This window comes from Yinghuangia aomiensis, assembly GCF_039542225.1.
In the GTDB taxonomy this organism is placed as follows: domain Bacteria; phylum Actinomycetota; class Actinomycetes; order Streptomycetales; family Streptomycetaceae; genus Yinghuangia; species Yinghuangia aomiensis.
The window spans coordinates 1-113,885 of sequence record NZ_BAABHS010000019.1 but is presented as its reverse complement, the minus strand read 5'-3'; the positions used below and the strand labels follow the sequence as shown (position 1 = coordinate 113,885).

Below are 113,885 nucleotides of genomic sequence, written 5' to 3'. Positions count from 1 at the left end.
CGGGACGCTGTCGCCGGCGTGTGCCGAGCTGTTGCGTGCGGTCGTGTCGTCGCGGGTGGGCTTCCTGGTCTCCGGCGGCGCGGGCACCGGGAAGACCACGTTGCTCGGCGCGCTGCTCGGCACCGTGCATCCGGCCGAACGCGTCGTGGTGGTCGAGGACTCCACGGAACTCGACCCGCGCCACCCGCACGTCGTGCGCCTGGAGGCTCGGCCGCCGAACGTCGAGGGCGCAGGTGCGGTGACCCTCCGCGACTTGGTCCGCCAGACGCTCCGCATGCGCCCCGACCGGGTCGTGGTCGGGGAGGTACGCGGCGCCGAAGTCACCGACTTGCTCGCCGCGTTGAACACCGGCCACGGCGGCTGCGGCACCGTCCACGCGAACTCGCCGCACGACGTCCCGGCCCGGCTCGAAGCACTCGGTGCGTTGGCCGGACTCAGCCGCGACGCCCTGCACAGCCAACTCGCAGCGGCACTGGACGTCGTCGTGCACCTGACCCGGGCGCGCGACGGCCTGCGGATGGTCGCGGAGATCCACATCCTGGAACGGGACGCGCAGGGCTGGGTGCGGTCTGTCCCGGCCGTCGTCTACGACCGCAGAAGCGAGCACCGCGGAGCCGGATTCCCGCAGCTGCGGGCGCTGGTGGACGGGTGGTGGCGGGAGTGAACGCGATCTCGGAGCCGATGCTGTTCGCGGTGGTCCCGCCGGCGGTGGCCGGGGCGGTGATGCTCGGCGGCGTGCGCGTGGGGCGGACGCGTATCGAGGCTGTGCACATTTTGCAGGTGCCGGTGTCGCGGTCGTCGATTCCTGCGGGTCGCCGAGCGCGGCTGGTGGCCATACGCGGACACCCGGACCTGCGGATCCTGGCCGGGATTCCGGCGCTCGGGGTGGCCGCCTCGATGGCTCTGGGCGGCATTGTGCCGACGCTGGTGTCGGTCCCGATCGCCGGGTTCGTGGCACGGTTGCGGCGTCATGCCCGGGACGCGCGGCGGGAGATCGAAACACGCTGTGCCGTCGCGGAGTTCGCCACCACGATGGTGGGTGAGCTGCGCGCCGGGCACCCGCCTGGCGAGGCGTTGTGCACCGCGGCGGAAGCGGCCGACGGTGCGGCGGCCAGGCTGTTCGGCGAGGTCGCGGCGGTGGTTCGGGCGGGTGGGGACGTCCCCGGCGCCCTGGCCGCCGCGGCGCGGGAACCCGGCGCCGACGCGCTCGCCCGGATCGCGGCGTGCTGGCGCATCGCCGCGGAACGCGGGGCCGGCTTCGCCGCGGCCCTCGACCGCATCGCCGCGGGGCTGCGCAACGACGACGAGGGCCACCGCGAGCTGGAAGCCGAACTCGCCGGCGTCCGGGCCACCGCCCGGCTCCTCGCCGGACTCCCGCTGCTCGGCGTACTGCTGGGCACCGGCATGGGCGCGGCACCGCTCGACGTGCTGGGGCGTACTCCGCTGGGGGCCGCGGTGCTGTGTGCCGGGCTGGCGTTGCTCGCCGGGGGACTGGTGTGGACGGAGCGGATCGCCGAAGACGCCCGGAGGTCGCCGTGTCCGGGGTGATGGTGGGCGGCGCGGCCACGGGGTTGGCGGCGGCAGCCGTGCTGCTGGCGATACCGGGTGCGGGTGCGGCCGCGGCGCGCGGTGGAGGGGAACGGGCGCCGACCGGGCCGACAACCCGTGCGGGTCCGCCGTCTCGGCCCGATGATGCGCGCGTGCGCCGGTATGCGACCTGCGTCGTGCTCGGTCTGGTGGTCGGGCTGTTCGTCGGCAGGATACGGGGCTGTGCGGCGGCCCCGGTGGTCGCCTGCGCCGCCAACGCCTACCTGGCGAAGGCCGAGGCTCGGGCGGCAGCCCGGCGGCGCCGTGCCCGGCTGGTGGCCGATCTGCCCACCGCCGCGGACCTGCTGGCGGCGTGCCTGCTGGCAGGCGCCGCGCCGGTCGGCGCCGTGGCGGCGGTCGCGACCGCCGTCGGCGGACCGCTCGGCGCGGAGCTGCGCTCCGCATCCGCGGCGATCCGGCTCGGGGGCGATCCGGCCCGATGCTGGATGGCGCTCGCCGAGCACCGGGAACTCGCGGTACTCGCTCGAGCCCTGGCTCGCTCCGGCATCGGCGGTGCGCCGCCGGCCGAGCGGATCGCCCGTATCGCGGACGACTACCGCTCCCGGCGCCGCCGCGACTTCGCCGCGGCCGCCCGGCGGGCGTCGGTACGCGCCACGCTGCCGCTCGGCGTGTGCTTCCTGCCCGCGTTCCTGCTGATCGGCGTCGTCCCTGTCGCCATCGGCCTCGCGGGACCCCTGCTGTCCGGGACGTGACGCGCGCCTGCGGCGTCCCGGATCGCTCGATGCCTTTCGATCTCAAGGAGAAATCCATGTCTGTGAACCCTGCCAACCCGGTGAAGGCCACGACCGGCACGGCGAGCCTGCCCGACACGTCGAGCGCGAGAGGGAAGGCAATCGCCGGGGCCCGCCCCATGATCCGCGCCACCCGCCGGTGGCTCGGCGGTCATGCGGTGGCGCTGCGGCGACGGCTCGGGGTGACGTTCGTGGGATGGCGGCGTCTGCGCGGCCCAGGTGCGTTGCGCCGCCTCCGGGGCGACGACGGCATGTCCACAGCCGAGTACGCCGTCGGCACACTCGCCGCGGTCGCCTTCGGCAGCGTGCTGTTCAAGGTCGTCACCGGCGACTCGGTCGCGGCCGCGCTGGCCGCGGTGATCACCAAGGCCCTCAATGGAACTTTCTGACGGGCTTCGGGCGCGCCGCCGTGTGCCGTTGCGGCGTCGGCCGAGGTCCGAGTCCGGCTACGTGACCGCGGAGACCGCCATGGCGCTCCCCGCTCTGGTGGTCCTGGTCTTCGGCCTCGCCACGGGCCTCGTCGCCGCCGCGGCCCAAGTCCGCTGCATCGACGCCGCCCAGTCCGGTGCTCGGGCGGCGGCGCGAGGCGAGTCACCCGACGCCGCACGGGCCGCCGCGGCGGCGGTGGCACCGAAGTCCGCCCGCATTGTCGCGACGAACGAAGGAGGAAAGATCAGCTTCCGCGTGGAGACGGTCATTCCCCTGCCGGGGCCACTGTCCCGGCTGCGGATCCCCGTCTCCCACACGGCGGTTGCCGCCGAGGAGGCGACGACGCCGTGACCCGCCTGCCGCGGGACCGCGGCTCCGCGACCGTATGGATGGCGGTGTGGTCGCTGCTGCCGGTGCTCGTGGCCACGGGCGCGCTGGGCATGGCCGCGGCCGTCGCGACCCGTCATCGCGCGGCGGCGGCGTCCGACGCGGCCGCGCTGGCCGCCGCAGCGCGCCTCGACGAGGGCGCGTCACGGGCGTGCGCCGTGGCTGCGGACATCGCCGCGCGCCAGGGAGCGACGCTGACCGCCTGTGTGATCAACGGCGAATTCGTCGACGTCGTCGCCGAGTTCCCGCCGCCCCCGATGCTCGAGCCGTTCGGCGCACCCCGCGTCGCGGCACGCGCCGGCCCTGCCTAGGGCCGCCTGACCCGTCCGGAGGTGAACTGGTGATCGACACACGAAGCGCACGGCGGTCTCGTGCGCCCCCGCAAGCTCCGGCGCACACATCCCGGCGCGCGCCGGGGGTGAGGGTTGCTTTTCGGAATCGGCGACAACTCGCGTGTCCTTCGGACGCGTTGCGTCGTTGCCATGGCGTTGCCCCGCACAGACCGGCGAGTTGGCGCCGAGTCCGCGGACGACGACCACGCGCTCATGGCCGCACGGGGGAGGGCCTAAAAGCGCAGCCGAGCCGGGAACACGGCATATCGGGGATGCCCCCCGGCACGCGTGGCCTCACCTCTGGGTGGGGCCACGCACCCCGCCCTCACAGAACCTGTCGCCGCACCGGCGCCAGACGCATCGGCACGCGCCGCCGATGGCACGCGACAAACGGCGGAGGGGGTGGGGGTGGGGCTCTCCCGACCGAAGCTCAACCTGGTCGGGGGTTGGGGGTGGGCCCGAAGTCCGTCCCGACAGCAGCCGGGTCGCAAAGCCTGTCGCACCTACCCCACCCCCTCCAACAACCCCCCCAACAACCGCACAGCCCCGCCCTTGTCCAGCGGATGGTTCCCGTTCCCGCACTTCGGCGACTGCACGCAACTGGGGCACCCCGACTCGCACTCGCAAGCCGCGATCGCCTCGCGCGTCGCCCGCAGCCACCGCGGTGCCGTCGCGTACGCCCGTTCGGCGAATCCCGCGCCTCCCGGGTGTCCGTCGTACACGAACACCGTCGGCAGCCCCGTGTCCGGGTGCAGCGCGGTCGACACGCCGCCGATGTCCCACCGGTCGCACGTCGCGAACAGCGGCAGCAGACCGATCGACGCGTGCTCGGCCGCATGCGCCGCCCCCGGCAGGTCGGCCTCGTCGATCGACGCCTCGGCGACCTGCTCCGGCGTCACCGTCCACCACACCGCCCGGGTCCGCAGCGACTGCGTCGGCAGGTCGAGCCGGTGCTCGCCGAGAATCTGCCCGGTGAGGATCCGGCGCCGCTGGTACGACACGACCCGCGACGTCACCTCGACCGACCCGAAGCACAGCCGGGCCCGCCCCCACGCTTCCGACCGCACCTCGTCCAGCACCCGGATGTCGGTCTTTTCCCGCGCCGACGTCGTCCAGTCCGGGTTGGCCCGCCGCACGAGCGCCACCGCGTCGTCGAGGACGAGTTCGCGTACGAGGTACGTCTCGCCCTGGTGCAGGTACACCGCCCCGGTGTGCACCGCGCTGTACGCCGCGGACCCGTCCACCGTCCCCAGCACCCGCCCGGTGCCGTCCTCCACCACCCGCACCGCGGCGCCCGCCGCTCCGCGGATGTCCGTCAGGTCGGTGGCCCGCTCCGGGCTCGTCCAGTACCAGCCCGTGGTCCGCCGCCGCAGCAGCCCGCGCTTGACGAGCCCCGGCAACAGCGGCGCCGCCACCGGTCCGAACAGCGGCAGGTCGTCCTCCTCCAACGGCAGTTCGGCCGCGGCCGCGCACAGGTGGGGGGCGAGCACGTACGGGTTGTCCGGGTCCAGCACGGTCGCCTCGACCGGGCGGTCGAACAGCGCCTCCGGGTGGTGCACCAGGAACGTGTCCAGCGGATCGTCGCGCGCGATCAGCACCGCGAGTGCTTCCTGTCCGGCCCGTCCCGCGCGCCCGGCCTGCTGCCACAGCGACGCCCGCGTCCCCGGGTACCCGGCGATCAGCACCGCGTCGAGCCCGGAGATGTCCACACCCAGCTCCAGCGCCGTCGTCGCCGCGACCCCGCGCAACCGGCCGTCGTGCAGTGCCTGTTCCAGGTCCCGCCGTTCCTCCGGCAGATATCCCGCACGATACGTGGCGACCTGGTCGGCGAGCCCGGGGTCGACGCGTTCGAGCTGGTCCCGCGCCATCACCCGCACGACCTCGGCGCCGCGCCGCGACCGCACGAAGGCGACCGTGCGCACGCCGTCCAGCACCAGATCACCGAGCAAGTCGGCGGCTTCCGCGGTGGCGGTACGCCGGACGGGTGCCCCGCGTTCGCCTTTGAAGTCGGTCAGCGGCGGCTCCCACAGCGCGAACGTGAGCCCGCCCCGGGGGGACGCGTCGTCGGTGACCTCCTCGACGTCCGCCGGCTCGCTGCCGATCAGCCGCGCCGCAGCCGCGGCCGGGTCGGACACCGTCGCCGAGGCCAGGACGAACACCGGGTCGGCGCCGTAGCGCCGGCAGATCCGCCGTAGCCGGCGCAGGACTTGCGCGACGTGCGAGCCGAATACTCCGCGGTAGGTGTGGCACTCGTCGATCACGATGTACTTGAGTGCCTTGAGGTACGCCGACCACGCCCGGTGCGCCGGCAAGAGCGACCGGTGCAGCATGTCCGGGTTGGTGAGCACATAGGCGGCATGGGCACGGACCCACCGGCGGACTTCCGCGGGCGTGTCGCCGTCGTACGTCGCGGTGCGGACCGCGTCAAGGCCGGTTTCCGCGGCGCGCAAGGCGTCCACGGCGCGAAGTTGGTCGGCCGCAAGGGCCTTCGTGGGTGACAGATACAGCGCGGTGGCGCCCCGGCCGTTCGGAGCCCGGGTACCCTCCAAGAGGGCGGTGAGTACCGGCAGAAGGTAGGCCATGGACTTGCCCGAGGCGGTGCCGGTCGCCAACACCACGGACCGGCCCGACGCGGCTGCCGATGCGGCACGTGCCTGGTGTTCCCACGGGTGGTCGATACCGGCCGCCCGGAAAGCGTCCACGACTTCGCGGCGCGCCCATTCGGGCCACTCGGTCGGACGTCCCCGCCGTGCGGGGATGCGCCGGACGTGTGTCACTCGATCGGGTCGCCCGTGGGCCGCGAGCAAGCGGTCCAGCAGGTTGTCCTGGGGGCGTGGAGTGGGCGGCATCGGGCATCAGTCTTGCATCCAATGTCGTGGGATTCATCGTCCTGTAGCGCCCATAAGTGGTTGAATGCCTAGGCGGCTGCCGATCCTTGGGGGGCGACCGCTCGATAGCAAGGTGCTGGAGGATCCGTGGACCTGTCCCTGTCGACCCGAACCGAGGGCGGCCGTACGGTCGTCGAGGTGGGCGGCGAGATCGATGTGTACACCGCCCCCAAACTGCGCGAGCAATTGGTGGAGCTTGTCAACGACGGCAGCTACCACCTGATCGTGGACATGGAGGGCGTGGATTTCCTGGACTCTACGGGTCTGGGTGTCCTCGTTGGCGGTCTCAAGCGCGTGCGTGCGCATGAGGGTTCGCTGCGTCTGGTGTGCACTCAGGAGCGCATCCTGAAGATCTTCCGCATCACCGGTCTCACCAAGGTGTTCCCCATCCACGCGTCGGTGGCCGAAGCGGTCGCCGCGACGGACTGAGGGCGGTGGCGCCGTCCGCCCGTCGGCGGGCGGCGCTTCTTCCTTCCGCCACCGCTCATCCAGGTAGCGCTTCGAACCGGACAGCCCACCGGTCGGATCGTCGGCACGTACGGCTGGGGGATCTATGGCCATCGTCGAGCTGCGCTTCACCGCGTTGCCCGAGCACGTCCGAACGGCGCGGCTTGTCGCCGCGGCCGTGGCCCGCCGGGCGGGTGTCGCCGAGTCCGTGCTGGACGAGGTGCGTCTCGCGGTCGGCGAGGCGTGCCTGCGCGCGGTGGGCCTCACCCAGCAGACCGGCAGCGACGAGCCGGTCACGGTGATGCTCGACGACGGCGACGGGCGTTTTTCCATCGAGGTGCGCGATGCCGTCCCGCAGCAGGCCGAAGGCGCGACCGGCGACCTGCTCGGCTCCGGGAACGGCGCGGCGGCGGATATCGGGGAAAGCGATCTGGGCTTGGCCGTGATTCTCGGCCTGGTGGACGAACTGGATGTGCGGGCGGGTGCCGACGGCGGCCGGATCCGTATGTCGTGGCCGTCCGAGAAGGGGAAGCCGGGAGACCAAACGGCGGCACCCTGACGAGTGAATTTCCCGCTGCGGCGGATCGCCCGAATGAGGGCGGTCCGCCGTTCGCGTTTGTTCGGAAGTCCCGTGTGCGACCCGCGTGGGGGCGGGCTTCGGCGCGACCAAACCTCGGTGTTCGGCGTAATGCCCGATACGCCGGAAAGCGCGGCTATTTTATAGGCAATTTGATATGATCATGAAGATTCCAATGGTGTGTTCTTGATCATTTGCTTACACTCCATTCGTCACAAAGATCGTTACAAAGATCGTCTAGCGCCTGTCTGAGCAGCCTGTCCGAAACGTCCCTCGCGATGCGCCCGCTGCCGGGTCCGAGTTCTCCGGGTCGGATCACCGAAGGCCTGCCCCCTCCGGTACGGACGTGTCCGTCGTCTAGGAGGACGCATGTCCGGGCTCCAACAACTGTCCGCCACCGTCACCGCCGCGAACTCGCCGGAAGTCGCCGGGAGTGATCTGACGTACGTCGTGGTGGTCGCGGTCATTGCGCTGGGCGCCCTCGCGGTCGCGGCCGGCCTGGTCCGCCAGGTCCTCGCCGCCGACGAGGGCACCGACACCATGAAGCGCATCGCCGGCGCCGTCCAAGAGGGCGCCTCGGCGTATCTGACCCGGCAGTTCCGCACCCTGAGCGGCTTCGCCGTCGGGGTGTTCTTCCTGCTGATGCTGCTGCCGGCCGACACCATGAACGAACGCATCGGCCGGTCGCTGTTCTTCCTCGTCGGCGCGGTCTTCTCCGCGGTGACCGGCTACACCGGCATGTGGCTCGCGGTCCGCAGCAACGTGCGGGTGGCCGCGGCGGCCCGGGCCGGCCACGGGCCGGAAGGCTCGCACAACGCGATGCGCATCGCGTTCCGCACCGGCGGCGTGGCGGGCATGTTCACCGTCGGGCTCGGCCTGTTCGGCGCCGCGCTCGTGGTGATCATCTACCGCGAGGACGCGCCGAAGGTGCTGGAGGGCTTCGGCTTCGGCGCCGCGCTGCTGGCGATGTTCATGCGTGTCGGCGGCGGCATCTTCACGAAGGCCGCGGACGTCGGCGCCGACCTGGTCGGCAAGGTCGAGCAGGGCATCCCCGAGGACGACCCGCGCAACGCCGCGACGATCGCGGACAACGTGGGCGACAACGTCGGCGACTGCGCGGGCATGGCCGCGGACCTGTTCGAGTCCTACGCGGTGACGCTGGTCGCCGCGCTCATCCTCGGCAAGGCCGCGTTCGGCGACGCGGGCCTCGTGTTCCCGCTGCTCGTCCCGGCGATCGGCGTGATCACGGCGGTGCTCGGCATCTACACGGTCGTGCCGCGCAGCGGCGACCGCAGCGGGATGACCGCGATCAACCGCGGCTTCTTCATTTCCGCGGTGGTGTCGCTCGCGCTCGTCGCGATCGCCGCGTTCGCCTATCTGCCGGACTCGTTCGCGAAGCTGGACGGCGTCAACGAGACCACCGCCACGGGCCGGGCGATCCTCGACCACTCCGGCGACCCGCGGGTGTTCGCGCTGGTGTCGGTGCTCATCGGCATCGTGCTGGCGGCGGTCATCCAGCAGCTCACCGGCTACTTCACCGAGACGTCGCGGCGCCCGGTGAAGGACGTCGTCAAGACGTCGCTGACCGGCCCGGCGACGGTCATCCTGTCCGGCATCTCGCTCGGCCTGGAGTCCGCGGTGTACGCGGCGGTGCTCATCGCGATCGCCGTGTACGGCGCGTACCTGCTCGGCGGCGGCATCATCATGCTCGCGCTGTTCGCCGTCGCGCTGGCCGGCACCGGCCTGCTGACCACGGTCGGCGTGATCGTCGCGATGGACACGTTCGGCCCGGTGTCCGACAACGCGCAGGGCATCGCGGAGATGTCCGGCGACGTCGAGGGCGACGGCGCGCAGGTCCTGACCGACCTGGACGCGGTCGGCAACACCACGAAGGCGATCACCAAGGGCATCGCGATCGCGACCGCCGTGCTTGCCGCGACGGCGCTGTACGGGTCGTACCGGGACGCGGTGGAGACGGCGCGGGCCCAAGTCGGGGTCCAGGCCAACGAGAGCATGTCGCTGCTGACCGGGCTGTCGTTCAACCTCGACATCTCCCAGCCGAACAACCTCGTCGGGCTGATCCTCGGCGCGGCCGTGGTGTTCCTGTTCAGCGGTCTCGCGATCAACGCGGTGTCGCGGGCGGCGGGCGCGGTGGTGTTCGAGGTGCGCGAGCAGTTCCGCACCCGGCCGGGGATCATGGACGGCTCGGAGACGCCCGAGTACGGCCGGGTCGTCGACATCTGCACGCGCGACTCGCTGCGGGAACTCGCGACGCCCGGTCTGCTCGCCGTGATGGCCCCGATCGCGGTGGGCTTCGCGCTCGGCATCGCGCCCCTGGGCGCGTACCTCGCCGGTGCGATCGGTGCGGGCACGCTGATGGCGGTGTTCCTGTCGAACTCCGGCGGCGCCTGGGACAACGCGAAGAAGACCATCGAGGACGGCACGTTCGGCGGCAAGGGCTCCGACGCGCACGAGGCGACGGTCATCGGCGACACGGTCGGCGACCCGTTCAAGGACACCGCGGGCCCGGCGATCAACCCGCTGCTGAAGGTGATGAACCTGGTGTCGCTGCTGATCGCCCCCGCGGTGGTGAAGCTGACGCTGGGCGAGCACGCGAGCGGCCCGCTGCGGGCGCTGATCGCGATCGTGGCGATCCTGGTCATCGTCGGCGCGGTGTGGTGGAGCAAGCGCAAGTCGATCGCGGTCGGCAGCTCCGACCACGAGACGAAGGAAGCCGAACCGGTCGCGAGCTGACCAGTCCGGTGGCGCTCCACGGGAGCGAAATCCGGTAGCGGGAAACGGTGTCGGGCCGCGGTGGCGGCCTGCCGCCGGGGTGGCGGAGAAGGGCGGCGCGGGACACCGCGTCGCCCTTCGTCGTCGCCGTGTGCCACCCTCGTCGTGCCCGGGCGGCAGGAGCACCGGGCGGGTTCCGCGGCCCTGCGCGGCGTGCGGGGCCCGGCGGAGCGACACACGGAGATACGCGTGGCGAGGACGACCCCGGCGAAACTGGCCGCCTGTGCGGTGCTGGCCGCGGTGCTGACGGCGGCCGCCGGATGCAGCAGCGGCGGCGACGGGGACAAGAACGAGAAGGAACTCGCCGCCTGGGCGAACAAGGTGTGCACGGCCGAGGTCACCGGCAAGATCGATGCGTCGCAGGGCGCGCTCGCGGATATGGCGAGCGTCGTCAAGGGCGAGACGCCGGACGCGCTCAAGGCGCGGCTCGCGGCGGACGTCACCAAGCTCGCCGAGGCGGACACCGCGCTCGCCAACACGCTCGACCAGGCGGGCGACCCGAAGGTGAAGAACGGCGGCGCGCAGCGGGCCGCGGTCAGCGCCGAGCTGCGGGCCGCGGCGACCGGCTGGATGAGCCTGCGGTCGGCGTTCGAGAGCCTGCCGACCACCGACCAGAAGACCTTCGCGGAGGCGCTGAAGGCGCTGGACCCCGAGATCACGAAGTACGGCACGAGCACGCGGACCGCGCTGGAGAACCTGCACCGCGGCGATCTGGGCAAGGCGCTGGGCAAGGTCCCGGGCTGCGCGGCGACCGTGCCCTCGCCCGCCCCGGCGCCGTCCGACGGCGCGTCGTCCCCGGCGCCCGGGCAGGCCGCTCCGGCGGGCGGGGCGTCGGGCAGCCCGGCGGCGTCGGGTTCGGCGTCGCCGTCCGGTTCGGGTTCGCCGGCGCCGAGCGGCTCGGCGTCGCCGTCGGGCTCCGGGTCGGCCTCGCCGACCGGATCGGCGAGCCCCACGTCCTGAGCCCGGCCCGAACCGGCGGCCCGTGCCGTACCCCTGAGGCACCGTCATGCGCGGCCGTGCGCCGTCCTGCTGCGTCGCCGTCCGGAAACCGGCGGCGCAGGAGGCAGGATGATCCTGTGACGATGCACGACTCCTCTCAGGTGGCCCGGCTCCGCGACGCCTTGGCCGATGCCGAATACACCGTCGACGGATGCCTGGACGCGCTCGGGCCGCAGGCGTACGGGGCGCTCTCGCGCAGCGAGACCGTTCCGGCGCTGCGGTCGCTGCGCGGCGACGGCGGCCCGCTGGCGACGCTCATCCGGCTGTTCCTGCTCCAGGCCCCGGTGCCGTATGCGCAGGCGCGGGCGGCGCTGCCGTTCGACGAGGCGGTGGCCGGAGGTCTGCTGGAGCGCACCGGCGACGAGGTCCGCGCGGCGGTCGACATCCGGCCCTACGGCGAGGCCGACACCGACTGGTGGGTGGTGTCGGACCTGGGCAGCGGGATCGGCGGCGTGTCCGGGCCGGTGCGCCCGGACCACGTGCTGGGCATCGGCGGGGCGTCGACGACGCTCGCCGGGATCACCGTGCGCGAGCCGGTCGGCCGGGCGCTGGACCTGGGCACCGGCTGCGGGGTGCAAGCGCTGCACGCGTCGCGGCACGCCGGTGCGGTGACGGCGACGGACGTGAACCGGCGGGCGCTGGACCTGACCCGGCTGACGATGGCCTTGTCCGGGGTGTCCAACGTCGGGTTGGCGGAGGGCAGCCTGTTCGATCCGGTGGAGGGCGAGAAGTTCGACCTGATCGTGTCGAACCCGCCGTTCGTGATCTCGCCGAAGGGCCGGTTCACGTACCGGGACGCCGGAATGCCCGGGGACGAGATCTGCCGCCGCCTGGTGGCGCGCGCCCCGGAGTACCTGAACGACGGCGGCTACTGCCAGCTGCTCGCGAACTGGCAGCACGTGAAGGGCGAGGACTGGGAGGACCGGCTGCGCGAGTGGCTGGCGCCGACCGGCTGCGACGCGTGGGTGGTGCAGCGCGAGGTGCAGGATCCCGCGCAGTACGCCGAGTTGTGGCTCCGCGACGCGGGCGACCACCACGACGCGGGCTACGCGGCCCGCTACGACGCGTGGCTGGATGCGTTCGAACAGGACGGTGTCGAGGGCGTCGGCTTCGGCTGGATCACGCTGCGCAAGTCGGGTGCGGACCGGCCGGTCGTGCACATCGAGGACTGGCCGCACGCCGTCGAGCAGCCGCTGGGTGCGGAGATCGAGGCGTGGTTCGGGCGGCAGGAGCGGCTGCGCGGCCTGGACGACGCCGCGCTGCTGGACACCGCGTTCACGCTCGCCTCCGCGGTGCTGCAGGAGCAGACCGGGCAGCCGGGCGCGGAGGACCCGGAGTACGTGGTGCTGCGGCAGCAGCGCGGCATGTGCCGGGCGGACCGGGTGGATACCGTCGGCGCGGCGCTGGCCGGGGCGAGCGACGGGCGGCTGACCGCGGGCGCGATCGTCGACGCGATCGCGGAACTGCTCGGCGAGGAACGGGTGGCGCTGCGCGACGCGGTGCCGGGCACGCTGCGGTCGCTGGTCGCGGACGGGTTCCTGCTGTTCCCGGGGCAGGACTGAGCCGTCACGACTGACCCGTCACGACCGACTCTGCCCGACCGACTTTGCACGACCGACTCTGCACGGCTGAAGGGGCGCGGTCAGGGCGCGGCGCGTACTTCCTTGTCCGGACCCGCGCCCGGGCCGGCCCCCGGACCGGCCTCGGTCCCGGCGCCGGTGCCGTCCGCCTGCCGCGGCTTCACCGGGAGCCGGGTGTCGCGCATGACCGCGGTGGCGGCCAGGCCGAGCAGGACGCACGGCACGACGACGAGGTAGATGGCGCTCATGCCGTGCGCGTAGGCGTCCTCGAAGGCGTGCCGCAGCGGTGCGGCGTAGTGGCGCAGGCTTTCCGGGTCGGAGAGCGCGGAATCGGCGCCGCCGGGGGGGACCTGGTCGGCGGGTACCCGGTGGTCGGCGAGGGTGCCGGGCAGGGTGTCGGTGAAGCGGCGGGTGATGATCGCGCCGAACGCGGCGGTGGAGATGGTGCCGCCGAGGGTGCGGAAGAACGAGATCGACGATGTGGCGATGCCCAGGTCGCGCTTCTCGACGGTGGCCTGTGCGGCCAGGATCAGCACCTGCGAGGTGAAGCCGATGCCGATGCCCGCGACGACCATGGCCGGCCACAGGGCGTAGGCGGGCTGGTCGAGCACCTGCCAGGCCATGACCGCCGCGGAGACCGCGGACAGGGTCATGCCGATCATGGGGAAGAGCTTGACGCGTCCGGTGCGGGCGATGAGGCGTCCGGACACCGTCGACCCGGCGAAGTTGGCGGCGATGAACGGCAGCATGAGCAGGCCGGCCTGGGTGGCGGTGAAGCCGCGGCCGAGCTGGAAGAACTGCGGCAGGTAGACCATCGAGACGTACATGCCTGTGCCCATGAGGAACGCGGCGGCGCACTGCGCGGCGAACGACCGGCTGTGGAACAGCCGCGGCGGCCACAGCGGTTCCGCGGCGCGCCGTTCCCACAGCGCGGTCGCGGCGAGGAGCACGAGTGCGGTGGCGGCGAGGCCGCCGGAGGTCGCCGACGTCCACGCGAAGCGCCGCCCGCCGAAGGACATGAGCAGGAGCAGCGCGCTGACGCCGGACACGAGCAGCAGCGCGCCGAGGTAGTCGACGGACACCCGGGAGCGTCTGACGGGGATGGTGAGGCTGCGCTGGATGACCGCGAACGCGCCGACGGCGAAAGGCAGCATGGAGAAGAAGCACCAGCGCCAGCCGACGGTGTCCACGAGGACGCCGCCGAACAGCGGGCCGAGCGCGGTCGACGACGCGAACGCCGCACCGATCCAGCCTTGGTACCGGCCGCGTTCGGCGGGGGAGATGATGTCGCCGATCACCGCTTGGCACAGCGTGATCATGCCGCCGACGCCCGCGCCTTGGAGCGCCCGGAAGCCGATGAGCTGCCAGATGCCGGTGGCAATTCCGGCCAGTGCGGTGCCGGCGGTGAACACGCCGATGGCGACGAGCAGGAGCGGCTTGCGGCCGTACAGGTCGGAGAGCTTGCCCCACAGCGGGGTGGTCGCGCAGTTGGTGAGCAGGTGCCCGGCGACGATCCAGGAGACCTTGTCGAGACCGCCCAGGTCACCGGCGATGTCGGGCAGCCCGGTGGTGATGACGGTGCTGGCGAGCGCGGCGACGAACATTGCGGTGAGCAGTCCGGCGAACACGGTGCGCCGCTGTGCGTCGGTGATCGGCGGGGTGGTGTCGGCGTCGGCCGCGGCGTCCGCGCCGGCCCGTTCGCGGTCGTCCCGATGCTCCATGTCCTGCGGACCCGCCTTCCGGCTCCTCCGGTCGGCGACCGGATCTGACGCTCCATCAGAGACTATGGGCGGTGGTCGAGGATTCAAGATGTAGAGGACACCCATCCCGCGCCGGGCCCTCGGACACGGGCTTGACGGGCTTCCGGCGCGTTGCTGCCGCCGTTCGGGAGCGGCCAGGGTTAGCGGCCCGGGAAGCGGGAACGGTTGGGTGCGCGTTACCGTTCGAGTGGCACCCGGCCGTTCCGTGTCGTATACCGGGCAGGGCCGGTTTGACATCGGGGGCTGGGATACGGTCACACTCCGCCACACGGCAGCTACCGTCCCGGCCCGGCAGCCGTACCGCACGGATGCCGACAGCCACCCGGCAGAAACACAGCAGCAGCAACCTGGAGAGAAGAGCGAAGGTGTCCCCGAGCAGCGAGACCGCGCGCGAAGGCAGTCGACTCGTCATCGTCGAGTCGCCCGCCAAGGCGAAGACGATCAAGGGCTACCTTGGGCCCGGTTACGTGGTCGAGGCGAGCGTCGGACACATCCGCGACCTGCCGAACGGGGCCGCGGAGGTCCCGGCCGCCTACGAAGGCCAGCCCTGGGCCCGCCTCGGGGTCAACGTCGACGCCGACTTCCAGCCCATCTATGTCGTCAACGCCGACAAGAAGGCCCAGGTCGCCAAGCTCAAGAAGCTCCTCAAGGAAGCCGACGAGCTGTTCCTCGCGACGGACGAGGACCGCGAGGGCGAGGCCATCGCCTGGCACCTCCAGGAAGTCCTCCAGCCCAAGGTGCCGGTGCGGCGCATGGTGTTCCACGAGATCACCAAGGACGCCATCCGCTCCGCCGTCGCCAACCCGCGCGAACTCAACCAGCGCCTGGTCGACGCCCAGGAGACCCGCCGGATCCTCGACCGCCTCTACGGCTACGAGGTCTCGCCGGTCCTGTGGAAGAAGGTCGGCCCCAAGCTGTCCGCGGGCCGCGTGCAGTCCGTCGCGACCCGCCTGGTCGTCGAGCGCGAGCGGGAGCGCCGCGCCTTCCGCTCCGCGTCCTACTGGGACGTGCTCGGCACCTTCGACACCGGCCGCCCCGGCGATGCCAGCGACCCGCGCACCGTCAACGCCCGCCTCGTCGTCCTGGACGGCAAGCGCGTTGCGACCGGCCGCGACTTCGGCCCGGACGGCAAGCTCAAGGGCCGCGACGTGCTGCACGTCGACGAGGCCGGCGCCCGCGCGCTCGCCGCCGCCCTGGAGTCCGCCGCGTTCGCGGTGCGCGCCGTCGAACGCAAGCCGTACCGCCGCTCGCCGTACGCGCCGTTCCGCACCACCACGCTCCAGCAGGAGGCCTCGCGCAAGCTCGGCTTCGGTGCCAAGGCGACCATGCAGGTGGCCCAGAAGCTGTACGAAAACGGCTTCATCACCTACATGCGTACCGACTCCACCACGCTGTCCGACACCGCGATCACCGCCGCCCGCGCCCAGGTCCGCGAGCTGTACGGCGCCGAATACCTCCCGGACGCGCCCCGGTCCTACGCCGGCAAGGTCAAGAACGCGCAGGAAGCGCACGAAGCGATCCGCCCCTCCGGCGACCGCTTCCGCACGCCCGCCGAGACCGGCCTGACCGGCGACATGTTCCGCCTGTACGAACTCATCTGGATGCGCACCGTCGCCTCCCAGATGAAGGACGCCGTCGGCCAGTCCGTCACCGTCCGCATCGGCGGCACCGCGGCCGAGGCCGAGGGCCTGCCGGGCCGCGACGCCGAGTTCACCGCGTCCGGCAAGATCATCACCTTCCACGGCTTCCTCAAGGCCTACGTCGAAGGCTCCGACGACCCCGACGCCGAGCTGGACGACCGCGAGCGCCGCCTGCCGATGGTCGACGAAGGCGACGCGCTCACCGCCGTCGAGCTGACCCCGGAAGGCCACGCCACCAAGCCGCCCGCCCGCTACACCGAGGCGTCGCTGGTCAAGGAGCTGGAAGAGCGCGAGATCGGCCGCCCGTCGACGTACGCGTCGATCATCGGCACCATCCTCGACCGCGGCTACGTCTTCAAGAAGGGCACCGCGCTCGTCCCCTCCTTCATCGCGTTCGCCGTCGTCGGCCTCCTGGAGAACCACTTCGGGCGCCTGGTCGACTACGACTTCACCGCGAAGATGGAAGACGACCTCGACCAGATCGCCCGCGGCGAGACCGCGGCGGTGCCGTGGCTGCGCCGCTTCTACTTCGGCGAGGACACGCCCGGCGGTGGCGACCACCTCGAAGGCCTCAAGGACCTGGTCACCGACCTCGGCGCGATCGACGCCCGCGAGGTCAACTCGTTCCCGGTCGGCGAAGGCATCGTGCTGCGCGTCGGCCGCTACGGGCCGTACGTGGAACGCGGCGACCAGCGCGCCGACGTCCCCGCCGACCTGCCGCCGGACGAGCTGACCGTGGAGAAGGCCGAAGAGCTGCTCGACCAGCCCAGCGGCGACTACGTCCTCGGCACCGACCCGGCCACCGGGCACCTGATCGTCGCCAAGAGCGGCCGCTACGGCCCGTACGTGACCGAGGTCCTCCCCGAGCCGGAGGCTGCGGCCCCCGCCGCCGAGGCACCCGCGGACACCGAGGCAGCCAAGAAGACCGCGAAGAAGACGACGGCCAAGAAGACCGCGAAGAAGGCCGCCGCCAAGGGGCCGAAGCCGCGCACCGCGTCGCTGTTCGCGTCGATGTCCCTGGACACCGTGACGCTGGAGGAGGCCCTCAAGCTCTTCTCGCTCCCGCGCGTCGTCGGCGTCGACCCGGGCAGCGGCGAGGAGATCACCGCGCAGAACGGCCGGTTCGGGCCCTACCTCAAGAAGGGCACCGACTCGCGCTCGCTCGCCACCGAGGACCAGCTCTTCTCGGTGACGCTCGAAGAGGCGCTCGCGCTCTACGCCCAGCCCAAGGCACGCGGCCGCGCCGCCGCGAAGCCGCCGCTCAAGGAACTCGGCACCGACCCGGTCAGCGGCAAGCCCGTCGTCGTCAAGGAAGGCCGCTTCGGCGCCTACGTGACCGACGGCGAGACCAACGCGACCCTGCGCGTGGCCGACAGCGTCGAGGACATCACCCCCGAGCGCGGCTACGAGCTGCTCGCCGAGAAGCGCGCCAAGGGACCCGCGCCCAAGAAGCGCGCGGCTGCCAAGAAAGCCCCGGCCAAGAAGGCGCCCGCGAAGAAGACGGCGGCCAAGAAGACCACCACGAAGAAGACGACCTGAGCCTTCGGCCAGGCAGCACTGCGGCCGCCCCCTCCGGCACGGAGCGGGCGGCCGCGCCGCGTTCGTCCGGAGCGCGGCCTTCGGTGCCGGGCCGCGAAGGGGCGAACTGACATAGACGCCGCATCCCGTGTCGGAACCGGACCCGGCAGCCGGGTACGAGGCGGGGAAACGCCGGTGGAACGGCGCTTGCCTTGCACCCGACCCGGCTAGGGTTGACGGCATGTCGCACGCCGAGCAGCAGAAGTCCGAGGCGGCCATACCGCCCCGGACCACGGAATCCGCGCACGGTATCGGAGGCGTTCTCAAGATCGCCCCGTACCGGCGGTTCTGGACCGCCATCGCCGCATCCGCACTCGCGGACTGGCTCGGTCTGCTCGCCCTCACCTCCGCCGCCCTGTGGACGGTCGACGGCGACTACATGGACCACGCGGCAGCCGTCGCCGCGGTCTTCGTGCTGCGCCTGCTGCCCTCCGCGCTCGTCGCGCCGCTGGCCGGCCAGATCGTCGACCGCCTCGACCGGCGCTGGACGATGGTCGCCTGCGACGTGCTCCGGCTCGGCCTGCTGGTCTCCGTGCCGCTCGTCGACGAACTGTGGTGGATCCTCGCGGCCACCGCGCTCGGCGGCATCGCCGGCGCCTTCTGGGGCCCGGCCCGCGACGCCACGGTGCCCAACCTGGTGCCGCGTCAGCGGATGGCCACCGCCACCCAGTTCAACCTGGTGACCGGCTACGCCGCGGCCCCGGTCGCCGCCGTGGTCTTCATCGTCCTCGCGCTCGTCACCCGGCTCCTCGCGCCGTCCGTCGACACGCTCGACAGCCACCCGGCCGACCTCGCGCTCTACGCGACGGCCGCCGTGCACCTGCTGTCCGCGCTGTACGTGTACCTGCTGCACATGCCCACCCGCGGCCGCTCGGTCAGCGCCCGGCGCCCGAACCCGCTCGTCGTCCTCGCCGACGGCCGCCGCGTCTTCGGGCACAGCCCGACCTCGCGCGGCCTGGTCACCGGCATGCTCGCGCTGTTCCTCGCGGGCGGCGTCCTGGTCGGCCTCACGCCGCTCTACACGGCGGAACTCGGCGCGGGCAACGCCGCCTACGGCACCGTCTTCCTCGCCCTCCTCGCCGGCGTCGCGCTCGGCCTGCTGTGGGGCCCGAAGGTCGTCCCGGCGTTCAGCCGCCGCCGGCTGTTCGGCCTCGCGGTCATCACCGCCGGGCTCGTGCTGCTCGTCGTCGGCCTGGTCCCCAACGTGGTCGTCACCGTCGTGCTCACCGCGCTGCTCGGCCTGGTGTCCGGCGTCGCCTGGGTCACCGGCTACACGATGTTCGGCGTCGGCGTCGGCGAAGAGCTGCGCGGCCGCGCCTTCGCGTTCGTGCAGGCGGCCGTGCGGCTCACGCTCCTGGTGGGCGTCGTCGCCGGATCGCTCGTCGCGGGCGCGATCGGTCTGCACACCTGGACCGCCGCGGACCGCTACGTCTTCACCTACAACGGCTCCGCGCTCACCCTGGCCGGCGCCGGCCTGCTCGTTGCCCTCGTCGGCTTCGTCGTGCTCCGCTCGATCGACGACCGCCGCGGCATCCCGCTGACCCGCGACCTCGTCGACTCGGCCCGCAACGTCGACCACGTCGCCGGCCGCCCGGCCGACGCCACCGGCTACTTCATCTCCCTCGAGGGCGGCGAAGGCGTCGGCAAGTCCACCCAGGTCGAGGCGCTCGCCGCGTGGATCCGCGGCAAGGGCCACGAGGTCGTCGTCACTCGCGAGCCCGGCGCCACCGAGATCGGCAAGCGGCTCCGCGCCATGCTCCTGGACGTCGAGAACACCGGCATCGACCCGCGCGCCGAGGCCCTGCTGTACGCGGCCGACCGCGCCGAGCACGTCGCCACCGTGATCCGCCCGGCGCTGGAGCGCGGCGCGATCGTCATCACCGACCGGTACGTCGACTCGTCCGTCGCCTACCAGGGCGCCGGCCGTGAACTCGGCGCGCGCGAGATCGCCCGCGTCTCCCGCTGGGCGACCGACGGCCTCCAGCCCGACCTCACCGTGCTGCTCGACCTCGACCCGGAGATCGGGCACGCCCGCTTCACCGAGGCCCCCGACCGGCTCGAGTCCGAACCGCAGAGCTTCCACCACCTGGTGCGCGGCGCGTTCCTCGACCTGGCCGCCGCCGACCCGGACCGCTACCTGGTCGTCGACGCCGCGCAGGAGCCGGACGCCGTCACCACCGCGATCCGCCACCGCCTCGACCGCGAACTGCCGGTGTCCGAGCAGGAGAAGCGCCAGGCCGAAGAACTGGCCCGCCGCGAGGCCGAGGAAGAGGCCCGCCGCCAGGCCGAACGCGCGCAGGCGGAAGCCGAGAAGCAGGCCCTCATCGCCCGGCTGCGCGCCGAGAGCGAGGAGCGCCAGCGGTTCGCCGAGCAGCAGCGCCTCGCCGAGGAGGCCGCCCGCCAGGCCGAGGTCGAGCGGATCCGCGCGGAGGAAGAGGTGCGCCGCCGCGCCGAGGAGCAGGAGCGGCTGGCCGCCGAAGCGCAGCGCCTCGCCGACGAGGCCAAGGCCCGGGCGGAAGCCGAACGCGTGCGGCTCGAGGAGGAAGCGGCGCGGCGCGCCGCCGAGCAGAAGCGTCTTTCCGAGGAAGCCGAGCGGCGTGCCGAAGAGGCGCGCGTCAAGGCCGAGGAAGAAGAGCGCGTCCGCGACGAGCAGCGCAAGCGCATCGAAGAGGAGACCGCGCTGCGCGCCGAGCGCGACCGCGAGGAGGCGGAGGCCGAGCGCAAGGCCGAGGCCGAGCGCCGCAAGCGCGCCGAGGAGGAGCGCAAGCGCCGCCGCGAGGAGGCCGACGCGGAGACCGCGCGGCGCCGCGAGGAGGCCGCCGCCCGCGAGGCGGAGGCCAAGCGCAAGGCGGAGGAGCGGGAGAAGGCCGAGGAAGCCCTGAAGCTGGCCGAGGCCGAGCGCCGTGCCGCCGAGGCGGAAGCGTCCCGTGCGGTGGTCGCCGCGGCCGCGGCGAAGGCCCGCGCGGCCAAGGAAGCCGCGGCGCTGGCGAAGGACGACGACGAGCAGTCGCCGTCGGGGCCCCTTCCGACACACGGCGACGGGCCGGACGACCGCAACGGCCACGGCCGCGGCCACGACGGCAAGGGGCGCAACGGCAGCGGCGGCGGCGCGACCGGTGCGGTGTCGGCGTTCGCGGACACCGCCGAACTGGCGATCGTCCGGGCCCGCGCGGTGACCGGGCCGGTGCCCGGCAGCGAGGACGACACGCAGCAGATCCCCAAGATCACCCTCGAGACGCCGCGTCCGGCGGGCGCCGGCACGGACGCCGCCGAGACGCGGGCCCTGCCGACGGTGGACCCGGCCGCGCACGACGAGACGCGGGCCCTGCCGGTCGCCGACCCCGGCGCGGCACACCCGGACGGCGCGGCCGACACGGCCGACGCGCAGAGCCTGGCCGACGACTTGCTCGGCCCCTGGATGGGCGGCGGCCGTGCGGACGGTGCCGGCGACGGTGACGCCGACGGCGACGGCGACGGCGGCGAGCAGGCGACCCCGGAGCCCAAGCGCAGCCGCTGGCGGCGGAGCAAGTCGTAGCGGCCGGGTACCGTCGTAGCGGTGGGGCGTGCCCGGTCGGCCGGAAGGCCGGGGACCGGGCCGCACCGCAGGGAACGACGGCCGTGAGGAAAGCGAGGCACCGCGGGTGACCGTGTGGGACGACCTGGTGGGCCAGGACCGCGTGGTCGACCGGCTGCGGGTCGCCGCCAAAGCCGCGCGGGACGTCCTCGACGGGCGCGACGCGACCGGCATGACGCACGCATGGCTGTTCACCGGCCCGCCCGGGTCCGGCCGCGCCACGGCGGCGCGGGCGTTCGCCGCGGCGCTGCAGTGCGTCAGCCCCGACCTGGCACTCGGCGGCGAGCCGGGCTGCGGGCACTGCGACGGCTGCCACACCGCGCTCACCGGCACGCATGCCGACGTCGACGTGGTCAGCACCGAGCTGCTGTCCATCGGCGTGAAGGAGACCCGCGACCTGGTGCGCCGCGCGGCGATGTCCCCGGCGGGCGGCCGCTGGCAGGTCATCGTCCTGGAGGACGCCGACCGGCTCACCGAGGGCGCGGGCAACGTGCTGCTCAAGGCCATCGAGGAGCCCGCGCCGCGGACGGTGTGGATGCTGTGCGCGCCGTCGGTCGAGGACGCGCTGCCGACGATCCGGTCCCGCTGCCGCCACGTCTCGCTGCGGACCCCGCCGGTCGACGCGGTCGCCGACATGCTGATGCGGCGCGACGGCATCGAACCGGCGATGGCCGCGTACGCCGCACGCGCGACCGGCGGGCACATCGACCGCGCGCTGCGTCTGGCCACCGACGAGCAGGCCCGCACGCGCCGCGCGGAGGTCCTGCGGATGCCGCTCCAGGTCGCCGACATCGGCGGCTGCATGACGGCCGCGCAGCGGCTCGTCGACGCGGCCGCCGCGGACGCCAAGGAGATCACCGCGGAGATGGACGCCCGCGAGACCGAGGAACTGCGCAGCGCGCTGGGCGCGTCCGGGCCCGGCGGCCGCCTGCCGTCCGGGACCGCGGGTGTGGTCAAGGAGCTGGAGAACCGGCAGAAGAAGCGGGCCACGCGCATGCAGCGCGACTGCCTGGACCTCGCGCTGGTCGACCTGACCGCGTTCTACCGCGACGTGCTGGCCGTGCAGCTCGGCGCGGGCGTGCACTTGGACAACGAGGACATCCGCCCGTCCGTGGAGGACATCGCCCGGTCGGGGCCGCCGGAGGCGACGCTGCGCCGCATCGAGGCGATCCTGGCGTGCCGGCAGGCGATCGACGCGAACGTGGCTCCGCTGCTGGCCGTCGAGGCGATGGCGCTGACGCTGCGCGCCGGGTGACCCCGGGTACTGCCGTGCGTGCCTGCGGGTGTCTCGAACGCGCGTGCGTCGAACGTGTTTTCCTCGAACAGGCTTGCCTGGCGATATGCCCTGAACCCCATCGAATGCCGCGGCGGTGTCGTCGATCGGGTTAACCGCGGGAACCCGGAACGCCCGCTTGCGCGTCGACGTGGGAGAGTTCCCAAGGCGCCACGTCCGCGCCTGTGGTCACTTCACGCCCTGTGGGCACTGCAAGAACAGCAAGTCTTCTCTGCCGAGGATGGTGCACGTCGGTGCGACCGATGACGCGAAAAGCCGTCAAGCTCCTGCTGATCGCAGCCACTCTCGGCGTGGCGGTCGCCGTGTTCGTCCGCTCGCGTCCGCGTCCCGGCGCTCCCGGCGCTCCCGGCGCTCCCGGCGCTCCCGGCGCTCCCGTGGCGGACGCGGCCGAGCCGGAACCGGTGCGGCCGGTACGGCACTTCCCGCCACGCCAAGCCGAGCCCGCGCCCCGCGCGGCGCTGTCCGCAGGCCCGTCGGCGCCGGACGGAACCCGCGAACTCCCGGTGGTGGAGGCCGAGGCGGCACCGGAGTCGCCGTTCGCGCCGGTCCCGCCGGACGCCGTCGCCGTCCCGTCGGGGGCGGCGTCCGGTGTGGTCGAGATCGACCCCGACCGGCTGCCGCCGCTGCCGTCCGCGCCCGAGCCGTCGGGTGCTCCGGCCAAGCGGCGCCGTTCGCAGCGGGTGCTCGGCGGAGTGGTGGCCGCGTTTGTGGTGGCCGCCGGGGCGGTGTCGGTGCTTGCGTACCGCGCCGTCGACGGCGGGGACGACAGGGCGCCGGCCGGGGCCGCGGTGTCGGCCTCGCCGTCCGCCGCGCAGCCGTCCGGTCCGCCGAGCTTCGGGCCGCTGGCCCCGCAGAACTTCACCGCGGTGGGCGACCGTTCCGGCGGTTCGCTGAGCCGGATCACGCTCGACGGGCGGCGGTCCGGGGTGCGCGCCGACGTGTGGGTGTGGCTGCCGCCGCAGTACAAGCGTTCGGACTTCCAGACGAAGAAGTTCCCGGTGCTGATGCTGCATTCGGCCTATCCGGGGGCGGGGGAGAACTCGCTGCTGTCCGGCCAGGCGAGCGCGCTCTCGAAGATCGCCGACGGCATCGCGCGGGGCACGCTGCCGCCGTTCGTCGTCGTCGCGCCGGAGCTGACGCCGTACGCGCAGGCCGAACTGGACGCCGCCGCCGACCCGTCCGTGCTCGACACCGAGTGCAGCGACATCCCCGGCAAGGCGAAGATGGCGACCTTCCACAACGAGGACGTGCGCGAGGCCGTGGCCGCGACGTTCCGGGTCACGAACGACCGCAACGGCTGGGCGCTCCTCGGCGAGGGCGCGGGCGGCCTGTGCGCGGCGAAGTACGCGCTGCAGTACCCGCAGTACTACGTCGCGGGAGCCAGCCTGTCCGGCCCCACCACGCTGAAGTCGCCGCTGTGGGGTGCCGCGCAGGCCGCCCGCGACGGCCAGTCGCTCAAGACGCTGCTGGCCGCGCACCCGGACGTCAGCCTCTTCCTGTCCGACAACACGTCCGACACCGTGGGACGCCAGGCCTCCAACGCGCTCAAGGCGGCCGCGGCCAAGCCCACCGACGTCGAGACGGCGAACGCGGGCGGCGGCACGGTCAAGCAACTGCCTTCGGCGCTGTCCTTCTTGGCGGACACGGTGACGGACAGCTCGGGTGCGCGTCCGCCGACGGGCACGAACGGCAAATCCGGCAACCGCTGACCGCTGTGTCACCGAACGGCTGCGGATAGCCCACAGAACGGCCCGTACGGCGGGACGGCACCACGCCGCCGCACGTCAGAGGGGTGGCGCATGGTAGGCATGACCGGGTGAACACCCTCCTCCGCCGCTCGGCGCTCGTCCGCCGCGCGCTGCCCGCCGCCTTGGTCGCGACCGCGCTGATATCCGGCTGCTCGACAGGCGCGGCCGGGAAGGTGAAGGACTCGGAGTCGTCCACGTCGTCCGCGCCGTCCGCGGCGGCGAACGGCTCGGACGCCGGTCCGCTCAAGCCGGTGTCCGGCGGCAAGGGCCAGGACGACCCGGCGCTGCAGTCGTTCTACAAGCAGAAGCTCGGCTGGGCGGCGTGCCCGGACGACCCGAAGACGGACGGCGACGAGACCGGGCTGGAGTGCGCCAAGATGCGCGTGCCGCTCGACTACGCGAACCCGGGCGCGCGGAGCATCGACATCGCGGTCATGCGGTACAAGGCCGGCGACGGCGGCAGCCGTATCGGCTCGCTGCTGACCAACCCGGGCGGCCCGGGGGCGTCCGGACTCGATTACCTGGAGAACACGGTCCAGGACCTCTCGCCGGACGTGCACCGCAGCTTCGACGTCGTCGGGTTCGACCCGCGCGGCGTCGGAAAGAGCACGGCGGTGCGGTGCCTCACCGACGCCGAGCGCGACCAGCGGAACTCCGAGGACGGCCCGGACCCCAAGGACCAGGCGGCCTCCAAGGCGTTCAGCGACAAGCGTGCCAAGGACTTCGCGGCCGGCTGCCAGGCCAAGTCGGGCGACCTGCTGAAGTTCGTGGGCACCCGCAACGTGGCACGCGACATGGACGTGCTGCGGTACCTGGTGGGCGACAAGAAGCTCAACTACCTCGGCTTCTCCTACGGCACCTACCTCGGCGCGCTGTACGCCGAGGAGTTCCCCGGCCGTACCGGCCGCCTGGTGCTCGACGGCGCGGTCGACCCGGCCGCCGACCAGCTCGACGAATCGGTGGGCCAGCAGGTCGGCTTCGAGCAGTCGTTCACGCGCTTCGCGAAGGACTGCGCGACGCGCGCCGGCTGCCCGCTGGGCAGCGACCCGGCGAAGGCCGCCACCAACGGCGTCGACTTCCTCGACAGCCTGCGCACCAACCCGCTGCCGACCGACGACGCGCGCCGCAAGCTCACGTCGTCGCTCGCCTGGACCGGCATGATCCGGCTGCTGTACGCGGACGAGTCGCAGGGCTGGAAGGCGCTGCGCGAGACGTTCGCCGCCGCGATGCAGCGCGGCGACGGCTCGCTGTTCCTGCGGTTCGCCGACGACTACAACGGGCGCGACGAACGCGGACGCTACGACAATTCGATGGACGTGCTGACCGTGGTCGGCTGCGCCGACAGCATGGCCGACGCGCCGTCGCCGGCGCGCGTCCAGGAGACGCTGGCGAAGCTGCGCGCGCAGGCGCCGCTGTTCTCGCGCGACGCGAGCGCGGACGACTTCGACGGGCCGGGCTGCGAGTTCTGGCCGTTCCGCACGCCGGAGAAGCCGCACACGGTCAAGGCTGCCGGGAGCGCCCCGATTCTGGTGGTCGGCACGACCGGCGACCCGGCGACCCCGTACGCGGCCTCGCAGAAGCTCGCGCAGGGCTTCGAGAAGGCGACGCTGCTGACCTTGGAAGGCGAAGGGCACACGGCCTACTCGCGCGGCAACCAGTGCATCGACGACGCGGTGGACGCGTACCTGCTGGAGGGCACGATGCCCGCGCAGGGGACGCGCTGCAAGTGAGCGGCGCGGGGACCGAGCCGACCGGTGCACGGCGCGTGCCGGGCGCCTCGGCGGGCCGACCCGCCGGGCTGTGCCGCCGTACCGCCAACCGGCTGCCCGCCGGTTAACCTCGTGTCACGGGCGGCGCGGGCGCCCCGCGGAAGTGAGGGTTTGTGGTGCGGGTGAAGCGACTGCGGGGGATCGGCGCGGTGCTGGCGGGCGCGTTGCTGCTGGCGGGCTGCTCCGACGCGGGCAGCGCCAAGGGCAGCAAGGACGCGGCCGGTCCGTCGAAGAGCGGATCCGGTCCGGCGGACCTGGTGCCGATGCCCGCGGCCGGGTCGATCTCGTGGTCGCGGTGCGACGATTCGTCGTTCGAATGCGGCACGCTGTCGGTGCCGATCGACTACGGCTCCACCTCCGGCCCCAAGATCAAGATCGCGCTGATCCGCCAGAAGGCGACCGGCCCGGACCGGATCGGGGCGCTCGTGGTGAACCCCGGCGGGCCCGGCGGCTCGGGCATCGACTTCGCCCGGTACGCCGCCAGTGCGTTCCCCAAGTCGGTGCTCCAGCGCTACGACATCGTCGGCTTCGACCCGCGCGGTGTCGGCGAAAGCGCCCCGGTGCGCTGCCTGACGGACAGCCAGATGGACACGTACACCCAGCTCGACCCGACCCCGGACGACCCCGCCGAGGAACAGGCCCTGGTAACCGGGTTCACCGACTTCGGGAAGGGCTGCGAAGCGATGTCGTCGCAGCTGCTCGGCCACGTCAGCACCGCCGAGGCGGCCCGCGACATGGACCAGATCCGGTCCGCGCTGGGCGAGCCGAAGCTCAACTACGTCGGGGCGTCGTACGGCACCTTCCTCGGCGCCACCTACGCCGAGCTGTTCCCCGGCAAGGTCGGCCGCTTCGTGCTGGACGGCGCGGTGGACCCCAGCCAGCCCGCGGTCACCGCGAACCGGCTCCAGGGCGGCGGCTTCGAGACGGCGCTGGACGCCTACGTCGACGACTGCGTGGCGGGCGGCTCGTGCTTCCTCGGCGCCACCCGCGACGAGGCCCTCACCCGGATCCGCACCCTGCTCGCCGACCTCGACGCACACCCGCTGCCCGGCGACGGCAAGCGCAGCGTCAACGAGGCCATCGCCACCACCGGCGTCCTGTCGCCGCTGTACTCGCGCGACCAGTGGCCCGACCTGACGGTGGCGCTGAAGGCGGCGTTCCGCGGCGACGGGCTGCCGCTGCTGGAACTCAACGACGTCTACTACGAGCGCGGCTCCGACGGCCACTACGCGAACCTGATGTATGCCAACGCCGCCGTGAACTGCCTCGACGGCCCCGCCGCGGCGAGCAGCCCGGACCAGGTCAAGACGCAGGTCGACGAGTTCCAGCAGACCTCCCCGACGTTCGGCCGTGCCCTCGCCTGGGCGGGCCTGTCGTGCGGCGAGTGGCCCATCACACCGAGCGGCAAGCCGCACGAGATCCACGCCCCGGGCGCCGCCCCGATCCTCGTCGTCGGCACCACCCGTGACCCGGCCACCCCCTATGCCTGGGCCCAAGCCCTCGCCCAGCAGCTCGACTCCGGGCACCTCCTCACCTACGACGGCGACGGCCACACCGCCTACCTCCGCGGCAGCGCCTGCATCGACACCGCCGTCGACACCTACCTCCTGACGGGCCAGACCCCGCCCGACGGCAAAACCTGTAATTGATCACCCCGTCGGCTGTGTATGCTTATCGCCGTCGCCACCACGCGGTGGGGGCATGCCGCCTTAGCTCAGTCGGCCAGAGCGACGCACTCGTAATGCGTAGGTCAAGGGTTCGATTCCCTTAGGCGGCTCCGCACGAAGGCCAGGTCAGACAATGTCTGACCTGGCCTTCTGGTTTGTACCGGCAGCGTCGGCCGGGTCGGGGCCGGTTCGGCCTCAGGCCGTCAGCAGCACCCCCGCGTAGGCCGTGGCCCCCACGACCAGCCACGACCCCAGGCCGAGCAGACCGAGCTTCAGGCCGCCCGAGCGGGCCAGGGTCGGCAGGTGGACGGCGGTGCCGAGGCCGAAGAGGGCGGCGCCGAGCAGGAGTTCCTGGGCGGTGTCGGCGGCGTCGAGGACGCCGGTGCCGAGCCATCCGGTGGTGCGCAGGACGACCATGGCCAGGAAGCCGGCGACGAACAGGGGGAGGATCGCGGGCCGACGGCCGTCGGCGGCCGCGGGCTGTCCGGAGGTCTTGCGGCGGCGGCTCAGGGCGACGCCGGCGACCAGCGGGGCGAGCATCGCGACGCGGATCAGTTTGACGAGCACGCCTTCGGTGAGCGCGTCGGGGCCGGCGGTCTGGGCGGTGGCGACGACCTGGCCGACGTCGTGCACGCTCGCGCCGACCCAGCGGCCGAATTCCCCGGTGTCCAGGCCGAGCGGGTGCTGGAGCAGGGGCAGTACGGCGATCGCGAGGGTGCCGCAGAGTGTGACCAGGGCGACCGACGAGGCGACCTCGGTCTCGTGCCGCTCGTCGGCCTTGTCCTTGCCGAGGACACCGCTGACCGCGCCGATCGCGGAGGCGCCGCAGATCGCGTAGCCGGTGGCGACCAGCAGCGACAGGTCGCCGGAGAGGCCGATCCTGCGGCCCAGCCACCGGGTCCCGAAGAACGTGACCAGGACGACCCCGACCACCATGACCAGGGGCTCCCAGCCGAGCGCGGCCACGTCACCGAGGCTCAGCTTCAGGCCGAGGAGCACGATGCCGAGCCGCATCAGCCGCTTTCCGGCGAGGGACAGGCCGGGCCGGGCGGGGCCGCGCACCAGCCCGGCGGCGCCCGGCAGGTGGGCCGCGACGACGCCGAGCACGACGGCCGCGGTGAGCATCGGCACCGCGGGCAGCAACCGGTGCACGCCGTAGGACGCGGCCACGCCGACGGCGGCGAGCACGAGCCCCGGCACGATGCCCGCTCGGTGCGGGGTGGTCGGAGGAGTCGCCGGAGAAGCTGCCGGGGGACCCGCCGAAGGTGCCGCAGACGGAGCTGCGGGCGGAGCCGCGGGAGCAGCGGCGGGCGGCGGGGTGCGGCGCGCGGAAATGCGGCGTTCGGGACCGGCGAGAACCATGGATCCAGCCTCCGCCGGGCGGCCCGGGCCCGGTAGACGCGATCTTGGTACCAGGGCATAGAGTCGCTCTATGGCCTCTGACCCCGACAATCGTGACCTGCGGCCGCTTCCCGACCTGCATGCGCTGCAACTGCTGGTCTGCGTCGCCGAGACCGGGAGCCTGGGGCGGGCCGCCGCGCGGCTGCGCATCAGCCAGCCCTCCGCGAGCGCCCGGATGCGCACCCTGGAGCGGCGCCTGGGCCTGCGGCTGCTCGACCGGTCGACGTCGGGCTCCCGGCTCACCCCGGCCGGGGCCGTGGTCGGCGACTGGGCGCGGTCGCTCCTCGAACAGGCCGAGGCGCTGGTCGAGGGCGCCGCCGCGCTGCGGTCCCGGCAGGACAACCGGCTCGTCGTGACGGCGAGCCTGACCATCGCCGAGGAACTCATGCCGGGCTGGCTGGTCGCCCTGCGCGAGCAGGAGCCCGACACGCACGTCGGGCTCACCGTCACCAACAGCGCCGGCGTCATCGAGGCGCTCCGCCGCGGGGCCTGCGACCTGGGCTTCGTCGAAGGCCCGTGGGTGCCGGACGACCTGCACCGCACGGTCGTCGGCAGGGACCGCCTCGCCGTGGTGGTGGCCCCCGGCCACCCGTGGGCCCGGCGCCGCCGCCCGCTGAGCGGCCGCGAACTCGCCGACACGCCGCTGCTGCTGCGCGAACCCGGCTCCGGTACGCGCGAAACCCTGCAGAAGGCGCTGCGTCCGTACGACGGGCCGGCCGTGCCGGTCCTGGAACTCGGCTCCACCGCGCCGTTGCGCAGCGCGGTCGCGCGGGGGCTCGCCCCCGCGGTGCTCTCCGCGCTGGCCGTCCACGAGGACGTGGACCACGGGCGCCTGGTCGAGGTCGAGGTCGACCCGGCGGTCCCGCTGCGCAGACTGCTGCACGCGGTGTGGCTCAAGGGCCGCGAACTCCCCGAAGCCGCCGTGCGCTTGCTTCAGGTGGCACGGGCCTCCTGAGCCGCGGCCCGCGGACGGACGCGGTGTCGGCGGACCGGGAAGGACTCGCAGGTGCGCGAGAGGGCCACGGCCCTTCCCGGAACGCCGAAGCCATGATCCGCCCGGGGGTGGGGGCCCGGACAGGGCCGAACGGCCCGGTTGTCCGGGGCCTTCGCCCCGACCTCGCCGCCCGTCGGGCGCGGGACCGGCCGGCCCACCCCCTGAATTCGAGTCCCCGATGCCGATTTGCTAGCGTCCGGGACATGCGGCTGACGAAGTTCACCGACCTGGCGCTGCGTGCCGTGATGCGCCTGGCGGTCTCCTCGAACGACCCCGCGATCACCACGCGCGAGGTCGCCGAAGCCGTGGAAGTGCCGTACACGCATATGGCGAAGGCGGTGGCCCGGCTGCGCGAGCTGGGTGTCGTCGACGCGCGCCGCGGCCGCGGCGGCGGTCTGGAACTGACCGCTTTCGGCCGGGGCGCCTCGGTGGGCTGGCTGGTCCGCGAGCTGGAGGGAGACGGCGAAGTGGTCGCCTGCGCGGGCGATCCGCCGTGTCCGCTGCGGGCCGCATGCCGGCTGCGCGGGGCGCTGCGTACGGCACAGGAGGCGTTCTATGCGTCTCTGGACCGGCTGACCGTCGGCGATCTCGCCGCCGGGCCCGCCGGGCCGGTGCTGGTCGGGCTTTCCGGCCGGCCGTCCGACTGATCCGCTTGCCCTCGGAGGGCGGGGCAAGACCGGGTCAAAACTTGAAGATCGTTTACCGATTAAGAGGAGTCCTCGTGCTGTCCGAGCAGTCCATACCGGTCGTCCGCGCCACCCTTCCGGCGGTCGGCGCCGCCCTCGGCGAGATCACCCCGCGGTTCTACGCGCGGATGTTCGCCGCCCACCCCGAGCTGCTGCGCGACCTGTTCAACCGCGGCAACCAGGCCAACGGCGAGCAGCAGCAGGCGCTGGCCGGGTCGATCGCGGCGTTCGCCACCCTGCTGGTCGAGCGCCCGGAGGCCCGCCCCGACGCGATGCTGGCGCGCATCGCGCACAAACACGCCGCGCTGGGCGTGACCGCCGCGCAGTACAAGATCGTCCACGAGCACCTGTTCGCGGCGATCGTCGAGGTGCTCGGCGACGCGGTCACCCCGGAGGTGGCCGCCGCGTGGGACGAGGTGTACTGGCTGATGGCGAACGCGCTCATCGCGCTCGAAGCCGGCCTGTACCGCGACGCCGGACGGCCCGACGGCGACGTCTGGCAGCGCATGGAGATCACCGGCCGCACCGAGGAGACCGCCGACACGGTGTCGTTCCGGCTGCGTCCCGCCGGCGGCGGCCCGGCAGGCACCTTCCGGCCCGGCCAGTACGTCAGCGTCCAGGTGGAACTCCCGGACGGTGCCCGGCAGATCCGCCAGTACAGCCTGTCCGCCGCGCCCGGCGCCGACGACTGGCGCATCACCGTCAAGCGCGTGCACGGCGCCGGGCCCGACGGCGAGGTCTCCACGTGGCTGCACCGCAATGCGCGGGTCGGCGACGTCCTGACCGTCTCCGCCCCGTTCGGCGACCTCGTGCTGCCCGAAGGCGACGGCCCGCTGCTGCTCGCGTCCGCGGGCATCGGCATCACCCCGATGCTGGCGATCCTCGACGGCCTCGCGGCCGACGACGCGAAGCGCCCGGTGGCCGTCGTGCACGCCGACCGCAGCCCGGCCGACCACGCGCACGCCGCCGAACAGCGCGACCGCGTCGCCGCCTGCGCCGCCGCCGACCTGAGCGTCTGGTACGAGGAGAACGCCGCGGACACCGGCGCCAACAGCGGCACGATCGACGTCGGCACCCTCGACGTCAGGCCCGGCACCACCGTGTTCCTGTGCGGCCCGCTGCCGTTCATGCGCGCCGTCCGCGGCGGCCTCCTGCGCCGCGGCGTGCCCGCCGAAGCGATCCACTACGAGGTCTTCGGCCCCGACCTGTGGCTCGGCCAGGAGTAAGCACTCCCGGAAACCCTGGGAAACTCCCGGACATGCCCGCCGCCCGCCGCGGACTCCGCGGCGGGCGGCGGGCGGCGGGCATGCCCCGGACGACCCGGTCGGCCGAGTCGGCAGGTCGGCAGGGGCGGCCGATTCAGCCGCGCGCCGGCTCCCGCTCGTGCTGCTCGCGCTGTTCGCCCCGCACCTCGGGCAGCACCAGCTTCTGCCCCTCCATGTCCACATGCGGGACCACGTGGCCCAGCCGCTTCGGGAACCACCATGCGGACTTACTTGTACCGGTCGGTCGGCGAGCAGTTGACCGCGGAGTTCATCGCCCACGTGCGGAACTCGGCGCCCGAGTCGGGCACCTTCGACGCCCGCCGCGGACATCGCGGCTTACTTCGTCGCCGGGTTCGACGGGCTCACCAGCCGCAACCTGATCCTCGCCGACGAGGCCCACGCCGAGATGGGCCTGGAACTCCTGGTCACGACCACGTTGGAGCTGTGCCGCCGCACCGGCGGCTGACCCGCGGGCGGGTCGACGGCCGAGAGCGGGCGATCAGGCGGCGCGCAGGCCGCGGCGGTGCTTCGCGGGGCGGCGCAGGCGGTGCCGGTGCGGCGCGGTGCGGACGGGCGGCGGGACCGGTTTCAGGGGGATCGGCGGCGTGCGGTCCGCGTCGGGGCGCTCGGCCGCGGCGGCGATCGGGGTGACGGTGGCGGCTGCCGGCCCCGTGGGCAGGGTGGGCGCGGCAGGAGCTTCGGCGGAGGCTTCGGCGGCGGGGGCGGTATCGGCGGGCGTGCCCGTCGTCTTCGCTTCGGGTTCGGCACCCGGGAGGCTCCGCGGGAGCCCCGGCCCCAGCATGCGTTCCTCGAACCAAGCGAGGCCGGGCAGGAGGCCGAACAGCGCTATGGGGGCCAGGAGGGCGAAGACGAGGTACATGTGCGCCGCCTGAGGGTCGAGAATGAAGGCCGCAGGACGAAATCCGGCACGTGTCACGTGCCGACGGTGACGTCCGGTGACGCAGCCTCGGAGCCAAGCCGTACTTCTCAGCCGTTACTTCTCACGACTAACCGCGCGGGACTACGCCAAACGTGTCGATTGGGCAACGATCCTTCGCGGATAGCGCTCATGTGCGATCTGTTTCGATCGTAAGTGGGCGGGCGGAAAGCCGCCTGCCGAGCGGCTCCCGAGGTCCCGAACATGGGTTGACGCACCGTCAGTTCCGGGGTGACGGTGGTCCGGTGAAGATTCGGGTGGGTATTGGTGCCGGTCCTCGCGGGGACGGCGACGGTCTGACGTTCGGCGGGCTCGTCGACCGTGCGGAGAAGCTCGGCGTGGACTCGCTGTGGCTGCCCGACGCGGTGACGGCGGACCTGCCCGATCCGCACGTCGGGATGGCGTTCGCGGCGGGCCGCACCACGCGGCTCAAGCTCGGCACGGGCGTCTCGGTGCTGCCCGGGCGCAACCCGGTGGCGGTGGCGAAGGAGCTGGCGACGCTGGCCGACCTCGCGCCCGGGCGGATCCTGCCGGCCTTCGGCGTCCAGCACGCGCGGGCATTCGAGCGGCAGCTGTTCCCGGTGCCCGGCCGCCGCGGCGCCGTCTTCGACGAGGCGCTGGCGCTCCTCCGGCTCCTGCTGGACCGGGAAAACGTCACCTACGCGGGCGAGTTCTACCAATGCGAGGGCATCACGATCCGCCCGCGCCCGGCCCGGAAGCTGGACCTGTGGCTGGGCGGCAGCGGCCCTGCCGCGCTGCGCCGGATCGGGCGCCTCGCGGACGGCTGGCTGGCCGCCGCCGTGACCCCCGGCGAAGCGGCCCGCGGCCGGCGGACGATCGAGGCGGCCGCGGCGGAAGCCGGGCGGGTGGTCGAGGACGACCACTTCGGGCTCAGCCTGCCGGTGGCGTTCGGCGACTATCCGGCCGAGCTGCTGCGGGCCCTGCGGGAACGGCAGCCGGATGCCGACCCGGCCGATCTGGTGCCGGTCGGGTGGGAGGCCGCGCGCCGCATCGTCCGCGCGTGCATCGACGGCGGTATCAGCAAGTTCGTGATCCGGCCCGCCACCGCCCCGGCGTCGTGGGCGGACTTCGTGGACGAGTTCGCGCAGGAGATGATGCCGCTCGAAACGTGAGGGTCGGCGGCAGCCGTACGCGCTGCGCCGGAAACGGCCGCTCCCGCCCGGACACGGCGATGACATTTCGGTGACACACCTGAGACCTGCCGGAGTGCAACCCCAATCGGGTCCGATCGCGTCAATCGGGCAGAACGTACTCGGGGTCGGTCGTGCTGGGCACAGAAGGGCTGGCAGGAATTGAAGAAGTCGCGCATACGCATATCCGTCACCGCGGCGGCGGTGGCCGTCGTGTTGGCCGCGTCGGCCTGCTCGTCCGGTTCGGACGGGAAGCCCGCCGCCGCGTCCGCCAAGCCCGTCGCGGCCACCACCGCGGCGCCGTCCGACCCGTCGTCGGCCCCCGCCACCACGGCCGCGCCGACCCCGACGGACCTGCCGACCACGGCCGCTCCCAGTGCGACGCCCAGCCAGTCGTCGGCCGCGAAGTCGGCCTCGGCCAAGCCGTCGACGTCCAAGCCGACCAGCGCGAAGCCGTCGACCAGCAAGCCCGCGACCAAGCCGCCCGCCAAGCCGGCCGGCAACCTCGACCCGCGCTGCATGACCGGCCGGGCGATGTGCGTGGACAAGACCACGCGCAAGCTGACCTGGGTCGTCGACGGCGTCCCGCAGTACTCGTTCGAGGTGCGCTTCGGCTCGGCCGAACTGCCGACCCGTGAGGGCGCGTTCTCGGTCTTCCAGAAGTCCCGCGACCACGTGTCGACTCTTTACCACACGTCCATGCCGTTCGCGATGTTCTTCAGCGGCGGCCAGGCCGTGCACTACTCGCCGGACTTCGCCAAGAACGGCTACAACGGCGCGTCGCACGGCTGCGTCAACGTCCGCAACAAGGCGCTCATCACGCAGCTGTTCGACACGGTGCGCATCGGCGACAAGGTGATCGTGTACCGGTCGTAGCGGCGGCCGCACACGACGAAGGGCGGCACCCCGGCCGGGGTGCCGCCCTTTCGCGCGCTGGGTGAGGTTGCGTCAGCTGCCGACGACCGTGTCGAAGGCGCGGCGGGCCGCGGCGAAGAACGCCGGGGCGTCCTTCGCGTTCGAGCAGAACGCCTGGATCGGCAGCTGCACCGTGGTGGCGCCGGCTTCGATCACCGCGGGGGCGTTCTCCATCGTGCGGGCGAGGTCGAACGCGCCGTCGTCGCCCTTCGTCATCGGGATCGGGCCCTGGACGCGCAGCGCCGCCGGGTCGCGGCCCGCGTCGGCGAGCGCCTGGCGGATCGTCGTGACGTCGCGTGCCATGTCGGGGGTCGACAGGCCCATGATCGGGATCCAGCCGTCGCCGGACTCCACGATGCGCTGGAGGTTGCGCTTGTTGAGCGAGCCGCCGATCCACAGCGGGACGCCGCCCTGCTGCACGGGACGCGGCATCAGGTAGGTGTCGGTGAAGTTGACCGTCTCGGACGTGAACGCGGCCGGGGTCTGCGTCCACAGGGCCTTGCACGCCGCGAGCGTGTCGGTCAGCAGCTGGCCGCGCTGGTTCCAGTCGAGGCCGGCCGCGTCGTACTCCTCGCGCTGCCAGCCGCAGGCGACGCCGAGTTCGAGGCGCCCGTTGCTGATCTGGTCGAGGGTGGCGGCCTGCTTGGCGAGCAGGGTGGCGCCGCGCAGCGGGGCGATGAGGATGCCGGTGGCGAGCTTGACGCGCTCGGTGACCGCGGCCATCGCGGCGAGCAGCGTGAGCGGCTCGGCCCACGGCGCCTCCGGCGGGGTGGGGAAACGGCCCCAGACGTACTTGTCGGTGTGCGGGCCCATGACGACGTGGTCGACGAGGACGACGCGGTCGATGCCCGCGTCTTCCGCGGCGCGCGCCACGTCGACGAAGCCGCGCCAGTCGTCGCCGGGCCAGGGGCCGAAGTTGGGCAGGCCGATCGAGAGCTGGACGTCCTGGGTCATGGTGTTCTCCGTCGTGGGGAGTCGGGGCGGGTCCGGCGGTGTAGCCGGGCCGCGGGTCGGGCGGTGCGGGCGCGGGTGGGGTCCACGCCCGCGGGGGTTACTCCGGGATGCGTCCGGCCAGGGCGGCGTCCACCACCGCGTCGCCGACCGTGCGGCGGGCGAGCTTTTCGAACGAGGGCGCGGCGCGCAGTTCGTTGCCGCCGTCGACCGCGATGCTCTGGCCGGTGGTCCACGACGCCTCGGGTCCGGCGAGGTAGCGCACCGCGCCCGCGATGTCGTCGGGGACGCCGGTGCGGCCGAGCGGCTTGTTGGCGAGGTAGGCCGCGATGAGTTCGTCGTCCTTGAAGATCCGCGCATCCTCCTGGGACTTGACCAGGCCGGGGCGGACGGCGTTGACGCGCACGCCGAGCGGCGCCAGTTCGTCGGCGGCGCAGCGGACCAAGGCTTCGAGGCCGGCCTTGCCGGAGGCGTAGCCGGACAGATACGGCCAGGAGAGCTTGGCCGCGTTCGTGGAGATCATGACGATCGAGCCGCCGCCGTTGGCCGCCATCGGCGGGGTGGCGTACTTGATCGCCAGGAAGCCGCTGATCACGTTGCGGCGCAGGTCTTCCGCGAACTGCTCCTCGTCCAGGGCGAGGAGCGGCGAGACCTTCCCGCCGCCGACGGTGGCGACGCAGATGTCGAGGCGGCCGCCCGGGTGCACGGCGGCGTCGACGGCGGCTTGGACGCCTTCCGCGGTGCAGCCGTCGGCCGCGACGTAGCGGACCTCGGCGCCTTCCGGGGCGAGCGGGCGCAGGCGTTCGGCGGTCGCGGCGAGTTCGGATTCCCGGCGGGCGCTGAGCGTGACCGAGCAGCCGTCGCGCAGCAGGCGCGCGGCGCTCGCCGAACCGATGCCGCCGCTGCCGCCGATGACCAGCGCCATGCGGCCGGCCAGGGGGAGTGCGGACGGGGTGGGGGTGTCGGGCATCGCGGGGTGCCTTTCTTGCGCGACCGAAGACTTCTGACGGATAGTCAGATCGACGGATCCGTTATACCGCAAAATATTCGAGCAATAATCATTCGTGCTCGAACGATAGGGTGAGACCATGGACACGCGGGACCGCGGCCGCCGGACGGCCGTATCGGGGGGCTCGGCGGAAGGTGCGCTGCCCGGGTTGACGCCGCTGCTGTACGAGGCGACCGCGCGGCTCGACGCGCATTTCGCGGCCTGCGCGACCGCCGTCGGCCTGACCGCCGCGCAGGCCAACGCGGTGTACGAGCTGGCCGACCCGGTCGGCATGCGCGAACTGGGCCGCCGCATGTGCTGCGAGCCGCCCAACGTCACGTTCGTCGTGGACCGGCTCGAAGAACGCGGCCTCGTCGTGCGCGGCCCCCTGCCCGGCGACCGCCGCGCCAAGCAGGTCGCGCTCACCGCCGACGGCCTGGGCCTGCGTGCCGAGCTGCTCGCCAAGCTCGCCGAGGACCCGCCGCTGCGCGGCCTCGGCGACGCCGACCGGCGCACGCTCCGCACTCTGCTGGCCCGTGCCCTGGCCGAATCCGATCCCGCACCGACGGACGCCTAGGACACGGCCTGGCGGGCCGAAAGATGGATTGTGTCCTGGACCTGGTTCTCTACGCCGCGCGACACTAACCTGACGCTCCATCAGGCACGGGGCGCACCGCGGGCAGCGGGCGTCGGATCCAGGAGATACCGCATGGCTGTGTTCGCGCTTCGCTTCGACTTCCGCAACCCGTCCTTCGCGGGCACCACGATGGGCGAGCGGTACGCGGCCGCGCTGGACATGGTCACCTGGGCCGAAGAGCGCGGCTTCATGATGGCCGTGCTGTCCGAGCACCACGGCTCCGAGGACGGTTACCTGCCGCGCCCGCTGCCGATGGCCGCGGCGATCGCGTCCCGCACCAAGAACATGATGATCAACATCGCGGCGATACCCGCCCCGCTGCACGACCCGCTGCACATGGCCGAGGAACTCGCGGTCGTCGACCTGATCAGCCAGGGCCGGGTCAGCGTGGTGCTCGCCAACGGGTACAACGAGCCCGAGTTCGACATGTTCGACCGCTCGCTGCGCGACCGCGCGAAGCTGACCACCGAGATGGTGCACACGCTGCGCGCGGCGTGGACCGGCGAGCCGTTCGAGTTCCGCGGCCGCACCGTGCGGGTCACCCCGGCGCCGTTCCAGGCGGGCGGCCCGGCGATCGTGCTCGGCGGCAGCGTGGAGGCCGCCGCCCGGCGCGCGGCGCGGATCGCCGACGGCTTCATGCCGTCCAACCCGGGCCTGTGGGAGTTCTACCGGGACGAGAAGATCAAGCTCGGCCAGGAGGACCCGGGCCCGTACTTCGGCGGTGACACCGGCTTCCTGCACCTGTCGAAGGACCCCGAGGCGGACTGGGAGCGGATCGCCCCGCACGCGATGCACGAGGTCAACGAGTACGGCGCGATGATGGCGGCGGCCGGCACCTCCGGTATCGGCGGCTACGAGACCGTCGACAGCGTCGAGAAGCTCAAGGCCACCGGCCAGTACCGGGTCATCACGCCGGAGCAGTACGTCGACGAGCTGAAGGCCATGGGCGACGCCGCGTTCGGCATGTTCCACCCGATGATGGGCGGCATCCCGCCGCAGCTCGCCTGGGAGAGCCTGCGCCTCCTGGAGACGGACGTCCTCCCGCACCTCTGACCGGTTCGCCGGTCGACCGGCATCCCGCCCCCGGCTGCGCCCGCGCCGGGGGCGGCGCCGTCTCACCGGCTCGGCGCGCCGCCGAGCAGGTCCTTGAACCGGTCCCAGTGCGTCCGCCGGCCCGGCGGGAAACGCCGCAGCGACCGCTGCCGCTTGCGCGAGCCCTCCGGGTAGCGCCAGCGCGCCCACGGCGAGTCCGGCTTGGCGATCCGCACCGCGGCGATCCACGCCACCGTCGGGACGAAGATCCCGATCAGGCCGGTCGCCACCTTCCCCTTGAAGATCGCCGCGAACGAGAACGCCAGGTCGACCACCACCACCGCGAAGATCGCCGGCTTGCTGTCCCCGCTGCCGATGTCGAACGGGTTGGCACCGAACAGCAGCAGGATGCCGATCGCCGCCGCGATGAGGACCGCGTCCACCGACTTGCGGCCGTTCGCCGACCAGTACACGTCGTCGAGGTGGAACCACAGCGCGAACTCGTCCAGCGTGAGCGCGGCACCGGCGCCGAAGACCGCCGCCAGGATGTCGCGCGCCAGCGTGTCCGGCTCGTACGCGAACTGCGCGGCACCGGAGACCAGCATGAGGAAGATGCCGTAGACCTGGTGGTGCACGTGCAGGCCGCCCGGCAGCTTCATGTCCCGGAAGGGGCCCTTGCCCGCGCGGATCATGCGCGTGACGAAACGCGTGGCCAGGAAGGTCAGGACGAAGGACGCGAGCATCCAGCCGACGCCCCGCTTCACTTCGTCGGGATCGCCCTGCGCCGCCATCCCGGCGGCCAACTCGTACACGTGCATGCTCGCCTTGTCCGAACTTTCCGATTCCCTGTGCTTCAGTACATGATCGAGCCTCCGGCCGCCGACCCGGTCGGGCGCACCGGTCGCACACAGCACGAAGGAGTGCCGGCATGCCCCTCCCCACCACCTCGACGATCGTCGGCTACCCGGCGGGCGACGTGGCCGGAAAATCCCCGGTGCTCGCCGTCCGGGTGCTGCCGGACGGCCGCTGGGCCGTGGTGGTCGCGGAGACCCCGTTCCACCCGCTCGACCACACCTGGCCCGACCAGCCCGCGGACACCGGCACGCTCACCGTCGCCGGGCACGAACTGCCCGTCGTCGACTGCCAGACCGGCGGCGTCGGCCCGGACGGCGCGTTCGCCGTCGCGGCCGGCATCCCGGTCCGCCGCGGCGACGAGGCGTGGGCGTGGCTCGTGCTGCACATCGTCGACGCGGTCGACGGGCTCGCGCCCGAGGCACTCGTCGGCGAGGAGGCCGTGCTCGCCGTCGACGCGGACCGCCGCGCCGGACTGAGCGCCGCGCACACCGCCTGCCACCTGATGGCGTTCGCCCTCAACGAGGCCCTCGCGGCGCGCTGGCGCAAACCGGGTGTGCGTACCGACGCCCTCGGCCGCCCCGACTTCGACAACCTCGCGATGGACGCGTCGCGCATCCTCGACCGGGCCAGCCGCGACGACTACCGGATCGGCAAGTCGCTGCGCAAAAAGGGCTTCACCCCCGACGACTTGGCCGCCGACCTCCCGGCGATCCGGGACCGGGTCAACGCCACCCTCGCCGGCTGGCTCGCGACCGGCGCGCCGGTGCGGATCGAGGTGCCGGACCCCGCACTCACCGCGCGGCGTGTCTGGCACTGTGCACTTCCCGAAGGGGACGCGCACATTGCGTGCGGCGGCAGCCACGTCCGCAGCCTGGCCGAACTCGCTTCGGTATCCGTGGAGTTGGACCTGTCCGAGGACGGCACCGAGTTCGCCGTGCGGACCGCGGTCGTACCGGCGGGCTGAAGCCCGGGCCCGGCGGCGGTACCGTCTGCGCATGCGTCCTCACCTCGTCGCGCAGACCTCGCTGCCGCCCCTGTGGAGTCTCGACCGGGTCCCCGGCGCGTCCGTATGGCTGGCGCACACCGAGGAAGGCGAACTGCTCGTCCTCGACGACAAGCTGACGGTCCTCCGCACCGTGGCGCTCCCGCAGGAGTGGAAGGGCGGCCACGCGGTCGCCCCGGACCTGTCGTTCGTCGCCGCGTCCGGACCCGACCGGGTCAGCGTGCTCGACATGACGGGCCGCCAGGTGTGGTCGCACCCGCACGCCGACTGGGTGTTCGAGGAGTCCGGCTCCTGCGTCGTGACGACCGACGCGCGCGGCGTTTGGGCGGTCGCCCGGACCGAGGACGGCGACGCGTGCATGCTGTTCGACGCGCAGGACGGGTCGGTGCGGCGCACCGCGCTGCTGCCGTCCGAGACCGTCGGCTCCGAGCTGCTGCCGCACCCCGACGGCATCCACGTCGGCGTTGCCGCCGGGCACGGCGACGACGCCTACCGGATCTTCCTGGTCGCGTCCGACGGGACCGGCCCGGCGGCGGAGGTGCCGCCGGGGGACACCCGGATCCTCATCGACATCCAGCCTGGCTCGGGGCTCATGCTGACCACGCCGTACGGCGAAGGCCCGATAGCGCTGCTGCGCTCGCCCGACGGCGGGATAGTGGCCGCCCGCCAGCCGGCGCAGCTGTTTTCCGGCCAGGACGAGCAGTTCGACTTCTACGCGGGCTTCCTCGGCCCCGACCGGGTGCTCGCCGCGTCGTCGGCCCAGCGGCACGTGGTGTTCTCGGTGCCGGACCTGCGGCCGACAGCCGAGATCGAGTACCCGGACGACGACGAGCGCGCGTGGCTGATCGTGCGGCACGACGGCACGTGGGTGACGGCGGACCCGGACACCGGCCGCGTGCAGCTGTGGCGGCTCGGCGGGGGACTGCTCGGCGGGTAGCGCGTTCGGGTGCCTACGGACGGGCGTAAAAGTCCGGGGTGCCCATGGAGAAGAGACTGCTGATCTTGACCACGTCGCCGGTGCGCGGCGCGTGGATCATCTTGCCGTCGCCGAGGTACATCGCGACGTGGTGGATGTCGCGGGCCTTGGGGGTCTCCGTCCAGAACACCAGGTCGCCGGGGCGCAGGTCGCGGTAGGCCACCGGGTGGCTTTCGGCGTACTGGGTGGCGGCGAAGTGGGTGAGTTTGACGCCCGCGCGGCGCCAGGCCTGCATGACGAGGCCCGAGCAGTCGAAACCGTCGGGGCCTTCGCCGCCCCACACGTACGGCTTGCCGAGTTGGGCCTTGGCGTAGGCGATCGCCGCCGCGGCACCCTTGGCGGGCGCGGCCCGCTTTTGCGGCGAACCGGCGTCGGGGCGGTCGGCCGGGGCGAGGCGCGACAGGGTTTCGGCGGCTTCGGCGGCTTGGGCGGCGGCTTCGGCTTGGCGCCGGGCCTCGTCCTCCGCGCGCCGCTGGGCCTCGGCGGCCAAGCCGTCCTGGCGTTGGCGTTCCAGCGCGACCGAGCTGTCGCGGGCGGCGGCGAGTTCGACCACGAGCGCCTCGTGGCGGGCGGCGACATCGCGGACCCGGGCCTCCTGTGCGGCGACCGCGGTTGCGGCCGCCCGGCGGCGTTCGGCGGCGTTCTCCTCCGCGTCGCGCGCGGTGCGGGCGGCGGCGTCCGCGGTACGGCGGGCGTCGGCGGCGTTCTTCGCCGCCGCGGCGCCGCGGCGCACGGTGTCCTCGCGCTCGCGCACCACCCGGCGCACGGCTTCGGTGCGCAGCAGGGCGTCCGCGGGAGTCGGCGCGTCGAGGATGGCGCGCAGTTCGCCCAGCCCGGCGGAGCCGCCCTGCCGGTAGGCGTCGGCGGCCACCCGGCCGAGGTCCTCGCGGGCGCGGTCGACGGCGGCCCCGGCGGCGTCCGCGCGGTCCCGGGCCGCGTCGGCCGCGAGCGCGGCACCGCGGGCGCCGACCCGGGCGCCGTTGTACGCCTCGACGGCCAGGCCCGCGTCGGCGGACAGCCGGTCGAGATCCGTGCGGGACCGGTCGAGTTCGGCCTGGATGCGGTCGACCGCGGTGCCCTTCGCCTGCGCGTCGAGCTGCGCGCGGGCGACGTCGGCGGCATCGGGGTACCCGGCGGGATCGTCGCCGCGCGCCGCGGACGTACCGGCGGCAAGCAGCGCGAGAGCCAGAAGGACGGAAGGCGCGAGGGTCCGAGTTCGGGTCACATCCGTCACATTAGGTGCATATTGCAGCAGGATTATCACCTGGCGTGATTTTCCACCGCATGGCCCAGGCGAGGCCGCGTGCTTGCCGGCCCGCCTGCCGGCGCGGCCGGGAGCCGGCCGCGGGCGACCCCGGAAGCGGGCATGCGAAAGGGGCGGCTGCGTGTCGGCAGCCGCCCCTCCGCGGGCGAATCTCCGTCAATTCCGTCCGGAATCCGCAGGTCAGTGGTGACCCGATTCCTTGAGGCGCTTGAACGAGGCCTCGACCTCGGCCTCGGCCTCGGTGCGGCCGACCCAGTCCGCGCCCTCGACCGACTTGCCGGGCTCCAGGTCCTTGTAGACCTCGAAGAAGTGCTGGATCTCCAGGCGGTCGAACTCCGGCACGTGGTGGATGTCGCGGAGGTGCTCCATGCGCGGGTCGGTCGCCGCGACGCACAGGACCTTGTCGTCGCCGCCGGCCTCGTCCGTCATCCGGAACATGCCGATCGCGCGGCAGCGGATCAGCACACCCGGGAACGTCGGCTCCTCGAGCAGCACCAGGGCGTCGAGCGGGTCGCCGTCCTCACCCAGGGTGTCCTCGATGAAGCCGTAGTCGGCCGGGTAGCGCGTCGAGGTGAAAAGCATGCGGTCGAGCCGGATGCGACCGGTCTCGTGGTCCACCTCGTACTTGTTCCGCGAACCCCGAGGGATCTCGATGGTGACGTCGAACTCCAAGGCTCCTCCATCCATTGTTCGGCCGGGATTGTTAGGGTCTGTCCGTGAAGTCCGCGGTGCATCCGGGCGAAATCCCCGGTCTGTCCCGTGGACTTTGCGGCATGCGGACACCCGGCCGCGCAACGCAGCACGGCGCACGGTTCTTCGGTGGGAGCGTCCCGGCACCCCCATGAGGGTGACAGGAGTCCTGCCGGAGTCCCGAACAGAACCTAGTCTGCTGACAGTGTCTCGCATGCCCGTCGGGCGTGCCGAAGTGGATCTGCTGGAAACACCTTCGAGAGGGGTTGGTCACGCGTGCCCAGGGTGAGGACGGTGGCCCTGGCGGCGACCCTTGCGGGGATCCTCGTGGCCCTTCTGGCCGTCTACGCCGCAGGTCCGTGGCGCGACGGCTACCGCGTGGCCGAGCACCACGGCGAACACCGCGGCACCGCCGAGGCGTCCGCGGGAGGTTCCGCGGGCGGCGACTCCGCACCGCAGGGCGGCATCCCGGGTGAGACCCGGATCACACCCGCGCTGCTCGCCCCCGTGGAGGGCAATCCGGCCGGACCGGCGCCCACCGACGCGGGCGTCCAGGCCGCGCTGACGCCCCTGCTGGCCGACCCGATCTTCGGCGGCGCCGGCAAGGTCGCGGTGTCCGTCGTGGACGTCGCATCCGGACGCGTGCTCTACAGCGTCGACGCGGGCCGCGCGGCCACCCCCGCGTCCACCACCAAGATCACCACCGCGGTCGCGGCGCTGGCCTCGCTCGGTGCGGACCACCGGATCACCACCCGCGTGGTGGCCGGTGCCGACCCCGGCACCATCGTCCTGGTCGGCGGCGGCGACCCGACGCTCACCGCGCTGGACGGCAGCCAGTACGCCGGCCAGTACGCGCCCGCCCGGCTCGACCAACTCGCCGCCGCCACCGCCGCGTCGCTGCGCCGCAACGGCGTCACCGGGGTGAAGCTGACCTACGACGTGTCGCTCTACAGCGGCCCGGTGAGCCACCCCATCGGCGCGAACGAGAACATCGCCCCGGTCGTCCCGCTGATGGCGGACGAGGGCCGGGTGACCGCCAAGACCGTCGAGGCCCCGAGCCAGCGGCTCACCGACCCGGCGGGCAGCGCCGCCCAGCAGTTCGCGCAGGCGCTCGCCCAGCAGGGCATCGCGGTCAACGGCAAGCCCGCGGCGGGCCAGGCGCCCGCCGGGGCGGCGGAACTCGGCGCGGTCCAGTCGCCGCCGCTCACGTCGGTCGTCGAGCAGATGCTGACCGCCAGCGACAACGACATCGCCGAGGCGCTGATCCGGCAGATCGCCCTCGCGAAGGGACAGCCGGCGTCGTTCGACGGCGGAACCGCCGCGGTGCGCGAGGTGCTGACCGGCCTCGGTGTCGACCTGGGTGCGATGGACCTCAAGGACGGCAGCGGGCTCAACCGCAACGACCGGCTGCCGCCCGCGGTGCTGACCCGCGTGCTCGCGCTCGCCGCGTCGGCCGACCACCCGACGCTGCGGCCCGCCCTGACCGGCATGCCGATCGCCGGCTTCACCGGCACCCTCCAGGAGCGCTTCGACGAGACCGCGTCCCGCGACGCGGCCGGCCTGGTCCGCGCCAAGACCGGCTCGCTGACCGGCGTGAGCACCCTGGCCGGCATCGTCCGCGACAAGGACGGCCGGCTCCTCGCCTTCGCCTTCCTCGCCGACCGCATCCCGGCCTCCGACAACGCCGAGAACGCCCGCGAACCCCTCGACGCCATGGCGGCCACCTTGGCCGGCTGCGGCTGCGGCACCCCGGGAACCTGAGCCGGGACGCCGGAACCGGGGCGGGGCGCGTCGGTGCCCCGTGGCCCGGTCCGGCCTCCGGTGCCCTCCGCCGCCGCGCCGCGACCCCCTCAATCACCCGCGTCCCCTCCGCCCCACCACGCCCCCCACCTCGCTTTCCGGTGCCCTCTGCCTCGCTCCGCGGGGGAGTTCCGGCAGCGCGGGGCCCGGGATTGCACGTACCGTGGCCGTATGACGAGCGGTGCGGACATGATCGACTGGGAGTTGGCCGTCACGACGGCCACCAAGCTGGTACGCCCGGGGCCGGAGGTGACGCGCGAGGAGGCCCGTGCCGCGGTGGCCGAACTGCGCGCGTACGCCGCCGAATCCGAAGGCCACGTGCGGACCTTCACCGGACTCGACACCCGCGGCAACGACACGCCGGTCCTGATCGTCGACCGGACCGGGTGGGTGCGTGCCAACGTGCAGGGCTTCCGCCACGTGCTGCGGCCGCTGCTCGACAAGGTGAACGACCGCCGCGAGACCATGCCGGGCGGCAACGCGCTGTCCGGCGTCGGCAGCAAGGTCACCGGGATCGAACTCGGAACCCTGCTCTCCTTCCTCTCCGCCCGCGTGCTCGGGCAGTACGAGACCTTCGCGCCGCTCGGCGACGCCGCCCCGCCGGACACCGCCGACGCCGCGCAGCCCGCCGGGCGCCTCCTCCTGGTGGCCCCGAACATCGTCCAGGTCGAACGCGAACTCGACGTGGACCCCCGAGACTTCCGCCTGTGGGTGTGCCTGCACGAGGAGACCCACCGCACCCAGTTCACCGCCGTCCCCTGGCTGCGCGACCACTTGGAGCAGGAAGTCCACGCCTTCCTGACCGAGACCGAGGTCGACCCGGCCGCGATGCTGCGGCGCGTCCGGGAAGCCGCGCAGACGCTGCTGCCCGGCCGCAAGGACGACGAACCTGCGGCGGAGAACTCCTCCCTCGTCGAACTCGTGCAGACGCCCGCGCAGCGGGAGATCCTCCAGCGGATCACCGCCGTCATGTCGCTGCTCGAAGGCCACGCCGACTACGTGATGGACGGCGTCGGCCCGCAGGTCATCCCGACCGTCGGGGAGATCCGCGAGAAGTTCCAGCAGCGCCGGGCACGCGGCACCGGGCGCATGGACCTCGCGCTGCGCAAGCTCCTCGGCATGGACGCCAAGCTCCGCCAGTACCGGGACGGCGAGCGGTTCGTCCGCACCGTCGTCGAGCAGGTCGGCATGGCCGGGTTCAACCGTGTGTGGACGTCGCCGAACACGCTGCCCACGCGCGGCGAGATCGCCGCGCCGCAGACCTGGGTCGACCGCGTGCACGGCACGCGCTCCGGCACGAACTGAGCGCGGGCGCCGGCCGGGGCGCGAAACGGAACGAACAACCGCATACGACGCGATCGCGAACCACTGAGGGTATCCGTCCGACTACTTTCCGGCGCGACACTCCGTGAACCTTCACGCGGGTGGGCCAGTGTGTGCCGTAACTTGGAGGGCAGGCCAGGGTCGGGCCCCGTCTGCCTGCCCCGGGGACGACCTGTGCCGGGCGGGATCCGCGCCGCGCTGCCGCGGGCGGTGCCCGGATGTGCCCGCGGCCCCCTGTGCCGCCCCCACTTCCCGCATGCACCAGGAGGTACAGCGTGGGCCCGCATCCCGCCGTCGCCGCAACCAGGGTCGCCGTCCGCGAGGTGCTCCGCACCCTGCACCCCGGCGACCTCGTCCTGGTCGCCTGCAGCGGAGGCGCCGACTCGATGGCGCTCGCCGCCGCCACCGCTTTCGAAGCGTCGCGCGCCGGCATGCGCGCCGGGGCGATCACCGTCGACCACGGCCTGCAGCCCGGGTCCACCGGGCGCGCCGTCGACCTGGTCGGGCGGCTGCGCGAGTTCGGACTGGACCCGGTGGAGGCGCTCGGCGTGCGGGTCGGCCGCCGCGGCGGTCCCGAGGCGGCCGCGCGCAACGCCCGCTACGAAGCACTCGACCTGGCCTTCGCACGCCACCGCGCCGCCGCGGTGTTCCTCGGCCACACGCTCGACGACCAGGCGGAAACGGTGCTGCTCGGGCTGGCCCGCGGCTCCGGAGCCAGATCGTTGGCCGGCATGCCGGCCGTAATAGGCCACTACCGCCGCCCGTTGCTCAACGTGGCGCGCGACACGACCCGCGCGGCCTGCGTCGCGCAGAACATCGCCACGTGGGACGACCCGCACAACGCGGACCCCGCGTTCACCCGGGCCCGGGTGCGCCACGACGCCCTCCCCGCGTTGGAGAAAGCGCTCGGCCCCGGCATCAGCGAATCCCTCGCCCGCACCGCCCGCCTGTTCCGCGACGACGCCGACGCGCTCGACGCCTGGGCCGACCGGGCCGCCGCCGAGGTCACCAAAGACGGCGGCCTCGAAGTCGCCGCCCTCGCCGAACTCCCCGCCGCCGTCCGCCGCCGCATCCTGCGCCGCACCGCGGTCACCGCCGGTTCGCCTCCCGGCGACCTCTACGCCCGGCACATCGACACCGTCGAACGCCTCGTCACCGCGTGGCACGGCCAGGGCCCCATCAACCTCCCGGGCGGCGTCGAGATACGAAGGCGATGTGGAAAGCTTCTCTTCCACCGGCCCTCGCAGCTTTGAGCCGTTCCCGCGAGACCCCCCGGGAACGGCCTCCGGGGACTGCACAGGACATCTCTGAGATCTGAGAGAAGAGCACTGGTGGACGAGAAAGACATGGGCACCGACCTCGCGCGCGTGCTGGTCACCGAAGACGAGATCAACGCCAAGCTGCGCGAGCTGGCCGAGCAGATCGACCGCGACTACGAAGGCCGCGACGTGCTGCTCGTCGGGGTGCTCAAGGGTGCCGTCATGGTCATGGCGGACCTCGCCCGCGCACTGCACTCCCCGATCACGATGGACTGGATGGCCGTCTCCTCCTACGGCTCGGGCACCAAGTCGTCGGGCGTCGTGCGCATTCTCAAGGACCTCGACACCGACATCGCCGACCGCCACATCCTGGTGGTCGAGGACATCATCGATTCCGGGCTCACTCTTTCGTGGATGCTCGCGAACCTCGCGTCGCGCGGTCCCGCGTCGCTCGAGGTGTGCGCGTTCTTCCGCAAGCCCGAAGCGGCGAAGGTCGACATCCCGGTGAAGTACCTGGGCTTCGACATCCCGAACGAATTCGTCGTCGGTTACGGACTGGACTACGCGGAGCGCTACCGCAACCTGCCGTTCGTCGGCACCCTGGCGGAGCACGTGTACTCCGGCGGCAAGCCGGCCTGACCCCCGTCCGCGCGGTTTCACACCCCCGTCCGCGCGATTTTCCCCGCTTCCGGGTGCGCCTGCCGGGAACAAGGGAATGGTTTCCCCTCGTTGCAAGGAGCGACAAAGGGTTCGTCCGCGCACCGCGGCGCCGTCGGGCGGCTCGCGGCGCGGTGCCGCGGCGACCTCCGGTGTACCTTCGTACGCAGTGAAGCGTCGTTTTTGCGGCCCGGTGGCGGCAGAGCGAGCGGGCGACACCGGACAGGGCAGTGGACAGGCAGTGAGCCTGGAGGCCAGCAGGTCTCCGGGTAAGGAGCTGGCAGGAGGGACGGGGCGGCTTTAGCCCCGCATGAATGGACGTCAAGCGCATTTTCCGCGGGCCGATCATGTGGGTCGTGCTGGCCGTACTTGCTGTCTTCGTCCTGATGCAGCTCGTCGGCGGATCGAGCGGCTACAAGGGTGTCGACACGAGCCAGGTCATCTCGGCCATCGACAAGCAGCAGGTCCAGAGCGCCAAGATCATCGGCGGGAACGACCAGGCCGTCGAGCTGTCCCTGAAGAAGGGGCCCGACGGCAAGCAGATCAAGATCGATGGCAGCAGCAAGATCAAGTCGTCGTACCTGAACGACCAGCAGGGCGCGGCGATCGCCGAAAAGCTGACGAATGCCGCCGCGCAGAACCAGATCCCGGACGGCTACACCGTCAAGATCGGCAAGCAGAGCGCGCTCGTCAGCATCCTCTTCTCGCTTCTCCCGTTCGCCCTGATCGTCATCGTCTTCCTGTTCCTGATGAACCAGATGCAGGGCGGCGGCTCCCGGGTCATGAACTTCGGGAAGTCCAAGGCCAAGCTCATCTCCAAGGACACCCCGAAGACGACCTTCGCCGACGTGGCCGGTGCGGACGAGGCGGTCGAGGAACTCCACGAGATCAAGGAGTTCCTGCAGGAGCCCGCCAAGTTCCAGGCCGTCGGCGCCAAGATCCCCAAGGGCGTGCTGCTGTACGGCCCGCCCGGCACCGGCAAGACGCTGCTCGCCCGCGCCGTCGCGGGTGAGGCCGGCGTGCCGTTCTACTCGATCTCCGGTTCCGACTTCGTCGAGATGTTCGTCGGTGTCGGCGCCTCCCGGGTCCGCGACCTGTTCGAGCAGGCCAAGGCCAACGCCCCCGCCATCGTGTTCGTCGACGAGATCGACGCCGTCGGCCGGCACCGCGGTGCGGGCCTCGGCGGCGGCCACGACGAGCGCGAGCAGACCCTCAACCAGCTCCTCGTCGAGATGGACGGCTTCGACGTCAAGGGCGGCGTGATCCTCATCGCCGCGACGAACCGCCCGGACATCCTCGACCCCGCGCTGCTGCGCCCGGGCCGCTTCGACCGGCAGATCGCCGTCGAGCGCCCCGACCTGGAGGGCCGCCACTCGATCCTCAAGGTGCACGCCAAGGGCAAGCCGGTCACCGAGGACGTCGACCTCAAGGCCGTCGCCAAGCGCACCCCCGGCTTCACCGGCGCGGACCTGTCCAACGTGCTCAACGAGGCCGCGCTGCTCACCGCGCGGTCGAACCAGAAGCTGATCGACAACAAGTCGCTCGACGAGGCCATCGACCGCGTCGTGGCCGGCCCGCAGAAGCGGACCCGGCTGATGAGCGACAAGGAGAAGAAGATCACCGCGTACCACGAGGGCGGCCACGCCCTGGTGGCGCACGCACTGCCGAACACCGACCCGGTGCACAAGATCACCATCCTGTCCCGGGGCCGGGCGCTCGGCTACACGATGGTGCTGCCGGAAGAGGACAAGTACTCCACCACCCGCAACGAGATGCTCGACCAGCTGGCGTACATGCTGGGCGGGCGCGCGGCCGAGGAGCTGGTCTTCCACGACCCGACGACCGGCGCGTCGAACGACATCGAGAAGGCCACTGGTCTGGCCCGCGCGATGGTCACCCAGTACGGCATGACCGAGCGCCTCGGCGCCATCAAGTTCGGCCAGGACGGCTCCGAGCCGTTCCTCGGCCGTGAGATGGCCCACCAGCGGGACTACTCGGAAGAAGTCGCCGCTATCGTCGACGAAGAGGTCAAGAGGTTCATCGAGTCGGCGCACAACGAGGCGTGGGAAATCCTCGTCGAGAACCGCGACGTCCTCGACAACCTGGTCCTCGCCCTGCTGGAGAAGGAGACCCTCGACCGCCACGAGGTCGCGGAGATCTTCGCCCCGGTCGCCAAGCGGCCGGCCCGTCCCGCGTGGACGGGGTCCAGCCGCCGTCAGCCGTCCAGCCGTCCCCCGGTCATGACCCCGAAGGAACTGACCGTCAACGGCAGCAACGGCGCCGGCGCGCTGAACGGCGGCGGGGCCGCGCCGACCGGAACCACCGGCGGCAGCGCGGGTACCACCGTGCCCGACAGCCCGACGGACGCTGCGGAGAACTGAACGTGACGATCGACCCGGTCACCCTGGACGGCACGGGCGCCGTGGGTGAGTTCGACCAGGACCGCGCCGAGCGGGCGATCCGCGAGCTGCTGATCGCGGTCGGGGAGAACCCCGACCGCGACGGCCTCAAGGACACCCCGGCCCGCGTCGCCCGGTCGTACCGCGAGATATTCGCGGGGCTGCACCAGAACCCCACGGATGTCCTCACCACGACGTTCGACCTGGGCCACGACGAGATGGTCCTGGTCAAGGACATCGAGGTGTACAGCTCGTGCGAGCACCACCTGGTGCCGTTCCACGGTGTCGCGCACATCGGCTACATCCCGTCCGAGGACGGCCGGATCACCGGGCTGTCCAAGCTGGCCCGCCTGGTGGACGTGTACGCCAAGCGTCCCCAGGTGCAGGAGCGGCTCACCACCCAGGTGGCCGACGCGCTGGTGAAGATCCTGCAGCCGCGCGGCGTGATCGTGGTGTTCGAGTGCGAGCACATGTGCATGACGATGCGCGGCATCCGCAAGCCGGGCGCGAAGACGGTCACCTCGGCCGTGCGCGGCCAGCTGCTCCAGGCCGCTACCCGGGCCGAGGCGATGAGTCTGATCCTGGGCCGCTGATCCCGCGGCGCGGCCGGATGCGGCCGGATTCTCTTGCCCCATACATGCGTTCGGCCGGTCGTCCCCGGAAGGGGTCGGCCGGCCGTGGCGTTTGTGGGCGTGGCGCGCGGGGCGGCTGGCCGGTGCGGTGCGGCTTTGCCCCTACGCTTGGGGCCATGACAGCGACGACCAGGTCCGAAGGGGGCACCGCCGGCGGGGGGCTCGATCTCGGAGTGAAGCCGCCCAGCGTGCGGGGCCTGCCGGATTTCGGACGGTGCGCGGTCATGGGGGTGGTCAACGTCACCCCTGATTCCTTCTCCGACGGCGGCCTGTGGTTCGACCCGGGCGATGCCATCGCGCGCGGGCTGGCGCTGCTCGACGAGGGCGCCGACCTGGTCGACGTCGGCGGCGAGTCGACGCGGCCCGGCGCGGAGCGCGTGCCGCTCGACGAAGAGCTGCGGCGCGTGGTGCCCGTGGTGCGCGAACTGACGCGTGCGGGTGCGCTGGTGAGCGTCGACACGATGCGCGTCGAGGTGGCGCGCGCCGCGGTCGACGCGGGTGCCGCGGTGGTGAACGACGTGAGCGGCGGCTTGGCCGATCCGGCGATGGCGGCGTTCGCCGCGGCCGCCGGGGTGCCGGTGGTGGTGATGCACTGGCGCGGGCACAGCCGGCGGATGCAGGACAAGGACCTGACCGCGTACGACGACGTGGTCGCCGAGGTCCGTGCCGAACTGGTCGAGCGGATGGACCGGGTGGTCGCGGCGGGTGTCGACCCGGATGCGGTGATCCTGGATCCGGGGCTGGGCTTCTCGAAGACGGCCGAGCACAATTGGTCGCTGCTCGCGCACTTGGACGCGTTGGTGTCGCTGCACAGGCCGCTTCTGGTCGCCGCGTCCCGCAAGGCTTTTCTCGGTCGGCTGCTCGCCGACGACCAGGGGCTGCGTGCACCGCGCGGCCGTGACGACGCGACTGCCGCGGTGACCGCCCTTGCCGCGGCCGCGGGGGCATGGGGGGTCAGAGTGCACGAGGTTCCGGCCTCGCGGGACGCGGTCCGGGTGGCGGCGGCTTGGCAGGCCGCCCGATGACGGGCCCGGAGGACGAATTGCTGTCTCCGGACGCGGTCGAGGTCCGGGACCTCAACCTCGCGCTGTGGACGGCCGTCGAGGAAGGCGACCTCGACCGGCTCGGCGCCATATGGGCGGACGGGCCGGAGGGCGCGGAGATCACCTGCGTGCACCCGGGCTGGCCGGTGCTGCGCGGGCGCGCCGAGGTGCTGCGGTCCTACGCGCTGATCATGGCGAACACCAGCTACGTGCAGTTCTTCCTGACGGACGTGCAGGTCACGCTGGACGGCGACGTGGCGATCCTGTCGTGCACGGCGAGCCTCCTCACCGGCATGGGCGAGGAGGACGGCGGCGACGAGGCGGGCTTCGCGGGCGGCCAGGCAGTGGTCACCAACATCTTCCGGCGCATCCGCGGCGACTGGAAGCTGTGGCTGCACCACGCGTCGCCGGTGCTCGCCGAGGCGGACTCCGAGGACGATCTTTAGTCGCCCGGCGCTTCCCGGAGTTCGGCGTCCGGTCACCGGGAAGACATCGGGCCGTAGGAAGGTTGGTGACGGCAGAACGGCGTTCCTGCCGCGTCGCGGGGAGTGCCTTTAGCACTTGTGCCGGGCGCGCCGACGGGCACCCCACCCGGGGAGTCGTGTCTGCGCGCCTGGGTACATTCGTAGGGCACTTAGGCGATCGAGGAGGGCTTTCTGATGCTGGACCGCGTCGCGTTGCGGGGTCTGAAGGCCCGGGGGCACCACGGGGTGTTCGACCACGAGCGCGAGGAAGGCCAGACGTTCATCGTGGACGTGGTCCTCGGCATCGACACGCGCCCGGCCGCGGCGGGCGACGACCTGGAGCAGACGGCGCATTACGGCGTCATCGCCGAGGAGGTCGTCGCGGTCGTGCAGGGGGACCCGGTGAACCTGATCGAGACGCTGGCCCAGCGGATTGCCGACGCGTGCCTGGCACACAAGCAGGTCGAGGAGGTCGAGGTCGTCGTCCACAAGCCCGACGCCCCGATCACCGTGCCGTTCGACGATGTGACCGTGACGATTGTTCGGAGTCGTGTGTGACGGATCTGGGGACCGATACTTTGATGCGGATGCAGGCCCTGAGCGGCCCGCACCGCGCGGTACTTGCGCTGGGCAGCAACCTGGGGAACCGCAGAGACAACCTGCAGGGCGCGATCGACGCGCTTGCCGACACCCCCGGGATCCGGGTGAACGTCGTCTCGCCGCTGTACGTGACCGCGGCGGTGGGCGGCCCCGAGGACCAGCCGGACTACTTCAACGCGGTCATCCTGGTCGACACCTTCCTGCCTCCCGAGATGCTCCTCGACCGTGCGAACGCGGTCGAGGAGGCGTTCCAGCGGGTGCGCACCGAGCACTGGGGGCCGCGCACGCTGGACGTGGACATCATCACGTACGGCGACACGCAGTCGGACGACCCGCAGCTGACGCTGCCGCACCCGCGCGCGTTCGAGCGGGCGTTCGTGCTGGCACCGTGGCATGACGCGGATCCCGCGGCGGAGCTGCCGGGCCGCGGTCGGGTCGCCGACCTGCTGGCGAAACTGGACCTGTCCGGCGTCGAGCGCCGGGACGACCTGGAGCTGAGGCTGCCGGAGTGAAGCCGACGCGTCCCGCTGTGCTCCTCGGCATCGCCGTGGCGACCGGGGCATTGTCGTACGGCGGCATCGATCTGTGGCTGACCCGGGGCACGCCGCCCGGGGTGCCGGTGCTGGCGCCGTTCGTGCTGCTGACGCTGGCCGTGGCGGCGTTGGCCACCGGGTTGGCGCTGCGGGCCCGGTTCAAGGCGCAGCGCGAGCACCGGGTGGATGCGAAGCCGGTGGATCCGCTGACGGCGGCGCGGGCGGTGGTGTTCGCGAAGGCGTCGTCGCTGGTGGCCGCGCTGATCGCGGGCCTGTACGGCGGGTACGGACTGTATCTGTGGCTGCACCTGGACAACGAGGTGCGGCGGACGCAGGCGGCGCGCTGCGGGTTCTCGGTGGGTGCGGCGGTGCTGCTGGTGCTGGCCGCGCTCTTCCTGGAGCGGGTGTGCCGGGTGCCGGAGGATCCGGACAAGCCGGACCGACGCGAGGGGTCGGCGGCGCGCTGAGCCCGCTGTGCCCGCGTCTGTTGTGCCTGCTGTCCGGGGTGCCGGGTATTGCGGTCCCCGGTCGTGGTGCGGCGGGTCACCGGCCCGGAGCGTTGTCGACGGTTTCCAGCACGACGTCCTCCGGGGCGATGCCGGTTTCCTCGGCGCCGACCGACCGGCGCAGGGCTTCGTGGAGCCGGGCCGGGGTGAGGACGCCGAGGAAGCGGTCGCCGTCGAGGACGGCGACCCAGCCGGCGTCGTACTGGAGCATCTGGCCGAAGGCGGCTTTGAGGGAACTGCCGACCGGGACCCAGGCGTCCATGCGGCGGGCCCGGTCGCGGACCCGGCCGTCCAAGCGGATGCCGCCCGTGCCGTTTCGGTCGTCGTACCAGCCGTGCAGGGCGCCCGCTTCGTCGAGGACGACGGCCCAGCGGGCGTCCGCGGCGCGGAGCCGGGCGCGGGCGTCGGCGAGGCGGTCGTCGAGACGGACGACGGGCGGTTGTTCGACGTCGTCGGGAGTGACCGGGGTGACGGCGAGGCGTTTGAGGCCGCGGTCGGCGCCGACGAAGTCGGCGACGTAGTCGTTGGCGGGGGTGCCGAGGACGGCGAGCGGGGTGTCGTACTGCTCGATGTGGCCGCCCTGGGCGAAGACCGCGATGCGGTCGCCCATCCGGACCGCTTCGTCGATGTCGTGGGTGACCAGCAGCACCGTCTTGCGCAGCTCGGCCTGCAGGCGCAGGAATTCGGTCTGGAGCCGGTCGCGGACCACGGGGTCGACGGCGCCGAACGGTTCGTCCATGAGCAGCACGGGCGGGTCGGCGGCGAGTGCGCGGGCGACGCCGACGCGCTGGCGCTGGCCGCCGGAGAGCTGGTGCGGGTAGCGCTTGCCGTAGGTGTCCGGGTCGAGGCCGACCAGGTCGAGCAGGTCGCGGGCCCGGGCGCGGGCTTTGCCGCGGTCCCAGCGCAGCAGCGTCGGCACGGTGGTGGTGTTGTCGAGGACGGTGCGGTGCGGGAGCAGGCCGCCGGACTGGATGACGTAGCCGATGGTGCGGCGGAGCTTGACCGGGTCGGTGCGGGTGATGTCGCGGCCGTTGATGTGGATGCGGCCCGAGGTGGGTTCGATGAGCCGGTTGACCATCTTCATCGTGGTGGTTTTGCCGCAGCCGGACGGGCCGACGAGGGTGACCAGCTCGCCCGCGGCGACGTCGAGCGACAGATCGTCGACGGCGTGCGTGCCGTCCGGGTAGCGCTTGCCGACGTGTTCGAGGCGGATCATGGCCGGGGTCTCCCGGCCGGGATGCGCGCCGGGAGCCGCGTCGGGGTTCGTCATGCGGGCCCGGATACCCCGGGGATTGCCCGCGCACACTGCCGGGTACCCGCGCCGCGTGCTGACGGCATCGGGTGACTGCCTGGAAGAGAATGCGTGGATTTGCGGCGAATACGTCCGGGAGTACTGGCCGGACATCGCCACCGCGCTGCGCCAGCACGTCTTCCTGACGGTGGTGTCCGTCGGGTTCGGGATGCTGATCGCCTTCCCGCTGGCGCTGCTGGTGCGCCGTTTTCCGAAGACCGGGCTGCCGGTGATCGGTACGACGACGGTGCTCTACACGATCCCGTCGCTGGCGATGTTCGCGATCCTGCAGCCGTTCACCGGCTTGGACCGGTCGACGGTGGTCATCGGTCTGACGCTGTATTCGCTGACGATCCTGGTCGGCAACACGCTGGCCGGGCTGCGCGCGGTGCCCGCCGACGCGGTCGAGGCGGCGGGCGGCATGGGGTACGGGCCGCTGCGGCTGCTGGTCGCGGTGGAACTGCCGCTCGCGCTGCCGGCGATCATGGCCGGGCTCCGGGTGGCGACGGTGTCGACGGTTGCGCTGGCGACGGTCGGCGCGGTGGTCGGGTCGGGCGGGCTGGGCAACCTGATCCAGTCCGGTATCGACACGCTGTTCAAGGCGCAGGTGCTGACCGCGTCGGTGCTGTGCGTGCTGCTGGCGGTCGTGTTCGACCTGGTGCTGCTGCTGGTGCAGCGGCTGCTGACGCCGTGGACGCGGACGCCGGGACGGCGCCGCCGGCGCCGGCTACCCATGCCGGGTCCCGCGGCGGACACGGCGGCGGACGACCTCGGGGCGCGGCCGAAGGCGGCGGTGTGAGGACCGGCGCCCCGCGAGCGGGGGCTGCCGGATGAGCGTGTTCGACCAGGCATGGGACTGGCTCACCGACGGCGCGAACTGGTCGGGGGAAGGTGGGGTCTGGCAGCGCCTCGGCGAGCACGTGGCGCTGACCGCGGGAGCGGTGGCGATCGCCGCCGTAATCGCGCTGCCGGTGGCGCTGTGGCTCGGGCACATCGGCAAGGGCGGCGCGCTGGCGGTGAACATTTCCAACATCGGGCGTGCCGTGCCGACGTTCGCGGTGCTGGCGCTGCTCGGGCTCAGCCGGCTGGGGATGGGGACGGTGTCGACGGTGGTCGCACTCGTGCTGTTCGCCATTCCGCCGATGCTGACCAACGCGTATGTGGGGATGCGCGGGGTGGACCGCGATCTGGTGGAGGCGTCCGCGGGCATGGGCATGACCGGGTTCCAGACGCTGCGGCGCGTCGAACTGCCGCTGGCGCTGCCGCTGGTGGTGACCGGCATGCGGACCTCGGCGGTGCAGGTGGTGGCGACGGCGACGCTGGCCGCGCTGGTCGCGGGCGGCGGGCTCGGTCGGATCGTCACCGCCGGATTCCAACTGCAGGACCAGGGACAGGTGGTGGCCGGGGCGTTCCTGGTCGCGGTGCTGGCGCTGCTGGTCGAGGGCGCGTTCACGCTGGTGCAATGGGCTGTGGCGCGTACGCCGCGGCGGAACTGAGGGGCGGGCATGCGGCGGTGGGCGATGGTGCTGGCTGCCGTTCTCGTGCTCGGCTCCGGACTGTCGGGCTGCGGCGGCGAGGGCGGCGGGCTGACCATCGGGTCGCAGGGGTTCACGGAGAGCCGGATCCTCGCCGAGATGTACCGCCAGATGCTGGTCGCCAACGGCGTCGACGCACACGTCAAGACGGTGATGAACCGGGAACTGCTGGAACCGGCGCTGTCCGACGGCGACGTCGCGCTGGCCCCGGACTATGCGGCCACGCTCGCCGAGTTCCTCAACCTCCAGGAGAACGGCCCGGACGCGCCGCCTGTCGCCTCGCCCGACCTGGACACCACGATGGCGGCGCTCACCCGCCTGGCCGCGGAGCAGAACCTGCGGCCGGGGACGCCGACGCCGGCCGTCGACCAGAACGCGTTCGCGGTGACGCGGGAGTTCGCGGCGGAGCACAACCTGCGCACGCTGTCCGACCTCGGCGCGTCCGGCGTCGAGGTGCGGATCGCGGCGGGGGAGGAGTGCAAGGTGCGGCCGTTCTGCGCGCCGGGGTTGGAGCAGACGTACGGCATCAAGGTGTCCGGCGTCGATCCGTTGGGCGTGGGGACGGCCGTGGCGAAGCAGGCCGTCCAGCAAGGGCGCGACCAGATGGTGCTGGTGACGACGACCGACGCGACGCTGGACCGGTACGGGCTGGTCATCCTGGCCGACGACAAGAAGCTGCAGAACGCGGACAACATCGTGCCGGTCGCCTACCAAGGCGACGCCGACCGCGTGCTGCCGATCGTCGACCGGCTCGGACCGGTGCTCACCACCGCGGACTTGGCGGCGCTGAACAGGAAGGTCGACCAGCAGCGGCGGCGCCCGGCCACGGTTGTCCACGACTATTTGAAGGCACATGGGCTGATTTGAGGCCCGGACGTCGTTTGCCTGGCGTGCGGCTGGATCTGGTGCTTGGTCGGCACGTCGAGGGATCTTTGCTGTCTTGATGTCGATAGATCATCAGGAATCGGTGTGCCGCCGCACGTTGGAACATTCGTGCACGCTAACGTCATTCCCATGCCTCGTGGACGTCACCGCCAGTCCTCCGCCCTGCTGCGCATATCCGTGCTCACCGGGGCACTTTCGCCCGCGCTGATCGCCTTGCTGCTGATGGCAATAGGCGGGAGCACGACGGTGCTTCGCGTCGGCGTGCTGTGCGCCGTGGTGTCGACGGCGGGCGTCGTCGTCCTGCTGCGGCAGAGCCGCCGCGGGTACGGCAAGGACTTGGCGGTCCGCAGCGGCGAACGCGAACACCTCGCGCAGAGCGCCGACGAGGCGCGCGCGGGCCGCGAGGAGACCCTGCTGAAGCTGGCCGCCCGGGAGCGGGAACTCGCCACCGCGCGCGAGCGCGAGCGGGGGATGCTCAACCGCATCGCGAACCTGGAGAAGTCCCTCCCGCCGCGGCCGGTCCGGCTCAGCGCCCCCCTGTTCGCGCAGGGCGCGGCGGCGCTGGCGAACCTGGAGCGGGCGGCGGCGGAGCGGAACCGGGGGAATCTGTACGAGGCCGAGGCGCCGGGTATCGGCGTCGGGGCGGCCACGGCGGACGGTTCGCCTGCGGCGGGCGGCGGGGTTGCCCGCAAGGGCCCCGGGGCTCCGTCGGCTGCGGGTGTGCGGGGCACGGGGGTTGTGCCGCGGGTGGGTACGGGTCTGATGCCGCAGGCGGGTGCGCGGGCGTCCGAGGGAGCGCAGAGCCTGCCGGGTGCGGATGCGGGTGCCGCCGCGGCGACGGCCGCTCGGGTGGGTGGTGCGGGGACCGACGTGGCTCGGCCCGCGGCTCCGTCCGGTCGGTCCGGGAACACCGCCGGGCCTGCGGGGCCCCTTGCGACGCCGGAGAGCGTTGCCCGAACCGGCACTTCGGCAGTCGACCGGACTCCGGTCCGGCGGCCGTCGGCTACCCCGTGGGCGATTGCCTCCGGGGTACCGGCTGTGGGTGCTCCGGGTGTGGTGCCTACGGCCGGCTCTGCCGGTGGTGCGACTGCGGGGCCGGGCAACGAAAGCCAGGCAGCGCCCGGTGCCGCTTCGACGGGCTCCCCGACGCGGGGGGCCGTTGCCGGCCGCTCGAACACCGCCGTGGACCGCACGGCGGACGACACTGCCGCGCCGAGTGCCTCGCCCGGCGTTCCGGTGTCGGACGCGGCGACCGCCCGTGTGGCGCAGGTGCCTTCGTCGGCCGGCGGGCGGGTGGCGGCCGCGAGTGCCGCGACCGCCGCGCAGGCCGCCCTCGCGAACAATGCCGCGGCAAGCCCCTATTCGTTGGCCGACGGACAGCTGCCCCGGCTCGATGCCCCGCAGCCCGTGAGCGGTGACGCGACCGCGGCGACCCCGCCGCCCGCCGACCGCGCGGAGCCGAACACGCAGCCCGGCGATGCCGCAGCCGTGGAATCGGCAGCGTCGCAGGTCCCCGGCGTGCGACGCCCGCCGATCGCGGTGTCCGGGCTGGTTCCGGCGTACGCGGCTTCGGTATTCGGACCGGTGCAGGGCACGGCTCCGGCCCAGGCCGTTGCTGCTCCGGCTGCTCCGGCGGCCGCCGTGGCGCTGCCCGCGCCCGCGCGTCGGCATGCGGCACCGGAGGCGTCGTCGTCTGCCCCGCCGCCCTCGGCCCCTACCGCCGTCGATCGCCGCACTCCTCGGCACGCCGCGCCCGCGGAGGTTGCGCCTCTCGGTACGGCGCGTGTGCCGGAGCCGCGTCCGGAGGCCGATGCTGCGTCGGATGGTGCGGTCGACACGGCGGTTCCCGCTGCCGCCGAGCCGATCGCGGGCCCGTCGGCTGCCACCGCGACTTCCCCCGCCCTCGACCCCGCCGCCGAACTCGTGCTGCGGCCCGCCGCCGCGGTCGAAGCCTTCGTGCCGGCGGCCGAGCCCGCCGAAGGCGGACCCGTGCTCGACCTCGGGGTCGAGTCGCTCGAACCGGCCGTGGCCGCGCTGCCCGCCGACGAAGCCGTCGCCCGCGTGGTCCGCGACGTCGCGGACACCGTGCGGGAGACGAACCGGCGGATGGCGGAGGCCGAGGCGGCCGCGGGCCGGTTCGACTTCTTCGGGCGTCCGGTGGCGGAGGACCCGGCGGTGGAAGACGCGGTGCCCGAAGCCGAAGCCGAAGCCGAAGCCGCGCCGCAGGCGCCCGTCCCGCCGCGTGCCACCCGCACGCCGCGCGAGCTGATCGCCGGGCGGGCCGCCGCGATCCGTCCGCTGCTCACCCACGAGCCGCGGACCGGGCGTGCGCTGCCGGTCGACCTCACCGCGCACGACGACACCGAGCAGCTGCCGAAGATCGTCGACGACCGCAAGCAGGCCTGACCCTCGGCTGTACCGCACCGCACCGCACCGAACCGCCTCCGCGGGCTCCCGTCGCCGGGAATCCGCGGAGGCGGCGGCGTTTCCGGTCGCGCGCGGCGCCCCGCCGCCTACTTGTCGATGTCGCCGACCACGAAGAACATCGACCCGAGGACCGCCACCATGTCGGCGACCAGGCAGCCCGGCAGCACTTCGGCCAGCACCTGGATGTTGTTGTACGACGCCGACCGCAGCTTCAGCCGCCACGGCGTCTTCTCACCGCGCGACACCAGGTAGTAGCCGTTGATGCCGAGCGGGTTCTCCGTCCATGCGTAGGTGTGCCCCTCGGGGGCTTTCAGCACCTTCGGCAGCCGCAGGTTGATCGGTCCCGGCGGCAGGGCTTCGAGCCGGTCGAGGCACGCGTCGGCGAGGTCCAGTGACACGTCGACCTGGTCGAGGAGGCACGTGAAGCGGGCCAGGCAGTCGCCTTCGGTGCGCGTCACCACCCGCAGGACGTCGGCGAGGTCGCCGTACGCGAGGTACGGCTCGTCGCGCCGCAGGTCGAAGTCCACACCGGAGGCGCGCGCGATCGGCCCGCTCACCCCATAGGCGTGCACCTGTTCGGGGGTCAGTACGCCGACACCGCGCGTCCGGGCCCGGAAGATCTCGTTGCCGTGCACGAGGTCGTGCAGCACCGGCATGCGCGATCGGACGTCGGCGACCGCGGTGCGGGTCCGGCCGAGCCAGCCCGCGGGCAGGTCCTCCTTCAGCCCGCCGACCCGGTTGAACATGAAGTGCATGCGGCCGCCGGAGATCTCCTCCATCACCGTCTGGATCTCCTCGCGCTCCCGGAACGCGTGGAAGATCGGGGTGATCGCGCCGAGTTCGAGCGGGTACGAGCCGAGGAACATCAGATGGTTGAGCACCCGGTTCAGCTCGGCCAGCAGCGTGCGCGCCCACACCGCGCGCTCGGGCACCTCCATGCCGAGCATGCGTTCGACGGCCAGGACGACGCCGAGTTCGTTGGAGAACGCGGACAGCCAGTCGTGCCGGTTCGCCAGCACCAGGATCTGCCGGTAGTCCCGCACCTCGAACAGTTTTTCGGCGCCGCGGTGCATGTAGCCGACGATCGGCTCCGCGCTGACGATCCGTTCGCCGTCCAGCACGAGTCTCAGCCGCAGGACCCCGTGTGTGGAGGGGTGCTGCGGACCGATGTTGAGCACCATGTCGGTGGTGTCGAGCTGGTCCGCGCCGATCCCGACGCCCACGGTGGTCTCCGTCATACCGCCGATTTTGCCAGCCGCCGGGCGGCGCCCGGTTCGTCCGCGGCCCCGGCGCGCGCCCGGCTTCTACGCTGGGCCCATGGATCACGCCCTCGCCCCGCCCGACCAGCAGTGGCACCCGGTGTCCGGGCAGCTCTACCGGGTGCGCCGGTTCCTGGCCGTGGCGGTCGTGCTCCCGGCGGCGGCCGCGGGCGGCGTGCTCGCCGGGATCTTCGTCGCGCCGTGGCTCGGCGCGGTCATCGCCGGGACGCTCGCGGTCGCGCTGGCCTGGACGCTCGTCGCGCTGCGCCGGAACCAGCGGTCGTGGCGGTATGCGGAGCGCGACGACGATCTGCTGATCGCACACGGCGTCCTGTTCCGGCGGCTCGTGGTGGTGCCGTACGGCCGCATGCAGTTCGTCGACGTGACCGCCGGCCCCGTGGAGCGGCACTTCGGCATCGCCACCATCACCCTGCACACCGCGTCCGCGACCACCGACGCGGTGGTCCGCGGACTGCCGCCGGAGGAAGCCGCCCGGCTCCGGGACCGCCTCGCCGAAAAGGGCGAGGCCCGGTCGGCAGGGCTGTGACGGCGTGGCAACCGAGGAGGGACCGGCCGACGGCGGCAGCCGCCTCGCCCGCCGCCTGCACCCGCTGACCCCGGTCGCGCGCGGGTGGAAGGCGATGGCGGTGGTTTTGGCGATCTGGGGCCAGCACGCGGCGCGCTCGCCGGAGACCCGGATCGGCCTGGCGATCGCCGGTGCGGTGTTCGTGGCGGCGCTGCTGTGGGGCTGGCTGAGCTGGGTGTTCACCGTCTACCGCATCGAGGCGGACGATCTGCGGATCGACTCGGGGGTGCTGTTCCGGCGGACCCGGCACGTGCATCTCGGGCGGCTTCAGGCGGTCGACGTGGTGCGGCCCTTCATCGCCCGGCTGCTCGGGTTGGCCGAACTGAAGCTGCAGGTCGCCGGCGGGGAGTCGGCGGAGGGCTCGCTGGCGTACCTGCGCGAGACGGATGCGCAGGCGCTGCGCGCCGAATTGCTGGCCCGGGCCGCCGGGGTGCGGCCGGACGCGGGGGAGGCGCCCGAGCAGCCGCTGGTCGTGGTGCCGATGCCGGTGCTGATCGGGTCGGTGCTGCTGTCGGTCGGCACGTGGGTGTTCCTGCTGCCGTCGGCGCTGCTGGTGGGGATGGCCGTGGGGACCGGGAACGAGCCGCTGCTGCTCGGTTTCGTGCCGCTGTTCATCGCCGCGTGGCAGTTCTCCGTCGGGCGGGTGCTGCGGTATTTCGACTTCACGCTGTCCGAGTCGCCGGACGGGCTGCGGCTCGCGCACGGCCTGATCGAGCACCGGCACCAGACGGTGCCGCCGGGGCGCGTGCAGGCCGTGCGGATCGTGCAGCCGCTGCTGTGGCGGGCGAAGGGGTGGGTGCGGGTCGAGGTCAACATCGCGGGCTACGGCAAGCACGACGACCACGAGAACCACGAGTCGACGCTGCTGCCGGTGGCGCCGCTGCCGGTCGCGCTGGGGGTGCTGAGCCGGATCCTGCCGGGGGTGGACGTGCAGGCGGTGCCGCTCTCCCCGGTGCCGCGCCGGGCTCGCCTGCACAGCCCGGTGCGGTGGCGGGCGATGGCCTGCGGGGCGGACGACCGGGTGTTCGTGGCGCGGCGGGGGATCCTGCACCGGGAGACGGATGTGATCCCGCACGCAAAGGTGCAGAGCGTCCGCCGGACCCAGGGGCCGTTCGAACGCCTGCTCGGATTGGCGACCGTGCACCTGGACACGACGCCGGGTCCGGTGCACGTCACCGCGCCCCTGCGGGACGCCGCCGAGGCGTCGCAGCTGGTCCACGACCAGGCCGAAAGGTCACGAATCGGACGCCGGGGAGAGGGGCCTCACAGGTGGTCGGCGCGTTTGGGGGGTTCCCCTGCGGACGTCGATCGCTAGTATCTGACGCACCGTCACATTCTCCTGGAGGTCGCCATGAGTCAGGTGCCAGCGCCGCTGGCCGGAGTCCGGATCATCGAATGCTCGATGCTCGGACCCGCCGCGATCACCTCGGCCCTGGTCGACCTCGGGGCCGAGGTGATCAAGATCGAGCCGCCGAACGGCGACTACATCCGCGACATGACGTGGCCGATCATCGAGGGCGTCTCCCTCATGCATCTCCACATCAACCGCGGCAAGAAGTCGCTGGTGCTCGACCTTCGCAAGCCCGAGGCGCTCGAGACGTTCAAGGAACTCGTCAAGGACGCCGACGCGGTCATCGAGGCCATGCGTCCGGGCGGTCTCGCCAAGCGCGGGATCGGCTACGAGGACCTGAAGGCGGTCAACCCCAAGCTCGTCTTCTGCACGATTTCCGGGTACGGGGCGACCGGGCCGTACCGCGACATGCCGTCGCACGGTGTGGCGTACGACACGTGGGCGGGCGTCGTGAAGCCGGCGTTCACCGAAGAGGGCCACCCGTACACGCCGGAGCACGCGTCGATCGGCATCCACGCCGGCCCGCTGTTCGGTGCGCTCGGCGTGCTCGCCGCGATCATCCGCGCCCGCGCGACGGGTGTCGGCGGCCAGATCGACATCGCGCAGTCGGATGCGGCGGCGGCGATGGACTGGCTGCGCAGCGAGACGTACAAGGCGTACGAGCGTCCCGAGTCCGAGGTGACCGGCAACAAGACGGACAACTACGTCCGCCGCGCGCCGGGTACCGCGGGCATGACCGAGGGCGTCCGCTACCAGATGTACAAGTCTTCGGACGGGTACGTGCTGTTCATGGCGTCCGAGCAGTCGCTGTGGAAGAACTTCTGCGAAGCGGTCGGCCGCCCCGAGCTGTTCGAGAAGTGGCCCGGTTCCACCTACGCGGACCACGCGGTGGGCAACATCGAGCTCCGCGAGGAACTCCGCCAGATCTTCCTCACCCGCACCTCCGCCGAGTGGCTCGCCTTCGGCAACGAGGCCAACACCCCGATCGCCCCGGTCAACGACCCGAAGACGATCGCGGACGACCCGCAGTTCCAGCACCGCTTCCAGTGGTTCCCGAAGGAAGAGCTGGGCAGCGACCAGCTCTCCTCCCCGATCCACTTCGTCGGCGAGGAACTCCCGCGCCCGTTCAAGGCTCCGACCATCGGCCAGCACAGCGCCGAGGTCCTCCAGGACCTCCTGGGCTACGACGATGCCAAGATCGCCGAACTCCGCGAGGCGGGCGTCCTGGGCAAGGGCTGACCCACCCACCGGGCTTGAAGGCCCCGCCTTCCTGCCCGCGGTTTCACCTCCACCGAGCGCCGCGTGGCCCCCAGCCACGCGGCGCTCGGCGTTGCTTTCGGAACTCGGGCTCGAAGACTCCGTCATCCTCGCCCGCCGACCAATCGCCGCCTGACCGGCCGCCGAAACCCGCCCGCAGGTTCCCGTCGCTCGCCTCACCGCTCCTGGCCAGCGTGAACTCCCGGCCATCGTGACCGGGGCCGGCAGACCCTGTTCATGTTGCGCGCGCCGCCCCCGCGGCGCACGAACCGGACTCGGGCTCGCCCGCGCGGATACGTGGCCAGGGCTGACCGATCGACCTGCCTTCGGTATGGCGGGTGGGCTGCCAAGATCCTCTCTCTGGCGCGGTCGAAGCCCCATCGAGTCGTCGATGGCCAATTGCCTTTGTGGAAAGCTATTTTGTGCGGCGCGCGGCCATGGGCGGCGCGGCGGCCGCGGCCGCGGCCGTGACGAGTGAGCCTGCAAAGGCAACAGCCCAGTGGGGATCTTCAATTCGATTCCAGACTCTCCAAAGCTCTTTCCGCTTCGTCGAGTTGACCCTCGTGGAAAACCCGGACGCCCGCTCGGCGCAGGGCTGCCGCGGCGACGCCTTCGCCGGGGAGCAGCGTGCCGGTGAAGGTGCCGTCGTAGGCGTGGTCGTTGCCGCAGGACGGGCTCTTGGTTTTCAACACGGCGATGTGGATGCCGTGCCGGGCTACCAGATCGAGGCAGCGTTCGGCGCCGGAGAGGAACGCCGCGGTGACGTCGCCGCCGTCGATCGTGACCACCGGCAGGCGCCCGTCCAGCACCGCGGCGCCCTGGCCGCCGGGGATCTCCGCCCGCGGACGGGGTGTCGGGAGGCCGCCTTCGACTTCGGGGCAGACCGGGACGACGCGTCCCTCGGCGGCCCAGGCGGCGAGCAACGGGTAGGCCGCGGTGGCCTGTCCGTCGTACCGCACCCGCTCGCCGAGCAGGCAGCGGCTGACGAGGACGCGGTGCACGGGGTCACCTCCAGGGGAGCGCTCGACGGCCGACGATTCCCCACGATAGGGCCGCGGTCAGGCGGGCATGCGGCGGCGAACCGCGGGGTCTCTCTCCAGGACCAGCGTCCGGGCGGCGATCAGGGTCGCCGTGACCGCGGCGCAGATGGCCGGGAGGAACGGGACGAGGATCAGCACGCCGACAAGCGGTATGCACATCCCCATGGCCAGGGTCGCACTGCCGAGGATCGTTCCCGAGACCAGCTCCGCGACGACGAGTTCACGGTTCGTCCGGGCGAGGAGGGGCCACGCCAGCAGGCCGAACGCGACTCCGAACAGGAGGGCTGCCGTGGCAGGACCTGCCAGGTACACGAGGACGCCCCCGATGACCAGAACGGGGATCGTCGCGAGGCCGAAGGCGATGCCCGCCCACACGGCGGCGTGGCGGCTGGGGCGGCTGTCGGGAACGGGCATGGAGCGCTCCTCGGGCTTGCCGGGCAACGGTTTTGAGCATTCGCTCAAATTGAACCACGGAGGCATGCCGGCCGTCATCGGCGGGTCTCGTCGATCCCCGAAGCGCCCAACTCGTCGGCGGTCAGCCGGCCGTCGTGTCCATCCGCAGGAACTCCGTGATCCGCAGCAGTCGCGGAGGCCGCCGGACCTCCGGCGGGAGAGCCCGGAAGGCCTCGGCCCGGTCCACGAGGCGCGGGGCCGTGAGCGCCACCTCCGACCCGTCGACGCGGAGGCGGGCCGTGCCCGCGGCCAGGACGTTGCGGGCCCAGTCCGAGCGCGAGCCGTAGACCAGGACGAACAGGTAGCCGCCGTCGACCGGATGCGCGTCGAGGGGAGTGCGGTACGTCGTGCCGGAACCGCGGCCCACGTGGGTCAGTACCGGCCACTTCCCGCCCGCGATCGCGCGGGGGTTGAACAGCCGCTTGTTGATGTGGCCCCACCACAGAGGCATCGGCATGGGTGTCTCCTTACGCTCGTAAGGTGCCTTACGTATGTAAGGTTGACTCGTAGGCCCGAGCCTGTCAACCGATCAGGAGCCGCGATGCCGGCAGCACCCCGCGCGGCCGCGCGGCAGCCCCTCACGAAAGCCCGCGTCCTGGAGGCCGCCGTCCGGGTCGCCGACCGCGGCGGCGTCGAGGCGATCACCATGCGCAAAGTCGCGCAGGAGCTGGGCGTCGAGGCCATGTCGCTGTACCACCACGTGCCGAACAAGGGCGCGATCCTCGACGGGGTTGTCGACGTCGTGTTCGCGGCTGTCGAACTGCCCGACGCGGGCCGCGGCGACTGGCGGGAAGCCCTCCGCACCCGGGCGTTCTCCGCGCGCGCCGTCCTGTCCCGGCACAGTTGGGCGCTCGGGCTCATGGACTCCCGGCGCAACCCGGGCCCGGCCACGCTCCGCCACCACGACGCGGTCCTCGGCGTGCTCCGCCGGGCCGGCTTCACGCTGCCGATGGCCGCGCACGCCGTCTCGCTCATCGACAGCTACATCGGCGGCTACGTCCTCCAGGAGAAGAGCCTGCCGGTGGCCGATCCGGGCGACGTGGAGGCCGTGGCCGGGGACATCCTCGACGCGCTGCCCGCCGACGAATTCCCGTACCTCGCCGAGATGATCACCGACCACGCGCTCCGCCCCGGCTACGACCACACCGCCGAGTTCGGCTACGGCCTGGACCTGATCCTGGACGCGCTCGAAGCCCGGCGCGGGTAGGAGTCACGCCGGGCGCCGACCGCCCCACTATGCCGTAACCGGCCAGGGACGTCGGGTCAGATCATGTCGGGCACAAGCATGTAGGTACCCCGCGCGCGCTCCTGCGACTTGGGCGCCTGAGCCATGGCAGCGCGCTGTTCCTGGCGCGCCTCGGCCTTGGCGACCCTGTTCTCCAGGAATCCGGTCGCTGCGATCTTGGCGGCCTTCAAGACCACGTCGCTGGCGCCGGGTACCGCCATGCCGAGGCTGACCGCGCCGCCTTCGGCGATGTACTGGGCCGCCTTGACCGCGGGCTTGAAAAAGTCCGCTCCGACCTTGATGGCGTGTGCGGCCTTGTACAGGCCGTGCTGTTGGACGCGTTCCGCGGTGGTGTTGATGCCGACCTTGTTGGCCAGGACCGCGATCGCGCGTGCCGGGAGTGTGGCTTTGGGCTCAATGTCGGTCGGGTCCTGCTGATACTTCGTCAGTGTCGCCAAAGGGATCACTCCGCGGCAGGTGGCGGTCCGGCTCTCAACGGACGAGACGCTAGCCGAGCGCATGCGTTCCACACCGCCTCCTGTCCAAATGACGCAAGCGGAGGACATCCGAGACGCCCCGAAAGGCCTTTGTGTGCGGATGCGTTCGCCAAATGGCTTCGCTGCGTTCCGAGCGTGCCACCTAGGCTGACCCGATGACGCACGCCCCACCCACGGTTGTCCTCATGTGCGGTCTCCCCGCTTCCGGCAAGACCACCTACGCGCTGGAGCTGGAACGCCGCGGCTACGTCCGGCTGTCGATCGACGAGGTCGTGTGGCGGCGCATCGGCGGCCGCGACCCGGGGGTGGTGCTGGCGCCGGAGGAGTTCGACGCGCTCAAGGACGAGGTGCGGGCCGAACAGCGTGTCGAGCTGGTTGAGTTGCTGCGGGCCGGTCGCGATGTCGTGGTGGATTACAGCTTCTGGAGCCGGGCCGCGCGGGACGACTACAAGGCTCTGGTGGAGAGTCGCGGCGCGCGGTGGGAACTGGTGTACCTGCCGGTGGATCACGCAACGCTGAGGCGTCGCCTGGCCGTTCGCAACCGGGAGAACGGCGCCAACGCGGTGACCGTCGACGACTCCTTGTTCGACCGTTACGCGACAGGCTTCGAAGTGCCGGACGGAGAAGGGGAGTCGGTGATCGCCTAGCCGCGCCGCCCACGGCGTCGGGTGCGAGGCTCAGCCCAGATGCCGCGGGTCTCCGAAGACCCAGTTCCCGGGCGCGTCCGGGTCGTTGCCCGCCAAGTAGGCGACGAGTGCCGAGCGCAGTTCGTCGAGGGGGAGGCGCCCGTCGCCGTCGGTGTCCAGGCGGCCGAAGGCCTCGGCGAGGGACGCGTCGGACAGGGTCGGGCAGTGGCCGCGGGTGAAGTCGGCGAACTCCGCGGCGTCGATGGAGCCGTCGGCGTCCCGGTCGGCGATGGAGAAGTACGTCTCGGCCAGACCGCCCAGCGCCGCACCCGCCAGCTCCGCGTCCGCGGACAGGGCCAGCGTCGAAGCGAGGAACTGCGCCCTCTCGATACGCCCGTCGCCGTCCTCGTCCTGGGGCAGGTGCACGTCCCGCCAGATCCCCAAGTACGCGTCGACGATGGCGCGTTCCTCGCTTCCCCCGTCCGGATGGCCGAGGGCGGCGGCGATCCGCCGCCCCATCGCGACATGGTCGGCTTCGGTCAGCGCCCCGTCGCCGTCGGCGTCCAGCAGGTCGAAGCCGTACAGGATCTTCGCGCGCAGGAAATCCGTCATGGGCGGCCAATCTACTCGCAGCGGACACCTTTTTCCGGGGAAGCCGGGGAAGCCGCGACGGCGAGACCGGTCCGTCAGCCCTTCAGCACCCCCACGTTGAACACCCGTGCGCCGGCGGCGCCCATGAGCCGCAGCCACAGGCTCAGGAACAACTCGGTGCCGCGGGCGCTGGAGAGGTCGCCGAGGTCCATGACCTGGTCGTCGCCCCAGCCGAACGACCGCAGGATTCCGGCGACCTGGGCCTTGGCGTCGGCGTCGTCGCCGCTCAGGAAGACGTTGTGGGGGCCCGGCACCTGACCGGGGTCCACCATCACCTCGTTGGCCATGGTGTTGAGGGTCTTGACGACCTTCGCCTCCGGGAACGCCGCCTGGATCTGCTCGGCCACGCTGATCCCGTCCGGCTGCACGACCTTCGGCGGGAAGCCCTCCGAGAAGTCGAGCGGGTTGGACACGTCGATCAGCACCTTGCCGCGCAGGTTCTCCGCGCCCGCGGCCCGCAGCGCGGCGAGCGAGACGAGGCCGCCGGTGGCGTTGAGGACGATCTCGGCACCCGCCGCGGCCTGCGCGAACGTGCCGTGGGCCGCGTCGGTGGCGGTCGCCCATTCGATGGCGGCCGGGTTGTCGGCGGTGCGGGAGCCGAGGGTGACCTCGTGCCCGACGGCCACGAGCTTGCCGGCGAGTCGGCGGCCGACCTCGCCGGTGCCGAGGACAGCGATCTTCACAGGGTCTCCCTCCACAGTGGCGGAGTGCGACTACCCCGCCGTGCCCCAGTCCATGAACAACTGCTCCCCGGTGTCTTCTTCCGGTACGGCAACCGGGTGCAGTGCGGCGTCGATCACCGCCTCCGCGGGGGCGGAGCCGAGCGCCCAGCCCTCCAGCAGCCGCCCGTCGAGGAGCACCAGGCCGTGCGGTGTCGCAAGGTACACGTCGGATCCGATCACGTGCTTGATCGTTCCGGCGACGACCGCGCCCGGGGTGAGCGGGGCGACCTCGGCGGACGGGTGAATGCCGCCGTCCGGCAGGCCGTAGGCGGGTGCGTGGTCGACGATCGGGAATTCGCCCGCGGAGGACAGGGATTCCGGCCACCCCGCGGAGGCGAGTGCGGCCCGGCGTACCTCGGACAACCGCTCGGCCCGCCGGTCCGCCGGTGCGGGCGCCCGGCGTGCGGTCCGTTTGGCGGGCGACATCACCCGTTCGGGCAGGCCCAGCCCGGTACGCAGCACGCTTTCCGCGCGGCGTGCCGCCATCAGCGGGCCTTCGGCGAGGAACACCGAACCGAGCGCGCCTTGTTCGAGGAGCCGGTCGATGCCGCGCCGGGCGGCGGTGATGCCGACCTTGATCGTCTCGGCGCCGTGGTACGCGAGGTAGACGCGGTACGGCTGCGGATCGTCCGGCACGGTGTCCGCGGCCACCGACGACGACCGGTCCAGCGCCTGGCATGCCGGGCACTGCCCGCCGTGCGCCGACGGCGGCAGCTCCGCCGCGTCCGGGCACGGGATACGGCGCCGCCCGCGCCGGACGCCGAGGCAGCGCCGGTCGGCGCCGACCCGGAACGACGGCGTGCCGCCGAGCCGCAGCGGGCTGACCCGCGGCGGGGCGCCGCCGGGCGCGGCCCACGTGAGCGCGGGGCCGTCGTGCGACCAGCGCACCCCGGCGGGGCGCCAGACGTGCGGAGCGGGACCGGTCATAGCGCTTTCTGTCTCGCGCGTCAGGCGAGGTCCGGGTCGGCCGGAGACACGTCGTCGGGGCCGGACGCGGAGCCGGAGACGGAGCCGGAGTCGGAGTCGGAGTCGGCCGGGGATACGGCCGAGTCCGCCGCGGTCCGCCACACCACGTCGCGGTCGTCGTCCGTGCCGCCGTCGAAGGCGACCGCCGCGGGCGAGAGCACGTACCGCACGGTCGCCTGGACCCGTTCGAAGACCTCGGCGATCGTGCAGCGGTCGGTGACCCACGTGGTCAGCGCGTGCATCAGCACCGCCTCGATGGCGTTGCGGGCGATGCCGCGCGGGCCCGCCGGTACGTCGGCGAGCAGGCGCTCCATGACCGCGCTGTTGTTGCGGGAGATGTCCCGCATCGCCTCGCTGGCGAACGGGTCCGTCGACGTGTAGATCCGCACCATCAGCTCGGCGAAGTGCGCGTGCCGCTGGAATCCGCGGATCTCCCGCGCCGTGTAGTTGAGCATGCGCTCCACGACCGGCAGCGGCTCGGCGGCCCGGGAGCCCGGCTTGTCGAACTCGGCGAGCATCCGGTCGGTGAGCCGCCGCTGCCATTCCGACATGGCGACCGCGAGCAGGTGGTCCTTCGACGCGAAGTAGCGGTACGCCGTGCCGAGCGCGACGCCGGACCGTTCCGCGACGTCCTTCATCTGGAAGTGGTCCGGCCCGCTCTCGGCGACCAGGTCGACCACGGCCCGGGTCAGGCGCTCCCGGCGCGCAAGCTGGCCGCGGGTCATCACCTCGACCGGCAGCGGCGCGGGGGTGTTGGGGAGCATGAGCGGAAGCCTATCGACGGAGAAACGGGCCGGGCACCGGACGGGCGGGCGAGCGCGATGCGGGCCCGCCCGCCGCCTCACCCCGGACGCCGCACGCTCAGCCCCGCGCCGTTGTCCCGCATCACCAGCCGGCAGTCGTCGTCGCCGAAGCCCGCTCCGCGGAGGTCGTCGACGAACGCGGCGGGCACGGCGAGGCCCTCGGCGTGCGGGAAGTCGGAGCCCATGAGGATGCGCTCGGGGCCGATCATGGTGCGCAGGCCGGCCAGGGCGTCCTCGTAGAAGGGGGCCACCCAGACGTGCCGGCGGAACGTCTCACGGGGGTCCTCGGCCCACATCTGCGGGGTCTGGCCGTAGGACTTCTTGAGCTTCTCGAACAGGTGGAACACCCAGTCCGAGCCGGTCTCGATGGCCGCGACCCGCAGGTTCGGGAACCGGCCGAACAGGCCGTGCGCGAGCAGGCTCGCGAACGTGTCCTGCACCGGGTTCGCCGACACCAGGCGGCGGAACGGGTGCACACGGAACGCCTCGACCTCGGCCGGCTCGCCCCAGTCCCGCAGGTACTTCGTGTAGTGGGACTCGCCGCCGTGGTAGACCACGGTCAGCCCGGCCTCGTTCACCCGCGACCAGAACCCGTCGAACATCGGGTCGGCGGGCGCGCGCATGCCGGACGCGGTCGCGACCGGGCCGGCGACCATGACGACCGTGCGCGCGTCGCGGCCGATCGCCCAGTCGATCTCCCGCACGGCCGCTTCCGGGTCGCACAGGGTGATGTACGGCGCCGCGAAGATCCGCTCCCGGTAGGCGAACCCCCAGTCCTCGTCCAGCCACCGGTTGAACGCCCGGAACGCGGCCACCGCCGCCGGGATGTCGTGCACCAGCGCCTGCTCCATGCCCACCCCGAGCGTGGGCAGGAACACGGCGCCGTCGATGCCCTGCTCGTCCATCACCGCCAGCCGCGCCTCGCGGTCCCGGTACGCCGCCGCGATCGGCTCCAGTTCGCCGAACAGCTCCGACGTGTCCAGGCCCTGCGGGTTGCGGCCGCGGAAGTACTCGTCGAGCGCCCCGGGCTTGGACACCGGGTCGAACGTCGGGTTCGGGATGTACCGGTTGAGCTTGCCGCCCACGAGCAGCCGCCGCCGCCCGTTGATCTCGACCCACTGCATGGTGCGCCGGGCCATCCGGCGGTCGAGGTGGCGGGTGAAGGCGTCTTCCGCTTCGTAGTAGTGGTTGTCGAAGTCGAAGCAGCGGAAGCCGAGCGCGCGTGCGGCCACGGGGACTCCATGGGTCGGTCGGGATGTGCCGCACACAGTAGAAGGTGATTCTAAATTTAGCCAGAGCTGGAGCAGTGCAGTGGAAACACGGTTGACGTGACCGCCGATCCGGTTCCTCTTGTTTGATTTGAAATTCTGTTCTAGCTTCGCCCGGCATCGGCGCCCGTCGCCGACGACCCTGCCCGCCGTGCCAAGGAGGGGGTACGCCGTGCCGTTCGCGACCGCGGTCGAAGAGGTGCTCGGGGTGCCGACGGAGGTCTTCGTCCACCGCCATCCCCACCTGCCCGCCATGCTCGCCGCCGCGGCGGCCCGGGAGCCCGACCGCCCGTTCCTGGTCTTCCCGGACCGCACGGTCGCCTACCGCGAGGCGGCCGGGCTGATCGCCGCCCGTTCGGCTCTGCTCGCCGACCGCTACGGGGTCCGCAAGGGGGACCGTGTCGCACTCGCCGGCGCGAACAGCCTCGAACACGTCCTCGGCTATTGGGCGGTGCTCGGGCTCGGCGCCGTCGCCACCGGCCTCAACGGCTGGTGGAGCGGGCCCGAATTCGCCTACGGCATCGGCCTGACCGACCCGGTCCTCGTCCTCGCCGACGCGAAGCGTGCCGAGTTGCTCCGAGCCCATGGTCAAGTCGCGGTCGATTTCGACGAGTTCGGTGCCGCGGCGGACGCACACGGGGGAGGCGGCGCCGAAATCCTGCGCCCCGGCACGGTGATCGACGAGGACGACCCCGCCGTCGTCCTGTTCACCAGCGGCACCACCGGCCGCCCCAAAGGCGCCACGCTGTCGCACCGCAACGTCGTCTACTTCGCCCAGGCATGGGCCCGCCACGCGGCCCTCGCCCTCGCGCGGAGCGGCGCGGCCCCCAGTGCGACGCCCCCCGTCGCGCTCGTCACCTCGCCGTTCTTCCACGTCTCGGGCGCCGCCAACATCCTGGCCACCGGACCGTTCAACGCCGGCACCGCGATCTTCCCGCCGCCCGGCCGCTGGGACGAGACCGCGCACCTGGAGCTGATGGCCCGGTACCGCATCACCCGGTGGAGCGGCGTCCCCACCCAGTACTGGCGCATCCTCGACCACCCCGGCTTCGGGTCCTACGACCTGACGGCCGTCACCGCCCTCGGCTGCGGCGGCGCGAACCTCGCCCCGGAACTGCTGCGCCGCATCCGCGCGGCCTTCCCCGGCGCGCAGGTCAGCAACGGCTACGGCATGACCGAGACGTTCGGCGCCGGCACCGTCCTCAAGGGCGTCGACGCCGCACACGACCCGGCCTCGGTCGGCACGCCCATCCCGCTCACCCGGGTGCGGGTCCGCAGGCCCGACGGCACCGACGCCGCCGACGGCGAGGTCGGCGAGATCCATCTGCACGGCCCCGGCGTCTTCCTCGGCTACTGGCGCGACCCGGTCGCCACGGCGGCCGCTCTCGACGCGGAACGCTGGTACCGCACCGGCGATTTCGGGCGGATCAGCGACGGCGTCCTGCACCTGGAAAGCCGGATGCGGGACCTCATCATCCGCGGCGGCGAGAACATCTACCCCGTCGAGGTCGAGAACCGCCTCGTCGAGCACCCCCACATCGCGGACGCGGCCGTCGTCGGCGTCGACCACACCGTCCTCGGCCAAGAAGTGAAAGCGGTCGTGGTGCCCGCACCGGGCGCCGACCTGACCGCGGACGCGGTCCGCACGTGGGTCGCGGGAGCGCTGGCCGCGTTCAAGGTGCCCGCGCATGTCGAGTTCCGGCGCGAACTCCCGTACTCGGACACCGGAAAAGTCCTGAAGCGGCTCCTCGAAGCGCACAGCTGACCCCACCCCACCACGTACGGAGCACCCATGGGCTTCCCGGCAGGCCACCCCGTCGTCGACACGATGATCGGCTTCCCGCAACCCGGCGACGCGCAATACGACTTCATCCGCCGCCAGACCAAAGACCGGGAATCCCGCGAGGAGATGCGCTTCCCGGCCGAGTACATGTTCAAGCAGGTGCCGCACGACCTGCCCACCGACGACCCGATCGCCGTCACCCTCGCGCAGATGGACCACTTCGGCATCGCACAAGGTCTCGTCGGCCTCGGCACCGAGACCGCCCGGCGCGCGGTGACCCTGCACCCGGACCGGTTCGTCGGGTGCAGCAGCCTCGACCCGAACCAGGGCATGGCCGCGATCCGGCAACTCGTCGCGGAATACCAGGGATTCGGCTCACGCGCCGTCTCGCTGTTCCCGGCCGGGGCGTTCCCGCAGGTGCCGATCAACGACAAGAAGATGTACCCGATCTACGCCAAGTGCGTGGAACTCGGCATCCCCGCCTTCGTCTGCGCCGGTGTCCCCGGGCCGCGCCTGCCCATGGCCGCCCAGCACGTCGAGCTGATCGACGAAGTCATGTACGACTTCCCGGAACTCGTCCTGGTCACCCGGCACGGCTGCGAACCGTGGACCGACCTGGCCGTCAAACTCATGCTCAAATGGCCCGGACTGCACTACTCCACCAGTGCGTTCGCTCCGCGGCACTACCCCAAGGCGATCGTCGACTACGCCAACACCCGCGGCGCCGACAAGATCATCTACGCCGGGTACTTCCCGATGGGCCTCTCCCTCGACCGTATCTTCGGCGACCTCCCGCAGGTCCCGTTCAAGGACGAGGTGTGGCCGAAATTCCTGTCCGGCAACGCCCGCCGGGTGCTCGGCCTGGCCGATTGAGGTCCGCTGCTTCCGCTCCGCCGTTCCACGCCCCGTACCGTCCGCCCCCCGAGGAGGTTCCGCCATGCCGTGGAGACCCGACCCGCGCCGCACCCCGCCGCGCCGCACCGCCCCGCGCCGCCGTGCCGCGGCCGCGCTGTCCGCCGTCCTGGCCCTCGCCGCGACCGCGTGCGGCGGCGGCTCCGACGACAAGGACGCCCCGGCCGCGTCCGGCGCCGCGGCCAAGACCGGCGGCAGCCTCACCATGCTCGCGCTCGCCGACTCGCGGGCGCTCGACCCGTTCACCGCCTCCGGCGTCGCAGTAGCCGACGAACCCCGGCTGTCCGCGCTGTACGACCCGCTCGTCTACCTCGACGACGCCGACGGCAAGGTCAAGCCCCACCTCGCCGAAGGCCTCACCACCGCCGACAACGGCGCCACGTGGACGCTCAAGCTGCGCCCCGGCGTGAAGTTCTCCGACGGCACCGACTTCAACGCCGACGCGGTCAAGCTCACCTGGGAGATGCACACCAAGCCGGAGAACCGCTCCACGCAGGCGTCCTACGCCTCCGGCCTCACCCTTCAGGTCGTCGACCCGCTCACCCTCAGCATCACCCCGAAGGCGCCCAACCCCAACTTCGACCGGCTCGTCGCCACGCGCCTGACCTACATCGAGGCGCCGTCCGCCCTCGCGAAGGGGCTGACCGAGGCCGGCGCCAAGCCGGTCGGCGCGGGGCCGTTCATCCTGCAGAGCTGGACGCGCGGGAGTGAGCAGGTGTTCGTCCGGAACCCCGACTACTGGCAGAAGGACAAGGGGCTCCCCAAGCTCGACAAGCTCACCATCAAGGCCGTGCAGGACCGCGAGCAGCAGTACACGACGGTCAAGGCGGGCGGCGCCGACCTCGTCGCCAGCTCGTACCCGGAGTACCTCGACCGGGCGAAGAAGGAACTCCAGGTCTCCCAGCTCAGCCTGATCGGCGGCCAGCACATCGCGTTCAACCTGCGCCAGGCGCCGTTCGACGACATCCGGGCCCGCCGCGCCATCGCGCTGGCGCTCGACCCGGCCGAAGTGCCCAAGGTGCTCGGCAACGGGTTCGTGCCCGCCAAGAACTTCTTCGACCAGACCTCGCCGTTCTTCGACCCGGCCGCCGCGCAGCCCGCGCAGAACAAGGAAGAGGCGCAGAAGCTGTTCGACGAGCTTGCCGCGGAAGGCAAGAAGGTCGACTTCACGTACACGATCTCGCAGACCGGTGTGAAGGTCGCCGAGCTGATGAAGAGCCGGCTCGAACAGTTCCGCAACGTGTCGATGCGCATCGAGGCGCTGGACGTCGCGGCGTTCGTCGCGAAGTTCAACGTGCAGCGCAACTACCAGGCCGGGCAGTACCAGTCCTGGCTGCCCGATCCCGAGCCGGAGATGTGGAGCCTCTTCCACTCGGCCAGTCCGCTGAACCAGAACGGCTGGAAGAACCCGGCGGCAGACAAGGCCCTCGACGACGCCCGCGCGAGCACCGACCCGGCCGTACGCAAGCAGGCCTACGCGGCGCTCCAGCAGGCGATGGTGGCCGACCTGCCCGTGTGGGTCTATGCGGAATCCACCGTCGGGATCATCTACGGGAAGAACGTCAGCGGGGTGCAGGTCTACAACGCGGGGAGTCTGTTCATGGACCGGGTGGGGGTGGGCGGGTGATCAGGCTTCCCTGAGGAGCGCGGGGACGTCCATTCCGACGCCCTGCACCACCCAGCGGAAGTCGCCCAGGCCGCCGCGGGCGGTGAGTTCGCCGGCCTCGCCCGCGTCGCGGAGGGCGTCCAGATAGGCGCGCGGGTTGGAACGGGCCAGGTCGTAGGGCGGCCGGGTGCCTTCGACGCCGAGTGCGCGCAGGGCTTCGCGTTGCGTGCGCAGGACGGTGCCGTGGGCGCCCGCCGCTTCCCCGGCCGCGGCGACCGCGTCCACGGCGACATGCCAGGTCACGTCGCAGGTGCCGTCGGGGACGGGGTCGACCGCGCGGCCTTGCCGGTACCCGGCGAGGGTGCCGGCCGGGGGACGGCTGTCGCGGTCGTGCCCGTAGTCGATGGCGACGGCCAGCCCGCGGCCGAGCCGGTGCACGGCGGCCGCCCAGGCCTCGTCGCGGGGGGCGCCGATCTCGGCCCGGGTGCCGGGCGCGGCGCCTTTCAGCGGCCACCAGCGGTTCAGCCAGGCGGCGTCGGCGTCGGCCGCTTCGGGCCCGAGGCGTTCGCGGCCGGTGCCGGACTCGACCTCGACGATGCGGGGGGTGCCTTTGCCGTCGACCTCGACGATGTCGACCGGCACGTTGTCGAGCCATTCGTTGGCGACGAGGAGCGCGGGGGCGCCGTCGGGGACCGTGTCGGACCAGCCGATGCACGGGGGCAGCGCGTCCGGGCAGGCGGCCACGTCGACCCCGTGGAGGCGCAGGTCGGGGTCGATGCGGGTCATGGCGACGAGGAGTTCGCCCCGGCCGGCGCCGACGTCGACGACCCGGGTCAGGTTGGCGGCCCGGGCGAGGCGGGCGAGGGCCCCGGCGAAGAGCGGCGAGGCGTGCACGGAGGTGCGGAAGTGGCCTGCTGGGCCTTCGGGGCGCAGGTAGAAACCACCGGGGCCGTAGAGGGCGCGGTGGGCGGCTTTGCGCCAGGATGACCAGCTGTTCATTGGGGGTGACGGTACCGGGCGGGGGAGAGGGCGCTGCGGTGACGTCCCTGCGGGAGGCGAGTGTTGTTGCTGAGCTGAGACAGGGCCCTCCGTCCTCCCACCAATGTCCGGCCGGAGTCCGCGCAGGCAGCCCCTCCCGCGCCCCCTCCGCCATCAAGCCGATACCGAGACCCGCCCGACACTCCCACCCTCGACCACCCCCACGACCCCTGTCATCTGCCAAAACCCCGGCCTGTGGACAACCGCGAACCGCCCCTGCCCACCCACCCTCTTACTGTGGATATGTGCAACGCCTCTACGCCTGGCTCCGCGCACGCCCCCTCCTGGTGGACACCGCCTGGGCGGTGCTGCTCTTCGCGCTGAGCCTGCTCGAAATCGTCGCGGACGACCTCCCCGGCAACCGCGGCGCCGTCGTGTTCTCCCTTGTGGTCCTCTGCGGCTGCGTTGCCCTCCGCCGCGCCATCCCCGTCTTCGCCCTCTTCGCCACCATCCTCGTCGGCATCGTCCAATTGATCGCCGACGTGCCCCCCGCCACGATGGACCTCGCGATGCCCGTCATCGCCTACGGGGCCGCCGCGTACGGCCCCCGCTGGGCGTCCCGGCTCGCCCTCGCGGGCTGCTTCGCCGCGCCGATCGCCGCCGCGGTCCGCTGGTGGGACCTGCCGAACACCACCGCGACCCACACGATCGTCCTGTTCCTCCTCCTCACCGGGCCCTTCGTGATCGCCTGGGTCCTCGGCGACTCGATGCGCACCCGGCGCGCCTACTACGCGGAACTCGAGGACCGCGCCGCCCGCCTGGAACGCGAGCGCGACGCGCAGGCGCAGGTGGCCGCGGCCGCGGAGCGCGCCCGGATCGCCCGGGAGCTGCACGACGTCGTCGCGCACAACGTCTCCGTGATGGTCGTCCAAGCCGACGGCGCCGCCTACGCCATCGACGCCGATCCGGACCGGGCCCGCCACGCCCTCGGCGCCATCGCCTCCACCGGCCGCGAGGCGCTGGCCGAGATGCGCCGCCTGCTCGGCGTCCTCCGGTCCGCGAACGAAGACAAGCCGATGCTGCCGCAGCCCGGCGTCGAGCAGCTGGCGGACCTGCTCGCCCAGGTCCGCGGCGCCGGCCTCCCCGTCGAGCTGCGGGTCGAAGGCGTGCCCGTCGAACTCCCGCAGGGCGTGGCCCTCGCGGTCTACCGGATCGTCCAGGAAGCCCTCACCAACACCCGCAAGCACGGCGGCCCCGGTACCACCGCGACCGTGCGCCTGCACTACCGCGACGACGACATCCGCCTCGAAGTCACCGACGACGGCCGCGGCGCCGACGCCCCCGGCGACGGCATGGGCCACGGCCTCGTCGGCATGCGCGAACGCGTCGCGATGTTCGGCGGCGACCTCACCGCGGGGCCGTGCCCGGGCGGTGGTTTCCTGGTCGCCGCGACGCTGCCGGTCTCGGTCGCGGCGGGCCCGGTCGCGGTCTGAAGTCGGGCCCGAACGGGGGACGTCCGACCTACGTCGTAGCCGCGTTTCCGCTCCCAGGCGGACGCCCGCACACCGGCGGCGTCCCTAATGTCGATTCCATGCAACGTCTCTATGAGTGGCTGCGCAGGCACCCGTTCGTCGTGGATGCCGCGGGGAGCTTCCTGCTGCTCATGTTCGCCTTGCTGATCTCGCAGAACTCCGACGTCGGCATCGACCGCGCGGTGGCGCCGCCCCTCGCGGTCCTGCTGTGCGCGGCGATGGCCGTACGCCGCGTCCATTTGCCGCTCGCCGCGGTCGGCGCGGTCGGCGGCGGGCTGCTCCAGGTCGCGTGGGGCCTGGACATCCAGATCGCCGACTTCGCGATCGTCGTGGTCCTGCACTCCGGCGCCAAGACCGGCGGCAAAGCACTGTCCCGCTTCGGCCTGGCCATGGCGGTGGTCGGCCCCGCGCTGCTGGTGCTGCGCGAGCCGCCCCACACGCCGGGGATGGACTACCGGCAGGCGTTCTTCAAGTGGGTGCTGCTCAGTGTCCTGCTGATCATCGCGTGGGTGCTCGGCGACTCGATGCGGGTCAAGCGCGCCTACTACGCGGAACTCGAAGGCCGCGCCGCCCGCCTGGAACGCGAGCGCGACGCCCACGCCCAAGTCGCCGCCGCCGCGGAGCGGGCCCGGATCGCCCGCGAGCTGCACGACGTCGTCGCGCACAACGTCTCGGTCATGGTCGTCCAGGCCGACGGGGCCGCCTACGCGATCGACGGGGCCCCCGACCGGGCCCGCGACGCCCTCGGCACCATCGCCTCGACCGGCCGCGAGGCGCTCGCCGAAATGCGCCGTCTGCTCGGCGTGCTGCGGTCCGAGAGCGAGAACCGGCCCTACACGCCGCAGCCGGGCGTCGACCAGCTCGGCGACCTCGTCGACCGGGTGCGCGACGCGGGGCTGTCGGTGGAACTCAAGATCACCGGGGTGCCGGTGCCGCTCGCGCAGGGCGTGGCGCTGGCCGCGTACCGGATCGTGCAGGAAGCCCTCACCAACACCCGCAAACACGCCGGACCGACGGCGAACGCCGCGGTGCACCTCGCCTACCGCGAAGATGGTCTGGCCATGACGATCACCGACGACGGCCGCGGGGCCGACGCCCCCGGCGACGGCATGGGCCACGGCCTGGTCGGCATGCGGGAACGCGTCGCGATGCTCGGCGGCCGGATCGACACCGGGCCCGCGCCGGACGGCGGCTGGCGGGTCCACGCCCAGCTCCCGTACGCCCCCGACTCGGCCGCCCCGGCGCCCGCGGGCCAGGCGCCCCGCCCGGCCCGCGGCCCCGCCGAACCGGTCCCCGCCGCCGAAGGCCGGGGCCTCCGCACCAAGCTCGCCGCCCTGACCGGGGCGGACCGCCCCCTCAACACCACCGCACAAGGAGCCTGAACCGTGACGATCCGGGTGATGCTGGTCGACGACCAGGAACTGCTGCGCACCGGATTCACGATGGTGCTCCAAGCCCAGGCCGACATGGAGGTCGTCGCCGAGGCGGGCAACGGTGCCGAGGCGATCGAGCGGCTCCAGTCGACGGCGGTCGACGTGGTCCTCATGGACGTGCGGATGCCGCGGATGGACGGTGTCGAGGCGTGCCGCCGCATCGCGGGCGACGGCCCCGACGCGATCAAGCTGCCCGCGGGCCGCGAGCGGCCGAAGGTGCTCATGCTGACCACCTTCGACCTCGACGAGTACGCGTTCGCGGCGATCAAGGCCGGCGCGAGCGGCTTCCTGCTCAAGGACGTGCCGCCGCCGGAGCTGCTGTCCGGCATCCGCGCGGTGGCGTCCGGCGACGCGGTGGTGGCGCCGAGCACGACCCGCCGCCTCCTCGACCGGTTCGCGCCGATCCTGCCGAGCGAGTCGGACGCCCGGCCCGAAGCGGTCGAGTCGCTGACCGAGCGCGAGCACGAGGTGCTGCTGCTGGTCGCGCAGGGCCTGTCGAACGCGGAGATCGCCGAGCGGCTGTTCCTGTCCGAGGCGACCGTGAAGACGCACGTCGGGCGCATCCTCATGAAGCTCGGGCTGCGCGACCGCGTACAGGCGGTGGTGCTGGCCTACGAGACCGGCCTGGTCCGCGCCCGCGGCGCCTGACCGGTGCCAGGCGCGCGGGGGAGCGGTCAGTCCGTGTAGAACCCGCCGTCCGGGTGCAGCATTTCGCCGGTGAAGTACGACGACTGCTGACCGGCCAGGAACAGCGCCGCGTCGGCGACCTCCCGCGCGGTGCCCATGCGGCCGAGCGGCACGTCGGCGAGCAGGCGCTCCTCCAGGTCGGGCAGGCCGCGGACGACCGCGGTCATGTTGGTCTCGATGAAGCCGGGGCCGATCGCGTTGACGCGGATGCCCGCCGGGCCGAGGACGCGCGCCGCGTACTTGGTGAGCATCCACACACCGGCCTTCGACACCGAGTAGGCGGGTGCGCCGGCTTCGGGGTGCTTGGCGGCGATCGAGGCGATGGTGATGATCGAGCCGCGCTTCTTCAGGTCGAGCATGACGCGCGCCGCGGCCTGCACCGCGAGGAGCGTGCCGGTGAGGTTGACGTCGAGGACCTTCTGCCAGTCTCCGAGCCGGAGTTCGGTGAAGCGGCGCATCGGGTCGGGTTGGTCGCGGGCGTGCTTGGCGGCGCGGCGGGCGACGGCCTGCGGCTTGTCGCTGCGGTAGTCGGCGGTGGAGATCCCGGCCGCGGTGACCAGCACGTCGAGGCTGCCGAACATGTCGACGGCGTGCTGCATGACCGTCTCGTTGTCCGTGGGGCTGCTCGCGTCGGCGTGCATGTAGGCGGCGCGGCGGCCGCGTTTCTCGACGGCGGCGATGGTGTCCATGCCCCGTTCGTCGAGGATGTCCGCGACCACGATGTCGGCGCCTTCGTCGGCGAACCGCTCGCAGCAGGCCCGCCCGATGCCGTTCGCGCCGCCGGTCACCACCGCGACCTTGCCGTCCAACTGACCCATGTGCGGATTCCCTCCCACCGCGTCCCCACCCGCCCGGCGCGGCCCTGCCCGGCGCCGCCGGGCGCTGCCGTCCATCATCCTCCCCCGGGAAATCCGGAGGAATCCGTGCTCGAAACCGGCGGCATGCTGAGGCATGCTGTTACACCGTTACAGATATGACGGAGCGTCAGGAGGCACCGCATGACCACCACCGCCGAGGGACCTGAACTGTCGATCCATCTCGGGGCGGACGATCTGCCGTTCGTCGAGATCGGCGGCGGCAACAAGCTCAAGGTCATCTGCGTGAAGCCGCAGGAAGGCCTGTGGATCGTGGAGAACATCTTCCAGCCGGGCTTCGCCGTGCAGACGCACCGGCACACCGGCCCGGTCTACGCCTACACCGTCGCCGGCGCGTGGAAGTACGCCGAGTACGACTACGTGAACCGCGCCGGCTCCTTCCTCTACGAGCCCGCGGGGTCCGTGCACACCCTCACCTGCATCGAGCCGGACACCCGCGTCTGGTTCCAGATGTACGGCGCGAACCTCAACCTCGACGCGGACGGCAACGTCGAATCCGTCACCGACGGCGCCGGCTCGCTCCGCTCGTACTACCGCTTGTGCGAAATGCAGGGCTTCGGCCGCCCGAACGTCCTGGTCGCGTAAGGAGCACGTCTTGACCACCGCACCCGATCTGCGCGCCCCCGACATCTACAACCCCGATGCGTACGTCGGCAGCGCCCCGCACGCGCTGTTCGCCGAACTGCGCCGCACCAGCCCGGTCTTCTGGCAGGACATGCCGGACCAGCCCGGCTACTGGGCGGTACTCAAGCACGAGGACGTCGAGTACGTCTCGCAGCACCCGGAGATCTTCTCCGCCGAACGCGGCGGCGTCGTCCTGGAGGACCTCGACGAGGAACGCCTCCAGGCCATGCGCGGCACGCTCCTCGCGATGGACCCGCCCCGGCACCGCGCCTACCGCAAGCCGCTGGTGAAGTCCTTCACCGCGCGCGTGGTCGGCGGCATGGAAGTCCGGATCCGGGAGATCTGCCGGGAGATCTTCGCGGCCCTGCCGGCCGACGTCGAGTTCGTGCACGACGTCACCTCCAGCCTCCCCACCCAGGTCATCGGCGAGCTGATGGGCCTGCCGCAGGAGGACTGGGACTACATTCACCGCCTCGCCGAACGCAACACCAGCCAGCAGGACCCGGCGATCGCCAGCCCCGACGACGGCTACGGGCCCGGCGCGGCGTCCCGCGAGATGGTCATGTACGCGGTGCAGTTCGCCATGAAGCGGCGTGTCGAGGAGCCCCGCGAGGACCTCACCACGCTGATCCTGGAGTCGGAGTTCGGCGGCAAGCTGATGACCGACATCGACTTCGGGTCGTTCTTCATGCAGCTCGTCACCGCGGGCAACGACACCACCAAGACGATGCTGTCCGCCGGGCTGCACGCGCTGCTCACCCACCCGGACCAGCTCGCCGCGCTGCGCGCCGACCCGTCGCTGATCCCCGGCGCGGTCGAGGAGATCCTGCGGTGGGCCAACCCGCTGCACTACTTCCGCCGCACCGCGCAGCAGGACGTGGAGCTGCGCGGGGTGTCGATCAAGGCGGGCGACAAGGTCGCGATGTACTACTCGTCGGCGAACCGCGACGAGGACGTGTTCGAGGACCCGGACCGCTTCGACATCACCCGCCGCCCGAACCCGCACCTGTCGTTCGGCTTCGCCGAGCACTTCTGCCTGGGCGTGCACATCGCGCGCCTGGAGGGCCGGGTCTTCTTCGAGGAGCTGCTCGCGACCTTCCCGGAGATCGAGCTGACGGGCGAGCCCAAGCGGCTGCGGTCCAACCTCAACAACGCCCTCACCTCCCTCCCGGTCCGCCTGCACCGCTGACCTCGGCGGGACCGTGCGGGACCGCGGGCCAGGCAGCCCGCGCCCATGATTGGCCTCCCGGACCGCGGGGGACTCATAACGATCCGATATGCGCAATATCGGGCGATATGGCCCCCTGGTTCGGGAGGTACTCATGCGCAAGCTGCTTGCCCGCGTGGTCCTCAGATCGACGCTCGCTATATCCGCGGTCGGCCTTGTTGCCGCCGCGGGCGCGTTGTCCGGCAGCCCCGCCACGGGCCCCGGCGCCGTCCCGGACCGTCCCGCCGCCCTGATCGCGCCCCTCGCGTCCGCCGTGCCCGCCGAACCGGCCGGGCAGACCGCGCAGTCCACGGCCGCGCAGGCCGCGCAGGCCGCACGGACCGCCCAGGCCGCCCAGCCGGCGTCGTACACCCTGCACACCGAGAACGGCCCGCGCGCCGCTCTCGCCGCCCGTATCGTCACCGCGACCCTGCTGCTCACCGGACTGGTGCTCACCGGCCTGGGGGCGATCGGGATGCGCGGCCCGAGCCTGCACCGGCGTCCGGAGGCAGTCGAACCGGCTCCGCCGCCGGGGTACGCGCCCGCGTATCCGCCGCACCCCGGGAGCCACCCGCGATTCGGCCCGCCCCCCACCTGAGTACGCTGAACAGGCCAGTACTCGTCCGGTACCCCACGCGGACTGGAACGGAAGGCCACTGTGAACGACCACGACCCTCCCGCCGTGCCCGCACGGCGGCCACGCCCCGCGGATCCCGCGGACCGTCCCGCGCGCCTCGCGGTCGGTGTCGTCGGCGCGGGCCGCGTCGGCGCCCCGCTCGCCGCCGCCCTCACGCTCGCCGGCCACCATGTGGTGGCCGCGTCCGGCGTCTCGGACGCCTCCCGCCGCCGCGCCGAAGAACTCCTGCCCGGCGTGCCGCTCACCACCCCGCAGGACGTCATCGCCCGGTCCGACCTGGCGCTGCTGACCGTGCCCGACGACGCGCTGCCCGACCTGGTCGCCGGACTGGCCGCGACGGGCGCGCTCAAGCCCGGCCAGCTCCTCGTGCACACCTCCGGCCGGTTCGGCGTCTCGGTGCTCGACGAGGCCGCCCGCGCCGGAGCGCTGCCGCTGGCGCTGCACCCGGTGATGACGTTCACCGGCACCGCCGTGGACGTGCAGCGGCTGGTCGGCTGCTCGTTCGGGGTCACCGCCCCGGAGGTGCTGCGGCCGGTCGCCGAAGCGCTCGTCGTCGAGATGGGCGGCGAGCCCGAATGGATCGACGAGAGTGCCCGCCCGCTGTACCACGTGGCGCTCGCCAACGGCGCGAACCACCTGGTCACGCTGGTCGCGCAGTCCCGCGACCTGCTGGCCGCGGCGGGCGTGCGCGCCCCCGACCGGATGCTCGGCCCGCTGCTCGGCGCCGCGCTGGACAACGCGCTGCGGGCCGGCGACCTTGCGCTGACCGGGCCGGTGGCGCGCGGCGACGCGGGCACGGTCGCGGCACACGTGTCGGAGCTGCGGCGGGTCGCCCCCCAGGCGCTGGCCGCGTACATCGCGATGGCACGGCTGACCGCGGACCGGGCGCTCACCGCGGGCCTGCTCAAGCCGGAGGCGGCCGAGGCGCTGCTGGACGTACTCGCGGAGGGCGGGGCCTGATGGGGATCTCCGGCGACCGCAAGACCGTTCTGGCGAGCACCGCCGCCGAACTCGCGGACTACCGCGGGCAGCACGCCGGCGAGCCGCAGCCGTGGTCGGTGGTGATGACCATGGGCGCGCTGCACGCGGGCCACGGGGCGTTGATCCGCGCCGCGCGGGAGAGCGCGGGCGAACGCGGGCACGTGATCGTCACCGTCTTCGTGAACCCGCTCCAGTTCGGGGCCGGCGAAGACCTCGACCGGTACCCGCGCACCCTCGACGCGGACCTCGCGCTGGCCCGGGAAGCCGGGGCGGACGTGGTGTACGCGCCGTCCGTCGACGAGGTCTACCCCGGCGGGCAGCCCGAGGTGCGGGTCACCTCGGGGGCGATGGGGAGCAGGCTCGAAGGGGCTTCGCGCCCCGGGCACTTCGACGGCATGCTGACCGTCGTCGCCAAACTGCTGCACCTGACCGCGCCGCTCTCGGGGCGGACGACCGCGTTCTACGGCGAGAAAGACGCCCAGCAGCTCGCGCTCATCCGCCGCATGGCCGCGGACCTGAACTTCCCGGTGGACGTCGTCGGCGTGCCGACGGTCCGCGAACCCGACGGGCTCGCCCTGTCGAGCCGCAACGTCTACCTCGGCACCGCCGACCGCGGCACCGCGCTCGCCCTGAGCCGCGCGCTGCGGGCCGGCGCGGCGGCGGCCCCGTCCGGGTCCGCCGCGGTGCGCGCCGCCGCATCGGCGGTCCTCGCCGACGCGGCACTCGCCGCGCCGCCCCTCGAACTCGACTACCTCGCCCTCGTCGACCCCGGCACCTTCGCCGAGGTCTCCGACGAGCACAACGGCCCGGCCGTCCTCGCCGTCGCCGCCCGGGTCGGCACGACCCGCCTGATCGACAATGTCCCCCTGGTCATCGCAGGAGCACGGTCATGATGCGCACGATGTTCAAGTCCAAGATCCACCGGGCCACCGTGACCCAGGCGGACCTGCACTACGTCGGCTCGGTCACCATCGACGAGGACCTCCTCGACGCCGCCGACCTGCTTCCCGGCGAACTGGTCCACATCGTCGACATCGACAACGGCGCCCGTCTGGAGACCTACACGATCGCGGGGCCGCGCGGCACCGGGATCATCGGTATCAACGGCGCCGCCGCCCGCTTGGTGCACACCGGCGACCTGGTGATCATCATCGCGTACGCGCAGGTCACCGACGACGAAGCGCGCGCCATGACGCCGCGCGTGGTGTTCGTCGACGGCGAGAACCGGATCACCGGCCTCGGCCACGACCCCGCCGAGGTCCCGGCGGGCAGCGAGCTGAAGCGCGGCGACGTGCCCGCGCAGGCCGCGCAGTGACCACGTTCCCGAGCCGCCTGGCCGCCCCCGCGCCCGGGTGGACGACCTACGCGGACGTCATCGTCATCGGCTCCGGCGTCGCCGGGCTGACCGCCGCGCTGCAGGCCCGCGCGGCCGGCAGTGTGCTCGTGGTCACCAAGGCCGTCCTCGACGAGGGCTCGACGCGCTGGGCGCAGGGCGGCGTCGCCGCCGCGCTCGGCGAAGGCGACACCCCCGAACAGCACATGCAGGACACGCTCGTCGCCGGCGCGGGCCTGTGCGACGAGGACGCGGTGCGGGTGCTGGTCACCGAAGGCCCCGGTGCGGTGCGGCGGCTGATGTCCGTCGGCGCCGAATTCGACCGGGACGCCGACGGCAACATCCTCCTCACCCGCGAAGGCGGCCACCTGCGCAACCGCATCGTGCACGCCGGCGGCGACGCCACCGGGGCGGAGATATCGCGGGCGCTCGTGCAGGCCGTCCACGAAGCCGGCATCGAGGTCATCGAACACGCCCTGGTGCTGGACCTGTTGCGTGACGCCGAAGGGCGCGCGTGCGGTGTCACCCTGCACGTCATGGGCGAGGGCGCCCGCGACGGTGTCGGCGCCGTACACGGCCGCGCCGTCGTCCTCGCGGCCGGCGGCATGGGGCAGGTCTTCTCCTCGACGACCAATCCGCACGTGTCGACCGGCGACGGCGTCGCTCTGGCGCTGCGCGCGGGCGCCGAGGTGACCGACCTGGAGTTCGTGCAGTTCCACCCGACCGTGCTGTGGCTGGGGCCGGGTGCCGAGGGGCAGCAGCCGCTCGTGTCGGAGGCCGTCCGCGGCGAAGGCGCGCACCTCGTCGACGCCGACGGCGTGCGGTTCATGACGGGCCGTCACCCGCTGGCCGAGCTTGCGCCGCGCGACATCGTGGCCAAGGGCATCACGCGCCGGATGGCCGAGACCGGCACCGACCACATGTACCTCGACGGCCGGCACTTCGGTGCGGAGATGTGGGCGCACCGGTTCCCGACGATCCTCGCCGCGTGCCGCGCCAACGGGATCGACCCGGCACACGACCTGATCCCGATCGCGCCCGCCGCGCACTACGCCAGCGGCGGCGTCCGCACCGATCTGGCCGGGCGCACGTCGGTGCCCGGCCTGTACGCGTGCGGCGAAGTCGCCTGCACCGGCGTGCAGGGCGCCAACCGGCTCGCGTCCAACTCGCTCCTCGAAGGCCTCGTCTTCGCCGAGCGGATCGCCGAAGACCTGGCCCGCGGGCTCCCCGAGCCCGGCGAACCGGTCGCTCCCGAGGGCGACGCGTGGCTGCTCGACCCGGGGATCCGTACGCCGCTGCAGCGCGCGATGACCGCGGGCGCGGGCGTGCTGCGCAGCCGCGACAGCCTGCGCGAAACCATGCAGGTGCTGGCCGAACTGGGCCGGCGCACCGGGGACGACCCGTGCGTCGAGTCGTGGGAGGCCACGAACCTCCACACCGTCGCGGGCGCGCTCGCCGCCGCCGCGTACGACCGCGAGGAAACCCGCGGCTGCCACTGGCGCGAGGACTTCCCGGACGCCGACGACAAGGACTGGCGCGGGCACGTGGTCACGACCATGGCGGACGGGCGGCTCGACCGCGCCTACCGGCCGTACGACCCCAAGCACGACCGCGACGCCGCACCTGCCCCCGCACCTTCCAATGCCCCGCATTCCGACGCTCCGCATTTCCGCGCCGAGCACCCCACCGAGGAGAAGCCGTGACGCTCACCCCGGACCTCGCCTCCCGCCTGGCCGCGGCCGGCCTGGACCCCGCGGCCGTGGAAGCCCTCGCCCGGGCCACCGTCGCCGAAGACCTGGCCGGCGGCGTCGACGTCACCTCGGTCGCCACGGTGCCCGCCGACGCCCGCGGCCACGCCGACTTCACCGCGCGCACCGCCGGCATCGCGGCCGGCATCCCGGTCGCCGAAGCCGTCGTCGAGGCCGTGTGCGGCGACGACGTGAAGATCGAGCGCTTCGTCGCCGACGGCGACCGCGTCGAGCGCGGCACCGTGCTGTTCACCGCGTCCGGCGCCACCCGCGACCTGCTCACCGCGGAACGCTCGGCGCTCAACCTGGTGTGCCGGCTGTCCGGCATCGCGACGCTCACCCGCGCGTGGGCCGACGCGATCGACGGCACCGGCGCGGCGGTCCGCGACACCCGCAAGACCACCCCCGGGCTGCGCGCCGTGGAGAAGTACGCGGTGCGCTGCGGCGGCGGGGTCAACCACCGCATGGCGCTGTCCGACGCCGCGATGGTGAAGGACAACCACGTGGTGGCGGCGGGCGGCGTGGCCGAGGCGTTCCGCGCGGTGCGCGCCGCGTTCCCGGACGTCCCGGTCGAGGTCGAGGTCGACCACCTGGAGCAGATCCCGCCGGTCCTGGAGGCCGGCGCCGACCTGATCCTGCTCGACAACATGACGCCCGCGCAGCTCCGCGAAGCGGTCGCCCTGGTCGCCGGACGGGCCCGTCTGGAGTCCAGCGGGGGCCTCACCCTCGGCACCGCGCGCGAAGTCGCCGAAACCGGCGTCGACTACCTCGCGGTCGGCGCGCTCACCCACTCGGCGCCGATTCTCGACATCGGCGTCGACCTCCGCGACTGACCGCGCGCCCCGTGCCCGCCCCGCGCCTGCGCGCGGCCCGCGCGCGCCGGGTACTGTGCGTTCTTCGCCCCCACCCCCCGCACCGGTCCCGAACCCCAGCCAAGGACACGCGACGATGCTCCTGACGATCGACGTAGGCAACACGCACACCGTGCTCGGCCTGTTCGACGGTGACGAAATCGTCGAGCACTGGCGCATTTCCACGGACTCGCGGCGCACCGCCGACGAACTCGCCGTGGTGCTGCAGGGCCTGCTCGGCCAGCATCCGCTGATCGGGGCGGGCGGCGTCGACGGCATCGCGGTCTGCTCGACCGTGCCGTCCGTCCTGCACGAGATGCGCGACATGTTCCGCCGCTACTACGGCGACATCCCCGCGGTCGTCGTCGAGCCCGGCGTGAAGACCGGGGTGCCGGTGCTCATGGACAACCCGAAGGAAGTCGGCACCGACCGCATCATCAACGCCCTCGCCGCCATCAAGCTGTACGGCGGCCCGTGCATCGTCGTCGACTTCGGCACCGCGACCACGTTCGACGCGGTCAGCAGCAAGGGCGAGTACATCGGCGGCGCGATCGCCCCCGGCATCGAGATCTCCGTCGACGCCCTCGGCGCGCGCGGCGCCCAGCTCCGCAAGATCGAGCTGATGCGGCCGCGCAGCGTGGTCGGCAAGAGCACCGTCGAGGCCATGCAGGCGGGCATCCTGTACGGCTTCGCGGGCCAGGTCGACGGCGTGGTCAAGCGGATGGCGGCGGAACTGTCCGACGACCCGGACTCGGTCACCGTCGTCGCCACCGGCGGGCTGGCGACGCTGGTGCTCGGCGAGGCGTCGGTCATCGACGTCCACGAACCGTGGCTGACGCTGATCGGGCTGCGGATGGTGTACGAGCGCAACGCGGGGATCTGAGGGGGCCGGCACCAGGCCCTTGGGCCGCTCGGCGCAACGCCGCGGCACCACACCGGGGGACGATTCACCCGAAGCATTCGGAAACGGGCAACCGGCACGTACAGTGCTGACCATGCCGACGCCGCACGGAGACCACGGCCTGGCGTTCGGCATGCCCGAAGTCCGGCTGCTGCGGCGGGCCCTGCGCATCGCCATGAAGTCCGACCCGGGCTCCGGCGCCGCGGCCGACCCCGCCGCTGCCTCCGACGCGCCGACCGCCTCGGCGTTCTGGCTCCTCGACCGCGCCATCGCCGAAGCCGAAGCCGAACGCGACCGCCTGCGCGCCTTCCACTTGGCCGAACTCGACCTCCAGCGCCGCGCCGTGCCCGGATCCGCGGCCACCTACCTGAGCGCCCTGTCCCGCGCGGTCGACGCCTACGCCCACATCCCCACCGCGGCCGACCTCGCCGCCCTCCGCGCCATCGCCGAGCTCCCGTGCAGCCCCCGCGAACGGTCGCGCCGCGACACCCTGCTCGCCTACTGCACGGACCTCGCCGACCGGGCCCTGGATGCCCGCCTGACGGCGGAAGCGCGCCGGAAGGCCGGCCGACCGCGCTGCGCCGGATAGTCCGGGGCGGCGCGGCCGACCGGATCAGACGGTGAGCCAGCCTCCGAACGGCTCGTCGGGTGCGTTCGCGTTGCGGGTGGCGACGTGGAGCCTGCCGTCGCCGCCGAGGACGGCCGCGATCTCGCGCCCGGCACCGTCCGCGACGACGGCGGGCACACCGGTCACCGGGCCGCCGAGAGGCCGCCAGTCGGGTTTGTCGTCCCGCGCGGCCGTCGAGACGGACGCCCCGCCCTGCCCGTCGCGCACCGCGACGAGGGCTTGGGCGGCACCTCCGTGCGCCCGCCAGACCGCGGACACCGGGCCGATACCGAGCGGGCCCCCGAAATCGGCCGGATCGTCCGGCCAGTCCCGGCGGTTCGCGGACTGGCGGTAGGCCAGCACACGCCCGGTGTCGCCCTGCCGGTAGAAGAGCACGGGGCGGCCGTCCTCGGAGGTGATGGCGTGGAAGCCGCAGGACGCCACGGGACCCGTCTCGAGGCCGTCGTCCGCTTGGAACACGTCGCCGGGGCCCTTCTGGAACCAGCGTTTGACCGTCTTCTTGTTCGGCGCGAAGACCTCGACCCCGCCAGCCGCATTGGTGAGGGCGCGGGGCATGTCCTGGAGCAGCGTGCCACCGAGGACCGCCCAGCCGCTCCAGCCGTCGGCCTGCTCGGCACGCCACGTCAGCGCCTGTGCGGAATTGCGGGTGAACACGTACAGCTTGCCGTGGCCGTCCACGGCTGCGGCGGGTGCGCCGACCTCACGACGGCGATGGTCGTCGGAATTGCCGCCCTCGGGATTGCCGAGGGACTCCCACGGTCCGAACGGGCGCCCGGGCGCCGGCGACACGGATCGGACGAGTTCGACGGTGATGCGGCTGCCGTCGCGGCCGCGGCGCAGGCCGACCGCGTGCGTGCGGCCATCCGGACCGGCCACCACCACCGGGCCGGGGGTGATGCCGTTGCCGGCGAGCGGTGTCGGTCCCGCCCACGCGTCCCCGCCGGGTGCCCGGTACCAGCTCACCGCGGCATCGCCCAGCGCCGCCACCGCGGCCAGGCCGCCGTCCCGGTCGCGGACCATCCACGAAGCGTTCGGCGTGTACCGGAGCGCGGTGCTGACGACGTAGGTGCTCCGCAGCGGATCGGGGCCCAACTGGTAGTCGCCGCAGTCGTTTGCCGGGCACGGTTGGCCGTCCTCGCCCGAATACGTGCTCAGGAAACGGCCCTTCAGTGCCAGCTCCTGATTGTCGATGTTCCGCGGCCAGTAGCGGTTGGCGTAGGCGCGGTAATGCTCGACGACTGGGACGACGGGATCCTGGCCGTCGGCGGTTTTGCGTATCGCCTCCAGGCAGAAGTTGGCGACGGCGGTGTGGTCGACGTGATCGGAAACCGTGTACTCGGTCTTGCGGTTGTCGTGCTCCGGGTCCGGATCCAGCGTGCGCAGGATAGTGGGACGCACCAGGCGGATGAGTGCCGCCATCGCGTCGACCACCTGAGCGCGCGTGATCTCCTGGTACTCGGGGAGCGTGGAACCGGCCACGCGCAGTGTCCGCTGCGTCGGCGAATCTCCCGCGAACAGCCGCGTGAGGTTGTAACGGGGGCCCGAATACCCTTCGTACTCCGGGCACTTGCGCAGGTTGAGGAAGAACAGCCGGACCTGCGGGCGCTCTTCCAGCGTGTCGGCCTGGATCAGGAAGCCGGGGACGATCTCCAGGTTCTCCGAAAGCCACGCGCCGTCGTCGCGGCCAAGCACCATCCGCGAGTAGCTGCGCCGCAGGCCGTTCTGACGGGCCCTGCTGTAGCCCTCGTTGTCGACGGGCGCCTTGGTGCGGCTCTTGTCGGCGGTGTCGATGTTGCGGCCGTCGCCTTCCGCGGACGTCGTCACCACCGTGGCGAGCGGATAGCCGGCGGCGAACGCGTGCACCATCCCCGGGTTCATGAAGTACAGATCGTCGTCGGGGTGGGCGATGACCTGCAGGTAGGACGCCTTCCACCCGGTGGGCGGCTCCGGAGGCGCCGTGGGCGGACCGGCCGCGTCGGCCGGACCCCTGCCGCCGCCGCCCGCACGTCCGCCGTCACGCGCCGTCCACAACGCCCACCCGCCGACTGCCGCCGCGGCGGCAGCACCCGCCAGCACCGCGCGCCGGCGCGGCTTCCGCGCCTCGGGGGCAGGCGGCTCGGCATCGGTGGCGGAGACGGCATCGCCGCTCTCGGTGACTCCCTGCGTGGGCACGGCGGGTTCCCTTCTGGGCGGCGCGGCCGGCAAATGGCCCGCCGGCCGCGGGCGACGGCTTCTGCCGCGTCGGCATGTATACCGACGCGGTCTGCGGCAGGTTGCGTCGCGTTTCCCGCCCGGCTGCGGCGGAGCGCCCGCCTACCCCGCGCCGGCGGCCTGACCTGGGGTTGACCGTGAGCGGGGTATTCGAGTACAAGGCCCCGACCGGGCGCAGGTAGCCTTGCCTGGTGACCGAGAACGCCCAGGCCAACGTTGCGCCGCACGCCGCCGAGCAGACCGACGACCTTCCCGAGCAGATGCGGGTGCGCCGCGAGAAGCTCGAACGCCTGCGGGAGAGCGGGATCGACCCGTACCCCGTGGGATTCCCGCGCACCACGACGGTCGCGGAGCTGCGTGCCGCGTACCCGGACCTGGAGCCGGACACCGCGACCGGCAAGCGGGTCGGGCTGACCGGGCGGGTCGTGCTGTCCCGGGTCGGCGGCAAGCTGTGCTTCGCGACGCTGCGGGACGGCAGCGGCGACCTCCAGGTCATGGTGTCGCTCGACAAGGTCGGCGCGGAATCGCTGGCCGCCTGGAAGTCCGACGTCGACCTGGGCGACCACGTCGGCGTCGAGGGCGAGGTCATCACCTCCAAGCGCGGCGAGCTGTCGATCATGGTCGACACCTGGGCGATCACGTCCAAGTGCCTGCGGCCGCTGCCGGACAAGCACAAGGGCATGACGGACCCCGAGGCCCGCGTCCGCATGCGGTACGTCGACCTCATCGTCAACGACGAGTCCCGCAAGATGCTGCGCACGCGCAGCGAGGTCGTCCGGGCGATCCGCGACTGGTTCAACAACCGCGACTTCCTCGAGGTCGAGACGCCGATGCTGCAGCCGATCCACGGCGGCGCCACGGCACGGCCGTTCATGACGCACATCAACGCGTACGACATGGACCTCTTCCTGCGCATCGCCCCCGAGCTGTACCTCAAGCGGCTCGTGGTCGGCGGCGCCGAGAAGGTCTACGAGATCAACCGCAACTTCCGCAACGAGGGCGCGGACTCGACGCACAACCCCGAGTTCACGATGCTCGAGGCGTACGAGGCCTACGGCGACTACAACACGATGGCCACGCTGATCCGCGAGGTCTACCAGTACGCCGCCCAGGAGGTGTTCGGCTCGTCGGTCTTCGAATGGAACGGCCAGGACGTCGACATCGCGGGCGCGTGGCCCGAGATCACCGTCTACGGCTCGGTGTCCGACGCCCTCGGCGAGGAGATCACCCCGGCGACCGCCATCGAGCAGGTGCGCAAGCTCGCCGACGCGCGCGGCCTCGAATGGGACAAGGCGTGGGGGCAGGGCAAGCTCGTCCAGGAGCTGTTCGAGGAGCTGGTCGAACACACCCTGGTGCAGCCGACGTTCGTGCGGGACTACCCGATCGAGACGTCGCCGCTGACCCGCCAGCACCGCGAGACCCCGGGCCTGGCGGAGAAGTGGGACCTCATCGGGTTCGGCATGGAGCTGGGCACCGCCTACTCCGAGCTGGTCGACCCGGTCGAGCAGCGCAAGCGCCTCACCGAGCAGTCGCTGCTCGCCGCCGGCGGCGACGTCGAAGCGATGCAGCTCGACGAGGACTTCCTGCGCGCCCTGGAGTTCGCGATGCCGCCCAGCGGCGGCCTCGGCATGGGTATTGACCGGATGCTCATGGCTTTCACCAGTCGCGGTATCCGCGACACCATCCTGTTCCCCCTCGTAAAGCCGGAGTGACCTCATGGACGTCCTTGCCGCTCTCATCCCTTCCGTGGTCATGGCCGGCGGTTTCGCCGCGCTGATGGTCACGATCTTCCGCGGCACCGACTCGCGCCGGGCGCGCGACGAAGCCGCCGGCGGGGGGAACGAGAAGCGCTGACGTCCCGGCCCGCCTGCCGCGCGAGGAGCGCGGCGGCGGGGGGTGGCCGGCACGCCCACGCGATACGAAAAAGCGCCCGGGCGGGTGTTCCGTGGTGACGGAACACCCGCCCGGGCGTTGTGCTGTGACGCCGCGTCAGGCGCCGTGCCGGGTCGTCCTGCGCCGGATCAGACGTTGACCCCGTGCGCGCGCAGGTAGGCGTCCGGGTTGATGTCGGAGCCGTAGTTCGGGCCGGTGCGGACCTCGAAGTGCAGGTGGGGGCCGGTGGAGTTGCCGGTCGACCCGGACAGGGCGATCTGCTGCCCGGCGGTCACCGTCTGGCCGGCGGACACCGAGAACTTCGAGAGGTGGCCGTACTGGGTGTACTTGCCGTCCGGGTGCTTGATGACGACCTCGTTGCCGTACGCGCCGCCCCAGCCGGTCTTCACCACGGTGCCCGCGGTGACGGCTTTGACGGAGGTGCCCATCCCGGCGGAGAAGTCCTCGCCGGTGTGGCCGTGCGACCACAGCGAGCCGGAGCGGCCGTAGCTGCCGTGCGGGGCGCCGTCGACCGGCCTGACGTACCCGGTCGGCGACGGGGCGGGTGCGGCTTGCACGGACGCGGCCTGCGCCTGCGCGGCGGCCTGGGCGGCGGCCTGGGCGGCGGCCTGTGCGGCCGCTTCGGCGGCGGCCTTCTCCGCGGCGGCCTTCTGCTCGGCCTCGACCCGGGCGCGCTCGGCGGCCTCGGCGGCGGCCTTCTGCTCGGCGGCGATCCGCGCCTTCTGCGCCTCCGCGGCCTGCTGGCCGCCGAGGACCTCGGTGGCCAGGTCGGTGCGGGCGGTGCCGCGGGCGGCGACCGCGTCCTGGCGGTCGGCGAGCTGCGCCTGGGTGGCCGGGTCGGTCGACGCGATCGAGGCGACCTGTGCGGTGTGCTCGGGGTGCGCGGGGGCGCCGGAGGCGATGCCCACGCCGGTCAGGGACGCCAGTGCGGCGATCCCGACGACCATCGCGGCCGGGTGGCGGGGGTGGAAGCCGCGCACCGCATCGGCGGCGCGGGTCACGGTAGTACGGGAAACGGGCAGGCGGGACAGCGGGTTCGGCACGGTTACCTCGCGGGGGTCGGCGGCATGCTCGCGCCCCCGGACGGACAACCGTCGGAGTCTGGGCGCGCCCGGTCGCGGGCGGCCGCGGCGGCGGGCCGCGTCGTTGCGGCGGCCGTGCGGCGGAGCAGGTCGGACTCCGCGCGGTCCTGCGGAAGTCCGCCGACGTGGAACGCATGCGCCGGATTGCGCGGGCCCAGGTCGTATCCGGTGGGCCCGGGGCCTGCCCTGCGGGGGCGGCCCGGCGTCCGTGTCGGCCAAACCTTGGTAACAGACCCCGTCACGGCGAAGCCAACCTGCGGCCGGACGGCGACTACGACGCTCCGTCGTAGTCGGGGCCCGGACCGGTGGGCACCGGACGGGTGACATGCCCGATTTGCCGGTTCCGGCACTACTATGGTCCGTAGGATTCCGGATTGGGGATGTGCCGCACCTCACAAATTCCCGAGGTTTGATTCGGCGTAAACCCGGTTCGGCCGACGGATTTCGGTGCGCGAAAGGGCGGCTCATGGCCCGCTTCGGCGAGCTGGAAGAACAGGTCATGCTGCGGCTGTGGGCGGTGAACGCGCCGCTGTCGGTGCGCGAGGTACGGGAAGCGCTGCGGCCGGACCGGGAACTCGCGTACACCACGGTGATGACGGTGCTCGACAAACTGCACCGCAAAGGGGAACTCCGGCGGCGGCTCGACGGCCGCGCCTACCGCTACGAACCGGTGCTTTCCCGGGAGGCGCATACCGCCGCGCTGATGCGCGACGACTGGCTTTCCGGCGGTGGCCGTGCGGGGGCCCTCGTGCATTTCGTGGAAGGCATGAGCGCGGAACAGGTCGACGCGCTGCGGGATGCGCTCCGGGTCGCGTTGCCGGAAGGCGGCGGACAGGGCGGAGATGCCGGAGGCGCGGACGTCGGCGCCGATCCGTCGCCCGGCTGAGCTATTCGAGGGAAAAACCGGCGGAATCCGGGGGAATTCGGAGTGTCGGCCGCGGCGGATTTCCGGAAAGCGATCACGGTTTCCTGGGGGTGAAATGTCCGCTTATCAGACAAGCGGGCGTGCTCAAGGAAGCGAGGTGGCCGCCCGTGCCCCGGGAACGGACGCCCGTGCGGCGCGCGGCACTTCCGGTGCTCACCGCGCTCTGCACCGCGGCGCTGCTGGTCGCGGTGCAGCTCGCCGCCGCCTCCGGGCGGGACACGCAACCCCGCTTCGGCCTCGACCTGACGCTGAGCACCCCGGTCGCGGCCGCGGGCGAGACCGTCACCGCGGTCGTCCGGCTGACCATGGCGGAGACCCGGCCCGGCGACAAGGTCACCGTCGCCGGGCGTATCACCGGCGGGCTCCGCCCGGTCGGCGGCGACCCGTCGCGCGGCACCTTCGACCTGCCCTCGTCGGTGTGGACGGTGCCCACCGCGCCCGGCCTGCGGACCGCCGTGCTGCTGTGGCGGCTGCAAGCGGTGCAGCCGACCCCGGGGGGCGTCGAGCAGGTCCGCGTGGCCGTCACCTCCCCGCGCACGCGCACGCGGGACGAGGCGGACCCCTGCGGTTCCGCGGCCGCGTCCCCGGCGGTCAGCCCGAGCGCCGCGCGCGCGTCCGGCTCGGGGGCGGCCGGGGGACGTGCCGGGGTCGTTCCGGGCGCGGCGGGGGACGGGAAGAAGGCGGCCGGAACGCAGGGCGGGCCGCTGCGGGCCCACGGGCTCGCAACGTCGGTCGCGCCCGCCGCGTCGCCGTCCGGCGGACGTGCGCCGAAGGACTGCGCGAGCAGCTCGGCCAAGCCCGGTGGGGACGCCGCGGTCGCGTCGCCGGAGGCGGCCACGGCGGGTGCCGCGACCGTGCTGCCGACGACCGCGCGCCCGGCGGCCACGGCGCCCGCGGGCGGCAGCGGAACGCCGTCGACGATCGCCGAGCCGTCGACCGCCACCGGCCCGGCGCCGACGACCCGACCTGACGGCCCCGGCACGTCCGGCACGCCTGCCACGTCCCCGTCCGCCACCCGCGGTGCCTCGCCGACGGCCACCCCGCCCGCGGCCTCCCCGACGCCGCCCCCGCCCCCGCCCCCGACGGCGGCCGAGGTGGCCGTCCCCGCCGACCAGCAGTGCGCGGACGACGCCACCGCCGCGTGTGCCGGCCTCCGCTTCGGCGACCCCAGACTGCGGCTCGCCCGCACCGCCGACACCACCGACACCCGGCCCGGCCAACAGGTCACGCACACCGTCACCGTCACCGATTCGGGTGAAGCGGCGGCCCTGTTCGCGACCGTGCGGAACAGCATTCCGGCGGGCGCCCCGCTGGTGTCCGGCCGCATCTCGCAAGGCACCTACGACGCGCTCACCGGCATCTGGCAGACCGGCCGCATCGCCGCCGGCGGGACGGCCACGCTGACGCTCACCCTGCACGTCCCCGATCCGGCGGCCGGCACCGTGATGTCCGCGCGCTCGGAATTCCTCGGATCCGCGGATCCGGCACCGGTGATCGAGCACACCTGCCCCGACGATCCCGGCTCCGCCTGCGCGATTACGCGCGTCACCGCGCCGTGATCCGGCCGGCGCCGAGCCATCCCGCGCGGTTCCGCCGCGCATCCCGTACGGGAACACCGCACCGCGGCGACCGGCCAACAACACCGAAAGCGGTCATTCCGCATCCGTTCGCGGACGATGTTCCGGCGGAGTTCCGGCGCGGTTCATATCCCGTCCCGACGGCATACCCGACGGTTGTCGGTTAACCCGGTACCGGGCATTCCACGGAAGGCCGGGCCGTCCCGCGTGATGTCCCGCACGATCCCCGGGGCGCCCGCCGCGGCCCCCCGTGATCGCGATACCTTCACGCCATGGAAGTCACGATCCGCCGGGCCAGAACCTCGGATGTCTCAGCCATTCGCGGTCTGGTGGACGACTACGCGGGCAAGCGCATCCTGCTCGACAAACCGACCGTGACGCTGTTCGAGGACGTGCAGGAGTTCTGGGTCGCGGAACGCGGCGGCGACGGCGCCGTGGTGGCCTGCGGCGCGCTGCACGTGATGTGGGAAGACCTCGCCGAGGTGCGCACCCTCGCCGTCGACCCGTCCTGCCGCGGTTACGGCGTCGGCCACCGGCTGCTCGGCCAGTTGCTGGAGACCGCGCGGTGGTTGGGCGTGCGGCGGATATTCTGCCTGACCTTCGAGGTCGACTTCTTCGCCCGCCACGGGTTCGTCGAGATCGAGGGAACGGCCGTCGATCCCGAGGTGTACCGGGAACTTCTTCGTTCGTATGACGAAGGCGTGGCGGAGTTTCTCGACCTGGAACGCGTGAAGCCGAACACCTTGGGCAACACCCGGATGCTCCTTCACCTCTAGCGGGCGTCATCCGGGCAACCCGTCGGTACGCCGTTGTGTGTTGGCAGATCGGCGGGATCATCGCGCGCGGATCCGGCACATCCGCGGATCTCCTATCCCTGGTCAAACGCAATCCGGGCGCGTTCGGTTCCGCTTCCTCGGGTTTGAATTTTTCCGGGAAAAGCGGTTTCCTTTTCTTGGTTGGTGGCGATCCCTCCCGATGAAAGGGAAACCGGTGGCACAGAAGGTCCAGATTCTTCTCGTGGACGACCTCGACGGCGGCAAGGCCGACGAGACGGTGACGTTCGCCCTCGACGGTGTCTCGTACGAGATCGACCTCAGCGAAGCAAATGCCGGCGAACTGCGCAGCGCGCTGACCGCGTATGTGCAGGTGGCCCGGAAGACGGGGGGCCGCGCAGCGGGCCGCCGCGCCGCCCGCGGGTCGGCCAAGGCCGCCGCGTCGGGTGTGGACACGTCCGAGGTCCGCAAGTGGGCCAAGGAGAACGGCTACGAGGTCAGCGAGCGCGGCCGCGTGCCCGCGAACATCAAAGAGGCCTACGAGAAGGCGCACGCCTGATCGAGACATCCCGCAGAGGGTTTTTCCGAAGGGCGGCTCCCCCGCGCGTTGCGCGAGGAGCCGCCCTTCGGGCGCTCCGGGGTGAATCCGAGGGGCCAAAGGAGGGTGCACGCGATCGGACGGCCGGGCAGAGGCGGGCCGCTGCGCGCCAGAGGCAGGGAGACGTGCCGGGCGCGGCGGTCGGTCGGCGGGGGCGCCGGAGTAGGACACCGCTGCGGGCAACGGAGGCCCGGAGGCGAGGTGCCGCGGCTGTGGACGGGCGGTGCCGGGTGCGGCAGGCATCGCGGGCGGCCGACGGATGCCCGCATCGCCGCGGCGGCGATCGCCGCCCCGGAGTACGCCGCGTCGCGGGTTCGTCGGACGGGTTCCCGGCCGATTCCTCAAGCCGCGCCTTCGCCCGCGAGGGACGCGGTGCGGGCGCATCGGCGGGGGAGCAGGCGCACCTGCTGGCAGGCGTGCGCAAGGCCGCTCAGGAGCCGCGTGACGTCGGGGAAGCGGACGTCGACGGCCATGAGGGGTTCGGGGGCGCTGCCCGCGGCGCAGCGCAGGCGCGAAGCGGCAGGGGCGCGGAGCCAGCGCGAGGCCTCCCAGGCACGTGGCCAGGGCGCCAGCCAGGTGGCGGGCCACGGGGACGGCGCCGGCACCGAGTCGCCCGCGCCGAACGCCCGGAGATCCAGGTCGAGGCCCGCCCAGTCGAGCCAGTCGAGCAACTCGGGGAGGCTTTCCGCGACGCCGGGGGCCACGAAGAACTGCATGCGCCCGCCCGCCGTGGCCGCGACGGGGCCGACCGGCATGCCGAACTGCTCCGCCCGCCGCAGCGCGTGCGTCCCGGCGCGGCCGGGCACGTCGAGCACGTCGAAATGCACGCCCGCGGCAAGCCGCACGGCCCGCCGGGGAGCCGGCCCCCACCATCCGAGGATCACGGCCGGATCGACGCTGCCCGCGGTGGCGCCGACGCGCGTCCCCGGTGCCGATCCCGCATCGCCGTTCGTCGTGGCACCCTGGCCGGTACTCCCCGTGCCGCCGACCGCGGCGTCCGCCGCCCCGCCGCGGCCCGCCGCGCACACGGCCGCACCGGCCGTCCGCTGCCCCGGCACCGCCGTCGCGGCGCGGCGCGGGTCCGTCGGCCACGCCGCGCCGGTGTCGGCCCCGGCCGTTTCACCGGGCCCCGTCCGGCCCCGCTCGGGCAGGACCGGCCACCCCAGCGAGCGGGCGTACCAGAGCGCCTCGTCGAGCGGGCCGGGGACGACCGGGGCCGAGCGAGGGGCGAAAAGGAGTGTCGCTGCCATAGCGTGTTCAACTCCGGGGAAGGACTCCGGTTACGAGAGGTGATTGCTCGATTGCGAAACGTGTTCACGGCAACTTCGGCCGTTGCCTCCCGGGCGGTCCGGGACCCGGCGCGACCTGCGATGTTCCGTCCATCGGAGCGCCGGGAAGCGGCATACGCGCCGGGCGGCCGTGGGTATGAGCCGGGCAGGAGTGCTGTGGAGGGGGTGCGGATGCGGCGTACGCCGGTACGGAACGAGGTGGCGGACGGCCGGGGCTCGGCCGTCGGAACCGCCGCCCGGCCGCTGCGTTCGCTTCTGGCGTACTCGCAATCGGCGACTCTGCTTGGTTCGGGGGAACACTGCCCCGCACTATCGGGTTTGACTAGGTGTCCAGCGCGGCCCGCAACACGTGGGTCGCACGTCCTTGTGGACGAAGTGAGCGGTCCCGCGTGCGGGACTAGCATGCGGAAGGACAGGGAGGGGACCGTCCCCGAACTGCACGACCGCTCTGAGGAGCGATAACGATGTTCGAGAGGTTCACCGACCGCGCGCGGCGGGTTGTCGTCTTGGCTCAGGAGGAGGCCAGGATGCTCAACCACAACTACATCGGGACAGAGCACATCCTCCTCGGCCTTATCCACGAGGGTGAAGGCGTTGCCGCCAAGGCGCTGGAGAGCCTCGGGATCTCGCTTGAGGCCGTCCGCCAGCAGGTGGAGGAGATCATCGGGCAGGGCCAGCAGGCCCCGTCCGGGCACATCCCCTTCACGCCCCGTGCCAAGAAGGTGCTGGAGCTTTCGCTTCGCGAGGCGCTTCAGCTGGGTCACAACTACATCGGCACCGAGCACATCCTGCTGGGTCTCATCCGCGAGGGCGAGGGCGTCGCCGCCCAGGTCCTGGTCAAGCTCGGCGCGGACCTCAACCGGGTGCGCCAGCAGGTCATCCAGTTGCTGTCCGGGTACTCGGGCGAGAAGACCGCGTCGCCCGGCGGCGCCGGCCAGGAGGGCACCCCGTCCACCTCGCTGGTGCTCGACCAGTTCGGGCGCAACCTCACGCAGGCGGCCCGCGAGGGCAAGCTGGACCCGGTCATCGGGCGTGAGAAGGAAATCGAGCGGGTCATGCAGGTCCTGTCCCGCCGGACGAAGAACAACCCGGTCCTCATCGGCGAGCCCGGCGTCGGCAAGACGGCGGTCGTCGAGGGCCTGGCGCAGGCCATCGTCAAGGGCGAGGTGCCCGAGACGCTCAAGGACAAGCAGCTGTACACGCTGGACCTGGGCGCCCTGGTGGCCGGCTCCCGCTACCGCGGCGACTTCGAAGAGCGCCTGAAGAAGGTGCTCAAGGAGATCCGCACGCGCGGCGACATCATCCTGTTCATCGACGAGCTGCACACCCTCGTGGGTGCGGGCGCCGCCGAGGGCGCGATCGACGCGGCGAGCATCCTCAAGCCGATGCTGGCCCGCGGCGAGCTGCAGACCATCGGTGCCACGACCCTCGACGAGTACCGCAAGCACCTGGAGAAGGACGCGGCTCTCGAGCGCCGCTTCCAGCCGATCCAGGTCGCCGAGCCGTCGCTGTCGCACACCATCGAGATCCTCAAGGGTCTGCGCGACCGCTACGAAGCGCACCACCGCGTGTCGATCACCGACGCCGCGCTGGTCGCCGCCGCCACGCTGGCCGACCGGTACATCTCGGACCGCTTCCTCCCGGACAAGGCGATCGACCTGATCGACGAGGCCGGCTCGCGGATGCGCATCCGCCGGATGACCGCGCCGCCGGACCTGCGCGAGTTCGACGAGAAGATCGCGAACGTGCGCCGCGAGAAGGAGTCCGCGATCGACGCGCAGGACTTCGAGAAGGCGGCGTCGCTGCGCGACAAGGAGAAGACCCTCCTTGCCGACAAGGCGAAGCGCGAGAAGGAGTGGAAGGCCGGCGACATGGACGTCGTCGCCGAGGTCGACGAGGAGCTGATCGCCGAGGTCCTGTCCACGGCGACGGGCATCCCGGTGTTCAAGCTGACCGAGGAGGAGTCCGCGCGGCTGCTCCGCATGGAAGACGAGCTGCACAAGCGCGTCATCGGCCAGAAGGACGCGATCAAGGCGCTGTCGCAGGCGATCCGGCGTACGCGTGCGGGTCTGAAGGACCCGAAGCGTCCCGGCGGCTCGTTCATCTTCGCGGGCCCGTCCGGTGTCGGTAAGACGGAGCTGTCCAAGACGCTCGCCGAGTTCCTGTTCGGCGACGAGGACGCGCTGATCCAGCTCGACATGTCGGAGTTCTCCGAGAAGCACACCGTGTCGCGGCTGTTCGGCTCGCCTCCCGGCTACGTCGGCTACGAAGAGGGCGGCCAGCTCACCGAGAAGGTGCGCCGCAAGCCGTTCTCGGTCGTGCTGTTCGACGAGGTCGAGAAGGCGCACCCGGACATCTTCAACTCGCTGCTGCAGATCTTGGAAGACGGTCGCCTGACCGACTCCCAGGGCCGGGTGGTCGACTTCAAGAACACCGTCATCATCATGACGACCAACCTGGGCACCCGGGACATCTCGAAGGGCTTCGGCCTCGGCTTCACCGGTTCGTCCGACGTCAAGACCGGCTACGACCGGATGAAGGCGAAGGTCAACGAGGAGCTGAAGCAGCACTTCCGCCCCGAGTTCCTGAACCGTGTCGACGACACGATCGTGTTCCACCAGCTGTCCGAGGACGACATCATCCAGATCGTCGACCTGATGATCGCCAAGGTGGACGAGCGCCTCAAGGACCGGGACATGGGCATCGAGCTCACCCCGGCCGCCAAGAAGCTGCTCGCGAAGAAGGGCTACGACCCGCTGCTGGGTGCGCGTCCGCTGCGGCGCACGATCCAGCGGGAGATCGAGGACACCCTGTCCGAGAAGATCCTGTACGCGGAGCTGAAGCCCGGATCGATCGTCGTGGTCGGCACCGAGGGCGGCGGCGACGACGAGAAGTTCACGTTCGTCGGCGAGGAGAAGGCCGCGCTGCCGGACGTGCCGCCGGTCGAGGCCGCGGGCTCCGGCCCGGACCTGACCAAGGGCGAGGCGTCCTAGCGGGCTCCCGACGGATACTGCCGCCAGGCACAGCGTGTGAGGGCCGCCCCCGGGAAACCGGGGGCGGCCCTCCGCCGTTTCGCGGGCCTGCCGCGCGGATCGAGCGCGCAGGTCGAGCCCAGGCAGGTCGAGCAGGCGGGTCGAGCAGGCCGGCCGATCGGGCGGGTCGGTCAGACCGGGACCGGGAAGCACGCGCACAAGGCCTTGCGGTCGCCGAGGACGAGGGCCTCGACGCGTTCCGCCAGCATCTGCGCGATGAGCAGCCCGCGGCCGCGCTCCTCGTCGTCGCCGGGTTCCTCGACGGTCTCCAGGTCCGGTACGAACCCCGGCGCGAAGTCCACCACTTCGATCCACATGTAGGCGGGATCGAAGGACACCCACACCTCTATGCCCCCGCACATGCCCGCGTGCTCGACGGCATTGCCCGCGAGTTCGGACACGACCTGCACGGGGGCGAAGCTGTCCACACCGAACTTCCGGCACAGCGCCTCGACATGCTCGCGCGCGGTCGACACCGAGCCGGGCAGCGCGGGCAGCCGGACGATATAGACGGGTTCTTGGACGGGTCCCGTAGACGCGTCGGTGGCGTGCACAGCTCTCCCTGGGGGCCGCGCGGTTGCTCTCCGTATTGACCTGAGAGCGCTATGTGTTCAAGATGAGTGAAGCACCAGCGAAACTGCACGTGCAAGTAGCTGCCGAGAAGTCGGACAAAAATCATGAAGGGGGAGATCATGGCGACCGACTCCCAGCACACCCTCAAACGCAAGCGGTTGGGCCTGGAGCTGCGTCGTCTCCGGGAAGAACGCGGGGTCACCCGGAATGCCGCGGCCGCGGCCATCCGCGGGGACGTCTCGAAAATCAGCCGGATGGAGCTGGCGCGCGCCTACGTCAGCCGGCGGGATCTCCTCGTGCTGTGCCGGCTCTACGGACTACCGCAGCAACAGCAGGCGGAGCTGGAGCAGTTGCTGGTGGACAAGCGGCCGCGGCATTGGTGGCGCGAGTACACCGATGTGATGAACGCGTCGCTCGCCGATTTCGTCGCGTTGGAAGACGACGCCGCGGTCGAACGCGAGTACCAGCCGATGACGATTCCCGGACTGCTGCAAGTGCTCGCATATACGACGGCGGTGATGGAGACCGGGCTGCGGCCGCTCGCCGCCGACCAGATCGGCAGCCTGGTGGCGCTGCGGCAGGGCCGCGGGCGGCGGCTTTTCGAGGACCCTGTGCTGGAGTTCCACGGGATCGTCAGCGAAGCCGCCCTGCATGTGGACACCGGCGGTCCGGCGGTGATGCGCGAGCAGATGCTGTACTTGGTGGAGATGGCGAAACTCCCCAATGTCACCTTTCAGGTGGTGCCGTTCCAGGGCGCGCGGCGGGCTTCCGGAACGGGATTTGTCACCCTCGGATTCACCGATCCGGATGATCTCGACGTGGCTTTCATCGAAAGCATCGGCGGTATGATCCCGCGAGATACCAAGCGCGAAGTCCGGCTCTACAGACGTCTGTTCGAATGGATCTCGACAGGCGCGCTCACGCCGGACGACACGGTCGCGCTGCTCCTCGATCGAGCGGAAAGCCTGCAATGAACAAGCTCTCGCTGTACCAGGCCGACAAGTCCGACGCGGTCTGGGTCAAGTCGTCGTTCTCCGCCGACCGGGAGGGGTGCTGCGTCGAACTGGCGCAGATCGACGGCGGGATCGCGGTGCGCGATTCCCAGGACACCGGCCGTCCGGCGCTCTGCTACACCCGCGAGGAACTCGCGGCATTCGTCGCGGGCGTCAAGGCGGGGGAATTCGACCGTTTCCTGTGAGCCGCGGGCGGCTGCCGGGACGAGCACGAACGCGGCCGTGCCCCAGGGGCGATGGACCCCCGGGGCACGGCCTTCGCATGCCGGTCAGCGCCTGCTGGGCTCCGCGACCGGTTCGGCGGGAGCGGGCGGCAGGCTTTCGCTGATGCCGACCTTTGCGTACGCGCGACGCAGGGTCTTCGGCGCGTACCAGGCGGCCGGGCCGAGCAGGCGCATCGTCGCGGGGACGAGGATCGCCCGGACCAGCGTGGCGTCGATGAGGATCGCCAGCGCGGCGCCCAGCCCGAACAACTGCAGGAAGCTGACGGTGCTGGTCAGGAACGCGACGAAGGTGACGGCGAGGAGCGCGGCGGCGGTGGTGACGATGCGGCCGGTGCGGGCCAGGCCGTGCACCACCGCGTCCTCGGGCGTGGCGCCGGCGTCGTGGAGTTCCTTGATGCGGCTGATGACGAACACTTCGTAGTCCATGGACAGGCCGAAGGCGATGCAGAACAGCAGCACCGTCATCGAAGTGTCCATCGGCAGCGGCACGAAGCCCAGCGCGCTCGCGAAGTGGCCTTCCTGGAACACCCACACGGTGATGCCCATCGCGGCGGCGATGCTGAGTCCGTTGAGGACGAGCGCCCGCAGCGGCTGGACGACGCTGCCGGTGAACAGGAACAGCACCACGAACGTGGTCAGGCAGATGAGGCCGAGGGCGAGCGGGATGCGGTCGGCGATGGCCTGCTTGGTGTCGACCAGGCGGGCGTCGGTGCCGCCGACCAGGGTGTGCGTGCCTTCCGGGGCCTGGACCGCGCGGATGTCGCGGACCAGGTCCTGGGCGGCGCCGGACTTCTCGTCGAGGGACGTGACCACGTAGATCACCTGGGCGTCGGGCTTGGCGGTGCCCGGCCGGCCCTGCGGGGAAGTCTCGTTGCCCTGGGCGAAGATGCCGTGGGCGCTGTCGACCCGGGCGACGCCGGGCAGCGCGGACAGGTCGCGGGCGTACCCGGACAGGTTGCCGTTGGCGCCGCTGCCGGTGACCACGACGTCCACCGCGTGCGACTCGTTGGACGTGTAGTTCTCCCGCAGCGAGTCGCCGACCTGGTGGATGCCCGCGGACTTCGGCAGCACCCGCTCGTCCGGTGTGCCGAACGTGACACCGAGCAGCGGCGACGCGGCCAGCAGCAGCACCGCGACCACCGGCAGGGCGGCGACCAGCGGCCGCTTGGTGACCGCGCCGGCGAGCCGGGACCAGAACGCGGTCTCGTCGCCCTGCACGCCGCGGATGCCCTTGATCCGCCCGGCGTCCAGGCGCGGTCCGAGCACCGAGATCAGTGCCGGGGCGACGAACAGAGCGGCCGCGGCGGCGACCACGACGACGCCGATGCCGGCGTAGGCGAACGACCGCAGGAAGTACATCGGGAAGACCAGCAGCGTGGCGAGCGCGGCGGCCACGGTGGCGGCGGAGAAGACGATGGTGCGTCCGGCGGTGCGCACCGTCTGGACGACGGCGTCGTGCACGGTCGCGCCGTTGTGCACGAGTTCGCGGTGGCGGGCGACGATCAGCAGCGCGTAGTCGATCGCCAGGCCGAGGCCGAGCGCGGTGGTGAGGTTGACCGAGTAGATCGAGACGTCGGTGAGCTTGCCGAGCACGAACAGCTCGGCGAAGGTGCCCATGATGGCCACGAATCCGATGGCCAGCGGAACCATCGCGGCGACCACCGAGCCGAACGCGAGCACCAGCAGGAGCAGGGTGATCGGGACGGCGATCATCTCGGCGACGGCCAGGCTCTTGCCGATCTGGCTCTGCGCTTCCGGGCCGAGGGCGGCGTTGCCGCCGATTTCCACGGTGATCGAGCCGTTCGGCCCCAGGTCGGCGGCGACCGCGTCGCGGGCGGCCTGCGGGAGTTCGGCGACGTCGTCCTCGGCGTTCGCCACGACGAGGGCGCGGGTGCCGTCCTTCGCCTTGAGGGAGGGCGAGCCGGTGGTCCAGTACGACACCACATCCCGGTAGCCGGGCTCGGCGGCGAGCGCGGCGGTCAGCCGGCGGCCGGCGTCGGCGACCGCGGGGGTGTCGACGGACTGGCCGCGGGCGCGTACTTCCACGAGCAGGTTGGGTGAGCCGCCGAAGGTCTGCTCCACGGCCTGCTTGGCCTTGTAGGAGTCCGATGCGGGGTCGTCGAAGCCCTCCGACTTGAGGGCGCCGAATGCTCCGAAGCCGAGGGCCGCGGCGGCGAGCACCAGGACGGCGGCGACGGCGAGGACGGTACGGGCGCGGGTGGCGGTGAGCGTGCCTATGCGTTCCAACATGGCGGTGGCCCCAATGTTTATGCCGTCAACAATGTTCTCACTGATAACTTGGCAGTAAATGTTGGCGCTGTCAACATGGGGAGGGAGATCAGGAGGAGAACAGGTGGCGACGAAAGACGAGACCGGGGGATCCGAGGGGGCCGAGCGGGCCGAGGCGGTCGCGCGGGGCCCCGCGCCCAAGGCGGCTGCGCCGAAGGCCGCGGCTGCGAAAGAGAGCGCCCCGAAACGTGCCGGCGGCGGAGGCCGGCGCGCGTACCACCACGGCGACCTGCGGAATGCGCTGGTGGAGGCGGGGCTCCAGCGGGTCCGCGAGGGCGGTCCGGACGCGATCGTGCTGCGCGAGGTGGCGCGGGACACCGGGGTGTCGTCGACGGCCGCCTACCGGCACTTCGAGAGCCACCAAGACCTCGTCGAAGAGGTGAAGCACCGCGGTGTCGCCGTCATGAGCGACTGGGTGCGCGCCGAACTCGCCGCGTCGCCCCCCGCGGCGGACCCCGCGACCGAGGCGGTGCGGCACATCCGCGCGACCGGGCTCGGGTACGTGCGGTTCGCCCTCGCCGAGCCCGGCCTGTTCCGGCTGATCTTCCGGGAGAGCAAGCAGGCGGGCTCGACGGCGCTCGCCGAGACCCGGGCCCCGGTGGCGCCGCCCGCGGAGGAGCGCGACCCGTCGTACATGGTCATGGCCGACGCGCTGGACGTGCTGGTCGCCGAGGGCGTGCTGCGGCCGGATCGGCGGGCGTTCACCGACATCGCCCTGTGGGCCGCGGTCCACGGGCTCTCCACGCTGCTGCTGGAGACCGACCTCGCGAAGATGCCGCAGGAGGCGCGCGAACAGACGATCGATCGTCTGTTCGACGTGCTCTACCACGGCATCCTCGACGAGCCGGTGTCCGGCCCGGACCCGCACGACCTGCCGGTGACCCGGCCGGAGCCGCCTACCCGTTCGGGGTAGTTCGGCTGTCGGCCCGCGCCGCCCCGGCCCATCGTGGGTCTATGGGCAGTGAGATCGCGGGTGTTGCGGGGGCGACCGAGTTCGCCGATCTGACCGCGGTGGTCACCGGAGCCGGCTCCGGGATCGGCGCCGCGGTGGCCGTGCGTTTGGCGGTGGGCGGCGCCCGGGTCGTGGTGGGGGACGTCGACGACGTGGGGGCGGCCCGGACGGCGTCCCGGATCAACGACGCGGGAGGCCGGGCGCGGGCGCTGCGCGTCGACGTGACGGATCCCGAGTCCGCGGCGGCGCTCGTCGCGGGCGCCGTGGAGACGTTCGGGGCGCTGCACTTGGCGGTCAACAACGCGGGCATAGCGGGCCCTGTCGAGGAGCTGGCCGACTATCCGCTGGAGGCCTGGCGGCGGGTGCTCGACGTGGACCTCGACGGGGTCTTCCACGGGATGCGGGCCCAGATCCCGGCGATTCTCGAGCACGGGGACGGCGGCGCGATCGTCAACGTGACGGCGGTGCAGGGGATCGTCGGCGTGGACCGGGCGGCGGCGTACGTGGCCGCGAAGCATGCCGTGATCGGGCTGACCCAGTGCGCGGCCCTGGAGTACGCCGACCGGAACCTGCGGGTGAACGCGGTGGCGCCGGGGGGAGTGGTGACGCCGATGCTGGACGGGCTGACACCGGACGCCCTCGCGGTACTGCGGGCCCAGCACCCGCTGGACCGGCTGGCACGGCCCGACGAGGTGGCGGAGCTGGTGGCGTTCTTGCTGTCGGAGCGGGCGTCGTTCATCACGGGGAGCACGCACCTGGTGGACGGGGGGTTCACGGCGCGGTAGGCCGAGGGCGTTGTCCACAGGCTGGGGAACAGAACCCGCCCCGGTGCTGTTGCTGCGGTCGTCACTCGCAGTTTCGCCCCGGAAGGAGCCCACCCCGTGACGACGCAAGCCACCGGCATGACCGTGGAGAACTACCGCTGGGCCCAGGAACTCGTCGACGCACGCGACCCGCTGGGCGCGCTCAAGCTGATCGAGCCGCACCTCGAGGGCGAGCAGGACAACGTCGCGGTGCAGCTGCTCGCGGCGCGGGCGTACTTCGGGTCGGCGCAGCTGCGGCGGGCCGAGGAGACGCTGCGGCGGGTGATCGAACTCGACCCGCGGGACGCGTGGGCGCTGCACGCGCTCGGGCGGACGCTGGAGCGGTCCGGGCGCGCGGCCGAGGCCGGGCCGTATTTCCGGCTCGCCGCGGCGATGTGTCCGGAGCCCGAGTACGTGACCGCCGCGTGGCGGTACACCGCGGCTCCGCAGGAGCAGTGAGGCAGTCGTAAAAGCGGTCAGAACGCGGCGGCGGACCCCGGGTCCGCCGCCGCTTCGGGTTCCCGGACGAGGACGGGCGCCCGGGTCCACGTGGTCATCAGCAGGAACTGCGCGGCCAGGTAGGTCGGCATGACGACGGCGTCCTGGCCGGGTACGAGGTCGAGGTCGGCGATGCCGCACGCGATGACGGTGTCGGACAGCAGGAACAGCGCGCCGCCGATCGCCGTCCGCCGGTCCATGCCCGCGGCGAAAGCGGCCATCGCGGTGAGCAGCAGGCTGTAGCCGATGACGGGGACGAGCAGGTCGTCGAGGCCGCGCCACAGGACGGCGATCATGACCGCCCACGCCGCCGCGTAGCCGAGCGGGATCCGGCGGTTCGCGGCGATGCGCGCTCCGGCGCCGCGGAGGGCGAAGGCGCGGATGTACGCGGTGTGCCCGACGGCGAAGCCGGCCATGCCGACCATGAAGAGCCCGTCGCGGTCCGGCAGCAGCCCCACGTCGCCGACGAAGCCGCCGGCCAGCGCGGTCAGGGGCAGCGCGAGGCCGCGGAACCCGCCCGCGGCGGCGACCACGTAGGCCGCGAGCAGCGGCATCAGCAGCGGCTTGGTGGCCCACCGCACCGCGCCCACGTCGGTGCGCAGGTCGACGGCGGCGAGGACCGTGTCGGCGACCGCGAAGAGGACGAAGAGTGCCAGCCAGGCACGGGCGGCGGGGCGGGCGGTCATGGGGGCGCCTCGGTGGGGGAGTCTTCGGCGGAGCAGGAGTGCGAGTGGCCGGTCGGCTTCGTGCCCGGCCGCGGCAGTGGGCTCACGCGGCGGCCTCGGCGGTCGCGGCCGGGGCCGTGGCCGTGGTCGGCGCCGGGCTCCACCCCGGCCCCCGGAACACCCGCCCGAACCGCTCCCGCCACCCCGTCGCGTGCCGGACGTCGTGGCCGATGGCCCGGTACTCGTGGAAGGCGACGCGCAGCGGGTTGTACGTGGCGATGTTCTTCGTCAGCCCGTAGTCCACGCGCTCGCCTTCGGGTTCGAAGGAGCGGAACAGCCGGTCCCACACGATGAGGATTCCGCCGTAGTTGCGGTCGAGGTACTGCCGGTTCGAGCCGTGGTGCACCCGGTGGTGGGACGGTGTGTTGAACACGTACTCGATCGGTTTCCCCAGCGTGTGGATGCGTTCGGTGTGGATCCAGAACTGGTAGAGCAGGTTGACCGAGTACGCGGTGAACACCATCGCCGGAGAGAAGCCGAGCAGCGCGACCGGCAGCATGAACACCAGGTGGTGCGCTCCCGTCCAGCTCTGCCGCAGCGCGGTGGACAGGTTGTAGTGGCGGCTGGAGTGGTGCACGACGTGGCTCGCCCACAGCAGGCGGATCTCGTGCATCGCCCGGTGTTCCCAGTAGTAGAAGAAGTCCACTGCCAGGACGGCCAGTGCCCAGCCCCACCACGTGCCCGGGACGTCGAGCGGCGTCAGGTGGTACCCGCCCACCCACGCCAGCGCGGCGAGCACGCCCCAGCCGAGATTCGCCGCGATGCTGCCCAGGCCCATCGACAGGCTGGTCGCGGTGTCCTTGGCCGTATAGCCGCGCTGCTCGTCGTCCGGGGCGAACCGGTACGCGAGGATCTCGACGGCGAGCAGCAGCACGAAGGCCGGGATCGCATACGTCGTGAGGTCCATGACGCGGAGATTACTCGCCGGTAGCCAAGAAGCGGAAGAGCCCGCGGCCGCCGGGTTCCGGGCGGCCGCGGGCTCCCGCGGAAGGGCAGGTCAGGCGTTCACTGGGGCGCCGGTGGGCAGCCGGTAGACGCCGTCCGCGACCGGTTCGACGAGGCCGTCGGCGACCAGGCCGTCGAGTGCGCGGGCGCGCTGCAGGGCGTC

General features: G+C 72.4%; 103 protein-coding genes, 1 tRNA gene and 1 pseudogene (1 of these 105 running past the window's edge). 75 read left to right on the top strand and 30 right to left on the bottom strand.

Features of this window, described 5'->3' with window-relative positions; all coding sequences use genetic code 11:
• The 6 genes from ABEA93_RS25590 to ABEA93_RS25565 form a co-directional block, all read left to right on the top strand.
• A protein-coding gene (locus ABEA93_RS25590) for a TadA family conjugal transfer-associated ATPase (RefSeq protein ID WP_345678115.1) crosses the window boundary here: on the top strand, positions 1-664 show its 3' portion. It extends 473 nt beyond the left edge of the window; 664 of the gene's 1,137 nt are visible here — the last part of the coding sequence; the start codon falls outside the window, past its left edge; it ends in the stop codon at positions 662-664.
• Positions 661-1,548 (top strand): type II secretion system F family protein, encoded by an 888-nt coding sequence (locus ABEA93_RS25585; RefSeq protein ID WP_345678114.1) that lies wholly within the window; start codon positions 661-663, stop codon positions 1,546-1,548. The genes ABEA93_RS25590 and ABEA93_RS25585 overlap by 4 nt, the downstream gene beginning before the upstream one ends.
• A 152-nt stretch (positions 1,549-1,700) precedes the next feature.
• Entirely contained in the window at positions 1,701-2,300 is a 600-nt protein-coding gene (locus ABEA93_RS25580) for a type II secretion system F family protein (RefSeq protein WP_345678113.1), read from the top strand.
• 56 nt (positions 2,301-2,356) lie between these two features.
• The gene (locus ABEA93_RS25575) at positions 2,357-2,728 is read left to right on the top strand and encodes a DUF4244 domain-containing protein (RefSeq protein WP_345678112.1); all 372 of its coding nucleotides are present in this window, start codon (positions 2,357-2,359) and stop codon (positions 2,726-2,728) included.
• The gene (locus ABEA93_RS25570; protein WP_345678111.1) at positions 2,715-3,119 is read left to right on the top strand and encodes a TadE family type IV pilus minor pilin; all 405 of its coding nucleotides are present in this window, start codon (positions 2,715-2,717) and stop codon (positions 3,117-3,119) included. Before ABEA93_RS25575 ends, ABEA93_RS25570 begins: the two co-directional genes overlap by 14 nt.
• The gene (locus ABEA93_RS25565) at positions 3,116-3,466 is read left to right on the top strand and encodes an Rv3654c family TadE-like protein (RefSeq protein ID WP_345678110.1); all 351 of its coding nucleotides are present in this window, start codon (positions 3,116-3,118) and stop codon (positions 3,464-3,466) included. The genes ABEA93_RS25570 and ABEA93_RS25565 overlap by 4 nt, the downstream gene beginning before the upstream one ends.
• A 524-nt stretch (positions 3,467-3,990) precedes the next feature.
• On the opposite strand, the gene ABEA93_RS25560 is transcribed toward ABEA93_RS25565, so the two are convergent.
• Positions 3,991-6,336, bottom strand: coding sequence for a DEAD/DEAH box helicase (locus ABEA93_RS25560; protein ID WP_345678109.1), 2,346 nt, complete (start codon positions 6,334-6,336; stop codon positions 3,991-3,993).
• Positions 6,337-6,462: 126 nt separating this feature from the next.
• Here ABEA93_RS25560 and ABEA93_RS25555 point away from each other — a divergent pair, with 126 nt between their 5' ends.
• The 5 genes from ABEA93_RS25555 (at position 6,463) to ABEA93_RS25535 (ending at position 12,753) form a co-directional block, all read left to right on the top strand.
• The gene (locus ABEA93_RS25555) at positions 6,463-6,804 is read left to right on the top strand and encodes an STAS domain-containing protein (protein WP_345678108.1); all 342 of its coding nucleotides are present in this window, start codon (positions 6,463-6,465) and stop codon (positions 6,802-6,804) included.
• A 124-nt stretch (positions 6,805-6,928) separates the two neighbouring features.
• Positions 6,929-7,381 carry an ATP-binding protein gene (locus ABEA93_RS25550; RefSeq protein ID WP_345678107.1) on the top strand — a complete coding sequence of 151 codons (453 nt, stop codon included), beginning with the start codon at positions 6,929-6,931 and terminating at the stop codon, positions 7,379-7,381.
• A 387-nt stretch (positions 7,382-7,768) separates the two neighbouring features.
• Positions 7,769-10,153 carry a sodium-translocating pyrophosphatase gene (locus ABEA93_RS25545; protein WP_345678106.1) on the top strand — a complete coding sequence of 795 codons (2,385 nt, stop codon included), beginning with the start codon at positions 7,769-7,771 and terminating at the stop codon, positions 10,151-10,153.
• 228 nt (positions 10,154-10,381) lie between these two features.
• Positions 10,382-11,152, top strand: coding sequence for a hypothetical protein (locus ABEA93_RS25540; RefSeq protein WP_345678105.1), 771 nt, complete (start codon positions 10,382-10,384; stop codon positions 11,150-11,152).
• A gap of 122 nt (positions 11,153-11,274) precedes the next feature.
• Positions 11,275-12,753 carry a DUF7059 domain-containing protein gene (locus ABEA93_RS25535; RefSeq protein ID WP_345678104.1) on the top strand — a complete coding sequence of 493 codons (1,479 nt, stop codon included), beginning with the start codon at positions 11,275-11,277 and terminating at the stop codon, positions 12,751-12,753.
• 80 nt (positions 12,754-12,833) lie between these two features.
• Here ABEA93_RS25535 and ABEA93_RS25530 read toward each other — a convergent pair whose 3' ends face one another.
• Positions 12,834-14,492: an MDR family MFS transporter gene (locus ABEA93_RS25530; RefSeq protein ID WP_345678103.1), complete on the bottom strand. Its 1,659-nt coding sequence runs from the start codon at positions 14,490-14,492 to the stop codon at positions 12,834-12,836.
• A gap of 404 nt (positions 14,493-14,896) precedes the next feature.
• Here ABEA93_RS25530 and topA point away from each other — a divergent pair, with 404 nt between their 5' ends.
• From topA to ABEA93_RS25495, 7 genes are all read left to right on the top strand, one after another.
• Positions 14,897-17,710, top strand: coding sequence for a type I DNA topoisomerase (gene topA, locus ABEA93_RS25525; RefSeq protein WP_345678102.1), 2,814 nt, complete (start codon positions 14,897-14,899; stop codon positions 17,708-17,710).
• A 220-nt stretch (positions 17,711-17,930) separates the two neighbouring features.
• On the top strand, positions 17,931-21,284 hold the full coding sequence (tmk, locus tag ABEA93_RS25520) for a dTMP kinase (protein WP_345678101.1): 3,354 nt from the start codon (positions 17,931-17,933) through the stop codon (positions 21,282-21,284).
• A 106-nt stretch (positions 21,285-21,390) separates the two neighbouring features.
• Positions 21,391-22,578: a DNA polymerase III subunit delta' gene (locus tag ABEA93_RS25515; RefSeq protein WP_345678100.1), complete on the top strand. Its 1,188-nt coding sequence runs from the start codon at positions 21,391-21,393 to the stop codon at positions 22,576-22,578.
• A 281-nt stretch (positions 22,579-22,859) separates the two neighbouring features.
• Entirely contained in the window at positions 22,860-24,326 is a 1,467-nt protein-coding gene (locus ABEA93_RS25510; RefSeq protein WP_345678099.1) for an alpha/beta hydrolase, read from the top strand.
• 107 nt (positions 24,327-24,433) lie between these two features.
• Positions 24,434-26,095: an alpha/beta hydrolase gene (locus ABEA93_RS25505; RefSeq protein WP_345678098.1), complete on the top strand. Its 1,662-nt coding sequence runs from the start codon at positions 24,434-24,436 to the stop codon at positions 26,093-26,095.
• A 161-nt stretch (positions 26,096-26,256) separates the two neighbouring features.
• Entirely contained in the window at positions 26,257-27,783 is a 1,527-nt protein-coding gene (locus tag ABEA93_RS25500) for an alpha/beta hydrolase (protein WP_345678097.1), read from the top strand.
• A gap of 54 nt (positions 27,784-27,837) precedes the next feature.
• Positions 27,838-27,911, top strand: a tRNA-Thr gene (locus ABEA93_RS25495).
• A gap of 85 nt (positions 27,912-27,996) precedes the next feature.
• On the opposite strand, the gene ABEA93_RS25490 is transcribed toward ABEA93_RS25495, so the two are convergent.
• Entirely contained in the window at positions 27,997-29,001 is a 1,005-nt protein-coding gene (locus ABEA93_RS25490; protein ID WP_425585089.1) for a YeiH family protein, read from the bottom strand.
• A gap of 232 nt (positions 29,002-29,233) precedes the next feature.
• On the opposite strand from ABEA93_RS25490, the gene ABEA93_RS25485 reads away from it, so the two are divergent.
• From ABEA93_RS25485 to ABEA93_RS25475, 3 genes are all read left to right on the top strand, one after another.
• Positions 29,234-30,157 carry a LysR substrate-binding domain-containing protein gene (locus ABEA93_RS25485; RefSeq protein WP_345678096.1) on the top strand — a complete coding sequence of 308 codons (924 nt, stop codon included), beginning with the start codon at positions 29,234-29,236 and terminating at the stop codon, positions 30,155-30,157.
• A gap of 242 nt (positions 30,158-30,399) precedes the next feature.
• Positions 30,400-30,843, top strand: a complete 444-nt coding sequence (locus tag ABEA93_RS25480) for an RrF2 family transcriptional regulator (RefSeq protein ID WP_345678095.1) — start codon at positions 30,400-30,402, stop codon at positions 30,841-30,843.
• 74 nt (positions 30,844-30,917) lie between these two features.
• Positions 30,918-32,108, top strand: coding sequence for a globin domain-containing protein (locus ABEA93_RS25475; protein ID WP_345678172.1), 1,191 nt, complete (start codon positions 30,918-30,920; stop codon positions 32,106-32,108).
• A gap of 538 nt (positions 32,109-32,646) precedes the next feature.
• Here the strand turns inward: ABEA93_RS25475 and ABEA93_RS25470 are convergent.
• Positions 32,647-33,084: a hypothetical protein gene (locus ABEA93_RS25470; protein ID WP_345678094.1), complete on the bottom strand. Its 438-nt coding sequence runs from the start codon at positions 33,082-33,084 to the stop codon at positions 32,647-32,649.
• A 245-nt stretch (positions 33,085-33,329) separates the two neighbouring features.
• Here ABEA93_RS25470 and ABEA93_RS25465 point away from each other — a divergent pair, with 245 nt between their 5' ends.
• A complete protein-coding gene (locus tag ABEA93_RS25465; protein ID WP_345678093.1) occupies positions 33,330-34,217 on the top strand; it encodes a TIGR03854 family LLM class F420-dependent oxidoreductase in 888 nt (295 codons plus the stop codon).
• 180 nt (positions 34,218-34,397) lie between these two features.
• Positions 34,398-35,111: a L,D-transpeptidase gene (locus tag ABEA93_RS25460; RefSeq protein WP_345678092.1), complete on the top strand. Its 714-nt coding sequence runs from the start codon at positions 34,398-34,400 to the stop codon at positions 35,109-35,111.
• Positions 35,112-35,183: 72 nt separating this feature from the next.
• Here ABEA93_RS25460 and ABEA93_RS25455 read toward each other — a convergent pair whose 3' ends face one another.
• Together ABEA93_RS25455 and ABEA93_RS25450 are read right to left on the bottom strand one after the other, a co-directional pair.
• Entirely contained in the window at positions 35,184-36,104 is a 921-nt protein-coding gene (locus tag ABEA93_RS25455; RefSeq protein WP_345678091.1) for a TIGR03619 family F420-dependent LLM class oxidoreductase, read from the bottom strand.
• Between the two features lie 97 nt (positions 36,105-36,201).
• Positions 36,202-37,071: an SDR family NAD(P)-dependent oxidoreductase gene (locus ABEA93_RS25450; protein WP_345678090.1), complete on the bottom strand. Its 870-nt coding sequence runs from the start codon at positions 37,069-37,071 to the stop codon at positions 36,202-36,204.
• 118 nt (positions 37,072-37,189) lie between these two features.
• Here ABEA93_RS25450 and ABEA93_RS25445 point away from each other — a divergent pair, with 118 nt between their 5' ends.
• Both ABEA93_RS25445 and ABEA93_RS25440 read left to right on the top strand, forming a co-directional pair.
• Positions 37,190-37,666, top strand: coding sequence for a MarR family winged helix-turn-helix transcriptional regulator (locus ABEA93_RS25445; RefSeq protein ID WP_345678089.1), 477 nt, complete (start codon positions 37,190-37,192; stop codon positions 37,664-37,666).
• Positions 37,667-37,798: 132 nt separating this feature from the next.
• Complete coding sequence (locus ABEA93_RS25440) at positions 37,799-38,779, top strand: LLM class flavin-dependent oxidoreductase (RefSeq protein WP_345678088.1); 981 nt, start codon at positions 37,799-37,801, stop codon at positions 38,777-38,779.
• A gap of 62 nt (positions 38,780-38,841) precedes the next feature.
• Here ABEA93_RS25440 and ABEA93_RS25435 read toward each other — a convergent pair whose 3' ends face one another.
• Complete coding sequence (locus ABEA93_RS25435) at positions 38,842-39,576, bottom strand: hypothetical protein (RefSeq protein WP_345678087.1); 735 nt, start codon at positions 39,574-39,576, stop codon at positions 38,842-38,844.
• Positions 39,577-39,686: 110 nt separating this feature from the next.
• Here ABEA93_RS25435 and ABEA93_RS25430 point away from each other — a divergent pair, with 110 nt between their 5' ends.
• Positions 39,687-40,577, top strand: coding sequence for an alanyl-tRNA editing protein (locus tag ABEA93_RS25430; RefSeq protein ID WP_345678086.1), 891 nt, complete (start codon positions 39,687-39,689; stop codon positions 40,575-40,577).
• A gap of 31 nt (positions 40,578-40,608) precedes the next feature.
• Positions 40,609-41,553, top strand: a complete 945-nt coding sequence (locus ABEA93_RS25425; RefSeq protein WP_345678085.1) for a YncE family protein — start codon at positions 40,609-40,611, stop codon at positions 41,551-41,553.
• 13 nt (positions 41,554-41,566) lie between these two features.
• Here ABEA93_RS25425 and ABEA93_RS25420 read toward each other — a convergent pair whose 3' ends face one another.
• Positions 41,567-42,817 (bottom strand): C40 family peptidase, encoded by a 1,251-nt coding sequence (locus ABEA93_RS25420; protein WP_345678084.1) that lies wholly within the window; start codon positions 42,815-42,817, stop codon positions 41,567-41,569.
• Positions 42,818-43,036: 219 nt separating this feature from the next.
• Positions 43,037-43,528: an inorganic diphosphatase gene (locus ABEA93_RS25415; RefSeq protein ID WP_345678083.1), complete on the bottom strand. Its 492-nt coding sequence runs from the start codon at positions 43,526-43,528 to the stop codon at positions 43,037-43,039.
• Positions 43,529-43,840: 312 nt separating this feature from the next.
• On the opposite strand from ABEA93_RS25415, the gene dacB reads away from it, so the two are divergent.
• The 11 genes from dacB to ABEA93_RS25360 all read left to right on the top strand — a co-directional run bounded on the left by dacB (position 43,841) and on the right by ABEA93_RS25360 (position 54,723).
• A complete protein-coding gene (dacB, locus tag ABEA93_RS25410) occupies positions 43,841-45,307 on the top strand; it encodes a D-alanyl-D-alanine carboxypeptidase/D-alanyl-D-alanine endopeptidase (RefSeq protein WP_345678082.1) in 1,467 nt (488 codons plus the stop codon).
• Between the two features lie 210 nt (positions 45,308-45,517).
• On the top strand, positions 45,518-46,651 hold the full coding sequence (locus ABEA93_RS25405; RefSeq protein WP_345678081.1) for a zinc-dependent metalloprotease: 1,134 nt from the start codon (positions 45,518-45,520) through the stop codon (positions 46,649-46,651).
• Positions 46,652-46,944: 293 nt separating this feature from the next.
• Positions 46,945-47,922: a tRNA lysidine(34) synthetase TilS gene (gene tilS, locus ABEA93_RS25400; protein WP_345678080.1), complete on the top strand. Its 978-nt coding sequence runs from the start codon at positions 46,945-46,947 to the stop codon at positions 47,920-47,922.
• A gap of 78 nt (positions 47,923-48,000) precedes the next feature.
• Positions 48,001-48,567, top strand: a complete 567-nt coding sequence (gene hpt / locus ABEA93_RS25395) for a hypoxanthine phosphoribosyltransferase (RefSeq protein ID WP_345678079.1) — start codon at positions 48,001-48,003, stop codon at positions 48,565-48,567.
• Between the two features lie 332 nt (positions 48,568-48,899).
• Positions 48,900-50,966 (top strand): ATP-dependent zinc metalloprotease FtsH, encoded by a 2,067-nt coding sequence (ftsH, locus tag ABEA93_RS25390; protein ID WP_345678078.1) that lies wholly within the window; start codon positions 48,900-48,902, stop codon positions 50,964-50,966.
• A gap of 2 nt (positions 50,967-50,968) precedes the next feature.
• The gene (folE, locus tag ABEA93_RS25385; protein WP_345678077.1) at positions 50,969-51,577 is read left to right on the top strand and encodes a GTP cyclohydrolase I FolE; all 609 of its coding nucleotides are present in this window, start codon (positions 50,969-50,971) and stop codon (positions 51,575-51,577) included.
• 263 nt (positions 51,578-51,840) lie between these two features.
• The gene (gene folP, locus ABEA93_RS25380) at positions 51,841-52,641 is read left to right on the top strand and encodes a dihydropteroate synthase (protein ID WP_345678171.1); all 801 of its coding nucleotides are present in this window, start codon (positions 51,841-51,843) and stop codon (positions 52,639-52,641) included.
• Positions 52,638-53,105 (top strand): nuclear transport factor 2 family protein, encoded by a 468-nt coding sequence (locus ABEA93_RS25375; protein WP_345678076.1) that lies wholly within the window; start codon positions 52,638-52,640, stop codon positions 53,103-53,105. The genes folP and ABEA93_RS25375 overlap by 4 nt, the downstream gene beginning before the upstream one ends.
• A gap of 216 nt (positions 53,106-53,321) precedes the next feature.
• Positions 53,322-53,681, top strand: a complete 360-nt coding sequence (gene folB, locus ABEA93_RS25370; RefSeq protein ID WP_345678170.1) for a dihydroneopterin aldolase — start codon at positions 53,322-53,324, stop codon at positions 53,679-53,681.
• Between the two features lie 23 nt (positions 53,682-53,704).
• Positions 53,705-54,235: a 2-amino-4-hydroxy-6-hydroxymethyldihydropteridine diphosphokinase gene (folK, locus tag ABEA93_RS25365; RefSeq protein WP_345678169.1), complete on the top strand. Its 531-nt coding sequence runs from the start codon at positions 53,705-53,707 to the stop codon at positions 54,233-54,235.
• Positions 54,232-54,723 carry a DUF3180 domain-containing protein gene (locus tag ABEA93_RS25360; RefSeq protein ID WP_345678075.1) on the top strand — a complete coding sequence of 164 codons (492 nt, stop codon included), beginning with the start codon at positions 54,232-54,234 and terminating at the stop codon, positions 54,721-54,723. Before folK ends, ABEA93_RS25360 begins: the two co-directional genes overlap by 4 nt.
• Positions 54,724-54,799: 76 nt before the next feature.
• Here ABEA93_RS25360 and ABEA93_RS25355 read toward each other — a convergent pair whose 3' ends face one another.
• On the bottom strand, positions 54,800-55,978 hold the full coding sequence (locus tag ABEA93_RS25355; protein ID WP_345678168.1) for an ABC transporter ATP-binding protein: 1,179 nt from the start codon (positions 55,976-55,978) through the stop codon (positions 54,800-54,802).
• Between the two features lie 109 nt (positions 55,979-56,087).
• On the opposite strand from ABEA93_RS25355, the gene ABEA93_RS25350 reads away from it, so the two are divergent.
• From ABEA93_RS25350 to ABEA93_RS25335, 4 genes are all read left to right on the top strand, one after another.
• Entirely contained in the window at positions 56,088-56,852 is a 765-nt protein-coding gene (locus ABEA93_RS25350) for an ABC transporter permease (RefSeq protein ID WP_345678073.1), read from the top strand.
• A gap of 31 nt (positions 56,853-56,883) precedes the next feature.
• Complete coding sequence (locus ABEA93_RS25345; RefSeq protein WP_345678072.1) at positions 56,884-57,549, top strand: ABC transporter permease; 666 nt, start codon at positions 56,884-56,886, stop codon at positions 57,547-57,549.
• Between the two features lie 9 nt (positions 57,550-57,558).
• Positions 57,559-58,455, top strand: coding sequence for an ABC transporter substrate-binding protein (locus ABEA93_RS25340; protein WP_345678071.1), 897 nt, complete (start codon positions 57,559-57,561; stop codon positions 58,453-58,455).
• Between the two features lie 147 nt (positions 58,456-58,602).
• A complete protein-coding gene (locus ABEA93_RS25335) occupies positions 58,603-60,879 on the top strand; it encodes a hypothetical protein (RefSeq protein ID WP_345678070.1) in 2,277 nt (758 codons plus the stop codon).
• 107 nt (positions 60,880-60,986) lie between these two features.
• Here ABEA93_RS25335 and ABEA93_RS25330 read toward each other — a convergent pair whose 3' ends face one another.
• Entirely contained in the window at positions 60,987-62,138 is a 1,152-nt protein-coding gene (locus ABEA93_RS25330; RefSeq protein WP_345678069.1) for an NADH-quinone oxidoreductase subunit D, read from the bottom strand.
• A gap of 79 nt (positions 62,139-62,217) precedes the next feature.
• Here ABEA93_RS25330 and ABEA93_RS25325 point away from each other — a divergent pair, with 79 nt between their 5' ends.
• Genes ABEA93_RS25325 through ABEA93_RS25315 form a run of 3 tightly spaced genes read left to right on the top strand, consistent with a single transcriptional unit; the run spans position 62,218 to position 65,335 of the window.
• A complete protein-coding gene (locus tag ABEA93_RS25325) occupies positions 62,218-62,706 on the top strand; it encodes a PH domain-containing protein (RefSeq protein WP_345678067.1) in 489 nt (162 codons plus the stop codon).
• Positions 62,707-62,710: 4 nt separating this feature from the next.
• Complete coding sequence (locus ABEA93_RS25320; protein ID WP_345678066.1) at positions 62,711-64,060, top strand: PH domain-containing protein; 1,350 nt, start codon at positions 62,711-62,713, stop codon at positions 64,058-64,060.
• Positions 64,061-64,096: 36 nt separating this feature from the next.
• Complete coding sequence (locus ABEA93_RS25315) at positions 64,097-65,335, top strand: CaiB/BaiF CoA transferase family protein (protein ID WP_345678065.1); 1,239 nt, start codon at positions 64,097-64,099, stop codon at positions 65,333-65,335.
• A gap of 527 nt (positions 65,336-65,862) precedes the next feature.
• Here ABEA93_RS25315 and ABEA93_RS25310 read toward each other — a convergent pair.
• The 3 genes from ABEA93_RS25310 to ABEA93_RS25300 all read right to left on the bottom strand — a co-directional run bounded on the left by ABEA93_RS25310 (position 65,863) and on the right by ABEA93_RS25300 (position 67,303).
• Positions 65,863-66,354 carry a 2-thiouracil desulfurase family protein gene (locus ABEA93_RS25310; protein ID WP_345678064.1) on the bottom strand — a complete coding sequence of 164 codons (492 nt, stop codon included), beginning with the start codon at positions 66,352-66,354 and terminating at the stop codon, positions 65,863-65,865.
• A 57-nt stretch (positions 66,355-66,411) separates the two neighbouring features.
• On the bottom strand, positions 66,412-66,807 hold the full coding sequence (locus tag ABEA93_RS25305) for a hypothetical protein (RefSeq protein ID WP_345678062.1): 396 nt from the start codon (positions 66,805-66,807) through the stop codon (positions 66,412-66,414).
• 121 nt (positions 66,808-66,928) lie between these two features.
• Positions 66,929-67,303 carry a nitroreductase family deazaflavin-dependent oxidoreductase gene (locus ABEA93_RS25300; protein WP_345678061.1) on the bottom strand — a complete coding sequence of 125 codons (375 nt, stop codon included), beginning with the start codon at positions 67,301-67,303 and terminating at the stop codon, positions 66,929-66,931.
• Between the two features lie 84 nt (positions 67,304-67,387).
• Between ABEA93_RS25300 and ABEA93_RS25295 the strand changes: the two genes are divergently transcribed.
• Entirely contained in the window at positions 67,388-68,053 is a 666-nt protein-coding gene (locus tag ABEA93_RS25295; RefSeq protein ID WP_345678060.1) for a TetR/AcrR family transcriptional regulator, read from the top strand.
• A 56-nt stretch (positions 68,054-68,109) separates the two neighbouring features.
• On the opposite strand, the gene ABEA93_RS25290 is transcribed toward ABEA93_RS25295, so the two are convergent.
• Positions 68,110-68,601 (bottom strand): hypothetical protein, encoded by a 492-nt coding sequence (locus ABEA93_RS25290; RefSeq protein ID WP_345678059.1) that lies wholly within the window; start codon positions 68,599-68,601, stop codon positions 68,110-68,112.
• 122 nt (positions 68,602-68,723) lie between these two features.
• Here ABEA93_RS25290 and ABEA93_RS25285 point away from each other — a divergent pair, with 122 nt between their 5' ends.
• Entirely contained in the window at positions 68,724-69,215 is a 492-nt protein-coding gene (locus ABEA93_RS25285) for a P-loop nucleotide/nucleoside kinase family protein (RefSeq protein ID WP_345678058.1), read from the top strand.
• A 30-nt stretch (positions 69,216-69,245) separates the two neighbouring features.
• Here the strand turns inward: ABEA93_RS25285 and ABEA93_RS25280 are convergent, their stop codons facing one another.
• The 5 genes from ABEA93_RS25280 to ABEA93_RS25260 form a co-directional block, all read right to left on the bottom strand.
• Positions 69,246-69,806: an EF-hand domain-containing protein gene (locus ABEA93_RS25280; protein ID WP_345678057.1), complete on the bottom strand. Its 561-nt coding sequence runs from the start codon at positions 69,804-69,806 to the stop codon at positions 69,246-69,248.
• A gap of 74 nt (positions 69,807-69,880) precedes the next feature.
• On the bottom strand, positions 69,881-70,528 hold the full coding sequence (locus ABEA93_RS25275) for an NADPH-dependent F420 reductase (protein ID WP_345678056.1): 648 nt from the start codon (positions 70,526-70,528) through the stop codon (positions 69,881-69,883).
• A gap of 30 nt (positions 70,529-70,558) precedes the next feature.
• Positions 70,559-71,494, bottom strand: a complete 936-nt coding sequence (locus ABEA93_RS25270; RefSeq protein ID WP_345678055.1) for a DUF2797 domain-containing protein — start codon at positions 71,492-71,494, stop codon at positions 70,559-70,561.
• Between the two features lie 20 nt (positions 71,495-71,514).
• Positions 71,515-72,297, bottom strand: a complete 783-nt coding sequence (locus ABEA93_RS25265) for a TetR/AcrR family transcriptional regulator (protein WP_345678054.1) — start codon at positions 72,295-72,297, stop codon at positions 71,515-71,517.
• A 77-nt stretch (positions 72,298-72,374) separates the two neighbouring features.
• Complete coding sequence (locus ABEA93_RS25260; protein WP_345678053.1) at positions 72,375-73,568, bottom strand: amidohydrolase family protein; 1,194 nt, start codon at positions 73,566-73,568, stop codon at positions 72,375-72,377.
• A gap of 208 nt (positions 73,569-73,776) precedes the next feature.
• On the opposite strand from ABEA93_RS25260, the gene ABEA93_RS25255 reads away from it, so the two are divergent.
• The 3 genes from ABEA93_RS25255 to ABEA93_RS25245 all read left to right on the top strand — a co-directional run bounded on the left by ABEA93_RS25255 (position 73,777) and on the right by ABEA93_RS25245 (position 77,926).
• A complete protein-coding gene (locus tag ABEA93_RS25255) occupies positions 73,777-75,369 on the top strand; it encodes a class I adenylate-forming enzyme family protein (protein WP_345678052.1) in 1,593 nt (530 codons plus the stop codon).
• A 27-nt stretch (positions 75,370-75,396) separates the two neighbouring features.
• Positions 75,397-76,260 (top strand): amidohydrolase family protein, encoded by an 864-nt coding sequence (locus tag ABEA93_RS25250; protein ID WP_345678051.1) that lies wholly within the window; start codon positions 75,397-75,399, stop codon positions 76,258-76,260.
• 64 nt (positions 76,261-76,324) lie between these two features.
• On the top strand, positions 76,325-77,926 hold the full coding sequence (locus ABEA93_RS25245) for an ABC transporter substrate-binding protein (protein ID WP_345678050.1): 1,602 nt from the start codon (positions 76,325-76,327) through the stop codon (positions 77,924-77,926).
• Here ABEA93_RS25245 and ABEA93_RS25240 read toward each other — a convergent pair whose 3' ends face one another.
• Positions 77,927-78,904 carry an SAM-dependent methyltransferase gene (locus ABEA93_RS25240; protein ID WP_345678049.1) on the bottom strand — a complete coding sequence of 326 codons (978 nt, stop codon included), beginning with the start codon at positions 78,902-78,904 and terminating at the stop codon, positions 77,927-77,929.
• Between the two features lie 284 nt (positions 78,905-79,188).
• Here ABEA93_RS25240 and ABEA93_RS25235 point away from each other — a divergent pair, with 284 nt between their 5' ends.
• The 3 genes from ABEA93_RS25235 (at position 79,189) to ABEA93_RS25225 (ending at position 82,496) form a co-directional block, all read left to right on the top strand.
• Complete coding sequence (locus ABEA93_RS25235) at positions 79,189-80,376, top strand: sensor histidine kinase (protein ID WP_345678047.1); 1,188 nt, start codon at positions 79,189-79,191, stop codon at positions 80,374-80,376.
• A 98-nt stretch (positions 80,377-80,474) separates the two neighbouring features.
• On the top strand, positions 80,475-81,797 hold the full coding sequence (locus ABEA93_RS25230; protein WP_345678046.1) for a sensor histidine kinase: 1,323 nt from the start codon (positions 80,475-80,477) through the stop codon (positions 81,795-81,797).
• 3 nt (positions 81,798-81,800) lie between these two features.
• Complete coding sequence (locus ABEA93_RS25225; RefSeq protein ID WP_345678045.1) at positions 81,801-82,496, top strand: response regulator; 696 nt, start codon at positions 81,801-81,803, stop codon at positions 82,494-82,496.
• Positions 82,497-82,522: 26 nt separating this feature from the next.
• Here the strand turns inward: ABEA93_RS25225 and ABEA93_RS25220 are convergent, their stop codons facing one another.
• The gene (locus tag ABEA93_RS25220; RefSeq protein ID WP_345678044.1) at positions 82,523-83,353 is read right to left on the bottom strand and encodes an SDR family NAD(P)-dependent oxidoreductase; all 831 of its coding nucleotides are present in this window, start codon (positions 83,351-83,353) and stop codon (positions 82,523-82,525) included.
• 180 nt (positions 83,354-83,533) lie between these two features.
• Here ABEA93_RS25220 and ABEA93_RS25215 point away from each other — a divergent pair, with 180 nt between their 5' ends.
• The 10 genes from ABEA93_RS25215 (at position 83,534) to ABEA93_RS25170 (ending at position 92,281) form a co-directional block, all read left to right on the top strand.
• Positions 83,534-83,995: a 2,4'-dihydroxyacetophenone dioxygenase family protein gene (locus ABEA93_RS25215; RefSeq protein WP_345678043.1), complete on the top strand. Its 462-nt coding sequence runs from the start codon at positions 83,534-83,536 to the stop codon at positions 83,993-83,995.
• 10 nt (positions 83,996-84,005) lie between these two features.
• On the top strand, positions 84,006-85,223 hold the full coding sequence (locus ABEA93_RS25210; RefSeq protein WP_345678042.1) for a cytochrome P450: 1,218 nt from the start codon (positions 84,006-84,008) through the stop codon (positions 85,221-85,223).
• A gap of 133 nt (positions 85,224-85,356) precedes the next feature.
• Positions 85,357-85,839 (top strand): hypothetical protein, encoded by a 483-nt coding sequence (locus tag ABEA93_RS25205; RefSeq protein ID WP_345678041.1) that lies wholly within the window; start codon positions 85,357-85,359, stop codon positions 85,837-85,839.
• Positions 85,840-85,899: 60 nt separating this feature from the next.
• Complete coding sequence (locus ABEA93_RS25200; protein WP_425585087.1) at positions 85,900-86,838, top strand: Rossmann-like and DUF2520 domain-containing protein; 939 nt, start codon at positions 85,900-85,902, stop codon at positions 86,836-86,838.
• Complete coding sequence (gene panC, locus ABEA93_RS25195) at positions 86,838-87,752, top strand: pantoate--beta-alanine ligase (protein WP_345678039.1); 915 nt, start codon at positions 86,838-86,840, stop codon at positions 87,750-87,752. Before ABEA93_RS25200 ends, panC begins: the two co-directional genes overlap by 1 nt.
• Complete coding sequence (gene panD, locus ABEA93_RS25190; RefSeq protein WP_345678038.1) at positions 87,749-88,174, top strand: aspartate 1-decarboxylase; 426 nt, start codon at positions 87,749-87,751, stop codon at positions 88,172-88,174. The genes panC and panD overlap by 4 nt, the downstream gene beginning before the upstream one ends.
• On the top strand, positions 88,171-89,895 hold the full coding sequence (locus tag ABEA93_RS25185) for an L-aspartate oxidase (RefSeq protein WP_345678037.1): 1,725 nt from the start codon (positions 88,171-88,173) through the stop codon (positions 89,893-89,895). Before panD ends, ABEA93_RS25185 begins: the two co-directional genes overlap by 4 nt.
• Positions 89,892-90,773, top strand: coding sequence for a carboxylating nicotinate-nucleotide diphosphorylase (gene nadC, locus ABEA93_RS25180; protein ID WP_345678036.1), 882 nt, complete (start codon positions 89,892-89,894; stop codon positions 90,771-90,773). Before ABEA93_RS25185 ends, nadC begins: the two co-directional genes overlap by 4 nt.
• 115 nt (positions 90,774-90,888) lie before the next feature.
• Complete coding sequence (locus ABEA93_RS25175; protein WP_345678035.1) at positions 90,889-91,674, top strand: type III pantothenate kinase; 786 nt, start codon at positions 90,889-90,891, stop codon at positions 91,672-91,674.
• 112 nt (positions 91,675-91,786) lie between these two features.
• Positions 91,787-92,281 (top strand): hypothetical protein, encoded by a 495-nt coding sequence (locus ABEA93_RS25170; protein ID WP_345678034.1) that lies wholly within the window; start codon positions 91,787-91,789, stop codon positions 92,279-92,281.
• Positions 92,282-92,305: 24 nt separating this feature from the next.
• On the opposite strand, the gene ABEA93_RS25165 is transcribed toward ABEA93_RS25170, so the two are convergent.
• Positions 92,306-94,492 carry a PIG-L family deacetylase gene (locus ABEA93_RS25165; protein WP_345678033.1) on the bottom strand — a complete coding sequence of 729 codons (2,187 nt, stop codon included), beginning with the start codon at positions 94,490-94,492 and terminating at the stop codon, positions 92,306-92,308.
• A 230-nt stretch (positions 94,493-94,722) separates the two neighbouring features.
• On the opposite strand from ABEA93_RS25165, the gene lysX reads away from it, so the two are divergent.
• Entirely contained in the window at positions 94,723-96,243 is a 1,521-nt protein-coding gene (lysX, locus tag ABEA93_RS25160; RefSeq protein WP_345678032.1) for a bifunctional lysylphosphatidylglycerol synthetase/lysine--tRNA ligase LysX, read from the top strand.
• Between the two features lie 4 nt (positions 96,244-96,247).
• Positions 96,248-96,385: a hypothetical protein gene (locus tag ABEA93_RS25155; RefSeq protein ID WP_345678031.1), complete on the top strand. Its 138-nt coding sequence runs from the start codon at positions 96,248-96,250 to the stop codon at positions 96,383-96,385.
• Between the two features lie 167 nt (positions 96,386-96,552).
• Here the strand turns inward: ABEA93_RS25155 and ABEA93_RS25150 are convergent, their stop codons facing one another.
• A complete protein-coding gene (locus tag ABEA93_RS25150) occupies positions 96,553-97,425 on the bottom strand; it encodes a M23 family metallopeptidase (protein WP_345678030.1) in 873 nt (290 codons plus the stop codon).
• A 547-nt stretch (positions 97,426-97,972) separates the two neighbouring features.
• Here ABEA93_RS25150 and ABEA93_RS25145 point away from each other — a divergent pair.
• The 4 genes from ABEA93_RS25145 to ABEA93_RS25130 all read left to right on the top strand — a co-directional run bounded on the left by ABEA93_RS25145 (position 97,973) and on the right by ABEA93_RS25130 (position 101,340).
• Positions 97,973-98,392, top strand: coding sequence for a BlaI/MecI/CopY family transcriptional regulator (locus ABEA93_RS25145; protein WP_345678029.1), 420 nt, complete (start codon positions 97,973-97,975; stop codon positions 98,390-98,392).
• Between the two features lie 146 nt (positions 98,393-98,538).
• A complete protein-coding gene (locus tag ABEA93_RS25140; RefSeq protein WP_345678028.1) occupies positions 98,539-99,990 on the top strand; it encodes a DUF11 domain-containing protein in 1,452 nt (483 codons plus the stop codon).
• 290 nt (positions 99,991-100,280) lie between these two features.
• Positions 100,281-100,784: an amino-acid N-acetyltransferase gene (locus ABEA93_RS25135; RefSeq protein WP_345678027.1), complete on the top strand. Its 504-nt coding sequence runs from the start codon at positions 100,281-100,283 to the stop codon at positions 100,782-100,784.
• A 214-nt stretch (positions 100,785-100,998) separates the two neighbouring features.
• Positions 100,999-101,340 carry a histone-like nucleoid-structuring protein Lsr2 gene (locus ABEA93_RS25130; RefSeq protein WP_345678026.1) on the top strand — a complete coding sequence of 114 codons (342 nt, stop codon included), beginning with the start codon at positions 100,999-101,001 and terminating at the stop codon, positions 101,338-101,340.
• Positions 101,341-101,720: 380 nt separating this feature from the next.
• Here ABEA93_RS25130 and ABEA93_RS25125 read toward each other — a convergent pair whose 3' ends face one another.
• Positions 101,721-102,629 (bottom strand): SCO3374 family protein, encoded by a 909-nt coding sequence (locus ABEA93_RS25125; protein ID WP_345678025.1) that lies wholly within the window; start codon positions 102,627-102,629, stop codon positions 101,721-101,723.
• A 503-nt stretch (positions 102,630-103,132) separates the two neighbouring features.
• Between ABEA93_RS25125 and ABEA93_RS25120 the strand changes: the two genes are divergently transcribed.
• Entirely contained in the window at positions 103,133-105,661 is a 2,529-nt protein-coding gene (locus tag ABEA93_RS25120; protein ID WP_345678024.1) for an ATP-dependent Clp protease ATP-binding subunit, read from the top strand.
• A gap of 170 nt (positions 105,662-105,831) precedes the next feature.
• Here the strand turns inward: ABEA93_RS25120 and ABEA93_RS25115 are convergent, their stop codons facing one another.
• The gene (locus ABEA93_RS25115) at positions 105,832-106,254 is read right to left on the bottom strand and encodes an ATP-binding protein (protein WP_345678022.1); all 423 of its coding nucleotides are present in this window, start codon (positions 106,252-106,254) and stop codon (positions 105,832-105,834) included.
• 138 nt (positions 106,255-106,392) lie between these two features.
• Here ABEA93_RS25115 and ABEA93_RS25110 point away from each other — a divergent pair, with 138 nt between their 5' ends.
• Together ABEA93_RS25110 and ABEA93_RS25105 are read left to right on the top strand one after the other, a co-directional pair.
• Positions 106,393-107,247: a DUF5753 domain-containing protein gene (locus ABEA93_RS25110; RefSeq protein ID WP_345678021.1), complete on the top strand. Its 855-nt coding sequence runs from the start codon at positions 106,393-106,395 to the stop codon at positions 107,245-107,247.
• On the top strand, positions 107,244-107,471 hold the full coding sequence (locus ABEA93_RS25105) for a DUF397 domain-containing protein (protein ID WP_345678020.1): 228 nt from the start codon (positions 107,244-107,246) through the stop codon (positions 107,469-107,471). Before ABEA93_RS25110 ends, ABEA93_RS25105 begins: the two co-directional genes overlap by 4 nt.
• A gap of 84 nt (positions 107,472-107,555) precedes the next feature.
• Here the strand turns inward: ABEA93_RS25105 and ABEA93_RS25100 are convergent, their stop codons facing one another.
• The gene (locus ABEA93_RS25100; protein ID WP_345678019.1) at positions 107,556-109,760 is read right to left on the bottom strand and encodes an MMPL family transporter; all 2,205 of its coding nucleotides are present in this window, start codon (positions 109,758-109,760) and stop codon (positions 107,556-107,558) included.
• 103 nt (positions 109,761-109,863) lie between these two features.
• On the opposite strand from ABEA93_RS25100, the gene ABEA93_RS25095 reads away from it, so the two are divergent.
• The 3 genes from ABEA93_RS25095 (at position 109,864) to ABEA93_RS25085 (ending at position 112,013) form a co-directional block, all read left to right on the top strand.
• Positions 109,864-110,712, top strand: a complete 849-nt coding sequence (locus ABEA93_RS25095; protein WP_345678018.1) for a TetR/AcrR family transcriptional regulator — start codon at positions 109,864-109,866, stop codon at positions 110,710-110,712.
• A 41-nt stretch (positions 110,713-110,753) separates the two neighbouring features.
• Positions 110,754-111,536 carry an SDR family NAD(P)-dependent oxidoreductase gene (locus ABEA93_RS25090; RefSeq protein WP_345678017.1) on the top strand — a complete coding sequence of 261 codons (783 nt, stop codon included), beginning with the start codon at positions 110,754-110,756 and terminating at the stop codon, positions 111,534-111,536.
• Positions 111,537-111,632: 96 nt separating this feature from the next.
• Positions 111,633-112,013: a tetratricopeptide repeat protein gene (locus ABEA93_RS25085; RefSeq protein ID WP_345678016.1), complete on the top strand. Its 381-nt coding sequence runs from the start codon at positions 111,633-111,635 to the stop codon at positions 112,011-112,013.
• A gap of 17 nt (positions 112,014-112,030) precedes the next feature.
• On the opposite strand, the gene ABEA93_RS25080 is transcribed toward ABEA93_RS25085, so the two are convergent.
• From ABEA93_RS25080 to ABEA93_RS25070, 3 genes and pseudogenes are all read right to left on the bottom strand, one after another.
• On the bottom strand, positions 112,031-112,738 hold the full coding sequence (locus tag ABEA93_RS25080) for a lysoplasmalogenase (protein ID WP_345678015.1): 708 nt from the start codon (positions 112,736-112,738) through the stop codon (positions 112,031-112,033).
• 82 nt (positions 112,739-112,820) lie between these two features.
• Positions 112,821-113,684 carry a sterol desaturase family protein gene (locus ABEA93_RS25075; RefSeq protein ID WP_345678014.1) on the bottom strand — a complete coding sequence of 288 codons (864 nt, stop codon included), beginning with the start codon at positions 113,682-113,684 and terminating at the stop codon, positions 112,821-112,823.
• 90 nt (positions 113,685-113,774) lie between these two features.
• Positions 113,775-113,885: pseudogene (locus ABEA93_RS25070) on the bottom strand (A/G-specific adenine glycosylase); the annotation flags it as partial.

Coding starts and splice junctions, on each gene's coding strand:
- ABEA93_RS25280 (WP_345678057.1), bottom strand. CDS start 69,806: ATGACGGATTTCCTGCGCGCGAAGATCCTGTACGGCTTCGACCTGCTG.
- ABEA93_RS25480 (WP_345678095.1), top strand. CDS start 30,400: ATGCGGCTGACGAAGTTCACCGACCTGGCGCTGCGTGCCGTGATGCGC.
- ABEA93_RS25340 (WP_345678071.1), top strand. CDS start 57,559: ATGCGGCGGTGGGCGATGGTGCTGGCTGCCGTTCTCGTGCTCGGCTCC.
- ABEA93_RS25450 (WP_345678090.1), bottom strand. CDS start 37,071: ATGCCCGACACCCCCACCCCGTCCGCACTCCCCCTGGCCGGCCGCATG.
- ftsH (WP_345678078.1), top strand. CDS start 48,900: ATGGACGTCAAGCGCATTTTCCGCGGGCCGATCATGTGGGTCGTGCTG.
- panC (WP_345678039.1), top strand. CDS start 86,838: ATGGGGATCTCCGGCGACCGCAAGACCGTTCTGGCGAGCACCGCCGCC.
- ABEA93_RS25510 (WP_345678099.1), top strand. CDS start 22,860: ATGACGCGAAAAGCCGTCAAGCTCCTGCTGATCGCAGCCACTCTCGGC.
- ABEA93_RS25405 (WP_345678081.1), top strand. CDS start 45,518: ATGACGAGCGGTGCGGACATGATCGACTGGGAGTTGGCCGTCACGACG.
- ABEA93_RS25535 (WP_345678104.1), top strand. CDS start 11,275: ATGCACGACTCCTCTCAGGTGGCCCGGCTCCGCGACGCCTTGGCCGAT.
- ABEA93_RS25145 (WP_345678029.1), top strand. CDS start 97,973: ATGGCCCGCTTCGGCGAGCTGGAAGAACAGGTCATGCTGCGGCTGTGG.
- ABEA93_RS25230 (WP_345678046.1), top strand. CDS start 80,475: ATGCAACGTCTCTATGAGTGGCTGCGCAGGCACCCGTTCGTCGTGGAT.
- ABEA93_RS25105 (WP_345678020.1), top strand. CDS start 107,244: ATGAACAAGCTCTCGCTGTACCAGGCCGACAAGTCCGACGCGGTCTGG.
- ABEA93_RS25325 (WP_345678067.1), top strand. CDS start 62,218: ATGGATCACGCCCTCGCCCCGCCCGACCAGCAGTGGCACCCGGTGTCC.
- ABEA93_RS25100 (WP_345678019.1), bottom strand. CDS start 109,760: ATGTTGGAACGCATAGGCACGCTCACCGCCACCCGCGCCCGTACCGTC.
- ABEA93_RS25270 (WP_345678055.1), bottom strand. CDS start 71,494: ATGACCGGTCCCGCTCCGCACGTCTGGCGCCCCGCCGGGGTGCGCTGG.
- ABEA93_RS25250 (WP_345678051.1), top strand. CDS start 75,397: ATGGGCTTCCCGGCAGGCCACCCCGTCGTCGACACGATGATCGGCTTC.
- ABEA93_RS25080 (WP_345678015.1), bottom strand. CDS start 112,738: ATGACCGCCCGCCCCGCCGCCCGTGCCTGGCTGGCACTCTTCGTCCTC.
- ABEA93_RS25075 (WP_345678014.1), bottom strand. CDS start 113,684: ATGGACCTCACGACGTATGCGATCCCGGCCTTCGTGCTGCTGCTCGCC.
- ABEA93_RS25435 (WP_345678087.1), bottom strand. CDS start 39,576: ATGCACGTGTACGAGTTGGCCGCCGGGATGGCGGCGCAGGGCGATCCC.
- ABEA93_RS25315 (WP_345678065.1), top strand. CDS start 64,097: ATGAGTCAGGTGCCAGCGCCGCTGGCCGGAGTCCGGATCATCGAATGC.
- ABEA93_RS25355 (WP_345678168.1), bottom strand. CDS start 55,978: ATGATCCGCCTCGAACACGTCGGCAAGCGCTACCCGGACGGCACGCAC.
- folP (WP_345678171.1), top strand. CDS start 51,841: ATGGGGGTGGTCAACGTCACCCCTGATTCCTTCTCCGACGGCGGCCTG.
- folK (WP_345678169.1), top strand. CDS start 53,705: ATGCGGATGCAGGCCCTGAGCGGCCCGCACCGCGCGGTACTTGCGCTG.
- ABEA93_RS25205 (WP_345678041.1), top strand. CDS start 85,357: ATGCGCAAGCTGCTTGCCCGCGTGGTCCTCAGATCGACGCTCGCTATA.
- ABEA93_RS25570 (WP_345678111.1), top strand. CDS start 2,715: ATGGAACTTTCTGACGGGCTTCGGGCGCGCCGCCGTGTGCCGTTGCGG.
- ABEA93_RS25335 (WP_345678070.1), top strand. CDS start 58,603: ATGCCTCGTGGACGTCACCGCCAGTCCTCCGCCCTGCTGCGCATATCC.
- ABEA93_RS25550 (WP_345678107.1), top strand. CDS start 6,929: ATGGCCATCGTCGAGCTGCGCTTCACCGCGTTGCCCGAGCACGTCCGA.
- ABEA93_RS25430 (WP_345678086.1), top strand. CDS start 39,687: ATGCCCCTCCCCACCACCTCGACGATCGTCGGCTACCCGGCGGGCGAC.
- ABEA93_RS25125 (WP_345678025.1), bottom strand. CDS start 102,629: ATGGCAGCGACACTCCTTTTCGCCCCTCGCTCGGCCCCGGTCGTCCCC.
- ABEA93_RS25560 (WP_345678109.1), bottom strand. CDS start 6,336: ATGCCGCCCACTCCACGCCCCCAGGACAACCTGCTGGACCGCTTGCTC.
- ABEA93_RS25245 (WP_345678050.1), top strand. CDS start 76,325: ATGCCGTGGAGACCCGACCCGCGCCGCACCCCGCCGCGCCGCACCGCC.
- ABEA93_RS25305 (WP_345678062.1), bottom strand. CDS start 66,807: ATGCCCGTTCCCGACAGCCGCCCCAGCCGCCACGCCGCCGTGTGGGCG.
- ABEA93_RS25135 (WP_345678027.1), top strand. CDS start 100,281: ATGGAAGTCACGATCCGCCGGGCCAGAACCTCGGATGTCTCAGCCATT.
- ABEA93_RS25110 (WP_345678021.1), top strand. CDS start 106,393: ATGGCGACCGACTCCCAGCACACCCTCAAACGCAAGCGGTTGGGCCTG.
- ABEA93_RS25240 (WP_345678049.1), bottom strand. CDS start 78,904: ATGAACAGCTGGTCATCCTGGCGCAAAGCCGCCCACCGCGCCCTCTAC.
- ABEA93_RS25170 (WP_345678034.1), top strand. CDS start 91,787: ATGCCGACGCCGCACGGAGACCACGGCCTGGCGTTCGGCATGCCCGAA.
- ABEA93_RS25175 (WP_345678035.1), top strand. CDS start 90,889: ATGCTCCTGACGATCGACGTAGGCAACACGCACACCGTGCTCGGCCTG.
- ABEA93_RS25445 (WP_345678089.1), top strand. CDS start 37,190: ATGGACACGCGGGACCGCGGCCGCCGGACGGCCGTATCGGGGGGCTCG.
- ABEA93_RS25455 (WP_345678091.1), bottom strand. CDS start 36,104: ATGACCCAGGACGTCCAGCTCTCGATCGGCCTGCCCAACTTCGGCCCC.
- ABEA93_RS25090 (WP_345678017.1), top strand. CDS start 110,754: ATGGGCAGTGAGATCGCGGGTGTTGCGGGGGCGACCGAGTTCGCCGAT.
- ABEA93_RS25345 (WP_345678072.1), top strand. CDS start 56,884: ATGAGCGTGTTCGACCAGGCATGGGACTGGCTCACCGACGGCGCGAAC.
- ABEA93_RS25155 (WP_345678031.1), top strand. CDS start 96,248: ATGGACGTCCTTGCCGCTCTCATCCCTTCCGTGGTCATGGCCGGCGGT.
- tmk (WP_345678101.1), top strand. CDS start 17,931: ATGTCGCACGCCGAGCAGCAGAAGTCCGAGGCGGCCATACCGCCCCGG.
- ABEA93_RS25485 (WP_345678096.1), top strand. CDS start 29,234: ATGGCCTCTGACCCCGACAATCGTGACCTGCGGCCGCTTCCCGACCTG.
- ABEA93_RS25220 (WP_345678044.1), bottom strand. CDS start 83,353: ATGGGTCAGTTGGACGGCAAGGTCGCGGTGGTGACCGGCGGCGCGAAC.
- ABEA93_RS25375 (WP_345678076.1), top strand. CDS start 52,638: ATGACGGGCCCGGAGGACGAATTGCTGTCTCCGGACGCGGTCGAGGTC.
- ABEA93_RS25425 (WP_345678085.1), top strand. CDS start 40,609: ATGCGTCCTCACCTCGTCGCGCAGACCTCGCTGCCGCCCCTGTGGAGT.
- ABEA93_RS25120 (WP_345678024.1), top strand. CDS start 103,133: ATGTTCGAGAGGTTCACCGACCGCGCGCGGCGGGTTGTCGTCTTGGCT.
- ABEA93_RS25545 (WP_345678106.1), top strand. CDS start 7,769: ATGTCCGGGCTCCAACAACTGTCCGCCACCGTCACCGCCGCGAACTCG.
- ABEA93_RS25530 (WP_345678103.1), bottom strand. CDS start 14,492: ATGGAGCATCGGGACGACCGCGAACGGGCCGGCGCGGACGCCGCGGCC.
- ABEA93_RS25295 (WP_345678060.1), top strand. CDS start 67,388: ATGCCGGCAGCACCCCGCGCGGCCGCGCGGCAGCCCCTCACGAAAGCC.
- ABEA93_RS25330 (WP_345678069.1), bottom strand. CDS start 62,138: ATGACGGAGACCACCGTGGGCGTCGGGATCGGCGCGGACCAGCTCGAC.
- ABEA93_RS25215 (WP_345678043.1), top strand. CDS start 83,534: ATGACCACCACCGCCGAGGGACCTGAACTGTCGATCCATCTCGGGGCG.
- ABEA93_RS25440 (WP_345678088.1), top strand. CDS start 37,799: ATGGCTGTGTTCGCGCTTCGCTTCGACTTCCGCAACCCGTCCTTCGCG.
- ABEA93_RS25285 (WP_345678058.1), top strand. CDS start 68,724: ATGACGCACGCCCCACCCACGGTTGTCCTCATGTGCGGTCTCCCCGCT.
- ABEA93_RS25265 (WP_345678054.1), bottom strand. CDS start 72,297: ATGCTCCCCAACACCCCCGCGCCGCTGCCGGTCGAGGTGATGACCCGC.
- panD (WP_345678038.1), top strand. CDS start 87,749: ATGATGCGCACGATGTTCAAGTCCAAGATCCACCGGGCCACCGTGACC.
- ABEA93_RS25575 (WP_345678112.1), top strand. CDS start 2,357: ATGTCTGTGAACCCTGCCAACCCGGTGAAGGCCACGACCGGCACGGCG.
- ABEA93_RS25300 (WP_345678061.1), bottom strand. CDS start 67,303: ATGCCGATGCCTCTGTGGTGGGGCCACATCAACAAGCGGCTGTTCAAC.